Here is a 115,343-nt window from a genome sequence, read left to right as displayed (position 1 = left end):
TCTCGGCGGTGCGGACGGCGTCCGGCGTGAAACGCTCCACCGCACCGCTCACAGTCAGCCCGCCCGGGCGGTAGCCGCCGGCATAGCGCAGGTAGAGCGTCGCCTGGGGCACAGGCGTCCAGGCGAGGGCAAGGCTGGGGGTGGAAAGCCGCTGGTGCCGCAGCGGCGGGGTCGGCGTCGTGCCCGGCGCCGGCTTGGCGAGAACGCCGGTGGCGGCCCCGCGCATCTCGATGAACGAAATGCGCCCGCCGGCGCTGAGCGTCAGCCTGTCGTCCGGATGCCAGTTCGCCTCGCCAAAGAACGTGGCCTCGTTCACTCGACTGTCGAGCGTTCCCAGGCTGAGCGGTTGCTCGGGCGCCCCGGTGCTGCGTGCCTGCCTGGCGATCGAGCGCAGCGCGGCAAAGCCGATCAGCCCGTCCCAGCGCTGGCCGAAGTTGCGGGTCAGCCGGGTCTCGTTGGACAGCAGCGAGATATGGTCGCGCTGGCGATAGGCGACCGGGTCCTCGCCGGGCTGGGTGGCGTCGAACACCTGCCCGAGCCGCTGGTCGACCAGCCCCCAGCTCGATTGCAGCCGCCCACCGACCAGCGGCCCGGCGACGGAGACCGCCAGCGCGCGGTAGAAGTGATGCGAGGGCTGGGCGAAGGCGGAGGCGCGGACGAGCCGGCCCAGCGTGCGCTGCTCATATTGCGCATCGGCGTTGCGCACGTCCTGGCCGATCCCGGTCAGGTCCAGCGACCAGTTCGAGCCGATCGCCATATGCAAGGCGATCCTGCCACCGGCCACGCGGGTGGAATTGACGTCCTTCCGCCCCCGCCCGGCATCGTCGATATAGCCGCCGATCGTCTCGCGATAGCCGAGGACGCGGACGGCGGCGCCCTCGCCGAGCGGCAGGTTGGCGACCAGGCCGGCATCGGTGCTGCCGGTGCCGTGCGCGGTGGTCTCGGCACCGCCCCATGCCTCGCCCGAGGCCCGCCGCGGATCGGGTGCGTTGGGCACGATCCGTAGCACCCCGCCCAGCGACCCCGCGCCGTATAGCGAGCCTTGCGGCCCCTCGAGCACCTCGACCCGCTCGACATCGTAGAGGCGAAGATCCGGGTCGGGCGAAGCATAGGCGAGGCGCAGGTCGCCGAGATACTGGCCGACCAGCGACGGGCTCGCGCCCGAAAAGCTGCTGTCGGCAATGCCGCGCAGGAACAGCTTGTTGCGGCCCGATCCCAGCCGGGTCGACAGCAATGTCGGATGGAGCTCGGAGATGGCCAGCGTGCCATGCTCGCCGGAGACGTGCGCGATCTCGCTCCCGTCGAGGATAGCCACGCTCGCGGGATAATGGGCGAGGGAAGCGTCCACCTTGCTGCCGGTCACCACGATGTCCGGTGCGACCTGGGGCGCGGACGGTGGTTTCGGCGGGCGGAGCTGGGCGCGGGGGCGCGCTGCGACGATGCGCCAGATCCCGGGGGCGACCCGTCGGGCGGCCAGCCCGGTTCCTGCCAGGGCGGTCTCGATCGCCTTGTCGATCCCGCCGTCGAAGCGCAGCCGCCGGATCGGCCGGCGCAGCAGCGCGGGATCGTCGGTGCCGAAGCTCGCCCCGGTCTGCAGGGCGATCGAACGGAGGGCGGCCGAGACCGGGCCGGCGGGCAGGTCGAGATGGACGTTCCGGACCGTCTGCGCGTCCGCGGGCCTGGCCCCGACCGTCAGCGACAGCGCCGGCAGGAGCAGCGCACAGGCATAGCGGCAGGGAGGGCCAAGCGGGAGCGCGGTCACGTGGCTAGTTCGGGTCCCCGTCCGATGCCGGCGCGAATGCCCAGCCATCGCCGTCGCGGCGGGCGGAGACGCCGAGCACCGCCTCCAGCCGCGAGACCACCGCCTCGGGCGGCCCGTCCAGGTTGATCGAGCCCGCGAAATGCCGGCTCGCCAGGGCCGGGGCCAGCCGGATGCGGATCCCCGTCCGTCGGCTCACATCGGCGACGACGCGCGCGAAGGTCACGTCCTCATAGCTCAGGGCACCACCCCCTCGTTCGGCCCCCTGCGCCGGCGCGAGGGCGGTCGGGCTGCCGGGCGCCGCGCCGTTCGCGATCACGCTGCGCTGCCCGGCATGGAGCTCGAACTGCCGTCCTGCCGCGCGGATCGCCACCGAACCCTCGGTCACGGTTACGGTCGTGGCATCGGTCCCGCGATCGACGTCGAACCGCGTGCCGAGATCGGTCACCTCGATATCGCCGGCGGTCACCGTGAAGGGATGGGCCGCGTCGTGTCGGACCTGGAAGCTCGCCTGGCCGCGGGTCAGGCGCACCGCACGCGGGTTGGCCGGAAGGAAGCGGACCTCGCTGTCGCCGCGCAGCGTCACGCTGCTCGCATCGCCCAGCGCAAGCGTCCGCACTTCGCCGGCCCTGGTGCCGACGATCTGCTCGGATGCGGTGCCCGGTGGTAGCAGGAACCAGGAAGTGCCGAAGGCCAGTCCCGCTACCCCCGCGGCGAGCGCGGCCACCGCCCAGCGCCGGCGCATGGGGCGGGGGGCTTCCTCCACCGGATCGGCAAGATCGCCCTGGATCAGCGTGAATCGCTCGCGTGCGGGCACCGCGGCGATGGTTGCGGCGGCTTCATGGGCGGTGCTGGCCGCGCGATCGAACAACACGGCGTGATGCGGATCGGCAGCCAGCCATTGTTCCAGCGCTTCCCATTCGACGAAGCCGGGTGCGTCGGCGCGGATCGCCCAGGCGATGGCCTGCTCCTCGGCGTCGGACCGTTGCTTGCTCATCCTCGGCATCTCCTCGCGCCGATGACGCCATGGGTCGCTCTAAACCGCATCGCTGTCGTCCCTCAAGCGGGCGAGCGCCGCATAGCTCCGGCGCAGGTCCTTCTCCACCGTGCTGATGCTGATTCCCATCTCCTCGGCGATCCGCCGCTGCTCGATGCCGTCGACGCGGTAGCGGGTGAAGATGCGCATCGCGCGGCTGCCGACTTCGGCGAGCGTCTGCTCGATCTGCTGCAGATGCTCGCGCGCGAGCAAGGCGCGTTCGGCCATCGGCGCCTCCACCGCTTCGGTGATGCCCTGGGTGAAGCTCCAGTCCTGCTCGCGATCCCGCCCGCGCGACGCGCCCCTGCGGGTGTCGAGGACCAGGCGATGTGCCATCTGGTAGAGATAGGCGAGGGGAACATCGACTTCGGTGCGCACCTGCTGCACCTTGATCCAGAGCTCCTGGACGAGGTCCTCGGCACTGTCGGTGCCGCAGCGTATCGCCAGGAAGCGGGCGAGCGCGTCCCGGTGCTGCATGAAGGTTGCGACCAGTATGTTCTGACTTTCCCCCTGCACCCTTCGCCCGCCATTGACCCGCAGCGGCATCCTGCTTTCGCAGTGTTGCGGTGCAGCAGAGCCTTTCCGTCGGGCAACGTCAAGCACATTGCCGAAAGGTGCCCGACCCGGCCGAGCCCCGGCGCTCACGCGGCTTGCGAGAGCGGGGCGCTGTCCAGCAGCGCCGCGTCGAAGCTGATCGTAGCGCGCATTTCGGGGGTGTCCGGGCCCACCGCCATCGGGCAGGCGACACCGGGCATCGCCGTCACGTCGAACAGCTCGGTGATATGGCCCTCGATGCGGATCCACTCGACCAGGTTGCCGGTGGCCAGGTCGACGATCAGCAGCCCGCACCAGGCTTCGGCATCGCGCGCCTTGAGCTCGCCGTCGAGCGACAAATGCTTGAACGTTCCGTCGCGGGGCTTGGAGACGGTTACGATGGCGTGGCCGTCATGGATCGTCATCCCGCGCAGGAAGCCCGGGCAGAAGGCGATGTCGCGCTTTTCGCCGGTCCGCGGATCGACTTCGATGATCTGGCCGCGGCCGCTGTCCAGCGCATAGAGGCGGCCGTCCACCATCCGGGGCGAATGCGGCATCGAAAGCTGGTCGGTCACGATCCGGCCGGTCTGGACCTCGACGATCACGCCGCCCTCGTGGCGCCGCTCGCGCCAGCCGGTCAGCACGTCCGAACGGCTGACAGCGGTCACATAGGCGGGGCGGCCGTCCGCCATCGCCATGCCGTTGAGGTGGCAGCGGTCCTCGGGCGCCAGCTTCGAGATGAAGGGCGGCTTCCAGATCGGCTTGAAGCTGTGGGTCAGGTCCGGCGTGCAAAGGCAGCTGTACTTGGTGTTCACGAAGACCACGCGGCCATCGCCGTCCACGCCGAGTTCGTGGATGTCGATGTCGCCCGTCGTCTGGGCGTTGCGCGGCACCAGCACCACGTCGAAGGCCTCGTTGCCGCGCTCGCCCGGGCGCAGCATGTTCTCCAGCCGCCACACTTGGCAGAGTGATCCCAGATAGAGCCGGCCGTGCGACCAGGACAGGCCCATGGCGCGGCTGAAATTCTGCTGGTTGAACGAGACGGTGCCGTTGGGCTGGCGGCCGACCAGGAACAGCTGCCCGGTCTGGTAGGAGGAGAAGGCCAGGCTGGTGCGGTGCGTCGCCAGCCAGGCGCTCAGCCCGCGCGATACGCTGATCTGCGAGGTTCCCGGTGCGGGGGCGGGCAGGGCCGCGTCCGGCGCACTCGCGGCCCCCATGTTCACCGGTGCGTCATTCCCTGCCGCGTTCTTCTCCGCCGTGGCCATTTCTCGCGTCCCCAAGCCTGCGGGCACGTCGCGCCCGCGCGATTGTCACTATTTTGAAAGACGCCGTCATCGCGTCGTAACCTTGCGCCGGATCGGCCCCTGGCGACATTTTTTTGCATCGCGCGATTTCTGGCTTTTCGAAGGTTGCCGGGCGCAAGGCTCGTCCGGCGACACGGCGTCACAGGATCGTAACCTGGCGCCCCCGGGCGTCCACGCAGGAGATCCCGATGCCCCTCATGGTCCGTGCCGCTGCTCCCCATATGAACTCCGTGCGACCGTCCCGCCGTCGCCTGTGGGGCGCCAGCGCCGGCGCGCTCGCCGCGCTGCTCGCAGCCAGCCCGGCGCTTGCCCAGGCGGACCAGCAATGCGGCCCGGTGGTCGCCGGCACCGTCCAGTGCGCCCCGGCCGACGACGCGCATCCCACCGGCATCCGCTATGACCTCTCGGCCCAGCCGCCCCAGGACCTCACCGTCATCGTGCCGCCGGCGACCGTCATTTCGACGACGGATGACGAGACCGCCGGCATCAGCATCTCGACCGGAGGCGGGGCGATCACCGTGTCCGCGGCGGGCTCGACCGTGCAGACTGCGGGCTGGCGCAGCACCGGCGTGCGCGCCGTCACGGCAGAAGGCAACGTGACCGTGGAAGCCGGCACCGTCACCACCAGCGGCTACCGCGCCGAAGGCATCATCGCCGATGCCGGCAATGGCGGCGGCATCAGCATCACGGCCGACCAGGTCAGCACCTCCGGTGAAGCGGCGTTCGGCGTGCGGGCGAACACCCCCAATGGCGACATCGCGATCCACACCGGGGTCGTCTCCACCTATGGCTGGGGTGCCGACGCGATTTATGCATCGACCAGTCACGGCAACACCACGATCGAGACCGGCGCCGCCTATGCCTGGGGCGGCTCGGCGCGCGGTATCGTCGCCTATGCGTCGGGCACCACCACTATCCATGCGGAATCGGTCGGCACCTCGGGCGGTGGTTACGGCACCGAGGCAGACGCGACGGCGGTGACCGCGATCGGCACCGCGGTCGATGTCGCCATCTCGGGCGGCGTGCGCACCAATGGCGACTATGCCACCGGCATCTTCGCCCGCAGCAACCTGCAATATAGCGACGCCGAGGTCACCCCGACGATCAGCGTGAGCGCAGGCTCGGTCACGACCTCGGGCGCCTTTTCGGACGGCATCGTCGCGCTCAACTATTCCGAGCACGGCGCGACCAATGTCGATGTCGGCAATGTCGACACGCGCGGCGCCGCCTCCTTCGGCATCTATGCCGGCGGCAATGGCGATGTCTCGGTGGAGACCGGCAATGTGACGACGCTGGGCACCGGCTCGCAGGGCTTGCACGCAGTGAGCTTCGGCGGTGACATCACCGTCACCACCGGCAATGTCGCGACCAGCGGCGAGAGTTCGCACGGCGTTTACGCGATCAACTACAGCAGCGGCTCGGTCACGGTGAAGACCGGCGACGTGAAGACCCGCCGCGACTATTCGATCGGCATCGGCGCGCTGTCGCTCGGCGATGTCTCGGTCGATACCGATTCGGTGCAGGTCAGCGGCTATGGCAGCCAGGGCATCGTCGCCTATAGTGTCGGCGGTTCGGTCGACGTCCAGGCGGGAACCGTATCCACCTCAGGCGGCAAGGGCACCGGCATCGGCGCCTACAGCTTCGTCGAGGGCGAGACCGCCCATATCACGGTGGGATCGGTCGATACGCGTGGCGACTATGCGGTCGGCGCCCTGGCACTCGCCGGCGGCGGCAAGGCGAGCATCGACGTGACCGGCACGATCACCACGGCAGGCGAGCACAGCGAGGGCATCGCGGCCTCGGGTGTCGCGCTCGATGGCGGCGACGCGGTGGTGATCAACGCCACGACGGTGATCACCACCGGCGGCGGCGCGCGCGGCATCTCCGCGAGCGGGGTCGGCGACGTTCGGGTCAATGTCGACAAGGTGATCACCTCGGGCGACCTTGGCGGCGGCCGCCACTCGACGTGGGCGGAGGGCATCCTCGCCAGCACCTATAGCGGGACGATCTTCATCGATGCGGGCAGCGTCGAGACGTCGGGGCGCGGCGGCGCTGGTATCGATGCCCAGGCCAATTTCGGCAACATCGCGATCAAGGCGGACACCGTCACAACCGCCGGGATTCACGCGCCCGCCATCGTCACCGCCGCAATGGACGGCTGGACGACGATCGAAGCCGGCACCGTGAAGACCACGGGCGACGATTCCGAGGGGATCATTGCGCGCTCGGTCCCGATGGACATCTATTCTGACGTCGATCGCAGCATCTCGATCAAGGCGGACTCGGTCGCTACGACGGGCAACCGCTCCGACGCGGTCTATGCGATCGGCGCGGGCGCGATCATTGTCGATGCCGGCACCATCACCACCACGGGCACCGATGCCCGCGGCGCCTATGCCGCCAGCATCTATGACGACGTCCGCGTCATCGCCGACAGCGTCAAGACGACCGGCACCGGCGCAACCGGCATCTTCGCGCTGGCTCCCTATGCCGATGTCAGCGTCGAGGCCGGCAGCGTGGAGACCCGCGGCGAGGCCACCGATGCGATCCGCGCGGGTGGCCTGAACGCCGCCGTGACCGTCCAGAGCGTTACCGTCGCGGGTACGGATTCGCGTGCGGTCGACATCCTCGCCGCCGGGGGAGACGCGGTGCTGAAAGCCGGCGCGATCACCGGCTCCGGCGCCGGCAATATCGGCGCGGTGGTCACCAGCTATGATGGCGACACCTCGGTCCAGATCGACCGCATCACGCTCACGGGCGCCGACAGCATCGGCATCGCCGCCAGCGCGTTCGGGGGCAACCTGACCATCTCCAGCGGTGCGGCCAGCACGACGGGCACGGCCATCGATGCGACGGCCAGCGGCGACGTCGCGATCACGGTTCGCGGCGCGACAAAGTCGCAGGGCGACGCGATCGTCGCCACGGGCAACAATGTCTCGCTGACCATCGCCGCCGGCGGCAGCGTCTCCGGCGTGAACGGCATCGTCGTCAGCGCCCAGACCTATGTGCCGCCCGAGGAAGGTGAGGGCGAGGAGCAGAACCAGCGCGCCGCCGCGGACCCGCTGCACCACTTCACTCTCACCAATGCCGGCCTGCTCGAAGGCGGCAGCGGCTATGCGCTGCGCGTCGATGCGGGCACCGCGACGATCGCCAACAGCGGGAAGATCCAGGGCCGCCTGCTGCTCGGGGACGGCGATGATCTTCTGACCAATACCGGCCTGTTCCTGGCTTCGGCGGACAGCGATTTCGGCACCGGAAACGATCGCTTCCTCAACCAGGGCACCGTCCGCATCGGCGCGGCGGGCGCGCCTGCCGCCGGCGTGACGCTGCTCGGGCTCGAGCGGTTCGAGAATGCCGGCGGCACGATCGACCTGTCGAACGGTCATGCCGGCGATACGCTCACCTTGCCGAAGGACTATGTCGGCTCGAACGGTGCCCGGATCGCGCTCGATGTCGGTAGCGGCACGACCGACCGGCTCGTCATCGGTGGCGCCGCGACCGGCTCCACCGCCGTGCTGCTCGCCGATGTCGGCAACGCGAACGCGGTCCTGACCGGCCAGGCACCCGTCGCGCTGATCCAGGTCGGTGCCGGCTCGTCGGCCAACGCCTTCACCCTGGCAAACAGCGACATCGGCCTGGTCCATTACGATCTGGGCTTCGACGCCGCGAGCGGCAAGTTCCTGCTGCGCAACGCCGCGGGCACGCCGGTCTACCGCCTCGCGAAGCTGAACGAGACGCTGGCGAACGCATGGAGCCGGGGCGCCGACACCGTCGCCACCCATCTCGCCGGCATCCGCGATGCGGGCATGACCCAGTCGCGCGCGCTCTGGGGCATTTTCGGCGGGGGCAGCGAACGCATTCGCCAGACCCGCTCGATCAACGGCAGCGACACGGCGGTCGGATATCGCCAGGACGAAGTGGAAGCACGGATCGGCTATGACTTTGGCGGCGGCGATGCCGGGCGGCCGGGCTTCGGCCTGACCGGCGGTTACATCAACTCCAAGGTCAATTTCTCAGGCAGCGCCGCCCATGCCACCGCCGACAGTTTCGACCTTGGCGGTTATGGGCGCCTGTCCAGCGGCCGCTTCTTCGCCAACGGATCGGTGAGCGTCGCCTTCCATTCGCTCAAGGTCGTCGACCGGTCGCTCGGCTATAGCGACGATGTTTCCGGGCGCAGCGTCGGTGCGCAGGTGGAAGTGGGTGCTCGGTTCGGCGGCGGGGCCTTCTTCGTCGAGCCTTCGGCGCGGCTGTCCTGGTCGCATACCAGTCTCGATGACGTCGCTGCGCTGAGTCAGACGGTCATGCTCGACAGCCTGACCAGCGTGCGTGGCACCTTCGGCGCCCGTCTGGGCGGGGCGACCCATCTCGGCTCGACGCCGGCGACCTTCTATGCCGGCGTGCATTATGTGCACGAATTCGCCGGGAAGAACGATGCGACGCTGTTCAGCAGCACCGCCAGCGACACGATCTCCGGACTGGCACTGCCCGATCAGGCCCGCGCATCGATTGGTGCGAGCATCGGCGGTACGGGCCCGGTGACCGGGTTCATCCAGGCAGAAGGCGCCTTTGGGAGCGGTCGTCGGGGCGCCGGCGGGCGCGTTGGCATCCGGTTCGGCTTCTGATCGTCGCCCGAAGCGATAGTTGCCGTGGCGGGAGCCGCGGCGACTATCGCTTCGGCATCCGCCGCTCTCGACAACCTCGCCAGCAGAGCCGAAGGGGGGCATGCCGGAATCGATTCCCGGGCGTTGGCGAAAGGCTTTTGAGATGACCGCTGGAGTGTTCCCCGATCTGAACCTGTACATCGGTAGCGAGTGGCGCGGGCCGGCAGGGCGGGAGACCCAGCCGGTGCTCAACCCCGCGACCGGCGAGACGATCGGCGAGCTGCCCCTGGCGAACGCCCAGGACCTGGCCGATGCGCTGGAGACCGCCGAGCGCGGTTTCGCGACCTGGCGCGCGACGCCCCCCGAGCAGCGCGCCGCCGTGCTGCTGCGTACCGCCGCGCTGCTGCGCGAGCGCGCCGAGGAACTGGCCCAGATCGCCACGCTCGAACAGGGCAAGCCGCTGGCCGAGTCGCGCGGCGAGGCGCTCTATTCGGCCGCTTTGCTCGAATTCCATGCCGGCGAGGCGCTGCGCAACTATGGCAAGGTGCTGCCGCGCGCACCCGGACTGCGCTCGCTGGTGCTCAAGCAGCCGGTCGGCCCGGTGGCGGCGTTCTGCGCCTGGAACTTCCCGGTGATCAATCCGGTCCGCAAGATCTCGCCGGCGCTGGCCGCCGGCTGCTCGGTGATCCTGAAGCCGAGCGAGGAAACGCCCGCCAGCGCGATCGCAGTGATGAAGTGCTTCCAGGATGCCGGCCTGCCCGGCGAGGTCTGCCAGATCGTGTTCGGCGTGCCGGACACCGTCTCGCGCACGCTGCTCGCCTCGCCGGTCACCAGGAAGCTCAGCTTCACCGGCTCGGTGCCGATCGGCAAGCATCTGATGAAGCTCGCCTCCGACACGGTGATGCGGATGACGATGGAGCTCGGCGGCCACTCGCCGGTGCTGGTGTTCGACGATTGCGATCTGGAGAAGACGCTCGACACGCTGGTCGCGCACAAGTTCCGCAACGCCGGCCAGGTCTGCGTCTCGCCGACCCGCTTCTATGTGCAGGAGGGGATCTACGATCGCTTCGCCGCCGGCTTTGCCGAGCGCACTGGCCGGATCAAGATGGGCGACGGGCGCGAGGCCGGGATCAATATGGGCCCGACCGCCAATCCGCGCCGCCCCGGCACGATCGAGGCGCTGGTGGAGAATGCCCGCAGCGCTGGTGCCAAGCTGCTTGCCGGCGGCGGGCGCGGGGAGGGCGACGGCTTCTTCTTCCAGCCCACCGTGCTCGGCGACGTGCCGATCGAGGCCGCGGCGATGAACGACGAGCCCTTCGGCCCGCTCGCGCTGCTTGCCCGCTTCGGCAGCGTCGAAGATGCGATCGGCCATGCCAACCGCTTGCCCTATGGCCTTGCCGCCTATTGCTTCACCGAGAATGGCCGCCGGCAGAACCTGCTCGCGGACGCGGTCGAGTCCGGCATGGTCGTGATCAACAATGTCCGCACCTCCTGGCCCGACGCGCCGTTCGGCGGGATCAAGGAAAGCGGCTTCGGATCGGAAGACGGTCCCGAGGGGGTCGACGGCCATATGATCACCAAGGCCGTCCATATGAGCTGAGCCGCGGCTCGCCCGACGCTATCTCGAGGATCTCAGCCGCCGGGCAGTGTCAGGCCCGGCGGGCTGCAGATTCGGGCGGCACGTCGCTCGTGCATCTTCAGAGCGAGAAATCGCTGGCCGACATCGACAGGCCCCAGAGCTGGGTCGTCAATGCAATGCTGAAGTCGGCCACGCCGTTGCCGTCGGTATCCGCCTCGACTGTCCAGTTGAAACCGCTGCCGACGACCCGCAACTGGCCCGCGACACCGCTGAAGGCCGCTGCGCCGATGAAAGCGAAGCTTCCATCCCCCGTAAGGGCGCCATTCGCGTCGATCTCGCTGAGGTCTATCAGGTCGCCCCGCTGGAAATCGGTGATCGTGTCCCGGGCGCCCAGTCCGTCGAAGACGAAGCGGTCATTGCCCAGGCCGCCGGTCAGCCGGTTTGCCTCCGCATTGCCCGCAAGCACGTCGTCGAAGTTCGATCCGATGACATTCTCGATCGATATCAGCGTATCGATGCCCGCACCCCGGGTCTGCTGGTCCTCGAGCCACGACAGGTCGATCTCGACCCCGCCGGACGCGCTGGCATAGGTCACGGTGTCGATGCCCGCGCCGCCGGCGATGACGTCGTCCCCGTCGCCGCCGTCGAACAGGTCGTCGCCGGCATCGCCCCAGAGCGTGTCGTGGCCCGTCCCGCCGGTGATCGTGTCGCCGCCGTTGCCGCTGATCAGCCAGTCCTGCCCGCCGTCGCCCTGCAGGGTATCACTACCGCTGCCGCCCTCGACGCGGTCGTCGCCCTCGCCACCACGCAGCGTGTCGTTGCCGCCGCCGCCGAGGATGCTGTCGCTGCCATCGGCCCCGTCCACCGTGACCGTGCCACTGGCTGCGGTCAGATCGATCGCGTCGTCGAAGCTGCTGCCCAGGACCTGGCTGATCTGCTCGATATTCTGGATCGTGCCGCCCCCCAGGCTGAGGGCTCCGCCGCCGACCACCTGCGCCGCGCTGAACGTAACGCCGGTGCCGGCCCCCGCGAAGGAAAGCTGGAGCGTGTCGGTGCCGCTTCCGCCGTCGGCGTCGTCGCCCCACCCGATCGCGAGGACATCGTCCCCGCCGCCGCCGGTCAGCACGTCCTTCTCGACGCCCAAGTCGTTGCCCGCCGCCAGGCTGCCCGGCGCGAAGTCGCCCGACACCAGCAGGTCTACGCCGTCGTCGCCGATCAGCCGGTCGGCACCGGCACCGCCCGCGATCTGGTTGCCGTTCGCCGAGGCGCGGATCTCGTCGTCGCCCTCGTCGCCATAGACTCCGCCGCGATAATAGGTCTGGGAGAGGATGATGCGATCATTGCCGGACCCGCCATGGGTCTCGCCATGCGAATAGATCGTGTCGTTGCCGCTCCCGCCATAGGCCAGGGTGAAGCTGTTCGCATTGGTGTAGATGGTGTCGTTGTCGGCGCCGCCGTCGATCTGCTGCAAATACTGGCTGTTGCGGCCGTCGAGAAAATCGTCGCCGTCGCCGCCGAATATCTGGCTGGTCCGATAGTCGGCGATGACGCGGTCATTGCCGCCCATCGCATAGACGACGGCGCCCGGTGCATAGCCGCCCGCGTGGTACAGGGTGAAGTCGTCGGCATAATCGCTGCCCTGCAGCCAGCCCACGCCCTCGATCCCACGGATCGTCCCCGTACCGTTGGTCACCACCGACTGGCGGAAGTCGAGCGTGACGCCGCTGCTCGCGCCCATCAGGCTGAGATAGAGGACGTCCTCGGCGTCCCCGCCGTCGACGCTGTCGTTGAACCCGGCGAAAAGATAATCGCTGCCCGCCCCACCGCGGAGCGTGTCGGCCTCGTTGCCGGTGTCGAGCGTCGGGTTGTTCAGATAATAGATGCTGTACGGATAGCCGAACGGCGCATAGCGATCGGCCGAGAACAGGGTGTCCGATCCGTCGCCGCCGCCGATCGTGTCGGCACCGCTGCCGCCCCAGATCGTGTCGTTGCCGGCGCCGCCGTCCAGCAGATCGCCGGCCTCGGTTCCCGCCACGATGTCGTTGCCGTCCCCGCCGACCGTCGCGATCGCCCCCCGGGGCGTGAAGCCGAGCTGGGCCGCCGTGAAGTTCGCCGCATTGGTGTTCTGGAAGGTCAGCAAGGTGATGAAGCCATCGCCGCCGCCGTCCCGATCGAGCTGCAGCACCGTGGAGGCGCCGCTCTGGCCCAGCCGGATATGGCCGGAGAGGAACGGATTGGCGGACGGGTCCCATCCGGTCAGCCAGCCCTGGAGGAAGCTGGTCCAGGACAGCGTGTCGCCACCGGCGCCGAGATCGAAATCGGTGATGGTGATCCGGGCGTTCGGATCCACCTCCGGCGTGTAATCGGAGAAGCGGATCACATCGGCGCCAGCGCCGAGGGTTACGGTTCCGGTACCCGCGAAGGTTGCGAATTCAACCTCGTCGTTTCCGTCGCCGCCATCGATCGTCACCGTACTCGCATTGCCGACGACGAGCCAGATATGGTCGTCCCCGGCGCCGCCGAGAAGGCTCACCGCCCCGGCGGTCGGAGCCGGCCCGTAGCTGAAGCGCGTGAGACCCAGCTCGTCATTTCCGTCGCCGGCATCGAACAGATCGGCGCCGGAATCATCGTCGTACAGAACGTCGTCGCCGCCGCCGCCGATCAGGATGTCGGTGCCGAGACTACCGGTCACATGATCGTTGCCGTCTCCGCCATCGAGATAGTCCCCGCCGATGGCTGCCGAGAGTTCGGTCCCGGCATAGAGACGATCGTCGCCGCCATATCCATAGATCGTGTCCGAACCCTCTCCGCCGACCAGCGTGTTGTTGTCCGCGCTTCCCTTTATCAGGTCGGCGCCGCCCCCGCCCACGGCGTTTGCGGAGCCGTTGGCGTTGAGGATGTCGTTGCCGATGCTGCCGATGATGACGCCGCTCGACGTAGTGAGGGTCTGGCCCGTGCTGGACGTACCGACCAGCCGCTCGACATTGGCCGGCATGGTATAGACCGCCAGCGAAGTCCGGACTTCATCGCCACCATAAACAACGAATTCATAGGGTTCGATAACCTGGTCGCCGGCCTCCGAGACGATATAGATGTCGGCGCCGTAACCGCCCGACATGATGTCGTCGCCCGCACCGCCGTCGAGAAGATCGTCGCCGCCATTGCCGATGAGCGTGTCGTTGCCGCCCAGGCCGTGCAGCGTGTTGGCGCCGCCATCGCCCTCGATGACGTCGTTGCCCTCGGTCCCGGTCAAAGTCGCATAGCCGCCAAGGTTGAAGGTGGTGAGGCTGCTGGCGGCAAGATTCTTGAAGATCACCAGGTCGGTCATCGCGGCGGGACCGGCCGCGCCGTCCACGTCGATCTGGAGAACCGCGTCCGCGCCGCGCTGGATTCTCTGGAGATAGCCGCCCTCGAACGGGTTGCTCTGCCCGTTCCAGCCCGTCAGCGCATATTCGAGATAATCCTGGATATCGAGCCGGTCGCCGCTGTTGCCCGCCTCGAAATCGCGCACCACCGCGGCCACGATCTGCTTGGTGGCCTCGGCACCGAGGCTGAGCGTATCGGCGCCGCTGCCCAGCGTGATGAAGTTGGTGGTGCCGTCGATCGCGACGTCGACCGTGTCCGCGCCAGCGCCCGCATCCACATCGACGGTGAGCGCGCCCTCGGCGCGGATGCCGTCGTTGCCGTCCCCGCCGATGAAGGTGACGTGATCGGCCTTGGCGGTGCCGCGGAAAAAGGGCCATAGCCCGAACTGCAGGGTGTCGTTGCCTGCGCCGCCATCCAGCACGATCGTGCCGCCAGGCTCCCGCGCGGTCCGGCCGACTTCCAGAAAATCATCGCCGTCGTCGCCGAACAGCTGATCACTGCCGGAATTATAGTCGAACAGCGTATCGTTGCCCTGTCCGCCCAGCAGGACATCGTCGCCGAAGCCGCCCTCCAGCCTGTCGGCACCGATCCCGCCTTCCAGCTGGTCATTGCCATAGCCGCCAGACAGCTTGTCGTCTCCGTCGAGCCCCCGGAGCAGGTCGTTGCCACCGGAGCCGTCGAGAATATCCGCACCCGAAGTACCGTCCGCCGTGATCGACGGCGAGGCGCCGCCATTGGGCGCGAAGCCGAGATTGTAGCTCGTCAGCGTGGCCGCATTCACTCCCTCCAGGACGAAGAGATCGCGCAGGTCGTTGCCGCCGCCGTTCAGGTCGATCTGCACGACGGCATCGGCACCACGCTGCACCAATGCGAGATGCCCGCTGGCGAACGGATTGGTGACGCGGTCCGATCCCGTCAGCGACGCCAGCACCCGGTCGAAGTTGATCCGGTCGCCGGCGGCGCCGGCTTCGAAATCGGTGACATGGATCGCCGCGCCAATGGTCAGCGAAGTCGTGCGGAGCAGTTCGAGGACATCGGCGCCCGCCCCGAAGGTGAAATTGTAGGCGGTGGCGAGATTGCTGTAGTCGAGCTCGATGCGATCGGCGCCGGATCCGGCATCCAGCGATACCGTCTTGCCGCCCGCGACATGGATGAAGTCGTCGCCATCGCCGCCCAGGATCGTCGTGGCCTGAGCCATGTACCAGGCGTCGAATAGGATATGGTCGTTGCCGGTGCCGCCATCGAGCAGCACAGTGTCGGCATGGTTGGACCTGAGGTCGAGCTCGAGCAGGTCGTCGCCGGCTTCGCCGAACATCTGGTGCGTTCTCGCCACCGGATCGGAGGACACCTCCCTGATCCAGTCGTTGCCGTCACCGCCATACAGGCTGTCGCTGCCGTCATCGCCGTCGATGCGATCATCACCGCCGAGTCCGTAGATCGTGTCGTCGCCAGGAGTGTCCTGGATCGATTCACCCGCGTCCGTGCCCGTGATGACTGCCACGAATCCCCCCTTGCTTCCGAAACCGGAAAACAGCTGAAGTCTGCTCTACTGTTCTTACTGGGGGAGTGCGGCCCTTAGCCTCGCCCGAGATACGCGGCCGCCCGGATTCTTCCCGTGACGGTAACCATATGTGTCGCGCATCTTCCTCACGCCCGCAAGGCTTTGCACCGCGGAGCTACGATATTAGCACATTGGACAATCGGGGCGCTTCGGACGGGCCCGCTGCCTATGTCCGCGCTACCGTTGCATGAATCGGCAGCAGCGCGGCGCCCAGCGCGGAGCCGGCGCCGCCGAGCCGGGAAATCTCGATGTCGTAGCGCTCCTTCTCGCTCTCCGCGATATGATCGCCCCACTTGATCGCGCCGCGGTTCAGCCGATCGGCAAGTCCGTGCATGATCGCGGACGGCAAGGGGCTCATCAGCCGGATCGCGCCCGGATCGAACCAGGCCAGCGCCGAGTTGATCGTCTGGAGGAGCTGATCGGCGGCCCGTTCCAGCCACTGATCGATCGTCGCCTCATATCCCGAGATCGCCTCGGCGAAATCCGCCAGCGATCCGACCTCGCATCCCGCCGCCTGCAGCGTCGCGATCAGGTCGAGCGTCGTCGGGCGCGGCTGGTTGCCCGGGTAGAACATGCCGATCTCGCCGGCGCTTCCGGTTTCGCCGCGCATCAGCCGGCCTTCATGGACGATCCCCGCCCCGACGCCGTGCCCGAGCAGGATCACCACCGCCGTGGTGCAGCGCTGGATCAGCCCGCCCAGATAATATTCGGCGAGCGCAGCCGCCGTCGCGTCATTCTCGATCCAGATCGGCAGCCGCAGCGTTTCCTCGAAGATCGTGCGCAGCGGCGCGTCCTTCCAGCCGGGCAGGTTGCGGACGACGTGCCAGCGATTGCCGTCGCGCGACAGGGCAGGGCCGGGCACGCTGAAACCGACGCCGTACAGGCGGCTCCCCAGCAGCCGATGCTCGATCGCGAGCTCGTGGATGCGGCGATCGACATGGCGGGCGAAGTCTCGCGGGTCGATCGGCTCGATCTTCTCGGAAGTGAGCGACACCACGCCCCCGGCATAGTCGACCAGCGCGATTTCCAGCAGCCCGGCATAGATTGCCAGCCCGACGGCATAGCCCCCGGCCGGCGAAATTCGCAACGGCACTGTCGGGCGGCCCCGCCCCGCCAACGCTTCGGCGGGCAGTTCCTCGATCAGCGCCTGCCCGATCAGCGTCCTGGTCAGCTTGGAGATGGCGCCGTTGCTGATCTGCAGCGTCTCCGCCAGCGCAGACCGCGATTGCGGGCCGCGTGTGCGCAGCTGCCAGAGCAGCCGCTTCTCCTCCTCGAGCAGGGTGACCGGGGGATGCCTCATCGTCCCGAGCCCATAGCAGCCAGCTTCAAAGGCCGCGATTAATTTTCCTAGAAATAAATAAATCTGTCATCCGCACCGCCCATCGGCGCCACGAGTTCACAAAATCTCGGGGGACCGATCCGATGAAGAAGCACAATTTCGCCGCCGGCTGCGCGGTGCTCGCGCTCAGCGTGCTGTCCGCACCGGCCTTCGCGCAAACCAGCGACACGCCGGCGGCCGACGCGCCGGCCGCCGATCCGGCGCAGGCCGACGACGCGGGCGCGGACATCATCGTGACCGGCTCGGCGCGCGCGCAGCGCCGCTTCGATGTCTCCTATGCGGTCAACTCGCTCAGCCAGGCCGACGTCCAGAAGATCGCGCCGAAGAGCTTCGCCGACCTGCTCGGCACGGTCCCCGGCATCCAGGTCGAGGCGACCGGCGGCGAGGTGCAGAACATCACCCGCGTGCGCGGCATCCCCACCGATCGCGGCTATCTGATCTTCCAGCAGGACGGCCTGCCGCTCTACCACGAGATCGACGGCGTCTTCTTCAACTCCGGCGAAGGCATGAACCGCTACGACCTGATGACCGAGCGGGTCGAGATCGTGCGCGGCGGTCCGGCGCCGATCTATGCCAGCAGCGCGGCGGCGATCGCCAACAACATCACCGTGTCGGGCGGCCCGCAGGCGCGCGGCAAGGCACAGGTCACGCTGGGCGATACCGGCCTCTATCGGCTCGATGCGATGCAGTCCGGCCCGATCAGCGACAACACCTATTTCGCGATCGGCGGCTTCCTGCGCCAGCATGACGGCTATCGCTATGCCGGCTTCCCCAGCGACAAGGGCGGCCAGATCCGCGCCAACCTCAAGCGCGTGCTGGCCAACGGATTCGTAAAGCTCTCGGTCGAATATGTGAACGACCACAATGTCTTCTATCTGCCGATCCCGACCAACGATCCGCGCAACCCGTCGGTCTCGCTCAACCGCTATATCGACTATTTCACCGGCACGATGAACTCGCCGTCGCTGCGTAACGTCAACATCAAGTATCGTGACGGCGCCGGCGGGCTGCAGAGCATGCAGCGCGACCTTTCCGACGGCCGCCACATGCGCTTCTTCAACGCGGCGATCGATTACGAGGCGGACTTCAGCGGCTGGCAGGTCTCCGCCAAGATCGGCGGGACCAAGGGCAAGTCGAGCTTCGACGCCTTCTACTCGACCACCAACCCGGCCGATGCGACCACCTTCGCCGCCGGCTACCTGACCGCAGCGCGCACCGCCTTCGGTCCGAACGTGGCCCGGCTCGGCTATGCCTTTGCGGGCACCAACGGCGCGACGGCCTATGATCCCGCGGCCGCCTCGGGCCTGGTCATGTCCGGCCAGTATCGCGCCTCGGAATCGGACTTCTACTCGGTGCAGGGCGACCTGAGCGTCACCCGCAAGTTCGAGACCGGCATCGGCACCCACGATTTGCGCGTCGGCATGTACGGCTCCTTCTACGGCAACACGCTGCTCCAGGCCTATCAGGACATGCTGATCGAAGTGCGCAGCCAGCCGCGCACGCTCGACCTGGTCGCCTATTCGGCGACCGGCCAGGTGCTGGGCTCGGTCACCCAGAACGGCGTGCTGCGCTACACCACCACGCTCAACCAGGGCGAGGGCGATGCGCAGATGATCGCCTTCTACGCGAACGACACCTGGGAGATCACCCGCGGCCTGCGCCTCGATGCCGGCATCCGCACCGAGCGCTACAGCTACAAGGGCATCGCGCTGCCGACCACCCAGATCAATCTCGGCGACGGCACCACGCTCGCCGACGACACCACCCGCGCCTTTACCGGCCAGGTGCTCGACCAGCGGCTGAAGCCCAATGCGACCAACTGGACGGTCGGCGTCAACTACGACCTGAACGGTCACTTCGGCGCCTATGGCCGCATCTCGAACCTTGAGGTTCCGCCGCAGCTGGGCGTGGTCACCGGCATCAACGCCACGATCGTCAAGACCAAGGCGCGCCAGTATGAGGTCGGCCTCAAGGCGAGCTTCGGCCCCAACTATCTCTATGCGACCGGCTTCTACACCAAGTTCGATCCGTTCAACGCCTCGTTCGCGGCGTTCAACCCGCTGACCGGCCGCAACGACCAGACGCTGCCGTTCATCGGCGAGGCCTCGGTCAAGGGCGTCGAGGTCGATGGCCGGGTCGCGCCGGTCCGCTGGTTCTCGCTCGACGGCTCGGTGACCTGGCAGAACCCGGAATATGCCAATCTCGAGAATACCTCCGGCGCCGATCCGAGTGCGGTGAACGGCAACCAGATCATCCGCGAGGCGAAGTTCTTCGGCAATCTCCGCCCGAGCTTCGACTTCGATCTGGGTGCGCAGAAGCTCTCGATCTTCGGACGCTTCGAGTGGGTCGGCCGGCGCTATGTTGACCTCTTCAACCGTACGGCGATGCCGGGCTATCAGACGACCGGCGCGGGCGCGTCGCTCGACTGGGGTGCGTGGCATTTCCAGGTGGTCGGCGACAATCTGTTCAACGCCCATGGCCTGACCGAGGGCAACACGCGTACCGACCAGTTCGCCGGCCAGGGCTCCAGCCAGGCGATCTACGGCCGCCCGCTGTTCGGCCGGAACTTCCGCCTCATCGTCAGCCGCAGCTGGTGACGCGCGCCCTGCTCTCCGCCGCCGCGCTCGCGGTGACGGTGCTCGCCGCCCCGGCTTCGGCCGAGGCGGCGGTGGGCGACCGGGTGATGGCGACGCTGTCCGCGCGGCTCTTCCCGTTGCTCGATGCGGCGGGGCACGATCCGGCGGCGCTCGAACGGATCGCCCGCGCGCCCGGCATGGAGAGCGTGCTGCGCGGACGGCGGGAGCGCCGCGCCGCGTGCGGAGCCGACCTCGTCTGCCGCGCGCAGGCGCTGCTCTGGAACGACCGCGAGGCCGATGCGGTGCGTCGCGCCGTTGCGCAGGTGCGCGGTCTTCCCGCCGCGGACGATGGCGCCGCCGCGCAGGTGGACCGCGAGATCGCCGGCATCAACACAATCGTGCGGACATATGCGCTGGGGGCGATCCCCACCACGGCGATCGATGGCCCCGGCACGGTCTCGCCCCAGGATCACCTGACGCGCCTCCAGGCCGCCGACTGGATCGCCGAGACACCGCGCGATGGATCGATGCAGCGACTGGACCCGAGCATCGACTATGCGCTAGCCTTGCTCGATGTGAGCGACCGCACCGACGCGATCGGCCATGAACCGCTGACCGACGGCGCGAACGTCGCGGCGACGGCGCGGGCGAAGACGCTCGACTGGCGCCGCTATCGCTACAGCGCGATGATCGTGACGGGCGTCGGGCCCGAGATCGAGGGCGAGCCGCTCAGCCCGTTCGGCAAATATCACCTGCGCCTCGCCGCGCGCCGGTTCGCGCAGGGGGACATCGCCTTCATCCTGGTCACCGGCGGCCGGGCGCACCCGCGCGCGACGCCGTTCACCGAGGCCGACGAGATGCGCAAGGCGCTGATCGAGCGCTACGGCGTCCCTGCGGAAGCGATCCTCATCGAACCCTATGCCCGCCACACCACCACCAACCTGCGCAACGCCAGCCGGCTGCTCGCGCGGATCGGCGCGCCGCGGGAGGCGGAGACGGTGATCGTCTGCAATCCGCTGCAGAGCGCCTATATCGAAAGCGCGAAGTTCACCGAGCGTAACGCCGCCGAGCTCGGCTATCAGCCCGGTACGATCGTCCGCCGGGTATGGCCCACCGAACTGGTGTTCCGTCCGTCGCCGGCGTCCGAGCGTGTCGATCCGCGCGATCCCCTCGACCCCTGAAAGGAACCGTCATGCACCGCTTCGTCCTGGCCGCCGCCCTCATGCTGTGCCCCGCCGTCGCCCATGCCTGGGGCGGCACCGGGCATGCGGTGATCGACCGGGCGGCGATCCAGACGATACCCGATGGCGGCCCGGTCTTCCTGCGCCGCTATATCGACTATATCTCGGCCTCGGCCTCGCTGCCGGACAGCTGGCGCGGGGATTCGGAAGGCTTTTCGAAGATCGAGGAAGACCCGAACCATGGCTGGTTCCGCGAGCAGTTCGCCTTTCTGACGCCGATCCCGCGCTCGCGCTACGAGTTCATCCTCGCGCTCTACAGGCATTACGAGACGATCAGGCAGAGCGATCCGGCCACCGCGGCGCGCACCAATGTCCGCTGGACCGGCACGCTGCCCTATGCGGCGATGGAAGCCTATGAGCGGCTGATCGTCTGCATGCGCGCGATCCGCGCGGCGCAGGCGAAGGGCGGCGATGCATCGGTGCCCGAGCAGCATTGCGCGTTCCAGGCGATCCGGCTCGGCCATTATATCGGCGACGGCTCGCAGCCGCTGCACATCTCGGTGAACTCGGACGGCTGGCTGGGCCCAAACCCGAACGGCTATACCCGCGACCGCAGCATCCATGGGCGGTTCGAGAGCCGCTTCGTCGATGGCATGGGCCTCACCGCTGCGGACATCGTGCCGCGGATCGGCGCGCAGGCGCATCTCCATGGCGACATGTTCGACGCGGTGCTCGCCTTTCTCGACCAGTCCGGCGATCGGATGGAGACGGTCTACAAGCTCGAGAAACGCGACGGCTTCAGCAACACGGCCGACAAGGAGGTCCGTGCGCTGATCTACGAGCGCACCGCCGCGGGTGCGGCGATGCTGCGCGACATGCTCTGCCGCGCCTGGGCGGAAAGCGCGGCGCCGCCTGCCAGGGTGACGCCTTCGCCTCTCGATTTCTCCAACCCCCGGTTCAATCCCGAGACGGGTTCCGCTCCCGCCTGACGCCAGGCCAGCGCGCGCAGCAACCGCGCGTGCCGGCCATGGTCGAGCGTGAAGCGCCGGAGCAGCAGCACCGCCAGGAGTGCACCGACAAGCGGCACGCCCAGGCCGAGGCCGAGCATGCCGAGGCGCACCCCGGTCGGCTGCACGGCGCCGGGGACATAGCCGAGTGCGTTCAGCACCCAACCGATCATCGCGGTCGCCCCGGCGCCGCTGGCCTTCACCAGCACCAGGTAGAAGGCGAACAGCCCAGTCTCGAACCGCCGGCCGTGCCGCCATTCCACGACATCGACCGCATCGGCGAGCAGGCCCCAGGGCAGCATGAAGACGCTGGCGAAGCCGAAGCCGATCAGCGCCGCGGCCGCCATCTGCCCCGTGGGCCACGCCATGCTCAGGGCGAAGAAAAGAAGGCCAAGCGCGCTCGCCGCATGACCGGCACCGAGCAGGTGGCTCTTGCTGAACCGGTGGGTGAGGGCGGTCCAGGCGAGCACGCCGCCGAATTGCCCCGCGGTCAGCGCGGCAAGCAGCAGGGTGACCGCACCCGGCCGATCGACGACATAGGTTCCCAGATACATCAGCATCCGGCCGAAACACGGCATCGCGAAGCCGGTGAGCAGGGCAAGTGCGCCCATTGCCAGCACCATCGGGTCGCGCAGTGGAACGGCGATGCGATCGCCCCGCAGCGCGGATGCCGTGCCGCTTTCGCCGCGCGGGCCCGAAGCCCAGACGCACAGCAGCATGGTCAGCGCAAAGACCAGGCCTGCCCCGATTCCGGTGAGCGCCAGCGCGTCGAAATGCCGCGCCCGTCCTGCTTGCTGCACCAGCGGGGTGAGTAGGGCGGCGATGGCCAGCGCACTCGCGGTGCTGAAGAACAGGCGGTAACCCGAGACGCGCCCGCGCGCGCGGCTGTCACGGCTGACCTGCGCCATCAGCGCATTGTGCGGCACATCGACTACCGCATAGGCGCCGCGGAAGACGAGGATCGCCGCCGCAAGCATCCAGGCGCGATGCAGGCCCAGCGCCGGCATCGCGTAGATCAGCCCGAAGGCAGCCCCGCAGGGCAGCGCGGCCAGGGCAATCGTCCAGCGGTAGCCCCGCCCAGCCGCCCGCCAATGGAGGACGAGCCGGGCCGCGAGCAGATCGAACACCAGATCGCCAAGCACCGCGAACAGCATCAGCCCCGCCGCCTGGGCACCGCTCAGCCCCAGCACGTCGGTCAGCAGGAACAGGATCGTCAGGTCCGCGCCGCCGAACACCAGCGCCTTGCCGAAATTGCCCGACGAATAGGCGAGCATCCGGCTTTCTGTGGCAATGTTGGCGATCCGCGACGTCTTTCGGAGGAGGGGCGGGGCAGGCCTGAGCCCGTACCTGTCGCCGCCCGTACGGCCTGATCATTTCAGATTGGCGACAGTTGCCCGGGCTTGCCCGCCAGCGGTCCGATCGTTGACGGATCGGACCGCGTCCCTGGGGTCAGAAATTCGGGTCGAAGTTGAAGAAGACCGGGTTCGACAACGCCACCATGGTGCCGCTGAGCTTCGCCGAATTCGGAACCTCGGGATATGGGTTCTGGGGGCCTTCGACCTCGACGCGATAATAGGCGCGCCTGGCCAGTTCGGGCGTATCCGTGAAGGTCACGACCGGATTGGCGCCGGTCGCGTCATAGGTCCCGAAATCCTCGCCGTTGCGCACGACATGGATCTTGTAGGCGCTGGCCGCTTCCATGCTCCCTGCCAGGCGTACCTGGAAGGTGACCGGCTTGCCGGTCGACTTGACGTTATCGCCCATCATCATGTCCGGCCGGCCGTCATGGTCGAGGTCGGCGGTGAGCTCGACCCGCGGATCATAAGGGTTGGCGCTTATCGACACGCGGCCATTGGTGAGCGCGTCGACGACGGCCTTGCGGGTCCGCGCGGTTGCGAACACCCAGGTCGTCGGCGTGCCGACATAGTTGTAGGGCCGCTCGGCGCTCCCCTTGCTGGTCTTGTCCGGCGTGTCCGGCGTGCCGTGGTGCGCGTCGCTGCCGCCGCGGCCGGTCAGCTTGCGACCCGAGCGCATCATGTCGTCCCAGACCATGATCGCCGGCCGGTTCTTCGCTGCCATCGCGGAGTTCCAGACCTCGATCGAATCGACGATGTCGTAGGAGAAGCCGAAATGGTCCTTGCCGATCGGGTGGTTGGCCGACAGGTGGATCCCGAGGGACTTCTTGACCGCGAGGACCTGGCGTCGCGCGCGTCGCGAACGTCGAAGAGCCGCTGATGGTCGTAGGGCACCGCCGAGAAGACGTTGCCGTGTCCGCGATCGGTGGTCCACTCGGCGCCATAGAGCAGCACCACCTTGTCCGATTTGAACTCGGGGTCGGCCCAGGTGTGGTGCGCGACGTCGCCCAGCACGTGATTGTCATGGTCGGTGATGGCGAGGAAGTCGAACCCGTTCTTCTCGGCGAAGCCGATGATCTTGGATTCGGGGTTGTTGGTCGATTCCTTGCTATGCCGCGAATGGAGGTGCAGGTCGCCCTTCATCCAGATACCGTCGCTGAGGCTGGCGACGGGCGGGATGGCCGGGCCGTCGCCGTCGCGCGCCGCGGCCGGCACCATGGCGAGCAGGGGCGCGACTGCAAGAAGACCGATCCCCATGCCCAGCCATTGCTTCCGTTCCATTGTCGCGAGTCCTCATGATTGAAATCGCGGCCGATATGATAGCTATGGCTATCACTTTTATGACAATGGAAGCGCACAGGCGAAAAAATTCGCCTCAGGCCGGCCGGTCGAGGACGAGGCCATAGTCGGGAAAATGCAGCATCGATCGGAACACGAATGCCGCGTCCTCGAGCAGCCGCTCCTGGTCGATATCCTCTTCCTTGAGCATCTCGTCGATCGAATAGGCCATCTCCACCGACATGCGATTGCGGCGGCGGATCACCTCGCGATCCACACCCGGCAGATAGGGTTGGTAGGTGTCGGTCAGCCGATCGGCGACATAGTTGTGCGAATAGAGCCGTATAGGGGTCATCGACGGCACGGAGCGCAGTGCCCGCATGATCCAGATCGCGCCGGGCTGGCTGCTGGTGATCTCGTGCATGGTCTTGAGCAGTTCGAGCAGCTTTTCGGACAGCACAAGGATGCCGGCATCCTTGTAGCGTTCGATCCACGCCTCGAGCGCGACATTCTGTCGGCGCAGCAGCCGCTCGGCCAGCGCGAAGATGATCGCGTATTTGTCGTCGAAATATCGATAGAGCGCGGGCGGGGACAATTGCGCCCGCTCGCAAATGAGGTTGGTGGAGATTCGCTCGATCCCCACCTCCCCCAACAAGACTCCTGTCGCGTCCAGCAGCGCATCGAAGGTCCGCCTGGACCGCTCCTGCTGCGGCTCGCGATAGGCCGGAATTCTCGTCATGCATCCTCCCCGGTCGAGGCTTGATCGCCTCTCTCCCCAAACGATTATGCTATCTATCGCTATCGTTGGGGAGAGGGAAAGATGCGGCGGCGAGATCAGAAGCGATAGGTGATCGCGCCGCGGAAGCTGCGCCGATATTGCGAGCTGCCGATGAAGATCGCCTGTCCGGCCTCCGTATTGTTGATCGTGCCGGCGCGCGGGTTGCCGTTCACCAGGCCCAGCGTGTCGGTGAGGTTGTTCACGATCAGGTTGAGCTGCAGCTGCTGGGTAACCTGGTAGCGGGCGGTGAGGTCCATCGTCCACATCGGCTGCAGACTGATCTGATTGGCGACGTCGGTGAAGCGCTGGCCGATATAGTTGACGTCGGTCTCCACCCGGAAGGCCTGGTTGAACAGGTTGATCGCCGGGGTGATGCGGAAGCTGTTGTGCGGCAGCGGGTTCTGGCGATTGTTCGAATAATCGACCTTCTTCAGCACCGGCTTTCCGTTCGCATCGACGATGGGCTTGCCGGCTGCGTCCACTGCCTGCTGGTTGAACACGAAGTTGGTGTAGCGGGCGTCCTGCCAGGTCCAGGCGCCGTGCAGGTCGAACCACTGCACCGGGCGCCAGGTCGCCTCCAGCTCCGTGCCCCAGGTACGCGTGTCGCCGAAGACGCGGAACGGGACCAGCGCGCCATTTGCGTCCTGACGGACGTCGGCGATCTCGAAGCTGTTATACTGGGTGCGGAATCCGGTCAGATACACCGAGAAGCGCCGGCGCGAGAATTTGAGGCCGGCTTCCGCGAAGTTCATCGTCTGCACGACCGGTTGCGAGGTCGGGTTGGTGATGAAGCTCGAGATGTTGGGCAGGCGGAAGGCGTCGGTGTAGCGCACGAACGCGCCGAAATCGGGCAGGAACTGGTAGTTCAGGCCGGCCGTCCACGACATATGGTCGAAGGTGCGGTCGAACGGCGTGAACTTGCCGGTGCCGCTCAGCACCTTGTCGTCGGCGATGCCAGGGTTGAGCAGCTTCAGATTCAGGCTCTGCGTGCCCTCGACCTGCCCGCTCGTCTTGATCTGCTCCCAGCGGAGGCCGGCATCGAGGCGAAGCTTCGGGGTGATCTGCCACTCGTCGCTGGCATAGACCGCGATGTTGTCGGACTTGCCGGTGCCGTTGGCGAACTCGGCGCCATATTGCAGCACGCCGCCATCGGTGAGGTTCGCGCCGCGCGTGCCGCCCGGCCCGAGAAGCGAGACGTCGAGGACCTGCGCATTGTCGCGAACGTCGGTCAGCACCGCGGCGCTGTCGGCCTGATAGCCTTCCTTGGCATGCGCATAGTAGACGCCGAACGCCAGATCGTGATGGCCGAGGAAATCGGCCTTGGCGAGCAGCTTGGTGTCGCTGATCACCTCGTCGAGCGGCACGACGTGCGAGCGCGCCAGATCGATCAACGGCAGGCCGTTGCCATTCTGGTTCGCTGCGAACGCGGCGCCGGTATCGCGATAGAACAGGCCCAGGCCCGGCGCGAGCGCCGCACCGAAGGTCGAGGAGAGGAAGTCCTTCCCCGACGCGAAGATCTTGTACGGGGTGACGCTGTCGCGGCGGGTGTAGCTCTCGCGATACCGGACATTCTCTTCGACCCGGACATTGTCGCTCAGCTCGCGCTTGCCGGTGAAGCTGAGCTGGGTGAGCTTCACGGTGGTGCCGATCCCGTCGTCAAATGCGTATGCCCCGCGGCCGGTCTTGAACGTGAAACGGCGATTGTCGCTGCTCTCGATCGTGTCCTGCCTGGGGTTGAAACCGTTAACCCCGATCGGGTTGCCATCCTTGTCGGTCGTGTAGATGCCGCCGCCCCAGTTGGGGATGCGCTCGTCGATGCGCTTCACGCCGAAGCTGACCGAGCCATGGTCGAAATCGCGCGAGATGTTGACGCGGAACTGGCCGCCCTGGCCCTGGCGGAAACCGGGATCGCGCTTGCCCTGGTCGATGCGGTAATAGCCGCCGGCGAAGAAGCGCCAGTCGCTGTTGCCGATCGGGCCACTCACCCAGGCATCGACGCGGTGCGAGCCCCAGTCGGCCGCTTCATAGCGGACCATGCCCTGCATCTGGTCGCCGCCCTTGCGGGTGATGAAGTTGATCGCCGCGCCCGGTGCGTTGGAATAGAAGATCGACGAGGGGCCGCCGCGTACCACTTCGATCCGGTCGATCGTCTGGTCGACGCGCATCGACTGGTCGCCGTTCAGCCAGCCCAGGCCCGGATCCGACTGGACCGGAATGCCGTCCTCGAGCAGCGCGACCGACTGGAAGCCGTCGCTCGGGATGCCGCGGACGCTGACGCCGCTGGACGCTTCGCCCGAGGTATTGGTGATGAAGAAGCCCGGCACCTGCTTCAGCGCTTCCACGACGCCGAGGGGCGAGCGCATCTGCAGTTCCTGCGAGCTGACCGTCGAGATGGCGTAGCTGGTGTCGACCTTCTTCTGGTCGGTGGTGCCCGCGCGGCCGGTGACGACGATGTCGTCGCCCTCCGTCTGGTTATCCGGTGCACCGTCCGCCGACTGGGCGAATGCCGGCGAGGCCGCGACGCCCGTGGCGAGTGCGCAAGCAAGTGCAATTCTGGAAGCGGCGTAACGAATCATCTGCAGGTCCCCTTCGGAATGTCGGGGCGCCTATGATAGTCATAATTATCATTTTCGTGACAGTTCTGGAAATTATGAGGCGCCGTCCGATCGGCGCCCCGGCTTCAGTCCGCCGCGACCGCGTGCTGGCTGGGGGCCGGCTTCCTCGCCATCCAGATCACCACGATCGTCACCAGGGCCATCCAGCCGCAGATCCAGAACAGCTCGAGCGACGAGAGCAGATAGGACTGGTTGGCGATCTGCCGCATGATCGAGCCCGCCGCCTGAAGCGGGCTCATGCCATGCGCCTGGAGCTGCTCGGTCGCCTGGCGATAGACCGGCGAATAGTCGTTCCCGACTTCCGTCAGTCGCGTCTGATGGAGCGCCGCGCGGCGGTCCCAGAAGGTAGTGATGATCGACGCGGCGAAGCTGCCCGCGGTGATGCGCGCGAAGTTCGAGATGCCGCTGGCCGACGGCACCCGCTCGGGCGGCAGCCGATCGAGCGAGATGCTGACCAGCGGCACGAAGAACATGCTCATCGCCACGCCCTGGAGCAGCAACGGCAGCATCAGGGTGACGAAGCTGGCGTCGGGCGTGTAGTTGGCGCGCATGAAATAGGAGCCGGCAAAGGCAAGGAAGGCGATCGTCGCGAGCCAGCGCATGTCGAGCTTCAGCCGCGCCACGATCGGGGTGAGCAGCACCGCCACGATACCGCTCGGTGCCGCGACGAAGCCTGCCCAGGTCGCCGTATAGCCCATCTGTTCCTGCAGCCAGAGCGGCAGCAGCAGATTGTTGGCGAAGAACAGCGCATAGCCAAGGCAGAGCGCAAGCGTGCCGAAGGCGAAGTTGCGGCGCTTGAACAGGCTGAGGTCCACCGCCGGCGCGCGGTCGGTCAGTTCCCAGATCACCCAGGCGATGAAGCCGACCACCGCGCAGACCGCGAGCACCACGATCAGCGAATTGTGGAACCAGTCCCGGTCCTTGCCGAGGTCGAGCATGGTCTGGAGGCTGAACACCCAGAAGGCGAGCAGGATGAGCCCGCCGGTGTCGATCGGCAGCTTGCGCGTGGGCGTCTCCCGGCTGGCGAGCTGGCGCCAGCTGATCGCGGCGGCGGCGATGCCGACGGGAACGTTGATCAGGAAGATCCAGCCCCAGTGATAATTGTCGGAGATATAGCCGCCGAGCACCGGCCCGAGCACGGGGGCGACCAGCGTCGTCATCGCCCAGATGCTGAGCGCCGTCCCGCGCTTGTGCGGCGGGAAGATCGCGATCAGCAGCGCCTGGCTGCCGGGGATCATCGGTCCCGACACTGCCCCCTGCAGGATGCGGAAGGCAATCAGCGACTCCAGGTTCCAGGCGAGACCGCAGAGAAGTGAGGCAATGGTGAAGAGAATCACCGAGATGGTGAAGGTCCGGACCACGCCCGCGCGCTGCATGAACCAGCCGGTGAGCGGCACGGTCACCCCGTTGGCCACCGCGAACGAGGTGATCACCCAGGTGCCGTTGTCGGTCGACACGCCCAGATTGCCGGCGATCGTCGGCAGGGAGACGTTGGCGATGGTGCCGTCGAGCACCTGCATGAAGGTGCCGAGCGCCAGCGCCACCGAGGTGATCCCCAGCGCGATGCCCGTCAGCGGCGCCGGCTGGGCGCCCGCGCCATTGCTCACCGGCCGCGTCCCAGATTCTCGGCGATGATCTGGCGAATGCGTGCCTCGATCTGCGGACCGCCGTCGAGGCTCCGCTGCACCGCGCCGGCGGGCGGCGAGCTGCCGGCGACCATCGGGCCCGAGCGATCGGCGGTCGCGACCTTCACGTCGACCGACAGGCCGACGCGCAGCGGGTTCTTCCTGAGCTCGGCGGGATCGAGTGCGATGCGCACGGGCACGCGCTGGACGATCTTGATCCAGTTGCCCGAGGCGTTCTGCGGCGGCAGCAGCGAGAAGGCGCTGCCGCTGCCGGCGCCGAGGCCGAGCACCTTGCCATGATAAGTCACGTCACTGCCATAGACGTCGGCATGGATCGTCACCGGCTGGCCGACGCGCAGGTGCTGGAGCTGGGTCTCACGGAAATTGGCGTCGATCCACAGGCTGTCGAGCGGCACCACGGCCATCAGCGGCGTGCCCGCGGCGACCTTCTGGCCGAGCTGCACGGTGCGCTGGGCGATCACGCCCGACACCGGGGCGACGATGCGCATGTGGCTGGAGTTGATCGCCGCCTGGCGGACGTCCGCGATGGCCGCGAGCACCTGGGGGTTGTTGTAGACCGAGGTGCCGGCAACGGTGCTCGCCGCCTGGGCCTGCCTGGCGCGTGCGAGGTTGAGCGCGGCGCGGGCGGTGGCGACGGCATCGGCCGCGTGGCTCACCTCTTCGCCGGAAACCGCGCCGTCGGCGGCTGCGCCGCGGCGGCGGGTATAGTCATTCTGTGCCTTGCCCAGTTCGGCCTGGGCCTGGGCGATCTCGGCGCCGGCCTCGTCGACCTGGGCATCGTTCGAGCGAACCGCGCGGACTGCTCGGCCCAGCGCCGCTTCGGCCGCGGAGAGCTGGACGTCGGTGGTGGCAGGATCGAGATCGATCAGCGGCGCGCCCTGCGTCACCTGCTGGGTGTTGTCGGCATGGAGCGCGAGCACGGTGCCGCCGTCGCGCGCCGTGACGGCGACGATGTTGCCGCCGACATAGGCATCGTCGGTCTCCTCGCTCGACGGCGCGGTGAAGACCATCACGGCATAGACGACGAGGCCAATCAGCACGACCGCGCCGAGGGCGAGCAGGCCGATGCGGCGCGCACGCGTCTTGGTCTGGGGCGGCGCGGGCGGGGGCGGGGGTGGCGTGGGAGCGGCACGCGTCGCCTCCGGCTCCGCCTTGGGAGCGACCGGCGAGGTGGTTTCGTTGCGCGGCTTCACGGCGGTTTCGGTCTTGTCGGTCATCAGTGGGTTTCCGCTGTCGCCGCGGCCTGCGGCTGGTTGGGATCGAAGCCGCCGCCCAGGGCGGCGATGAGCTGGATGCGGCGCGTGAGCGCGTCGGATTCGAGCGCGGCGAGCGCCTGTTCGGCCTCGAGCAGGCGGAAGCCGGACTCGATCGTGTCGAGACGCGAGCCGAGCCCGGTCGAGACACGGACCTGATCGAGCCGTGCCGTCTCGCGCAGGCCGGCGACGATGCGGCGCTGGTCGCCCAGATCCTTGTCGGCGGTGCGAACCAGGGTCAGCGCATCGGACGCATCGCGGATCGCGCCGAGCACGGCGCCATTGTACGCGGCCACCGCGGCATCGAGATCGGCGGTGGCGCCGCGATACTGGGCCTTGAGCTTGCCGCCCTCGAAGATCGGCAGATGGATCGCCGGGCCGGCGCCGTAGGTCCGGGCGCCCGGATCGAAGAAATTGCCGAGGCCGAGCGCGGCGAAACCGGCCAGCGCGGTGATGTTGACGTTCGGCAGGAAATCGGTGCGCGCCACCTGGCGCCCCGCCAGCGCCGCGTCGATCCGCGCCTGGCCGGCGAGCAGGTCGGGACGGCGGCCGAGCAGGTCGGCGGGCAGAGCGTCGGGCACGACCGGCGGCGTGTCGAGCGTCAGCGTCGGCGCGGTGATCTCCGGATAGAAATCGGCGCCGCGCCCGGCCAGCGCCGCCAGAGCGTGGACGAGCAGATCGCGCTGTCCCTCGGCCCGCGTCTTCGCCTGCTCGGCTTCGGCGAGCAGCGTCTCGGCCTGGCGCAGTTCGAACTGGCTGGCGAGCTGGTTCTTGATGCGGGACTGGACGTAGCGCAACGCCTGCTGGCGGGTGGCGACAAAGCCGTCCGCGATGCGGATCAGCTGATCCGAACGCGCCAGACCGACATAGGCTTGGGCGATCGAGGTGGAGATCGCGAGCCGCGCTGCCGCCGCATCGAGCCGTGCCGCCTGCGCATTGGCCAGGGCACCCGCGACCATCGCCTTCTGCCGGCCGAACAGGTCGAGATTATAGGTGAGGTTCGCCTGCACCTGCGTGATCGGCCAGGCGGCGCCGGCATAGGGCGGCGGGTAGATGAATTTCTCGGGGAAGCGCTGATAGGTCGACTGGCCATCGGCAGTCACCTGGGGGAGCTGGTCGGCATGGCGTACATCCACCGTCGCCTCGGCTGCGCGGACGCGGGCAAGCGCGCCATCGAGCGTCGGATTGCCGGCCAGGCCCATTGCCACCAGCCGATCGAGCTGCGGGTCGCCGAACGCGGTCCACCATGCCGCGTCGATCGCTGGCGCCTGCGCGTCCAGGCCGAGCGCCGCCGGCTGGAGCTGCGCCACCTGAGGCGGATCGTGCGGTACGGTCGCGCACCCGGCCAGCAGGAACGCGGTCAGTGCAGCAAGGCCAATCGAGCGGTTCATTCCCCGGCCTCCTTGCCTGCGCCGGCGACGCGTTCCGCGGCGGCCAGCAGCTTGGCCAGCAAGGTGACGAGCACTTCCGCCTCCTGTTGGGTGAAGTCGGCGACGACTTCGTTCCAGGTCGACACGACATCATCCTGCAGCTTCGCAACCGTCGCCCGGCCTTCGGGCGTGATCGCGAGACGCACCACGCGGCGATCGTCGGCCGTACGATCGCGCGACAGCAGGCCGCGGGCCTCGAGCAGGTCGATCATCCGCGTCGTGGCGCCGGTGGTGATGCCCAGCTCGTGCGACAGCTCCCCGGCATTGCCGACGATACCGTCCCGCACGACCTTGAGTGCGATCCATTGCTGGAAGCTCAGATCGAACCCGTCGAACTTGGCCTCGATCTGGCCGGACATGATCTTGTCCAGCCGTCGCAGCAGCCGCCCGGGCGAACGACTCGCCGCGCAATCCTCGATAGTGAAAACAGCCATAAATCTCGCCAAGCAGTATCTGCACAGGCAGATATATTGGCGGCTTGCGCTTTCAAGGGCTGCGTAGAAATTTCCTTCGCGAAAGAGCGGACGGGGCAGGCCCGTCCGCTCAATGGCCGTTCAGGCGAAGAAGTCGCGGATCTCCGCGGCGATCTCCTTGGCATGCGTCTCGAGCGCGAAATGTCCGGTATCGAAGAAGGTCACGCGCGCTTCCGGGATGTCGCGCCGGAACGCCTCGGCGCCAGGGGGCAGGAAGAACGGATCATTCTGTCCCCACACGGCGAGGAAGCGCGGCTGGTGCGTGCGGAAAAAGTCCTGGAAGGCAGGGTAGAGCGCGACATTGCTCTTATAGTCGCCGAACAGGTCGAGTTGGACCCGGTCCGCATCCGGGCGGCCGAGATAGTGATTGTCGAGCGTATAGCCGTCGGGCGAGAGGGCAGTGGGATCGGCGACCCCATGGCTGTACTGCCAATAGGTGGCCTCGGGCTGCAACATGTTGCGCAGCGCGTCCCGATTGGCGTCCGATGCGTCTTCCCAATAGGCCCGGATCGGATTCCACCCTTCGCTCAGCCCCTCGAGATACGCGTTGCCGTTCTGCGAGATGATGCCGGCGATGCGCTCCGGATGGCGGATCGCGAGGCGGAAGCCCGTCGGCGCGCCATAGTCGAAGACATAGACGATGAAGCGGTCGAAGCCGACGATCTCGGTGAAGCGCTCGATCGTGTCCGCAATGGAATCGAAGCTGTTGGTCCGAGGATCGTCGGACTGGCCGAAGCCCGGCAGGTCGGGCGCCACGATGTGGAAGCGGTCCGCCAGCAGCGGGACGAGGTCGCGGAACATGTGGCTCGACGACGGGAAGCCGTGCAGCAGCAACAGCTTGGGCTGCCCCGCAGTGCCGGCCTCGCGGTAGAAGATGTTGAGCCCGTCCACATCGACGGTGCGGTTCGAAATCCTGGTCATGATGATCGCTCCTGTCTAAACTTGATGTAACCTTCTAAAATTAATTTATAAGGTTACAGACTTTGGGGAAGATTCCCTGGCTGCCTCAGCGTGCGGCGTTTCCTTGATATGTTACTCGGGCGGTGCCGGTCTCAGGTGTCGGCTGTCATGACTAGTCATAATAGCCGCTGTCTTGAAACCCCTCAGAAGGTGGTATGATGGTTACAACTGGCATTGGTAACTTGTCAAGGGTGATTTAAGAGGTTACGTACCCAGTCCCAGATCAACGACGGATCACAACCGCAATGCCGCTCGGTACGCCCGCCATGTTCCTCGCCGACGCGAGGGGACTCGATTTCCTCAATTCGGTGGCCACGCCGGTCGATGTCCCGGTCGACTGGATCGGCGACGGTCGGGGCCTGGTCGACTGGCTGAAGCAGTTGGGCCTGGTGCCCGAGGCGCAGCTGGAGGAGATTGTCGCGCGGGCGATGCCGGGCGAGCTGGACCGGGTGGCCGATCAGGCACGCGATCTCCGCGAATGGTTTCGGGGCTTCGTGAAGCGCCATATGGGCCGTCCGCTGGGCGGAGACGCCCTGGACGCGCTGGCGCCGGTCAATCGCCTGCTGGAACGCGACGAGACCTATCGCCGCATCGTGATGCGGGACGGCCATGTGGCACTGGAGGCGGCGCGGCGCTGGCGCTCGCCCGAATCGTTGCTTCTGCCAATCGGCGAGGCGATCGCGGAGACGGTCGTGTCGGAGGATTTCGCACAGGTGAAAGCGTGCCAGGGGCATGACTGCACCCTGATCTTCGCCGACCATACGCGCAGCCGCGCGCGGCGCTGGTGCAGCATGGCGGTATGCGGCAATCGCGCCAAGGTAACCGCGCACCGCGCGCGCCAGCGGGGCGTCGCGGGCTGACGCCTGTCTACCCAGCGCCGTGGGCCAGTGAAGCGCATGTCTCGCGCTTCACTGGCTAAAGCCCGTCTACGCCAATGGATCGAAGGTAATGGTGTTCTGAATCTCCTGGGTCGCAGGCCCCACGGACATCGGGCAGATCACCCCGGGCATGGCGGCTACGTCGAACATCTCGGTGATGTGGCCCTCCAGCCGCACCCATTCGACGATGTCGCCGGTGGCCAGGCTGACGATCAGCACGCCGCACCACGCCTCGGCATCGCGCGCCTTGATCTCCCCGTCGAGCAGCAGCCCCTTGAAGGTGCCGTCGCGCGGCTTGGAGACGGTGACGATCGCATGGCCGTCATGGATCGCCATGCCGCGCAGGAAGCCGGGGCAGAAGGCGATGTCTTCCTTGTGCCCGGTCGCCGGATCGACGCGGATGATCTGGCCGCGGCCGCTATCGAGCGCATAGACCTGATCGCCGACCACCCTCGGGCTGTGCGGCATCGAGAGTTGATCGGTGACGATACGGTTGGTCTGCACGTCGATCAGCACGCCGCCTTCGTGGCGCCGCTCGCGCCAGCCGGAGATCACGTCCGTCCGGCTGACCGCCGTGACATAGCGTACCTCGCCGTCATGGACCGCCATGCCGTTCAGGTGGCAGCGATCCTCGGGCGCCAGCTTGGAGATGAACGGCGGCTTCCAGATCGGCTTGAAGCTGTGCGTGAGATCGAGCGTGCACAGGCAGCTATACTTGGTGTTGACGAAGATCACGCGCCCGTCCTTGTCGACGCCGACTTCGTGGATGTCGATGTCGCCGGTGGTCTGCGCGTTGCGCGGGATCAGCACCTGGTCGAAGCTCTGATTGCCGATCTCGCCGGGGCGCAGCATGTTCTCGAGCCGCCAGAGCTGGAACAGCGAGCCGAGATAGAGGCGGCCGGGCTTCCAGCATACGCCCATCGCTCGGCTGAAATTCTGCTGGTTGAACGAGACGGTGCCGTTGGGCAGCACTCCGACCAGGAACAGCTGGCCTGTCTGGTAGCTGGTGAAGGCAAGGCTGGTCTGGTGGCTGCGCAGCCAGGCCGCGAACCCGCGCGATACCTGGATGCTGGTCGAGCCCGGTGCCGGGCCGACCTGTTCCGCGCCGGGTGCGGCGGCCTGGCCGGTGTTTCGGGTTTCGGTTTGCGGATTGGGAGTGTCGGTCATCATGGCCTTCGGGAGAAAGAGGCGAGGGTCCGGCGCACGACGGACCCTCGCAAGTCGGGTCAGAACTTGAAGCGGAGACCCACGCGGCCGCCGCCGCCGCTGCCGTTCTTGCCGGCAGTGGCATTGCCTTCGAGGAAGCCGCTGACCTTGCCGGCGCCACCGATGTTGAGGCCCAGCGCGAACTGGCCCTGATCGCCGAGCCGGCGGTTGACGAGGCGCTCGCTCGCGCCGCCGCTGTCGAAGGTCAGCGCGCCTTCGCCGTCGAACTGGTGGACGAACAGGCCCCGGGCATAGAGCGTGGCCTTGGCACCGCCCTTCAGGCCGAAGCTGGTGCCGAGGCGCGCGCCGAGCGAGCCGGTGAAGCCGGAATTGCTCTCCGGATCGATCGTCTGCCCCAGCGCCTGCAGCGCGCCGAAGCTGGAGCGCTGATAGGCGAGGGCGGCGATCGGCTCGGCGAAGAACTTGCCGTTGCCGAGGCGGGCACCGACCTCGACCTTGCCGCCGATGTCATCGCCATTGGTATCGTCGGACCAGTTAGCGACACGGTCGCGCGCATTGGCCCAGTAATGGGCATATTGGACGAGGCCGTTCACGAAAAAGGCACCCGCATTGTAGCCGACATAGCCGCCCGCGTTGAGGCTGTCGTAGCGAATCCGCTCGCCCGAGCCCTGCATGTTCAGGTTGGAGTTGAGATAGCCGGCGGTCACGCCGAACACGAGCTTGTCCCCGCCGAAGTCATAGCCGGCCTGGCCGCCGAAATAGTCCTGGCGATAGTCGAAGCTGTAGGCGGTGCCGCCAATGCTGCGCGTCTCGTTGCGGTTGGCGACGCTGCCATAGGCCTGGCCCCACAGCCCGCCCTGGCCCGGCAGGTCGCGCAGATCGGCCATGTGGCTCGACCAGGCATCTGCCGACTGGTTCCAGATCGCCTGTCCGCCCTCGTCGAGCTTGAGCAGGCGATAGACCGGCGCACCGGCCTGGGCGCTGAGGCCGAAGCTGCCCGAGGCTGCGTCGAACGCCAGGCTGTACTGCACCAGGCCGACATTGGCATTGGCGAGGGTGAAGGCACTGGCAGCGCTGCCCGTGCCGACCTTGACCAGCTGCACCGGGCTGCCCAGCAGCCTGGCGCCTTCGGGCGTCACGTCGAGCAGGATCGCGGTCGATCCGGTCGCGGCGCCGCCGATCACCAGCTTGTCCGTCCCGCCCGCGGTCACGTCGAGGCCGAGCAGGGCATTGCCCGAGCCGACATAGGCGCCCGAAAGAGTCAGCACATCGCCGCCGGTACCATTGCGCAGGTCAATGATGCCGCTGTTCTTGAAGGTAGCGAGGTTGAGCAGCGAGACCGAGGTGCCGCCCGCTGCCGCCGCGGCGAGGCGTGCCTGTGTCGTGGTCGGCGTGAGGCCCAGCTTGAACGTGCCCGAATTGACGAACACGTCGCCACCGCCGCCGAAATCGCTGTTCTTGGTCGCGATGAAGGTGCCACTGTTGGTGAAGGTGTCGGCGAAGGTCGAGAACTTCACCGCGCCGACCACGACGCCGCTATTGGCCACATCGACGCCGCCGCCGCTGACGGCGATGGCATAGCCGGTGCCGCCGGTGATCGTGCCGGCATTGTCGATCCGCGCGGTGCCCGCCGCCGGATTGGCCGGCGGCAGCGGCTGCGGGATGTCCTGGCCGATATAGCTCTCGGGCGCATAGCCCCAATATTGGACGCGGGGCGTGACGTGCGGGGTGGCGTCGATCGTGATGCCGTTCACCGCGCCGCTGATCGTCGCACCGGACGTGACGGTGAGGCTGTTGTGATAGCTCTGGAGCAGCACGCCATCGACGCCGCCGGTCACCTTGCCATGGACGGCGAGTTGCGCGCTGTCGAAGCCCTGCAGCGCGATCGCAGTGGCCTGGGCCGAGCTGGTATTGCCCGTGTCCGCCCGCACGTTGCGCCCTTCGGCGAAGATGCCGATCGAGTTCTTGCCGGTCACCGCAACCGTGCCGCTGTGGATGTCGGCATTGCCGGTGGTGGTGCTCACCATGATGCCGTCCGAGTTCGCCCCGGCGGTGGTGACGCCCTTGACCGTGACCGAGATGGTGCTGCCGGTCGCCGCCGTCTCCGGATCACGCGGATCAGGGAAGGGGAAGCCATTGGCGAGGTCGCTTGCGCCCTTCGCGCCCGTCTTGTCGTCGGCAGGCGGCTCGTAGGGATAGACTTCCGAGTGGCGTTTGGCCTCGGTCACTTCGATGCCGTTCGAGCCGCGGCCGACGGTCGAGACGGTGCCGACGTCGATGGCGATGTCGCCGGGGGACGAGGCGCGGACGCCCGCGCTGAAATACTCACCCTTGGTGCTGATCGCGCCGCCGCCGCTGATCTTGATCCCGCCATTGCCGGCATAGGCGACGATGGCGGTGGAAAGCACGCCCCCGGTCGAGACGTTGCCGCTGACGTCCAACTCGGCGCGGTGGCCGTCGAGATGGACGGCCTGGGCGTAATAGCCCTTGGTCGAGACGTTGTTGAGCTTCGCGCCGGCGGTCTGGTTGGCCGAATAGATGCTCACGCCGCGCGCCTGATCGCCCTCGGTGGTCAGGTCGCCGGTGACGATCGCCATTGCGCTGCCGAGCTTGGTGTTGTCGGAGAGCAGCATGCCCGATGCGCCCCAGCCCTTGGTCGAGAGCGAGCCGAGCGTGACGGTGATGCCGCCCGCGCCATTGGACGGCTCGGCACCGATGCGGTTGCTGGTCACCGCCACCACGCCGTTGCTCTGGCCGCCAGCGGTGCTGATCGCGTCCTGCGACACCGTGATGGCGCCGCCCCGGTTGCTATAGGCATTCACGCCATCGCCGAACTGGCCCTGGGTCGAGATCGTGCCATGGCCGTTGACGGCCACATCGCCATCGGCGCGGACATAGATGCCGTTGGCGAGATAGGCGTCATTGGCGCCTCCATTGGTGGTGGCGATCGTGCCATTGTTGGTGATCGTCGCATCGCCGCCGTTGGCGACCGCCGCGATGGCGCTGTAGCTGCCCGACTTGTCGATCTTGCCGTCGATCTCGAGCGTCACCGAATGGCCCGATGCAAGGATCGTGTTGGCATAGGCGCCGGAGCTGGCGTCCTTCACCTTGACGTGGACATCGCCCTGGCCGGACGTGCTGACCGCCTCGATCGCGTTGGTATAGTCGGCACCGACATGGACGCTGCCGGCGGTCAGCTCGACATCGCCATAGACCGAACGGGCGCTGACGCCGACGGCGCCTTCGCCGCTGGTCGTGACACTGCCGACATCGACCGAGACGTTGCCGGACAGCGTCGAGGCATAGATGCCCCAGGCGCGATCACCGTGGGTTTCCACCGATCCGGCGCTCACCGATACGTCGACGCCCTCGGCATTGGCGAAGGTGCGGATGCCGTGCGACTGATAGCCCTGGGTGGCGACGTCGCCGGCATGGATGGTGATCGTGCTGGGGCTGTCATGCGCAATCCCCGTTTCCAGAGACAGGGCATAGATGCCTGCTGCATTGTCGCCCGCGGTGCCGATATGGCTCTGGTCTACCGAGATCGAGCCGCCATAGGTGATCGCGTAGACGCCCTTGGCGCCCAGGCCCTTGGTGTCGATGGTACCGGCGCCGGTGACGGAGATGTCGCCTCCGCCGAATGAGACCGCGTAGACGCCGCGCCCACCGGTTGCCTCGGTGGTGATCTGGCCCTGATTATGGACCGCGACATTGCCGCCGGCAAAGGCCGCCACGGCATCCGAATAGACGTCCTTTGTGGCGATATGGCCGGTGGTGGTCACATCGACCGAGCCAGTGCCATAGGCGACCGCGTTGATCGCGTTCGAGCCGAAGCCGTCGGTGGTGACGTTGCCGGCGGTGATGGTGACACTGGTGCCCGAAGCATCGATGCCGCGCGCAAGATCGCCTTCGGTGGTGATGGAGCCGGCCTTCACCGTCACATCGTCCATGGCGCCCGCCTGGATGCCGACGCCGAGATAGCCCTTGGTCTCGACCGTATCGGCATCGACCGAGACGTTGATGCCCGAGGCACTGATGCCGAACGAGCTGTCTCCCGTGGTGCTTACGCTGCCTGCGTCGATATGGACGTCGCCATAGCGATCCCCAGCCGAAATTCCGAAGCTGAGATTGCCGCTGGTGGCAATCGATCCGACCGTGATGTTGGTGTCGCCACTGGACGCGTAGGTGAAGATGCCGGCGGTGTAATCGCCGCTCGTGCTCACCTGGTCGGCGGTGATCGTGACCTTGCCGCCCAGCGCATAGTTTATCGCATCGATGCCGTCGGCGTATTTGCCGTGGGTCTCGACGGTGCCGGCGTTGATCGTGATGTCGCTGCCCGGTCCATCGGCGATCGCGCGGATGCCGGTGGCGGCATAGCCCTGGGTGGTGACGGAGCCCGCGGTGATCTTGGTATCTGCCTGCGTGCCGAGGCTGATCGTCTCGATGCCGACCGCGCCGTCGCCGCTGGTGGCGACCGTGCCGACCTCTACCGTATTGGTCGTGCCCGCCGAGTTCTGCTTGCCGCCGGCATAGGAATAGACGCCCACTGCGTTCTGGCCACTGGTCGTCACCGTGCCGGCATGGACCGAGACGGTGCCATAATAGCTGGCCGCGATGATGCCGTTCGACGCGGTGCCGTGCGTGGTGACTTCACCCGCGTCGATGCTGATCGAGCCGAGCGGTGCGAAACCGAACACGCCGTTGGCATAGTCGCCATGCGTCTCGACCTTGTCGACCTTGATGCTGCTCTGGCTGTTCTGCGCGGTGTTGACCACCGTGACGCCGTCCGAGCCCAGGCCGGACGTGGTGACCGTGCCGGCCTCGACGGTGATGTGATGGTCGTCCTGGCCATTGTCATGGACGAAGTTGCTGTTGGCATAGATGCCGACCGAATAGTCGCCGGTGGTGCTGACGGAGCCGGCATGCACCTCCACCGCCGCGCCGACGGCCTTGATCGCACCGGAGTCCAGGAAGGTGCCGTAGCCCTGGCCGGTGGTGCCGACGGTATCGACATTCACCGTGGTGGTACCGCCCGAATAGGCGGTGATGCCGCGTCCGCCGATGCCGCTGGTCTCGACGGTGCCGGCGTTGATCGTCGTGTCCTGCTGATAGCTCCAGCCATAGATGCCGTCGGCGCCATAGCCGCTGGTCTTCACCGAGCCGACGGTGATGGCCGTGCTGCCGTTATAGGCCGTGGCGCGAACGCCCGATGCGGCGAAACCGCCGGTTTCGATATTGCCTGCAGTGATCTCGATGCCGCCGGAATTGCCGCCGACATTGGTATTCGCGTTGATGCCGTCCGCGCGATAGCCCTCGGTATGGATGTCGCCGGCATGGATGGTCATGTCGCCATAGCCATATGCCCGGACCCCGCCCGAGTTGCTGCCCTGGGTGGCGATGTTGCCGGTCGTGATCGTGGTGGTGCCGGTAGCGACGGTATCGACACCGGGCATGTCGTCGCCGGTCGTGGCGATGTCGCCTTTCTCGACCAGGACGTCGCCGCCGGCAAATGCGGCTGCGCGCGGCGCCGCGATGGTCAGATCCGCGACCGGCGCCGGCGCGCTTGCTACCGGCTGCACCCAGCTCGGCGTGCGCTGGATCTGGATGCCGCCGGTCGGCGCGACGATGGGAGGTGCCGAGAAGCGATCGGCCGGAAGGCGGGTGAGATCCTGGGGAAGTGGCTCGTTCTGACGGGCGTGGAAGCGGGTCGACGGCGGCAGAAGCTGCGGCGCGATGAGCGTGAGCGGCGAGCGGGCCGGAAGCTGCTGGGCTTGGGCAGGGGCGGCGGCCAGCAGGGCTGCGCCTGCACTCGAAAGGGCGGTGCCGAGCGCAAGTGCCCGGCGCATGGCGCCTCGGCGCGACAAGATGGAGGACCCGCTCCGGGTTGGGCGATTCTGCTGCAAAATCTGGCTCCCTGTCATATATTTGAAGGGCGCTGCTGCTACCGGCCGATCCGTCGGAACTCGTTCTCGTCGCGTCCCGCCGGCACGGTTTCGGCGCGCCCCCATTGACTGGAGGACGTCACCGGAAAGCGGACACCTTATGGGCGGTTCGTTTTTTTCGTCGTGTCGTTGTGCGGCGCATCAAAATTTCGCGTCGAAGCCCAGGCGGACGGTGCGCGGCTGTTGCGGCGTCGCTTGCGGATCGTAGATCCGATAGGGCGTGCCGAGCGCGAACCGGTTGGCACGGCCGTCCTGGAGATTGGTCACCTGCAGGCTGATTCCGTGCCGGACATTGCCCAGTCGCAGCAGCACCCGGTCATCGAGATAATTGCCCTGTGCAGCGTCGAGCAGCGGTCCGGCGCCGATGTGCGAGCCGCCGAAATAGCGCAGGTTCGCCGAGAAGGTCAGCGCAATGCTGGCCGTGACCGGGGTGGAATAGTCGAGATTCGCCTGGGCGCCGAGCCGCGCGACATTGGGCAGCGCCTGGCCGCGAACCACCACCGAGGTGACGCGGGTGTCGGTGAGCCGGCTGCGGTTGAGGAAGATGCCGGCCCCCAGCCGCAGCCCGGCATGCGGGCGCCAGCCTAGTTGCCCCTCGGCCGAAAGAATCTCGCCGTCGCCGATATTCTGGGTGACCGGATCGCCGCCGAGCGACACCACTTCGGCCAGGATATCGTTCCAGCGGGTCCAGGCGCCGCTCAAGGCCATATCGAATGCGCCGCCGGGCGTGTGGTAGCGCAGTCCCCCTTCGATCGCGCCGATCCGGTCGCCATCATAGGACCGGCCACGGACTCCGCTGATCCCGAAACCGCCGGGGCGAAAGCCATGCTGGTAGCGCGCGAACAGCAGGAGGCCGCGGGCGGGTTTCCAGGCGAGGGCGAGGCTGGGAAGCGCCCGCTTCTCGACATGCCGGCCGGCGACCGAAACCGGATCGCCGAAGATCGGGATCGTGCTCGGCCCGGTATAGGCCCGCGCGGCGCCCTTCACCTCGGCGATAGTCAGGCGCGCGCCGACGGTGGCGACAAGGCCCGGTGCGAGCGGCAGGTCCGCTTCGCCGAACAGCGTGGCTTCGCGCACGCGATTGTCTGCCTGTTCGCGCGGCGAGGTTCCGCCATCGGGGGCCGCACCGATGCGTCCGAGGCGGCTGCGGTTGTCGAGCAGGCTGATGCCGAGCAGCCAGCCCGAGCCGTCGGCGTGGCGGGCGGAGAGCCTTGTCTCGTTGACGAGCATGGTCGTGCGTCCGCGCTGCGCCACCAGGAAGCCCATACCGCCATTGCCGGCGTCATAATGCTCGGTGACGTGCTGGAGCACGCTTGCGGTCGAGGATATCAGCGACAGATCGCCCCAGCGCCGGAAGAGCGTCAGGTCGGCGAGCCGGTAATCGTCGACATAGCCCAGCCGATCGGGTGTCGCCCTGCTGAGGACGGAGGGGCCGTCGGCGGCATCGATCCAGGGGCTGTCGTCGCCACGGATCGTCTGCGCGACGCCGCCGATATCCACTGTCCAGTCGCCCAGCGCGGCACGCAGCGTCGCGCGGCCGCCCAGCGTGGTGATCCCGTTGATGTCGTCCTTGTGCAGCAGCACATTGTCGACATAGCCGCCCGCGAGTTCGGCATAGCCGACCAGGCGCAGGCCGATGCGACCGGGGACCAGTGGCAGGTTCAGCATCGCCGCAGCGTCGCCCCCGGGGTCGCCGTGCCGAGTGCTGCTCAGGCCGGCCGCCGCGCTCCCCTCGATCCGGTCGAGGTCCGGGCGGGCGGTGACGATGTGGATCACGCCGCCGAGCGATCCCGCGCCGTAGAGCGTGCCCTGCGGTCCCTCCAGCACTTCGATCGATGCGATGTCGTAGAGCCGAAGATCCGGATCAGGGGCGTTGTAGGTAAGGCGGGTTTCGTTGAGATACTGGCCAGTGGTCGCCTGGCTGGGGCCGGTGAAGCCGGAATCGATCACGCCGCGCACGAACAGCTTGTTGCGGCCGGGGCCGAAATGCGTCGTCCCGACGCTGGCCAGCCGGTGGACCAGCGCCTCGCTCCCCTGTGCCGTGATGTCGAGCCCGATCCTTTCGGGGGACAGCATCGCTACCGTGCCCGGATAGGCGTCGAGACGCGTGGCGCGCTTCGATCCAAGCACCAGGATCTCGGCGGGCGGCGCCGCTTCCGGTACCGGCGAGGGGGCACGTGCCGGGGCAGGTGATCGCCGCGGCGCAGGGCGCCGCTCGATACGCCACAGCCCGCCGCGCCGGTGCGCTACCGCAATGCTGTCCCGCAGCAGCCGGTCGAGGGCCTCGGCGGCCGTCATGCGCCCGTGCACGCCCGGCACGTGTAGCGCCTGCAGCGCCGGATCGGCGGTGCCTATGTCGATGCTCGCTTGTCGGGACAGCAGCACCAGCGACTGGCCCAGCGTCCCTGCCGGCAGGTCGATCACTACCTGGCGGTCGCCGGCATGGGCGATGCCGGAGATGCAGAGGATCGGGACCAGCGGCGCGCCGAGCTTCACCGTTCGGAGAGTCTCCAGCCAGCGCCGTCACGTCGTGCCCGCACGTCCATCAGGACGGCGGCGCGCGCGATCACCGCCTCCGGCGGCGTGCCGAGGTGGAAACCGCCGCTGAAACGCCGTCCGGCCAACCCCGGATCGACCGTTACCGGCACGCCGGTCGCGCGCGAGAGATCGGCGGCGACCAGCTCCAGGGGCGCCTGGTCGTAGGTCAGCCGCCGGGCGCGCCAGGCTGCCACGTCCGCCGGCGCGATCCGGGCGGTGCGGATGGTGCCGTTCGCCGCGCGCGTCAGGCTGTCGCCCGGGTTGAGCCGAACCGAGGTCGCGTCTTCCCGGTACTGCACGGCGCCTTCGGCCACGGCGACGCGCACGGCTTCCCCATCGCGAACCACGTTGAACACCGTGCCGATATCGTGCAGCTGCGCGGTGCCGACGTTGACGACGAAGGGCATATCGGCGCGGTGGACGACGGCAAAGCGGGCCTCTCCGCGCTCCAGTCGAACCTTGCGCGGATCGGCGCTCTCGAGGACGAGCCGGGTGTCGCCGTTGAGCGCGACGCGGGTGCCGTCCGGCAGGCTTGCCTCGCGCGTCTCCCCGGCGCGCGTTTCGAACACCATGTCCGCGCGCGGTGGCGCGCCCGGCGCCAATGTCCACCACAGCCCGACGGCAAGCGCGACCGATGCCGCGATCGGCAGCAGCGCCGTCGAAAGTCCCGGCCGCTTCCGGCCCGGCTCGAGCGCGATCACCTCGGCAGAGGGCAGGGGCTGGGCGAGGGCGGCGGCCACGTCCGCATCCGCCGCGGCGAGCGGCCAATAGGCATCGGCATGGGCGCTGTCCGCGCCCAGCCAGGCGTCGAACGCCGCCCAGTCCGCCGCATCGGCATGTCGCAGGCGGATCACCCAGTCGAGCGCCTCCTGCTGGATCCGGTTATTGGCGTCCGTCATGGCCATGTCCTCAAGACGTCACCGAAGCCGCTACGCCTCATCGCGCATGCTCCGCCAATCGATGAGCGCGGCATAGGCGCGCCGCAGATGCTTCTCGACGGTGCTGACGCCCAATCCGAGCTCCTCGGCGATCCGCCGCTGGACGATCCCGTCGATCCGGTGGCGGCGAAAGATGGTGGCGGTGGGCTCCCCCAGCGCCGCGACCGCGGCGTGGACCGCGCGGATCTCTTCCTCGGCGATCATCCGCCGGTCATTGTCCGGCTCCTCGGAAATGCCCGGCACGGCGCCACCGGAAATATCCGCCCATTCCGTATCGCGCCGCGTGGAGCGGGTTTCACGCCGCCGTCGATCGAGCATGAGATTGTGGAGCAGCCGGTAGAGATAGGAGAGTGGCTGGTCCGGCTCCTCGCGTCCGCGCAGGCTTTCGATCCGGAGCCAGGCCTCCTGCATCAGGTCCTCCGCCTCGGCGCCGGCCCCGGCCCGCGCCAGGAAGCCGAGCAGGCGCGCGCGGTCACGCAGAAAAACGGCTTCCAGCGTTTCCGGAGCAGCATTCTTCGCGTTCATACGCAGTGGCACGACCGATTTGGATTCCGCTTGCGCGAAGGTGAAGTTCCAAGAGCTAGTTGGACCGTTCGACCTTGTCCACTGTGCCCGAATGGCGTCATCCGGCTCCCTTCGCGGCGCGTGCAGGCGCTGCCGGAGGCCAGATCAAGCGCGAGGCCTGTATTCGTCGGTGGCTCAGTCGGCCGTTATCGTCATCCGCACGATGCGCCCGTCATGCATCGCGAAGGCGAAGCGGCTCGGCCCGGTAAAGCCATTGCCCCCAACCTGAACACGCATCCAGGCGGTGTCCCCGTGCTGCTGGGCATCTTTCAAGGTGAAGTTGGCGGCCACGCCGATCAGTTCGCGGTCCGACCAGGCGCGGATCGCTTCATGGCCGCGATAGACCGAACCCCAATCATCGACCACGCCCATGGTATCGAACAGGTCGAGAAACCCCGGGAGGTTTCCGCCATTGACGGCGGCGATCACGGCGGAAACGATCGCTGGCGTGGTCATCGATATTCCTTGTGGCGACTGAGCAGAGGTTCTTGGCGACCGATCTAGCGGCGAAAAACGCGTGCCTTAAGCGGTACTTTCGAACTGCGCGTTTCGCTATCAACGCGTTTCGTGATCACGGGCTGTCGGCTCAGTGCCGTACACCCTTTGCCTCGTGGGGAAAATCACCAACAGACTAGGTCTCACGCGAGTGGAGGAACGCAAAAATAGCGAAGGTCTTAAATGGCAGCGCGAGCGCAGGATCATCGCTGCGCGACCTGTCAGGCATCGGGATAGGACCGAATGCGGCATGATCAGGAACCTCGCTTGGCGGGAGAGGCTGGCGCGCAACCCGGGGCCGGCGCGGGCAGCACCGGAGCGGTGCTCCCGGTACGCCAGTTCCAGGACTGGGTGCCGCCGGCCCGGCGCCTGCACACCGCCTGTTCGTGCAGGGCGTACATGCCGGGCATGAACCCGCTGGACGCCCGCGGCGCCTCGCCAAATTCCATGAAGGCGCTGTCGGTGCCGAAGCTGCGCCAGGCCGGGCCACTTGCGGAGGACGGCTTTCCGCCGCGGGCGAAGCTGGTCCAATAGTCGAGCATTGCCGCTGAGAGGCGGTGTTCTGCCGGCGTGTTCGGGATGGCGGGCCAGGAAGGCGGCGTCGCGGCGATTGTTCCGAACACGAAGGGCACTTCGCTGGCGTGGAAGCCGGTCAGGCCGGCGGCATCGGCGCTCGGATAGCTGTGGCTGAAATAATAGAGGAACGAAGGCTGGCCGATCGCCGCCTGGTTGCGCACCAGCCGCTCGGACGTCCAGCCGAAGACCGCGTCGCGCGTGCTGTCGAACCCGTTGCGCGCAAGGTCGCGGTCTGCCGGATAGAGGCGGAGATAGTCATCGGCGAGATCGCCATATTGTGCCCGGATGCCCTTCACATAATCGTCGCGGCTCGGCGGAACCGGCGGCGCGAGGAAGCTGAGCGAGCGGATCTCGCCGCTGTTGAATCCGGCGATCAGCGGTACCTTCGCCTGCTCGCCGCGCTCGAAGGTGTCGACCAGCTGCCGCGGGAGGATCTTGCCGTCGATGGTGCCATAGGGGGCGTAGCCGGTCCTGGCGGACGCCTCGACCAGCTTGCCGGCGTCCATCGCGCGCAGCGCCGCCAGGTTCGGCGCCTCGAGCTTGCCCGCGAGCCAGGCGCCGATATCCTCCGCCGGGAATTCCTCCCCGCGCTTGCTGCGCAGCTCGGGCATGGTGAAGAGATAGCCGCTCTCCACGATCGCCCGGTGGAACAGGCCCCGCGCCCGCGGCGAGGCGAGCAGATATTCGACGCTCAGCGCGCCGGCGGATTCGCCGAAGACCGTCACGTTGCGCGGATCGCCGCCGAACGCCGCGATATTGTCCCGCACCCAGTGCAGCGCCTGGATCTGGTCGAGCAGCCCGTAATTGCCGGAGACCCCCTCGGGGGACTCCCTGCTCAGCTCCGGATGCGCGAGATAGCCGAGCACGCCCAGGCGATAGTTTATCGAGACCAGGATGACGCCGCGCCTGGCGAACTCCCGGCCGTCATACATCCGCGAATGCCCCGATCCCCAGATCAGCGTGCCGCCATGGATCCAGACCATCACCGGCGCATTGCGCGCGTCGGCGGGCGCCGTGACGTCGAGCGTCAGGCAATCCTCGGCCATCGCCACCTTGCCGCGATCATAGGGACCGGCGGCCATCGGCGGCTGCATGCAGGCGACCCCCATCGTCTGGGCCGCGCGCACGCCGTCCCAGCGCGGCATCGGCGCGGGCGCGCGCCAGCGGCGCTCCCCGACCGGCGGCAGCGCATAGGGGATCGCCCGGAAGACCTCGGCATCCCCCTCGCGCAGGCCCTTCAACGACCCGGCGGGCGCGTTCACCACCGGTGCCTTGTCCGGCGCGGCCTGGTAGGCGTGACCCGGCCCGGCCGGCATTCCGCAGGCAAGGGCGATGGCGACCAGCAAGCGCGACAGTTTCTTCATCACAGGCTTCCTTCGTGGCGGGTTTCGTTGCGGCGGATCAGCCGCGCGAGGAGCAGGAACAGCGCGGCTCCGATCACGTACATCGGCGCCAGCGCGTAATAGGCGGCCTGCAGGGCATGCGGGCCGTGGGTGGGGCGGAAGAAGTCGCTCGCCATGCCGACATAGGTCGGCCCGAGGCCGAGCCCGATGAAGTTCATCACCAGCAGCAGCAGCGCGCCCGAGATCACCCGCCGCTCGGGCGGCACTTCCCCCTGCACGAAGGTCACCGTGGCCGAGAGGAAGAACGAGTTCAGGAACATCGGCATGCTGAGGAAGGCGAGCGCCAGCTGCCAGCCCGGCGCCCAGGCGAAGCCCAGGAAGAAGGGCAGGGCGAGCAGCAGGGAAATCGCGGGGATCGTCGCATAGGCCGCCTTGTCGCGGCGGCTGAACCGGTCGACCACGCGCCCCGAGACATAGATGCCGGCACTCATCCCGATCCCGACAACCAGCGCATACCAGATCGCGACCTCGTCCAGCGTCATGCCCTTTTCGCGCATCAGGAACAGCGTCGTGAAGTTGAGCAGCCCATAGGTGATGAAATTGCCGGCGCCGCTCGCCAGCGAGGCCATCAGCAACACCGGATTGCGGAAGAACTGGGCGATGGTGGCGCCGAACCCGATGGTCCTTTCATCGACGCGCACCGTCGTCGCCGGCGTGTCCGTCTGCCCGCGGTCCGGCTCGCGCACGATCAGATAGACCGCCAGCGCCGTCCCCACGCCGATCGCGCCGATGACGTAGAAGGGAATGCGCCAGCTGAACGCTGCCGCCAGCGACGCACCGAAGGCGACGCCCAGCGCGGAGCCGATCGGCGGGCCGAGATTGAAGATCGCCATCGCCGTGGTCCGCCGCTCGCGCGGGAAGGAATCCGAGATGATCGCATAGGAGGGAGGCACGCCGCCCGCCTCGCCGACGCCGACCATCATCCGCGCGACGACCAGCTGCCCATAGCTGCCGACCATGCCGCAGGCCGCGGTCGCGGCGCTCCACAGCGCACAGGCGACCGACAGGACCTTCACCCGGTTCATGTGGTCCGCCAGCCAGCCGATCGGGATCGCGATGAAGCAATAGAAGAGCGCGAAATAGAAGCCGGTGAGCCGGCCCAGCTGGCCATCGGTGATGTGCAGGCTGTCCTGGATCGGCTTGGCGAGGATCGAGATCAGCTGGCGATCGAGGAAATTGAGCACATAGACGAAGCACAGCATCGCAAGCGTGATCCGCGCGCCGCGGCCGGGCGCGGGGGGGCTGTCATCGCCGCTGGTTGTCGACAGTTTTTCCACGCTCACCTCTCCGATATCCTTTCAGGCGCGTCCAGCCAGCCCGGCTTGCCGCGCCCGCCCGCATAGCCCGCAGCGACGCGTTGCTTCAGCAGGGCAGGCGGACGGAAGCGCTCGCCATAGCTGTCCTGCAGCAGCTCCTGCACCTGCAGGCAAAGGCTCGACGTCACATTGTCCATCAGCGCGAACGGTCCGATCGGATGGCCCAACCCGAGCCGGCAGGCGGTATCGAGATCCTCCGGCGCCGCGACGCCTTCCTCGACCAGCTTCACGGCCTCGATCAGCATCGCGTGCAGCATCCGGTTGACCGCGAAGCCGGCGACGTCCTTCACCACGATCGGTTGCTTGCCCGCGCTTTCGAGCATCGCGGCGGTCCAGCCGACGACCTCCGGGTCGGTGTCGAAGCCGGGGACGATCTCGACCAGGCGCATGCGCGAGACGGGCGAGAAATAATGCGTGCCCAGGAAGTTTCGCCGGCGGTCTGCCGGGAGCGCTGCGCCCAGTGTCGAGATCGGGATCGTCGAGGTGTTCGACGCGATCACGCAGGTCTCGGGGCAGACTTCGCCGAGCGCCGCCAGCACCTCGCGCTTGACGTCGAGCGCTTCGAAGACCGCCTCGGTCGCCAGGTCGCGGTCGGCGAATGCGGCAAGGTCCGCCGCCGGCCGGATACGCTCGATCGCGGTTGCGTGCCGCTCCCCGGTATAGAAGCCGCGCGCCAATCCGCGCTCCAGGAGCGTGCGCAACCGCGCCAGCGCCGCCTCCAGCGCAGCGGGATCGCGATCGTGAAGCAGCACGTCCATGCCGGCCAGCGCGAACACGAAGGCGATCTCCGCCCCCATCAGGCCGGCGCCGACCACGCCGACGCGCATCTCACGAACGGGTTGCGACATAGCGGTCCAGCTCCCCATCCTCATAATCCGCACGCAGCTTCATCTTGTCGATCTTGCCGGTCGCCGCCAGCGGCATCCGCGGGAGCTGGACGACCTCGTCCGGCAACCACCAGTCGGCGACCTTTCCCCGCAGCGCATCGATCCATGTCGGCGCATCGCCGCTCTCGCCCGGGCGCAGCTCCACCACCAGCACCGGACGCTCGCCCCATTTGGGGTGCGGCTTGCCGATCACCGCCACCTGCCCGACCCGGGGGTCGCGGCCGACGATCGCTTCCATCTCCGCCGGATTGATCCACTCCCCGCCGGACTTGATCAGGTCCTTGGACCGTCCGCAGATGGTGAGGTTGCCGGCCTCGTCGATCATCGCCAGGTCGCCGGTGTCGAAATAGCCCCGGGCATCGAGCGCGCTCGCCTCGGCGTTGAAATAGCACTCGATCACCGAGTGCCCCTTGACCTTCAGATGGCCGACGGTGCCGCGCTGCTGCGCCAGCGGCGTGCCATCGGCCTGGGTCAGCTCGAGATCGACGCCGATCTGGGGACGTCCCGAAGACCGTTCGGCCGCCGGCGGAAACTGGACTGAATCCGCCGTGCCGAGCGGCGACATCTCGGTCATGCCCCAGGTCGTCTGGACGCGCACGCCCAGGCGCTCCTCCATGCGGCGGATCAACGCGTCGGGGCATTTCGAGCCGCCGATGATGACGCGCGCCAGGCTGGGTACCTCCTCGCCCGTGGCGTCGAGATGATCGAGCAGGCCGATCCACACCGTCTGCACGCCCCCGGCGATCGTCACCTTCTCGCTGCGGATCAGCGCGGCCAGGCTCGCCCCGTCGAGATCGCGCCCCGGAAGCACCAGGCTGGCGCCAACCGCGGGCGCGGAGAAGGGCAGCCCCCAGGCATTGGCATGGAACATCGGGATGGCGACGAGGATACGGTCCTTCGCGGACAGGCAATAGGCGTCCGGCTGGATCGACATCATCGTGTGGAGATAGTTGGAGCGATGCGTGAACACGACGCCCTTGGGACGGCCGGTGGTGCCCGAGGTGAAGCAGAGACCGGCGGCGCTGGCTTCGTCGAACTGTCCCCATTGCACCGGCGCGCCGTGCGCTTCGACCAGCGCGTCGATCCCTTCGACCGGAACGGCGCAGAGTCCGGCGATTGCCGGGTCCACCGCTTCGTCGAGTACCACCACCCGCTCGATCGTAGGGCACAGGGGCAGCAGTTCCGGCAGCACCGGGGCGAGGCTGGCGGCGATCGCCAGCACGCGATCCTCGGCGTCGTTGATCATCGCCGAGAGATGCGCCGGGGTAAGCCGCGGGTTGAGCGTGTGGCAGACCAGCCCGGCATTCATCGTCGCATAATAGAGCTCGAGATGATGCTGGGTGTTCCATGCCAGCGTGCCCACGCGGTCCCCGGTACGCAGGCCCAGGGCGAGCAGCGCGCCTGACAGGCGGTTGCTGCGTTCGCGCAGCTCGGCATAGCCCGTGCGCCGCAGGATCGCGCCGCGCGAAGCCGTGGCGACCGTGGCGGCGCCGTGCCACTTCGCCGCATGATCGATGAACTTGTCGAGGGTCAGTGCGAATTGTTGCATAGGTTCCAGGTGCTTGCTTGGGGGCAGGGCGGACGGAGCGCCGGCGCGGCCGGCGCTCCTCCCCCGGTCAGAAGCTCTTGCGCAGCCCGACCGACACGTTGCGGCCGAGATTGTAGCTGCCGCCGATCCCGTCGGTCGCCGGGAAGAAGGGCGGCCGCTGGTCGAGCAGGTCGTTCACCTGCAGCGACAGTTCCGTGCCCTTGGCGAAGCCGACATCCGGCAGCTTCACCGAGAAGTGCAGGTCCACCGTGGTGTAGGAGCCGGCGCTGTACTGGGCCGTGCCGGTCGGCGTCGCATAGAGGCTGGTGATGCCGTGGCGGTAGTTGACGAAGCCGACGGCGCTCAGCGGGCCGACCTGCGCACCCAGCGTGCCCCGCATCGTCGCCTTGGGAATGCCGAGGTCGAGCTGGTTGGAGCTGGCCGAAGTGGGCGAGAGCTGGGTGTCGAACTTGAGGATGTAGTTGCCGGCAAGACCGGCGAACACGGCACCGAATTTGGTGGCCTTGCGATAGCCGATGTCGAAATCCAGGCCGTTGGTGTCGCGCACCCCGAAATTGCCCTGGCGGAAGTCGAGCAGGTTGCCGATCGCCGGCAGCGCGCCCGGCGCGAAGTTCACCGGCACCGCGATCGACAACAGGCTCGAGAGCTGTGCGGCGCTGGGATTGCGGTAGACGACCGCGGCGAAGGTCGGATCGGTGAAGGCGATGCTGCCGCCCGGCGTTCCGATCACGTCGGTATAATGGATGTCGTAAAAGGTCAGGCTCGCCCGCAGGTCGGGCAGGAAGGTCGGCCGGAAGTCCGCTCCCACCGACCAGGTCCGGGCCTTTTCCGGCTGCAGGCCGCGATTGCCGCCGTACAGGGCGACCGTATCGACCTGCGCTGCGCCGCGCGACGGATCGCGCAGCGTGCTGCCGGCGATCGCCGCCGCGTTGAAATAATAGGCGCCGACGGTGGCCGCGACGTCGCGCAGGCCCGGTGCGCGGAAGGAGGTGCCATAGGTGCCCCGTAGCGTCAGCCCGCGCACTGGCTCCCAGTTGACGCCGACCTTGGGATTGGTCGTCGATCCGAAGTCGCTGTAATCGTCGTAGCGGGCGGACAGCGACAGGGCGAGGCTGCGCATCAGCGGGGCTTCATTGCCGGCGCCGAAGATCGGCACGAAGATCTCGCCATAGACCGACTTGATGTTGCGATCGAGCGTCTCGGGCACCTGGGCGCCGCCATAGATGCCGCGCTGCCGGAACGCCTCGTGGCGATATTCGGTGCCCGCGGCGATCTTCAGCTGGCCGCCGGGCAGGGTGGCCAGCGTCCCGTCGATCTTGGCCGCACCGAGATAGGTCCGCTGGCGGATCGTCAGGTCGCCGGCATAGTCGAGGATCTTGGCGATGACTGCCGGCGAAGTGCCGTTGCCGAACGGATCGAGCGCCGTGGCGAGCGTGGAGGCGGATGCTGCCGCGTCGAGCGCCGCGGGGTTGATCGCCGGAAGGTAGGAGTCGTTCCGCGCCCAGTCATACGTGCCGTAGACGCTGAGCTTGAAGTCGCCCGCCAGCTTCGCGTCGACCCCGGCGGAGGAGTTGCCCGCCCGCACGCGGAATTTGTTGTCGATATGGTCGGCACCGTAGAGATTGTCGGTGCGGAACTGGACGAACTCGATGGTGGCGCCGCTGCCCGGGGGTGCCTTGAAGAACGGGTTCTGCGAGAAGCCGAGGATATTGTAGAGGATCACCCCGCCCGAGGCGCCTGCGCCGGGCGGCGGCGGTGCCTGAACCGTGTCCTTGCGGTCGGAATAGAGGACCTCGCCCCAAAGCGTGATGCGGTCGCTCAGGTCCTGATGGGCAGTGATGTAGCCGCTGTGCAGCCGCGTTTCGGGCACGATGTCGGTGACCGCGCCATTGTCGCACAGGTTGCGCGTGTTGGGCGCCAGGCCGGGGGCGGCATAGTAGATGCCATACGCCGTCGTGTTCACCGCGACGTTCGCCGCCGGGCAGACGGTGCTGCGCGAGTCGACGCCGCCATAGGGGCGGAAGTCGACGACGCGGAAATCGCGGTCGGCGCCGGTGATGTTGCTGTTCTCGGCATATTGATAGGCCGCGACGAACGCGCCGCTGCCCCAGTCCTGGCCGAACAGGCCGCTTGCGGTGAAGTTGTGGAAGTCGTCGGCCATGCCGTAGCGCACCGAGGTTTCCAGCCCGGAGGCACGCTTGCGGGTGATGAAGTTGATCACGCCGGCCACGGCATCCGAGCCGTAGATCGCCGAGGCGCCGTCAGCGACGATCTCGACCCGCTCGATCGCGAGATCGGGGATGAACGGGAAGTCCGGATTGGTCTCCTTGGTGCTGGAGGCCACCAGGCGATGCCCGTTCATCAGCGGCAGCGTTGCGGTCGCCGGCAGGCTGCGCAGGCCGGGCGCGAACGAGCCGGCCCCGCCGCCGGTTGCCCGGGGCGTGGTGTTGAAGCTGTTGAGCTGCGGGACGGTCGCCAGCAGGTCCGCGGTCGTGTTCGCGCCGATCGTCTTGATGTCGTCGCGCGTCACGCTGATCAGGTTGGAGCCGGTCGGCGGCACGCCGCGGATGCTCGATCCGGTGACGACGATCTCGTTCTTGTCCGGCGCCGTCGCGTCCTGCGCGTCCTGCTGGGCGGCCGGTGGGCTGCTTTCCTGTGCCCGGACGGGCGATGCGGCGCAGAGCGCCATCGCCATCGCCAGCGCCGAGGCGCCGTACAAGGCGGCCCGGCCATTGAGAATCCGATTCCCGATCATGCAATCCTCCCCACTTCTTTTTGTTGGGGGCATCGTCATCGTTGATGCGTGGATTGGCGATGGCAGGTTTGACGGCCAGATTTAACCCAAGTGACCAGGTCGTGGTCGGGTCAGGCGCCGGTTCGCTCGCTCAGCAGCATCGATGCGGCGGCCTGGCGCGCGCCGTCGGGCTTGTACCGGTCGCGATATTGGGTGGGGGTCAGCCCGGCCCATTCGGTGAAGTTGCGCGAGAAGCTGCCGGGCTCGCTGAAGCCGACGCGGTAGCCGACCTCGGTGATCGGCAGGTCGGTGACGAGCAGATAGGCCGCGGCGAGCTCGCCGCGCAGGCGGGTGCGGATCTGCTGGAAGCTCTCGCCCTCGCGGGCGAGGTCGCGCCGCAGCCGGCGCGGGCGGCTGCACAGCCGCTCGGCGACGGCCTCGATCGGTGCCGACCAGTTCTGCGACCGCTGGAAGTCGACCAGCGCATGCTCGGTCTTCGACCGCCAGGTGGTGCGGCCGGTGGGGGTGGCGAACCAGTCCGGGTTGCTGACGTTATATTCCTCGACATCGGCAAGCGTCCCGTGCCGCAGCCGCGTGCTGAGGTCGCTGCGATCGTAGAACAGCGCATCGAACGGTGCGTCATAGCGCACCGGACACCCGAACACGGCAAAGCGATCGAACCCGTTTTGCTGCACAGGCCGCGGCCCCTGTATCTGGACACCGCGCAGGCGCAGGGGGCGCCCGATCAGCCAGCTGAAGAACTGGAAGATCCATATGAAGCGGAACCAGACGAAGATGTCGCGATCGACGCCTTCGATGGTGTGGTAGACACAGACATGCTTGGCGCCCGCGCGGTCCTCGATCAGCTGCGGGCCGATGTCCTCCGACAGGGCCTGGGTGAAGCGGATACTCACCCGGATCGACTCGCCGAACGTCTCGCAGTGCAGATAGGCGAGCATACGCTCCAGATCGAGCGCGAGCCGGCAACGCTCCGCCATGAAGCCGATAAAGGCGTCATCCAGCGCCAGCTGGATTTGCTGGATCAGCCGGGACAGCGCCCGGCCATCGATCGAGGCATCGACATTGCCGCAAGTGAGCGGATCGATGCCAGCCTTGCGTAGCAGTGCTTCGGGATCATGCCCTTTCAGCACCGCGCCCTGCAACAGGCGCTTGACCGCAATACCGTCCAGTCCGGGAAGCTTCTCCGCCGCGGTTTCGGAGCGCGCAGCGGGAGGCAGGATGTCGGAACACTTGGTCACGCGGCCCAGATTTCCACGATCGTTCGCTGTGCGCCAGCGCAATAACGAAACAGCCGTATCGCGTTATCTCGTTGCCGATTGCACGGTCGGAACTGGTTTCGGAAGCAATCTGCCGGTCCAGAACAGCCAGAGCGTGCCGGTTGCGATGCCGATGACGAGCAGGTTGGCGGCGCCGAACAGGAACGGCGCCAGCGTCGTCATTGCGGTCTCCCCCGGAACCGTCGAGAGACGGATCGCGGCACCCGCAAGGGCGGTCGCGCCGAAGGTGAAGGCCCAGTAGGACGCGCCGAAGGGCTGCTCGGCGATCCAGCGCGCCATCCGCAACAGGATCAGCGCCTGGACCAGCGCATAGCCGACCAGCATGTGCGCCAGCATGTCCGATTGCCCACCGGTCACTGCGAGATAGGCGGTCGCCCCCACCGCCGGCGGCGCGAGCTGGATGCCCAGGGTTGGCCGCAGCGCAGGCACCATCGCAGGGGAGGTGTAGAGACGATGCAGTAGCACCGACTCGATCGCGAGCCAGGCGAAGAAGGCGGAACCGAAGGCCAGCTGCCCCCATTGCGGATAGCCGAGCGTTGCCGCGACGGTGGCGGTGACGAACCCGCCCGCGACCAGCGGAAGATAGAGCACCGGCGTGGTCGATGCCGGATCGCGGTCGCCGCGCCAGAGATGCCCGGTCCGCCAGATGCCGAAGCCGAAGGTGAACGCGACGCCGAGGCCGAACAGCACCACCGCTGCCGGCCGCGAGAAGGCCTGCGCCCCCTGCGCGATCAGCAGGGTCGCGACACCGGCAAGACCGACGAAGCAGCACTGGACGGCATGGCCAAGCTCGTCTCGGGCTACCTGCGGCGCGACCAGCCATTTCAGCGCATAGAGCGCGACGATCGCCAGCCAGGCCAGCACCGCGAACGCGAAGATCGCCTCGCCCACTGCAGCGGGAAGACCCCAGGCGAGGTGCGCGGCGCGCCAGTCATTGGCGAGGCCCGCCAGACCCAGCACGATGCCGAAGAACGAGGCGGGGACGAGCGGGATCCTGGCGGTCACGACACGAGCTTTCGGCTGATCGCCTCGGCCATCATGATCGTCGTCATGTTGGTCGGTGCGGAGATGATGTCCGGCATGATCGAGGCATCGACGACGTGCAAGCCCTCGACTCCGCGCACCGCGCCGGCGAAGTCGACCACTGCGCCGGGGTCGCGCGCGCTGCCCATCGGCACCGTCGAGGTGGGATGCGAATAGCCATCGACCTGGGCGATGATCGCGCGTTCGAGCGCTGAATCGTCCGTTACATCCTCGCCCGGCGCCATCTCCAGGGCGATCATGTCGCTAAAGGGTGCGGTCCGCCCGATCCGGCGCGACAGGCGCACCGCTTCCTTCATGCGGCGCAGGTCGCTCGGATCCTCGAAGAAGTTGAAGCGGATCTGCGGCATGGCGCGCGGATCGCGGCTGGCGAGCCGGATCGATCCGTTCGACCGGGGCAGGGTCACCGCGCAGGCCAGCACGATTGCGCCGCCCGTCGGGCTCAGCGCCGGATCGAAGATGTGCGTGCCCGAGATGTGGAGATCGAGCTCGTCGGGGCCCGCCTCGCTCGATCCCGTCCAGATGATCGCCCCGGCCACCGGCGTCATCGCCCTGGCTTCGGGAGTGAGCGCGTAGACATTGTAGTAGAAGGGATGCTCCTTCAGCCGCTCGCCGACGGGCGCGTTCTGCAGCACCGGGATGCCGAGCGCACGCAGATGCGTCGCCGGGCCGATGCCCGAGCGCATCAGGATCGACGGGCTGCCATAGGCGCCGGCGGAAAGGATCACCTGGCCGGCCAGGATCGCCTCACCGCTCACCAGTCGCACGCCGCTGGCGCGTCGCCCGTCGAACAGGACCGTGTCGATCTCGGCGTCTCCGCGGATCGTCAGGTTCGGCCGGGCCCGCACTTCATTGGTGAGATAGGCGATGCCGGTGTTGATCCGCTTTTCCGCGACGACATTGAGCGGATAGGGCGAGACGCCGTCCTGCTCGGCGCCGTTGAAATCGGCGACCGCTTGAGGCCCACTGCTTCCGATGCGTGGACAAAGGCGCGCATCGACGGCGTGATCTCCTCCATCGTGCGCTGGCGGATGGGGAAGGGGCCGGCGCGGCCGTGCCAGGCATCGTCGCCGGTCGGTGTATTCTCCATCGCCTTGAAGATCGGGAACACCTCGTCCCAGCTCCAGCCCTCGATGCCCATCGCGCTCCAGCGGGCGAAGTCCGAGGGGCGGGCGCGCATCGCCACCGCGGCGTTGACGCCCGAGCTGCCGCCCAGAACCTTGCCGCGGATCGCATTCACGTCATGGCCGAGCCCGGCATGATCCTGGGTGTGATAGCCCCAGTCGTGCGCGGCATCGCCGCCGACCCGGTTGGCATTGGCGATCACGTCGGGATAGGCGGACGGCGCATAGGCCGCGCCTGCTTCGAGCAGCAGCACGCGCCGGCTGGCATCCTCGCTGAGCCGGCGGGCGAGCACGGCACCGGCCGAGCCGCCGCCGACGATGACGACGTCATAGGCGCTTTCGGAACTGGACTGGGCGATCATGGCGTTTCTCCTTTCCGAAGGGGATCAGGCGTTGAAGGCGCGGGCGAGGAAGCTAGCGGCGCGATCGAGCGCGACGCGGCTGCTCTCGAGATGCGCGACGTCGAGCTGGAAGACGTGGTGCATGCCCTCCCACACCTCGAGCTCGACCGGGGTGCCGGCCCTCGCGGCGCGTCCGGCGAACTGGCAGGAATCATCGAGCAGGCGCTCGTCGGTGCCGACCTGGATCAGCAGTGGCGGCAGGCCGGCGAGATCGCCGTGCAGCGGCGAGGCGAGCGGATCGGTCGGGGAGAAATCGCCGACATATTTGCTGGCACAGTCCTGCAGATAGTCATGGCCGATCAGCGGATCGACGATGCCCGGATCGGTCATCGACTGGCCGGTGAAGGCGAGATCGGTCCAGGGCGAGAAGACCACGCCGGCGATCGGGTGCGGGAAGGTCGCCTGTTTCGCCAGCTGCGCCATGGTGACCAGCGACAGCCCGCCGCCGGCCGAGTCCCCGACGATCGCTATCCGCGAGAAGCGGTTCTCGGCCAGATAGCTCCAGGCCGCCAGCGCCGCGTTCGGCGCTGCCGGGAGGGTGGCTTCCGGTGCCAGCGGATAATCGATCACCAGCGCCGGGATGCCGGTACGGCTGACGATCTGGCTGACAAAGCCGCGATACGCCTTGGCCGAGCCCTGCACATAGCCGCCGCCATGGAGGAACAGGATCGCCTGGCCGGGCACCGAGGTGCGTGGCCGCACCCACCAGCCCTGCACGGTATCGGTGGCGACTTGCTCCAGCGTCACGCTCTCGACGAGCGGGCTGGCGGCGATGAACCGGTCATAGATTTCACGGGGGGCTCCGGTGGCGCTTGCCCAGAAATCGGCGAAATGCGCACGCAGCGCCGCCTCGCGCTGCCGTTCCTCGTGCGAAAGCCAGCGGATCGTGGTTTCCACCAGTCCGTCGATGTTGGTCGTGTCGTTCATCGTTCGTCTCCCAGGATTGTGGTTCACCGCCGCGCGGCGCCGGGCACCGCGCGTGGTCTGCTGTCGGAATGGATGGGGCGGGTCAGGCCGGGATGCGGCCGAACTTCCCTTCCGCGTAGTTGGCGAGCGTCCGGCGCACGTCGTCCGCGGTGGTCATGACCAGCGGTCCGTGCTTTACGAAGCTCTCATGGATCGGCTTGCCGGCCATCAGCACGAAGTGGGCGTGGTCGCCGGCAGCGAGCGCGATGTCGGTGGCGGCACCGGCCTCGACCGTGGTGGCGGTGCCCGGCTCGAGCAGCCGCACCTCACCCTGGCAATGGATGCTGACGCTGCCGGACACGGCATAGACCCAGGCCTGGCGGCCCTCGGGCAGGGCATGGACGAAGCTGCCGCCCGCGGTGAGGAATCCGTCGAGCAGCGTCATTTCTTCGGGCGTGCCGGTGGCACCCGTGGCGCCGCCGCTCTGGCCGAGCACGACCCGCACGCGATGCCCGTTACCCTCGATCACCGGCACCTCGCCGGCCTCGACCTGCAGCGCGCGGGCCGGGCATTTCTTCAGCCGCTCGGGCAGGTTGACGAAGATCTGCAGCGCGTGGACCCGTGCGCCCTCGGCGGGCTTCTCCTCATGCGCCGCGCCGCTCGCCGCGGCCAGCCAGTAGAGATCGCCCGCCTTGAGCGCGATCGTGTGGCCCAGCGTGTCGCGATTGAGGAATTCGCCCTGCGAATCCTCGAACAGCGCGGTCACTGCGGAGATGCCGGCATGGAGATGCGGCGCGAAGGTCGGCGCGGTCATCACGAAGTGATCGACCATCAGCAGCGGATCCATCGCCCCGCCGAACATCTCTTCGGAGAAATGCTTCGCCGAGAAGCCGCCGCCGATATCGTGCGGCACCCCGGCGACCACTGCGCCTAGCCTGGGGGTCCGCCCGGCCTTTTCGATCTTTTCCATATTGCCCATCGCGATCACTCCAAATCTCTCGATCGCGGCCATTATGGAGTGCCGGCATTGGACGATAAGTCGGTCATTTCGCAACCTAGCGTCCAGAAGATTGGACGATGATCGGTAGGCGCGCAGAAGCACCGGCATGCCCGCACAGGGGCAGTCGAGGGTCAGCCGCTCAGCAAGCGTGGGCGGAGAAGAAGGCCTTGATGCGCGCAAGCAGGGCGGGGCCGTGCGCATCCGGCTGGGCGGCGCGCGCGGCTGCGTCGCGGTCGAGCAGGTCGAGGCCGCGCTGGACGGATTGCGCCATCGCGGCGTTCAGGCCCGGGTTCGACCGGAGCAGTCCGGTCAGGCTCGCGCCCGGCAGCTCGAACAGCCGGGCACGGGTGAGCGCGGTCATCGTCACGCCGCGCGGGGCGCCGAGGATCAGGCCGAGCTCGCCGATATATTCGCCGGGGCCGACATGGCCGAGCAGTTGGCGATCATCGGTGCCGGCGCTGCGCGTCAGTTCGAGCACGCCAGCCTCGACGATGTAGATCGAGTCGCTGGTGCTGCCTTCCTCGAACAGCACGGCGCCGGGATCGACGCAGTGCGGAACGAGCTGGCCGGCGAGCGTCTCCGTTTCGGCCGGCGTCAGCGCTTCGAACAGCGCCACCGCGCCAAGCAGCGCGGCGGGGGAGAGCGTCTGCGCGGGCAGGATGCCGGCATGGTAGAGCAGCCGGCGGATCTGGCGCAGCACGTTGCTCCGTGCCCGCAGCAGCGCCGGGCTGTCGGCGATGAAGAAGGTCGCGACATAGGTGGCGGAGGTCAGCCCCGAGCGGCGCAGGGTGAACAGGGGCATCGGCTCGGCCAGGACATCGGGGCAGAGCAGGGTGGCCTGGCGCATCAGCTCCAGCACCCGTTCCGACGGGATGTCGGCGGGCAGGGTGATCTCCACGGTGATCGCGCGCCGCCGGGTGGGGACGCTGCGATTGATGATCTGGCCCCTGGCGACGATGCTGTTGGGGATCGTGACCTGATCCTCGCTGTCGGTCTGGATGCGGATCGAGCGCCAGTTGATCCCGACGATCACGCCCTCATTCTCGCCCAGCGACACCCGGTCCCCGGCATGGAACGGCTTTTCCAGCCCGACCGCGATGCCCGAGAAGACATCGGCCAGCGTGTTCTGCAGCGCCAGGCCAAGGACGATCGCGATCACCCCGGAGGTGGCGAGCAGCCCGGCGACGGGCAGGTTCAGCACCGAGTTGAGCACGACCAGCGCGGCCGCGAGATAGATGGTCGCGGCGATCAGCTCGGAGAACAGCCTTGCGTCGCGGGCCTGCGGATCGCGGCCGCGGGCGAGGAGGGTGAGGTTCACCACCAGCCGCGCGGCGATCAGCCACCAGATCACCGCGAGCGCGCGCAGCCAGACGCCCGCCAGTCCCGCGGGGAGGCCGGCGCCCGGCAGCGGCCCGGTGCCATGCCAGGCGAGGCATGCGGTCAGTGCTGCAAGGAGCAGGATCTCGGCGCCAAGCTGGACGAGCAGCCCGCGCCGCCGGATCGCGAGAAGCGTGCCGATCGTCAGCGCCAGGAGCGCGACCAGGGGAAATGCGCCGTACATGACGCGTCAAGCTGGCGCGGGGCGCGGCGGCCGGGAAGTCCTTGAAAACCGGAGTTTGCGTCCAGCCTGTTGGACGATGGGCCGGGCTACATCAGCACGGTCTTGGGGAATTCGGCGGTCAGGTGATCGAGGAAGGCGCGGACAGAGGGCAGCAGGCCCTGGCGATAGGGGATCAGCGCGGTGAGCGTGGAATCGCCGGCGATCCAGTCGGGCAGCACGCGCTCCAGCGCGCCGGAGCGGACCGCCTCGCGGCAGATATAGCCGGGCAGCGCGACCACGCCGAGGCCCTTGATCGCGGCGCGCTGCAGGCCGACCATGTCGTCGCCGAGCAGGCGCGGGGTGAGCGGCATGACGATCTCGTCGCGCTGCTGGCGGGCATGGCGCAGGCGCCAGAGCGGCTGTACGCCGGTCCGCATCATGAACAGCGACGGATGCTCCTGCAGGTCCTGCGGCGTCCTCGGAGCACCGCGCGCTTTCAGATAGTCGGCGCCGGCGAACAGATACCAGGGCGCGGGCGCGAGCGTGCGCTGGACGAGGTTGGAATCGGGCAGCGGATCGGAATGGGCGCGCACGGCGAGGTCGAAATTCTCGCCGACGATGTCGACGGTGCGATCCGCGGCATGGGCGACCACGTTCACCTTGGGATATTGCACCAGGAAATCGGCGATGATGTCCGACAGGGCGAACTGCATCGTCGCCGATCCGGCCGTGCAGCGGACCGTGCCGGTCGGCTCGGTCAGGCGGCCGCGGATGGTCATCTCCGCCTGCTCCGCCTCGCGCAGCATCGCGACGGCATGGTGGTAGAAGTCGCCGCCCGCATCGGTCATCCCGAAGCGGCGCGAGGTGCGGTTGAGCAGGCGGACGCCGAGGTCGCGCTCGAGCTGCTGGATGCGGTGGCTGAGGGTCGACTTGGGGACGCGGAGCGTCCGGCCGGCAGCGGTGAACCCGCCGCGATCGACGACCTGCACGAAATAATAGAAGTCGTTCAGGTCGAGCATCGCGCAGTCTCCATCGTCCATATCATTGGACGCTGGGTTGCGGTTTTGGCGTCTTCTGGTCCCTTCGTCCAGCCTCTAGCTCCTGGGGCGTCACGAAATGCTCGTGGCCGGAGCGACCGATATTTCGATTTGGAGGATGTTATGACCCTGCGCACCTATGAGCCGCTGACCCGCGACAATGCCGCCCTGATCCTGGTCGATCACCAGGTGAATTTGATGACCGGCGTGCGCGATTACGAGACCGGCGAGCTCAAGCACAATGTCGTGGCACTCGCCCGTGCGGCAAAGGCGCTGGGCCTGCCGATCGTCGCCACCAGCACGGCGCGCGACACGCTGTGGGGGCCGACCTTCCCTGAGCTGGTCGAGGCGCTGGATGGGCTGGAGATCATCGACCGCTCGACGGTCAACGCCTATGACGATCCCCGCGTCTCGGCCGCGATCGAGGCGACCGGCCGCAGGAAGCTGATCTTCGCCGGCATCTCGCTCGAAGTGTGCGCCGGCTTCCCGGCGATGACCGCGGTGGCGAAGGGCTATGATGCCTATGTTGCGGTCGATGCCTCGGGCACGTTCAGCCGCACCAAGCATGACGTGAACCTGCTCCGCCTGCAGCAGGCCGGCGTGGTCCTTTCCGACTATGCGACCTTCATGGTGGAGATCCTCGGCGACAATGCCGCCCCGGAATCGGGCCCGGTCTATGACGCGCTCGACATGCCCTGGGCCAAGCTCGTCGGGCAGATCGTGGGCCACTACGCTCGATAATCGCATAAACCGGAAGTCTGGGGCATGCGCAGGGAGCGCATGCCCCAGACTTCCGGGAACGAAGGCGGGGAATCGGCATTGTGGTGGCGATGACCTCGATGACCGCGAAACTGAACCGGGACTATGCGGTCGGGCTGGCCCGTGCCTTTGCCGGGGCGATCCTTTTCGGGCTGCCGCTCCTGATGACGATGGAGATGTGGGCGATCGGGCTGCACATCGCGCCGGCGCGGCTGCTGCTCTTCCTCCTCTTCAACTTCGCGGTGCTGGTCGTGCTGTCGCGCTTTGGCGGGTTCGAGCGGACCGCGACGCTGACCGAGGATGTGCTCGATGCCCTGGCGGCTCAGGCGGTCGGCATGCTGGCATCCCTCGCGATCCTCGCGCTGTTCGGGCTGTTCCGGCCCGGACTGCCCTATGCCGCGCTGGTCGGGCAGGTCGCGATCCAGTGCGTGCCTGCCAGCTTCGGTGCGATGATCGCGCGCAAGCAGCTGGGGTCGGGCGAGGTCGATAGGGACGAAAGCCTTGCCCAGCGCTCGGGCGGCTATGCCGGGCAGCTGTTCCTGATGCTCGCCGGCGCGCTGTTCTTCGCCTTCAACGTCGCGCCGACCGAGGAGATGATCCTGATCGGCCACAAGATGAGCGCCGGCCATGCCCTGGCGCTGGTCCTGGTCTCGCTCGGCCTGCTCCATATGCTGGTGTTCACGGTCGGGCTGGCGGGGCAGGAAGCCGCGCCGGAGGGTTATGGCAGCTGGCGCCTGTTCCTGATCTTCACGATCCCCGGCTATGCCATCGCGCTGTTCGTCAGCCTGTATGTGCTGTGGACGTTCGGCAGCCTCGACGGTCAGGGCAGCTTCACGCTTGCGCGCATCGCCATCGTGCTCGGCTTCCCCGCCGCGATCGGTGCCGCGATCGCGCGGCTGGTGATCTGAGGCAGGGCCATGGCCAGACGCGAACCGCATGCGCAGACCTCGGCGCTCGAATGGGCATCGGCGGCATTGGGCCTGGCCTTGCTCCTGCTTGTCTTCGCAGTTATCGGCGCCGACCTGTTGCGTGGAGGCGGCACACCGCCTGCGATCAGGGTCGAGCCGCGCGGGATCGCTGCCTCGGGACAGGGGTTCGTCGTCGCGTTCGAGGCGGTCAATCTCGGCAGCACCACTGCCGCAGCGGTCGAGATCGAAGGGACGCTGTCGGTGCGCGGCAAACCGCCCGAGACGGCGAAGGCGACGCTCGATTATGTCGCAGGCGAAGCCCGGACAGGGGGCGGACTCTTCTTCACGCAGGACCCGCGCTCGGGTACGCTCACGCTGCGTGCGCTTGGATATCAGGAGCCGTGAGGGAGGGGCGATCTGAAGGGGGCTAATCGAAGAATGCCGCCAAATCTGCCGGAAACACCGGTGGACTACACCGACCCTCGGTCCCGCGTATCAGGACCATGTCCCAATCCTGCCCTGCAAAAACATATGACAGGCTTTGATTCAGCTGGTTAATTGCTGATAACTTGTCGCGAACTTTCAGAAAGACGGCATTGATGACGCAAGCTTCCGACCGCGAATTCTTGTCTGCGCCGCGATCGGGCATGAATATCGGAGCCGTGATCGGCCTCGGCCTGGCGATTCTATTCTTTATCGTCAGCGGAACCATCGCATATCAGAACGTCACGATCCTCCGCGACGACGACGCCCGCATCCGGCATTCGCATGACGTCATTGCGGGGCTCGACGACGTCCTCTCGACCATACAGGATGCCGAGACCGGGCAGCGCGGCTATCTGCTGACCGGCCGCGACCAGTATCTCGCCCCCTATAGCGAAGCCGCGGCACGAATCGGCGGCAAGCTGGATGCCATCGCAAGGCTGACGCGCGACAATGCCAGCCAGCAGGCCCGGATCGAGACGCTGCGCCGCCATGTCAGCGCCAAGCTGGCCGAACTGAAGCAGACGATCGACCTGCGCCGCACCGCCGGGGCGGCCGCCGCACTCAACATCGTCAATGACGATCGCGGCAAGGCCGAAATGGATGCGATCCGCGCCCAGCTCGACCTGATGCAGCAGGAGGAGGCCCGGCTCCGACAGCAGCGGCTGGACGAGATGGCGGATGCATATCAGACCGCCCGTCTCACCGGTCTTCTGGCCACCCTGGTCGGGATCGCGCTGACCCTGATCATCGGCGAAGTACTTCGGCGGGCGACCAAGGCGCGCGAGCGCCAGCAATGGCTGGAATCCGGCCAGGCACGGCTTGCCGCAGTCATGCTCGGCGATCCGGGCGCCGATGCGCTCGGCGAGCATATCCTCGGCTTCCTCGCCCGGTTCCTGGGAGCGCAGGGCGGTGCGATCTTCGCCAGCGACGGTGCGCTGTACCGCCGGATCGCGACGCTCGGAGTCCCGGGCGACGCGGGCATCACGGATCGGTTCGCGCCCCGGGAAGGCCTGCTCGGGCAGGTCGCCGCCGATCGCGAGGCGGTGCTGCTGTCGGACATCCCCGAAGGCTATCTGACCATCGGTTCGGCGCTGGGCCGGGACAAGCCGCGCCACCTGATCATCTCCCCGGCGATCGCCGATGACGTGGTTCAGGGGGTGCTGGAACTGGGCTTCCTGCAACCGGTGAGCCCGGATGCGCGGACCTTCCTCGAACAGGCAGCCGGCGCGATCGGGGTGGCGCTTCGCTCCGCCCAGATGCGCAGCGCGCTCCAGAACCTTCTCGAGGAGACCCAGCGCCAGTCCGACGAGTTGCAGGTGCAGACCGAGGAGCTCCGCGTCTCGAACGAGGAGCTGGAGGAGCAGGGCAATGCGCTCAAGGAGCAGCAGGCCCGGCTCGAGCAGCAGCAGGTCGAGATGGAGCAGACCAATGCCCAGCTCGAGGAACAGGCCCAGCAGCTCGAGACGCAGCGCGACGACCTTGCCCGTTCCAATGCCGCGGTCGAGCTCAAGGCACGCGAGCTGGAGCAGACGAGCCGCTACAAGTCCGATTTCCTCGCCAACATGTCGCACGAGCTGCGCACGCCGCTCAACTCGCTGCTGATCCTCTCCAAGCTGCTCGGCGACAATCCCAAGGGCAATCTGACCGAGGAGCAGGTCAAGTACGCCACCACGATCCAGTCCTCGGGCAACGACCTGCTCCAGCTGATCAACGACATTCTCGACCTCTCCAAGATCGAGGCGGGGCATGTGCAGATCCGGCCGGAGAGCGTCTCGCTGGACCGGCTCACGCGCGACATGCTCCAGGTCTTCCAGCCGATCGCCGACGAACGCGGCCTGGCGTTCGACATCAAGGTTCCCGATGACAGCCCGGCGACGATCGACACCGATCGTCAGCGGCTGGAGCAGATCCTCAAGAACCTGCTCTCCAATGCCTTCAAGTTCACCGAGAAGGGCAGCGTGGCGCTGGAAATCGCGCCGGCAGCCAGGGGGCGGATCACGCTCGGCGTCACCGATACCGGCATCGGCATCGCCGAGGAGCAGCAGCGCGAGATCTTCGAGGCCTTCCGCCAGGCTGACGGCACGATCAGCCGCAAATATGGCGGCACCGGCCTGGGCCTGTCGATCTCGCGCGAGCTCGCGCGCCTGCTCGGCGGAACGATCGCGCTGCGCAGCACCCCGGGCGAGGGCAGTCACTTCGCCCTGACCATTCCCCTTGCCTATGATCCCGACCTGGTCGCGGAGCGCGAGGAGCCCGTGATGCCGCCGGCCCCGGTCAAGCCTGCACCCGCGGCAGCAGAGGCGCGCCCCAAGCCCCGGGTGGTGCGCCGGGTCCTGGATGACCGCGACAGCCTGAGAACCGCCGAGCGCATCCTGCTTGTCGTCGAGGATGACAGCATTTTCGCCTCGATCGTGCGCGACCTGGCGCATGAGATGGGCTTCCAGTGCCTGGTCGCCGGTACGGCGGAGGAAGCGCTGACGCTCGCCCGCGAGCACAAGCCCAGCGCCATCGTGCTCGATGTCGGCCTGCCGGACCAGTCGGGCCTGGCCGTGCTCGACCGGCTGAAGAGCGACGTCGAGACGCGGCACATCCCGGTGCATATCGTCTCCGCCGCCGATCACAGCCAGACGGCGCTGTCGCTCGGCGCGATCGGCTATCTGGTGAAGCCGGTGCAGCGCGAGGACCTGGCGGCCGTGCTCCAGACGCTGGCCACCAAGCTTTCCACCAGCAGCCGGCGCGTGCTGATCGTCGAGGACGACCCGGTCCAGCGCGATGCCGTCGCCAGGCTGCTCGCCTCCGGCGAAGTCGAGACCGTCGGCGTCGGCACCGTCGCCGAGAGCCTGGACCGGCTGAAGAGCGAGACCTTCGACTGCATGGTGCTCGACCTCAGCCTGCCCGATGCTTCGGGCTTCGCGCTGCTGGAAACGCTGCAGGAGGACCAGGGACACAGCTTCCCGCCGGTGATCGTCTATACCGGCCATGATCTGTCGCCCGACGACGAGCAGCGGCTGCGGCGCTATTCGGATTCGATCATCATCAAGGGCGCGCGTTCGCCCGAGCGGTTGCTCGACGAAGTGTCGCTGTTCCTCCACCAGGTGGTGACCGACATGCCGCCCGAGCACCAGCAGATGATCCAGACCGCGCGCAACCGCGACGCGATCCTGGAAGGACGGCGCATCCTCATCGTCGAGGACGATGTCCGTAACGTCTATTCGCTCACCAACATCCTCGAGCCACACGGCGTGACGATAGAAATCGCGCGCAACGGCAAGGAGGCGATCGAGGCGCTGGAGAAAACAGGCACCGATGGGGGTTCTGCCATCGATCTGGTGCTGATGGATGTGATGATGCCGGTAATGGATGGACTGACTGCCACGCGTGCGATCCGCAAGAAGGCGCGCTGGAAGAAGCTGCCGATCATCGCGCTCACCGCCAAGGCGATGCCCGACGACCAGCAGCGCTGCATCGAGGCCGGCGCAAGCGACTATATGGCCAAGCCGCTGGACGTGGACAAATTGCTGTCGCTCGTCCGCGTATGGATGCCGCGCTGAGGGACGCCGGCTTGTCAGACGTCATCGAGGACATCGAGATCCGGTTGCTGCTGGAAGCGCTGAACCTGCGCTATCACTATGACTTCCGGAACTATGCCCAGGCATCGATCCGGCGGCGCCTGAAGCAGGCGCGGCAGCAGCTCGGCATGCCGACCTTCTCCGCGCTGCAGGAAGCGCTGCTGCACGACAAGGCGATGCTGCCGCAGCTGCTCGGCTATCTGACCGTCCAGGTCAGCGAGATGTTTCGCGACCCCTCCTATTTCAGGGCGATCCGCGAGAAGGTGGTGCCGGTCCTGCGGACCTATCCCTCGCTCAGGATCTGGATCGCAGGGTGCAGCGGGGGGGAGGAGCTATACTCGCTCGTCATACTGTTCCGCGAGGAAGGGCTGGAAGAGCGCACCATCTTCTACGCGACCGACATCAGCCAGGAGGCGCTGGAGACGGCATCGCGCGGCATCTATGCGCTAGATCGGATCAAGGGATTCACCGAAAACCACCGCCTGTCCGGCGGCAAGTCGTCCCTCTCCGACTATTACACCACCGGCTATGGCGGCGCAGTCTTCGACAAGAGCCTGCGCGACCGGGTGGTGTTCTCCGACCACAGCCTCGTGACTGACGCCGTGTTCGCCGAGATGCAGCTGATTTCGTGCCGCAACGTGCTGATCTACTTCAATCGCGAGCTGCAGAACCGCGCGATCGGCCTGTTTCGCGATTCCCTAGTGCGCGGCGGCTTCCTCGGCCTCGGCTCGAAGGAGAATCTCCGCTTCTCCGCCCATGCCGACGGGTTCAGCAATTTCGTGCGCGACGAGAAAATCTACCAGAGGCGCGAAGGATGAACGGCGCCTCGACCCGCTTGGTGGTGATCGGCGCGTCCGCGGGCGCGATCCAGGCGCTTTCGGTGATCCTTCCCGAACTGCCGGCGGACTTCCCCGTGCCGATCCTCATCGTGGTGCATGTGCCGACCGATCGCAGCAACATCCTAGCGCCATTGTTCGAGACCAGGTGCCGGATGATCGTCCGGGAAGCAGAGGACAAGGAACAGGCTTTGCCGGGTGTCATCTATTTCGCCCCGCCCGATTATCACCTGCTGGTGGAAAGCGACGCCACCCTCTCGCTTTCGACGGACGAACCGGTGCTTTACTCGCGTCCTTCGATCGACGTCCTGTTCGAAAGCGCGGCGGACAGCTTCGGAGACGCCGTCTCTGCCATCATCCTGACCGGCGCCAGCGCCGATGGCGCCAGGGGGTTGAAGGCGATTTGCGACGCCGGCGGCGTGGCAATGGTCGAAGAGCCCGAGACCGCCCAGGCCGATACCATGCCGCTGGCCGCCGCCGCGGCCTGTCCCGAAGCCCGCATCCTCACGCTCGAGGCGATCGCAGACTATCTCATGAAAGACATCGCAGCATGACGCCGCCCCCCGTGAAGTGCCTTCTCGTCGACGACCTGCGGGAGAACCTCCTCTCGCTCGAAGGGCTGCTCCGCCGCGACGGGCTGGAGGTCCTCAAGGCCCGCTCGGGCGAGGAAGCGCTTGAACTGCTGCTGCAGCACGAAGTCGCGCTCGCGCTGCTCGACGTGCAGATGCCGGGGATGGACGGATTCGAACTCGCCGAGTTCATGCGCGGCAACGAGCGGACCCGGCATATTCCGATCATCTTCGTCACGGCAGGCAGCGCCGACGCCCAGCGCCGCTTCCGCGGCTATGAGGCAGGGGCGGTCGATTTCATCCAGAAGCCGATCGAGGCGGACATCCTGCGCAGCAAGGCGGAGGTGTTCTTCGACCTGCACCGCCAGCGCCAGATCGTCGCGGCGCAGCGGGATGCGCTGGAAGCCGCGACGCTGGCTCTCAAGGAAGCCGATCGACGCAAGGACGTGTTCATCGCGATCCTGGCGCACGAGCTGCGCAACCCGGTCGCAGCGCTGCATGCCGGCATGCACCTGCTCCAGAAGCGCGCGGATACCGACCAGGCCGTCTATATCCGCGAGCGAATGGAGCGGCAGCTCGCGCATCTGCGCCGCCTGGTCGACGACCTGCTCGACACGTCGCGCATCGTGGAAGGCAAGATCTCCCTCCAGAAGGAACGGATCGAGCTTGCGACGATCCTGAACTCGGCGGTCGAGGCGAGCCAGGCCAATATCGACGCGTCGGGGCACAGCTTCACCGCTTCCATGCCCGAAGCGCCGGTCTGGCTCGTGGCGGACCATACCCGCGTCGCCCAGATCGTGGCCAACCTGCTCAACAATGCGGCGCGCTACACGCCGCCGGGCGGCAGGATCGAGCTACATGCCCGCAAGGCAGGGGACGAAGTCGAGATCGAGGTGCGCGACAACGGCGTCGGCATCCCCCAGGAAATGCAGGCGCGCATCTTCCAGATCTTCGCCCAGGTCGAGGGCCAGCAGGACCGGGCCTCCGGCGGCCTGGGCATCGGCCTCGCCCTTGTCCGCCAGCTGGTGGAACTGCATCAGGGCTCGATCGAAGTCGCGAGCGCGGGTGCCGGCCGTGGCAGCAGCTTCACCGTACGGATTCCGCTGGCGGGCGGGGAAATGCCGTCAAGCAAGGAAGCCGAAGCGATCGCCTAGCCGCGAAGACGACTGCGCGCACCCAGCCGTTCCATCGAATCCGGACGATCGATCATGGATTCGGGAGGGCGCGGCATGGGTTCGGGAACGGCCCGCGGGTACTCCTTCGATCACAGCATCACTGGGATGCTTCAGTATCGAAGGACTAGCAAAATGAAGATGTTGATCGCCTCCGCCGCCGCTTCCGTCCTCGCAATCGGCGCCCATGCGCAGACCGTCGAGAAGCCCGCCATCGTCCTGGTGCACGGCGCCTTCGAGAACGACCAGGTCTGGGGCCATGTCAGCGCGAAGCTGCAGAAGGATGGCTACCAGGTCATCGCCGTCGATCTGCCGGGCCGCCCGGGCAATCCCGCGACGCCGGACAAGGTCAGCCTGGACCTGTACCGCGACACCGTCGTCAAGGCGCTCGGTTCGGTCAAGCGTCCCGCCGTCGTCGTCGGCCACAGCTTTGGCGGGATCGTGATCTCCGCGGCCGCCGAGCAGGCGCCGAAGAAGATCAAGACCCTGGTCTATCTCGCCGCCTACCTGCCGCAGGACGGTGACTCGCTGGTGTCGCTCGCCCAGCGCGATCCGGATGCCAAGGTCGGCCCGCACCTGCAGATCCAGAAGGACAAGGGGCTGGCCTCGATCGAATATTCGGCCCGTGCCGACCTGTTCGCCAATGACGGCCCCGAGGGTCTGCGCAAGGCGATCCCCGGCCTGATCCTCGACGAGCCGGTGGCGCCGCTGACCACGCCGGTGAAGGTGACGGCCGCGAATTTCGGCAAGGTCGACAAGGTCTATATCCACACCGCGATGGATCAGGTCATCAGCCCGGCCTTCCAGGCGAAGATGGTCGCTGCGACCCCGGTCCGCGTCGAATACACCCTGCAGACCGGCCACACGCCGTTCCTGACCAACCCGGACGGCCTGGCCGACGCGATCGAGCGCGCCGCCCGATAAGCCCAGCCGAGCCATGGAGCCGAAAAGGGGCGGGACGATCATGATCCTCCCGCCCCAATCGGCGCGATGCACTGGACGTTGAAGAGGAACCGATATGCTGCGCACTGCGATCAACCTTGCCACCGCCTTCGCCTTGGCCGGCACTCTGATTGCCCCTGCGGCAATCGCCCAGGAGGCGCCGCGCGACGCGGAGATCGCGCCGGAATTCCGGCTGAAGGGCGACGTCGTTTCGATCCTCTTCGTGATGGTCCGCGAGTTCCCGTTCGTGGAGGCCGAGGTCAACGGGGTGAAGGGCAAGCTGCTGCTCGACACCGGCGCGCTCGAGGCGCTGAGCCTGAACCACAACCCCCTCAAGCTGCCCGAGGGGCGCGTGCTCCGGCGCGGCAATTTCGCCAGCGGGCAGAGCTTTGAGATCATCCTGCGCCCGAGCGTCGATGATGTTCGCCTGGCCGGCGGACCGGCCTATGGCCGCGTCACCACGGTCCGCAGCCAAGACGCCGCGCAGCTCGAACGCATCACCCCCGATTTCCTCGGCTGGCTCGGTCATTGGTTCTGGGAAGGCTATGCCGCCAAGTTCGATTACAAGGCGTCGAAGGCGACCTTCTACAAGGGCGAGCCAAAGGCATTCCTGAAGGGCGAGACGGTGGTCGCCGCCATCCCCTTCGAGACTCGCAATCGGCCCAATGTGCCGATCCTGACCGCCAGGATCGGCGACATGGACTTCGAGACGCTTCTCGACACGGGGCAATATGGCAACATCTACGCCGATGCCGCGACGCTCCAGCATCTCTCCGCGATCGGGGCGATCAAGCCCGCGGCGGAAGGCGCCTTCGACATCAGGGCAGTCCGGTTCAGCAAGGGCCCGGCGATCCCCATGGCCAAACTCGGGAGCCATCCCATCGAAGGCGCGGCTCCCTTCGCCAAGGCGATCGGCGTCAGTTCGCCTCGGATTTTGAGCCTGGGATACGCTTTCCTGCGGCAGTACAAGACCGTTTGGGACTATTCGAACAGGACGCTCTACCTGTTGAAGCCCTAGGCGCCGCTTTCAGGGATCGACGAGCGCGAGGGCGGCGTTCAGGGCGTGCTCGATCGGCTGGCGTGCCTGATCGCTGTCGATCATCGCCCGGGAAACCTCGATCGCACCGATCATCGTGGCGACGATGTTCCAGGCGCGCTGCTCGCGATCGGCGTCGGCGCCGCCCAGGACCGCGGCGATCTTGCCGACCAGATCGACCATCCGGCGCTGATAGGCTTCGCGGACCGCAGGCCCGGCACGCGCCACGTCCGCGCTCAGCGTGGGCATGACGCAGCCCAGCGCCGGATTTTCGCGGTGATGGAGGCTGACATATTCGTGCAGCCACGCCTTCAGCTGCTTGCGACGATCCGCCACGGTGCCGGGGGCCTCGACAAAGGGCATGCCCAGATACTTGTCGATCACCCCCTCGAGCAGCGCCTCCTTGTTGGCGAAGTTCGAGTAGAAGGCGCCCGAGGTCACGCCGGCCGCCGCCGCCAGCGCATCCACGCCGACCCCGTTGAAGCCCTTGACCCTGAGCGTCTCCGCGCCGGCCTGCAGGATCGCGTCCCGAGCCTTCGCCTTCTGGTCCGCCGGGTATCTCATCTCGCTCGCCTCCAGAACATCACGTCGTCCCCTTGAACATAGGATAACGACCGTTATCCTATGGGCGCAACCCCGCTGCCCGGCGGTGACCCAATGAAAGGACCAGGACCATGAGCTTCAGCACCGCACCGACCGAGACGATCGACGTGGAAGGCACGAACTTCCTCTACAGGCAGGCAGGGGAGAGGGGCGGCGTGCCCGTCATCCTGCTCCACCATCTGACTGCGGTGCTCGACGACTGGGATCCGGCGCTGGTCGATGGCCTGGCCGCCGATCGCCACGTCATCGCGTTCGACAATCGCGGGGTGGGCGGCTCGGGTGGCACCACGCCCAATTCGGTCGAGGAAAGGGCGCAGGACGCGATCGCCTTCATCCGCGCCCTCGGCTTCACCAAGGTGGACCTGCTGGGCTTCTCGCTGGGCGGCTTCGTCGCGCAGGTGATCGCGCAGCAGCAGCCGGATCTCGTGCGCAAGATGATCATCGCCGGCTCGGCCCCGGCGGGTGGTGCAGGCATTTCCGGCATGGGCGCGGTCCTGCAGGAGGCGCTCGCCAAGGCCGGCGCGGCCGGCAAGCACCCGAAGCACTTCCTGTTCTTCTCCCAGACCAGCAACGGCCAGGAGGCTGCCAATGCCTTTCTTGCCCGCCTGGCCGATCGCAAGGCCGATCGCGACACGCCGATCAGCAACGAGACGATCGGTGCCCAGCTGACCGCGATCCACGCCTGGGGCCAGGGCGACCCTTCGAACCTGAACACGACCGCGCATCCCGTCCTGGTCGTCAACGGCGATGACGACGTGATGGCGCCGACGATCAACTCGTTCGAGCTGGCCCGCCGTCTTCCCAACGCCGAACTGAGCATCTTCCCCGACGCCGGCCACGGCGGAATCTTCCAATATCACCAGGTGTTCGTCCAGCAGGCGCTCGCCTTCCTCGCCTGAGCGGCAGCCGAGGCGGCGCGATGCCGTGCCGCCTCGGGCACACGATCCCATTTCAAAGGAGCCAATCATGCACACCGCCCGGGTCACGTCGCGCACGATCGCCGTGGAGCACGTCAGAATTACCTCGAGCCGTCCCTTCGCGCAGGTCCGCGCCGCGCTGGAAGCGGACCTTCCGCAGCTGGACACGAGCATCATGGGCTTGCTCGCCGGCGGCGACGAGGAGGCCGTGAACCATCAGGACGCGCATGGCCGGACGCTGTCGATATTCCTGACGCGCGAGCATGGCGACCTGCTCGCGATCGCCGGCGGGAAGCGCAATGCCGTCCAGTTCGAGATCGGAAATCCGATCATCGCGTCGAAGATGACGCGCCACGATCTCGCGGCTTCGCTCTACGCGCCGCTCCGCGTCGCGTTGTTCGAAACCCCGGAAGGCGAGACTGTCTTCGAATATGACAAGCCTTCGACCCTGTTCGGGCAGATCGGTGACGCGCGGATCACCGAGGTCGCGCTGTTCCTCGACCGCGAGCTGGAGACGGCACTGGTGCGGGCAGCCGGCTGAGCGGTGCGCCTGGACCTGTCCGCACGGACGAAGCGTATCGCCGGGCGGCCAGGTCGTCAGACCTGCAATTGCTGCTGCTGCCTGGTCTCGCTCGGGGCATATCCGAAATGCGTCTTGAAGGCGCGGCTGAACGCCGCATCCGAACTATAGCCGCATCGATACGCCGCTTCGGTGACTTTCAGGCCTCCGCCGCGCAGCAGGTCCGCCGCTATCGTCAGCCGCCATCGCGACAAATAGCGCAGCGGTGGCTCGCCCACGACTGTGTTGAAGCGCTCGGCAAAGATCGAGCGTGACATCATCGCCACCTTGGCGAGCGATTCCACCGTCCAGCGATCGAAGGGATTGGCGTGCATCGCGCTGAGGACGCGGCCGATGCGCTCCTCGCCCAGGCCGCCCAGCCACCCCGTGCGGTTCGCCTCGGCCGCCGCCCAGCTGCGCAGCGTCCGGATGACCAGAAGGTCGATCAGCCGCGAGATCATCAGCGAGGAGCCCGGATTGGGCTGTTGCGCCTCGGCGACGAGGAAATGCGATATCGCCTCGAGCCAGGGCGGCGCCCCGGCATCGCCGCGCGGGATGAGGATTACCGCCGGAAGCGCCGACATGATCGCGGGCAGGGGGCTCCCTTCGAGGCTGAAGAAGCCGCTGACCAGATGCGTGGCCGCGCCGTCGCCGCCATGGCGCAGGACCAGTTCATCCCGATCGAAACGGTTCGCCGCGACCGCGGCGATATCCTCGGCCGGTGACTTCGTCGCATCGGTCACGACATGCCCGTTGCCGAGGGGGAGCAGGACCAGATCGCCCTGCTTGATCCGGACGGGCGGTTCACCGGCAGGCGTGACCCAGGCTTCCCCCCGTTCGGCGAAATGGAAATGCGCGGGGCCAGCGGGGAAGCTGAGGCCCCAGGGCTCTCCGAGGAAGGCGGTATAGACCAGCTCGCCGCGCAGGCGGATCAGGGTGAGCACTTGTGACAGCACGTCGTTCCGCGCGGCCGTCATTCCAAAATTTTCCGTCATTCCGGACGATCCATCATGCAATCCGGAGGCCGCGGCATGTCCGGTTCCCCTCGGTCGGCTTAGTTTTTGCCCATCGGCTCACTCCCCTAGAACCGATTGCTGCGAAGGAACAATGACATGAACACCGAAAATGCAACGTCCGCTTCCGCGAACCTCTCCACCCCGGGCAAGACCGACGCGCAACCCCCGATCGTCCTGGTCCACGGCGCCTTTGCCGATGCTCCGGGCTGGGGGCATGTCGCCGGCCGGCTGAGCGCCGCCGGGCGTGAAGTCCGCAGCATCGACCTGCCCGGCCGTCCGGGCAACCCGATGGCGCCGGACCAGGTCACGCTCGATATGCACCGCGACGCGCTGCTGGCGACCCTGGACGAGCTCGGCCAGCCCGCGGTCGTGGTCGGCCACAGCTTCGCCGGGATCGTCATCGCCGCCGCGGCCGAGCAGGCGCCGGAGAAGATCAAGACGCTGGTCTTCGTCGCCGCCTATCTGCCGCAGGACGGTGAATCGCTGGTGTCGCTGGCGATGACCGATCCGGATGCGAAGATCGGCGCGCACCTCAAGATCGAGCCGGAGAATGGCATCGCCGTCGTCGAATATTCGGCCCGCGCCGAACTCTTCGCCAATGACGGATCGGAGCCGCTGAAGGCGAAGCTGCCGGACCTGATCCTCGACGAGCCGCTGAAGCCGCTCGGCAACCCGGTACATGTGAGCGACGCCCGTTTCGGCCAGGTCGACAGGATCTATGTCCACACCAGCCTGGACCAGGTCGTCAGCCCGGCGCTTCAGGCCCGGATGGTCACCGCGACGCCGGTTCGCAAGGCAGTGACGCTGGCGACCGGGCACCTGCCGTTCCTCACCGATCCGGACGGTCTGGCCCAGGCGATCGCCCAGGCCACGGAATAGGCTCCAGCCGAATTGATGCACGACGGGGCAGGGCACCCAGGAGGTGGTCTGCCCCTTAAGTCACGCCCATTTCCGGTGGGACGAGGCTGGATCGCTTTCCAGCCTGACGCTCGATTTGCGGATATGGTCGGGGGAACCAGATTTCCGGTAGGTCCTTCCTAAATAAAGGAAAGTCCGGAAATGGCAGGGGCGCTCGGATTCGAACCGAGGGCCTTCGGTTTTGGAGACCGACGCTCTAACCAGCTGAGCTACGCCCCTGTGCGGAGGCGCGCTGTAGCGTGGTGCCGGGGCGGGGGCAAGAGCCAAGGCTGATCGGCCGAACGAAACTCGATCGGCTGGCCGTGGAATAATGAGGATGGATCGGTGTTCGGGCGCCCGTCCGCTCGCTTTGGAATTGGAAACCATGTGTTTCCGTTCCGGCCTGCCGGCGCCGATGCGATCGGCAGGGACGAGGCCTATGTCCCGGATTGCCCGGGCAGAAGCCCAGGGTTCGAGATCGGGGACGTGACATGAAGAAGATCGGCTTTCTTTCGTTCGGGCATTGGTCGGGCGCGCCCTATTCGGCGACGCGTTCGGCTTCCGACGTGCTGCTCCAGTCGATCGACCTGGCCGTTGCCGCCGAGGAGCTTGGTGCCGACGGCGCCTATTTCAGGGTCCATCATTTTGCCCGGCAGCTGGCCTCGCCCTTTCCGCTGCTCGCCGCGATCGGCGCGAAGACGCGGCGGATCGAGATCGGCACCGGCGTGATCGACATGCGCTACGAGAACCCCTTCTACATGGCCGAGGACGCCGGCGCCGCCGACCTGATCAGCGGCGGGCGGCTCCAGCTCGGCATCAGCCGGGGCTCGCCCGAGCAGGTCATCGAGGGCTGGCGGCATTTCGGCTATGCGCCGGCCGAGGGGGAGAGCGACGCCGATATGGGGCGCCGCCACGCCCAGGTGTTTCTCGACCTGCTGAAGGGCGAGGGCTTTGCCCGTCCCAATCCCCGGCCGATGTTCCCGAACCCGCCCGGCCTGCTCCGGCTGGAGCCGTATGCGGAGGGCCTGCGCCGGCGGATCTGGTGGGGGTCGGCTTCCGATGCTACGGCGGTCTGGGCCGCGCAGCAGGGGATGAACCTGCAGAGCTCGACCCTGAAGGCGGACGAGAGCGGCGAGCCCTTCCACATCCAGCAGGCCCGGCAGATCCGGCTGTACCGCGAAGCCTGGCAGCAGGCCGGGCATGACTGGCAGCCGCGCGTCTCGGTATCGCGCTCGATCTTCGCGCTGATGAACGATGAGGACCGGGACTATTTCGGCCGCGGCGACGATGGCGACCAGATCGGCGAGATCGACAATATGCGCGCCGTGTTCGGCCGTTCCTATGCAGCCGAGCCGGACAGACTGATCGAGCAGCTACGCGCGGACGAGGCGATCGCCGAGGCGGACACGCTGCTGCTGACCGTGCCGAACCAGCTGGGCGTGGCGTACAACACCCATGTCCTGGAGGCCATCCTCACCCATATCGCGCCGGCGCTGGGCTGGCGCTGATCCGGAAGGCGGCCGAAGGGCGTCGAAGCCCCTTCGGCCGCTCTCCTAGAGCTGGTGCCAGAACAGGAAGATGCGCACCTGGTCGTCGCTGGTCGGCGCATAGCCGAGGTTGAGCGATTCATTGCCCTCTCGCCACGGCACCTGCACTGTGGTGAGCCCTGCAGCCTTGCCCGGCGCCCAGCCCCCTTCGTCCGGTCCAAGGTGGAAGTTCGCATCGGCGGAGAACGGCGGGGCATTGCCCGGCACCAGCGCGGCGCGCCAGCCGGCCCAATCCGCCTTGGTCATCACCAGCGTGACGCGGGCGGCATTGTCGCGGCCTTCGATCCTGTCGGCATGCTCCACCTTGGCGCCGGCCGGGAAGGTCACGCCGATTTGCTTGGCCACGGACTGCGCGTCCTGCATCGAAACCTCGCTGCTGTTGGAAGGGGAGGTGGCGGCATTGCCGTCCGCCACGTTGGAGCAGGCTGCGGCGAACAGGGCCAGCAGCACAGGCAAGGGGCGCCGCATCAGCGGCCCGGCTTCTTGAGGATCGCTTCCTCGCCGGGCGTGGCGGCACCTTCCCAGGTGAAGTGACGCTCGATCTTGCCGTGGCAGTCGAACTCCCGCGCCAGGCCCTGGCGGTGGAACTCGCCCATGAATTCGTCGGTCACCTCGATGCCGCCGATCGTGACCTTCTTGCCGCCGTCCCAGTTGTAGCGGTCGTAGAAATGATATTCGAAATCGACTTCGAACCGCCGCCCGATGGTGCCGGCGGAGATCTTCGCCATGCCCTTGCCCCAATAGGTGTAGCCGCCGATCGCGAAGAACCAGTCGGCGCTTTCGCCCTTGTAGTTGTAGGCGCTCTCGCCGCTGCGCGAGGTGAAGTAATGGGTGCCGTTGGGCAGCCCGCTGATGAAGCGCTGGGCCTGGCGGAACTCGGCGATCATCGCGCGTTTCGCGGTGGGCACGGAGGCGATCATGTCCTCCAGGTCGATCTCATAGTCCCTGCCGGTATTGTTCAGATAATGCTGCATGTGCCGGGTGGCATTGATGCCGGGATAGACCATGGTCGGCACGCCCAGCACCGCCTGGATCGCCGTGCGCTGTGCCACCGCGCCCGCCGTGATCGGCTTGGAGCGCCACGCGCCCGCGCCCGGATCGTGGCGCAGCCGCGGATTGGCCGTGCCGGTCTCGTAATTGGCGTCGCTGAGGAACGGACCGCGCGGCGGTGGCAGCATGCTCGGCATCGGCGGCCGGCCGGGACGGGTGGAAGGGGCAATACCCATACGCGCTCCTCACGATCTTCGGATCGCGGTCAGAGTAATCGCAAGTATAGCGCAGAGGAATTGCAGCCCGCCGCGACTGGTCGCGAAATCGGCGCGGTGTGACGTGCCTGCCGCGTGTCGCCGGGCGTTCCGGCCTTGGGAGTACCTCCGATGCCGCGCATTGAGAGCAGTCGTCATATCCGCGAAAGCGGAGTGCCGTTGGGCCAAATATGTAATAGTCCCATGCTTGATGAATTATGATCCAATTCAGATGTAATTGATCGAAACTATATTTGATTCCCCAAATAAGTCGGCATTCTTCCACTGATGAGTCGCGGCGATGATCTGGCCGGGACCTGAGGGGTGGGGGAAGCAGCATGACGATCAGGATCAGCCGCGCGGACTATCTGCGGTCGCACCCCAATGCTTCCGCATGGGCCGAGCTCGCGGAGGCGACCAACGCGCAGATGCGGATCACCCCGGGTCCGATCGAGCTGGAAGAGGGCAGCTTCAAGGGCAAGCGCGCGCTCATTCTCGGCGCCGGCGTCGCCGGGCTGACCACGGCCTATGAGCTGCTGTTCCACAAGACCGGCATGGAAGTCACGATCCTCGAGGCGCAGAGCCGCACCGGCGGGCGGTGCCTGTCGCTGCGCACCGGCGACACGCTGACCGAGGACAAGGACGATGCGCTGTTCGGGTCGGAGCCGGGCGAGGCCCAGGTGGTCCGCTTCGAATGGCCGGTCGGCGATTCCGAGCCCTATCTGAACGCGGGGCCCGGGCGCATTCCCTCGGCGCACAAGCGGCTGCTCAACTATCTTCGCGAATTCGGGGTCGCGGTCGAAGTCTATGTGATGAACTCGATGTCGAACCTCGTCCATATGGACACCGGGCCGCTCAAGGGTAAGCCCCGGGTCTATCGGCAGATCGACCATAATCTGCGCGGCTGGATCGCGCAGCTGGTGCACGAGCATGCGGCAGAGCTGATCGACGCGCCCAGCCTGGCGATCCCAAAGAACCAGCAAAAGTCGCTGGCCGAGAAGCTCCAGTCGCTGATGGTGAGCTTCGGCGAGCTGGACGACGAGGGCCGCTACGCGCCCACCGCCGGGAATGCGGGTTTCGAGAATGCGATCTCGCGTGCCGGGTTCGACGTGCTGCCCGGCGTGGCGGTGGGCGAGATCGCCGAGGCGATCAAGCTCCAGGACCTGCTGGCGTCGGAATATTGGGCGCAGACCCGCTTCTACCAGCCGGTCGATTTCCTCTGGCAGCAGACGATCTTCCAGCCGGTCGGCGGCATGGACCAGGTCCAGCGCGCCTTTGCCCGCCAGGTGGCGACGCTGGGCGGGATGATCCACCTCAACAGCCCGGTGACCTCGATCGACTGGGATGCGAAGAAGCGCGAGTTCGTCGTCCAGGTCGCCAGGATCGGCAGCAAGGAGACGACCGAGTATCGCGCCGACTATTGCTTCTCGAACATCGCGATGCCATTCCTCGAGAAGCTGCTGTCCAAGGAATTGCAGGGCGGCGGCGACAAGGGTGGCTTCGCGCTCCCGTTCAAGAAGGGGCTCAAGGCGGTCTATGCCGCGCAGGCCCGGCCCCGCATCAATGCTGAGGGCAAATATCAGGACAAGTTCCTCGCCGTGACCACGAAGGTCGGCTGGCAGGGCGACCGCACGCTCTGGCAGGGCAAGCTGATCACCCATGACCATGAGGACGACCTCAAGCTCAACACGCTGGTCGCGCCGGACAGCGAGGAGGGCGTCGTCCCGATCTTCGGCGGGATCAGCTGGACCTCGCACCCCATCGTCCAGATCTGGTATCCCTCGACCGGCTATCACGACCGCAAGGGCGTGCTGACCGGTGCGTATAATTTCAGCCAGACCGCCTATGAGTGGGGCAACAAGCCGGTAAGCGAGCGGCTCGACCTGGCGCGCGAGGGTGCGCGGCAATTCGGCAAGCGCTTCGGCAACGGGCTGCACGACGGGCTCGCGATCGCGTGGCAGAACATGCCCTACATCAAGGGCGGCTGGGCCTATTGGCAGTCCGTCGGCAAGGATGCCGTGAAGCATTTCAACATCCTGAGCCAGGGCACCGGCGTCCACGACGCCAAGGGCAAGCTGTCCGATCCGGTGTTCTTCGTGATCGGCGACCAGCTGTCGTCGCTGCCTGGCTGGCAGGAGGGTGCGATCGCCGCGGCGCTCAACGCCCTGACCCGCATGGCCCGGCCGGACCTCGAGATCCCGTATCTCGAGAAGCTGCCCGACACCAGGCTGCTGGTCGAAGGCGTCTAAACGATCCGATACGGTTCGATGCGCTTGCGGCGCGGGAGTGCAGCGATCAGGGTCTGCGCGACCGGCATGGGAGCAGCGGAATGACCGAAATCGGGGATGTGGTGCACGATCTGCGGGTGCAGCTGCGCCAGCTGGACGGAGAGATCGCCACGCGCGTGAACGAGGTCCGCCAGGGCCTGCTGGTCCAGCGCGAGCTCGACGCCCTGATCGAGCGCCGCAATAGCGCCTATCAGCGGCTCATCACGATCCAGAGCGCCATGGGCGTGCCCGTGACCCACATGATCAATGACCTCAGCGAGTTCGGCGGTACGCGCTAGGCCGCTGCGCTGGCCCCGCCCTGCGGGCTGATCGCCAGCACGCGTGCTTCCTGCACAGGCAGCGGGCGGCCGAAATAATAGCCCTGCACCTTGGTGCAGCCGAGCTGCTGGACCATGTGGTGCTCCTCCTCGGTCTCGACGCCCTCGGCCGTGGTGGCCATGCCCAGGCTGTCGGCGAGCGCCACCACCGCGCGGATGATCGCGATCGCCTCCTTGGTGCCCTTGGACGCGCCCTGCACGAAGCTGCGGTCGATCTTGATCGAGCTGAACCTGGTGTGCGCCAGATAGCCGAGCGAGGAATAGCCGGTGCCGAAATCGTCCAGGCTCAGCCGCACGCCCAGCTCCAGCACCTTCTCCAGCACATGGATCGCCTGGGTGCCCTCGCGCATGAACACGCTCTCGGTCACTTCCAGCTCGAGCCGCTCGGCCGGCAGGCCCGACTGGGCGAGCGCCTGCGCCACCATCGTCGCGAAGCTCGGCGAATGGAGCTGCTCGGGGCTGACGTTCACCGCCACGCGCACGCTCGAATCCCACTGCGCCGCCTCGTCGCAGGCGGTGCGCAGCACCCATTCGCCGATCTGCGGGATCAGCCGGGCATCCTCGGCCAGCGGCACGAACTTGGCGGGGGAGACCACGCCGAACTCGGGATGCGTCCAGCGCAGCAGCGCCTCGAAGCCCATCAGCCCGCCGGTCGCGGCGTTCACCACCGGCTGGTAGTTGAGGTGCATCTCGCCATTCTCGACCGCGCCGCGCAGCGCGATCTCGAGCACGCGGCGCTCCTCGGCGGCCATGTGGAGCTGCGGCTCGTAGCAATGGAAGGCGCCGCCGCCGGTATCCTTGGAGCGATAGAGCGCCAGGTCGGCCGAGCGGATCAGCATCTCGGCGGTACGGCCGTCGCGCGGGCCGACGGCAAGGCCCACCGAGGCGCCGATGAACAGCGTGTTCTGGTCGATCTCATAGGGGCGCGAGACCGTGTCGATGATCGCCTGGGCCAGCCGCTCGATGCCGGCGGTGTCGGTCGCGTCGCGCACCACCACCGCGAACTCGTCGCCGCCCAGCCGCCCGACCATCTCGTTCTCGCTCATCAGATGCTTGAGCCGCTCGGAGACGCGCATCAGCAGCCGGTCGCCCACCGGATGGCCCAGCGTGTCGTTCACTGCCTTGAAGCGATCGAGGTCGATCATCATGAAGGCGCAGCGCGAGCCCCATTTCTCTGCTTCGCCCATCGCCCGGGCCAGCGTCTCGTTGAGCAGCAGGCGGTTGGGCAGGCCGGTCAGCGTGTCGAAGCGCGCCATCTTGCTGATCTGGTCGGCCGACTTGCGCGCCTCGGTCACGTCCGAGCCGACGCCGCGAAAGCCGATGAACGCGTTCGCATCGTCATAGCGCGGGCTCGCCGACATCTCCCACCAGCGCTCCTCGCCATGGACGAGCACGGGAAGCAGAAGGTCGTGGAACGGCTCGCGCGTCTTCAGCTTCTCGGCCAGCTCGCGCAGCCCGGCGGCGAAATTGCCGTCTTCCCAGGTCGGCCCGGCCAGCACCTGGAGGAAGGGCATGCCGTTGATCGCCTTGGGATCGAGGCCCAGCGACTTGGAAAAGCGCGGATTGGCGCGGGCCACGCGGCGCTGCGCGTCGATTTCCCACAGCCAGTCGGCTTCCCCGTCACGCTCGCCTTCGCGCAGGAGCAGGCTCAAAGTCTCGTCGCGCTCGGCGATGGCGATCTCGCCGGCGCGGATCACCACCAGCGCCTTGCCGCGGGCGAAGGTCGCCATGGCGAGCAGCACGGTAAAGATCGCGGAGGCGGCCGCCAGCATCGGCGAGGCGATCAGCGACAAGGTCACCACCAGCGCGCCGCCGACGATCGAGACGAAAATGATGGTGGCGAGCGGCAGCGCGGCCATCGCCACGGCGCTCGCGGTCATCAGCAGCGACAGGACGATCCACAGGCCGAGCGCGGCATTGGCATCGACCGCATGGCCGAAGGCGAGCGGCGCGATCGACCAGACCGCGCCCAGTGCGATACCGTCGAGCACCGTGTCGCGCACGTCGCTCAGCGGGGCGGTCACTGCCTCGCGGTGACGCCTGGCGAGCCGGCGAAAGGCGACGGCGGCGCCGACCGCGGCGACGATCGCGCTCCAGCTCGCAAGCTGCCACAGCGGCACCAGCGGCGCGAGGATCATCGTGACGAGCGAGGCGCCGATCACATTGGCGGCGAGCATGAACAGCGCCAGCTGGCTGCCGGCATGGAGCTGGGCAGCACGGATCGGCCCCCAGTCGGTGGTGTCCGCCGGGTCGTACAGGCCCAGAAGCGCACGCGCATCGATGCGCGGCCGGGCGAATTGCGAGGTCGTCTGGCTGTTCACCCGGAGAATGTAGCCCAGCGCTGGTTAGCGAGTGGTTAGGCCGGGGAGGGCGGAATGCGGATTTTTCCGCGCAGATCGCTGCCAAACCCCGTCATGCTGAACTCGTTTCGGCATCCAAGGTGCGGCAGGCCGTATCGCTTGATTGGGTAGGGCACAGCCAAAGCTTGGCCCGTGAAACACGTTGACGTTTACCCCCGCTGGAACACGGCTCTCTGCCCGTCATCCCCGCGAAGGCGGGGATCCAGGGTCACGAAGGGCGTTGCTCCGCCACTCTGGATCCCCGCCTTCGCGGGGATGACGGAAAGAGGAGGGCACCCCTCTGTCTCCCCTCCCTGGAAGGGAGGGGCTGGGGGTGGGTATTTGACCGCGCGACGGTGAGTCTATGCGGTCGGTGACAGTATCGCCCGGACCCGACCCACCCCGACCCCTCCCTTACAGGGAGGGGAGAATTATCTTCCAGGAGGGGAGCAACCTCACTCACCCCGCGATCCAGTTCCCATGGAACCCCGGCGGCACGCGGTGCGGCAGCCGCACGCTCGCCACCGGTTCGCCGTCGAAGTCGCGCGCGTCGAGGATCACCAGGTCGGTGGTCTCGTGCGGCAGGTCGATCACCAGCCCGATCAGCCAGCCCTCGTCCTCGCCGGCATCGGGCGCGGCCGGGACGAAGACGAACTCGCCCGGATGCCGGCCCGCGCCGAACTCGTGCACCTGGCGCGTTCCCGCCTCCAGGTCATGCTTGTAGAGCCGCGTGCCCGCGATCGCGAACCGGTCCTCTGCCAGCGCCATCGTATAGGCATAGCGATAGGGCTGGCCGAAGCGCCGCTCGTCCGGCCGCGGGAACTCCTGGGGCGACGCATCGAGCATGTGCCGCTCCGCGGTGCCCGCCACCGGATCGAGGATGAAGCGCTCCAGCCCGCGCGGATTCTGGTCGGGCCCGCCGGGCTCGCCGGCGAACATGCTGTCATAGGTCACCGCGTCGAGCACCACCCGGCCATCGGGCTGGTCATAGGCGTTGGCGGTGTGGAAGATGTAGCAGCGCTCGATCTCGATCCAGATCGTATCCTCGCCGCGGCCGTCGCGGGCGAGCAGGCCGATCCGGGCGCGATGCTCGGGGTTCCAGCGATAGGGATAGCGAGTGCCGCGCATCGCCTCGGCCAGCGAGAAAGTCACCGGCAGGTCCATCACCACCGCATAGCGCGCGGTGAAGGCGCAGTCGTGGATCGAGGGGCCGTGCTCCACGGCGATCGGCTCCTCGCGCACCACCTTGCCCTCGGGCGAGATCACGACGTGATGGACCAGGTTCGGCGCCATCGCGGCATAGGTGATCGCATGCTGTTCGCCGGTCCGCGGATCGCGGTGGGGATGCGCGGTGAAGGTGCCGGCCAGCGTGCCGCCGAAATCGCTATAGGCCTGCTTCTCCATGTCGCGCGACAGCGTCACCGGCGTGCTGCCGGCCTCGACCAGCGCGAGGATGTCGCCGGCGATCTCCAGCACATTGGTGTTCACCGTGTCGAAGCCGCCATGGCGCGGGCCGGGGGCGGGGGCCTCGCCCAGTGCCGCGGCGGCAGGGGTCGAGCGGATCCAGCGGTTGCGGTACCAGCTCGCCTTGCCGTCCCGGATCGCCAGGCCGTGGACCATGCCGTCGCCGATGAACCAGTGATAGCCCTTCGGATCGGGCTTCACCGGATTGGGGCCGATGCGCATATATTGCCCGTTCAGCGCCGGCGGTATCGTGCCGGTGGCGGGAAGGTCGGTTAGGGTCAGCTCCGCGCGCATCGGCGTGTGGATGCCGGTGAGGAAGGGGTGGTCGGTCGTGTCGTCGAGCAATTCGGTCGCGCTTGCCATTGCCGCCTCCTGGCTTATGTTTACAGCGTTCACATAACGGGCGATGATAACAGTGTCAACATCCGAGGCCGGCAAGGCCTATCATCATGGCGATCTGCGCGCGGCGGCGATCGAGGCCGGGCTCAAGCTGCTCGAGACGCGCACCGCCGACGATCTCGGCCTGCGCGAGATCGCGCGCACCGTCGGCGTCAGCGCGACGGCGCTCTACCGGCACTTCCCCGACAAGAAGGCGCTGATGACTGCGCTGGCCGGGGAGGGGCTGCGGCGCCTGTCCGACGCGCAGCACGAAGCGGCCGAGCGTGCCGGCGGCGGCAAGGCGGGCTTCGCGGCGACCGGCGCGGCCTATGTCCGCTTCGCGCTCGCCAATCCGGCGCTGTTCCGGCTGATCTTCGCCAATCCGGAGATGGATTCCTCGGCGCTGTCGCACGAGGATGGCGCGATGGCCTTCCTCAAGGAAAATGCCCGCGCCGCGGCGGCCGAGCATGGCGGCGACGCCGAGGTGATCGTCTTCCACGCCTGGTCCTGCGCCCACGGCCTGGCAATGCTGATGCTCGACGGGCAGATCCCCGCGGACGACGCGATCATCGACCGGGTGGTGGGCGGGAAGTGGTGACTTCCCCTTCTTATTCCCCTCCCTGCAAGGGAGGGGCTAGGGGTGGGTGGAGGCTTGGCGATACGACCACCGATCGCCTGATCTCGTCGTATCGCGTACATCGACCCACCCCAGCCCCTCCCTTGCAGGGAGGGGAGATGCATCTTGCAATGTAGGATTTTGCCTGTTTGCCTGACGCAGCCGGGCCCTGGCTCCGGCCGCTCTTTCACGCTGTTGGAAAAATAGGATCACGCCCGCGCAAGGATATTGCGAGATGCGCGGCGTTTCCGGGAAAAGAGGGAAAATAAGCCCCGCAAAAACCGGCTTTTGCCGTGTACTTCGTGGACTTAGGCGAGTCGGCTGCGGCGCCCGCATAGAAAAGGCCGGAAGTTCCCCGGCGAAGGCCGGGGCCCAGTCGCGGCGAACGCGGAGAGGCGGGTAAACCTCTCCTGCGACATCGCAACTGGCCCCGGCCTTCGCCGGGGAACAGTGTTTCGATGGATAGAAGTGGGCGAGCCCTTACGCGGCGAGCGCGTAGGGCTTGATCTCGCCGTTCAGGTAGAGGTTCCGTGCCTTGGCACGCGAAAGCTTGCCCGAGCTGGTGCGCGGCAGGGTGCGCGGCGGGACCAGCTCGATCACGCAGTTCATGCCGGTCACTGAGCGGACGCGCTCGCGAATCTCGTCGCGCAGGCGCAGGCGCTCGGCCTCGTCCGAAGTGCGGCACTGGACCAGCACCGCCGGCGTTTCCTCGCCGCCGGGCGTGGTGATCGCGAAGGCGGCAACGTCGCCCTGCTTGAACGCCGGCAGCTGCTCCACGGCCCATTCGATGTCCTGGGGCCAGTGGTTCTTGCCGTTGATGATGATCATGTCCTTGGCGCGGCCGACGATGTAGATATAGCCGTCGCTCATGTAGCCCATGTCGCCGGTGTCGAGCCAACCGTCCTTCAGGCAGGCGTCGGTCGATTCCTGGTCGCGGAAATAGCCGACCATGACCGACGGGCCCTTGCACCAGACCTTGCCGATCGCCTTTTCGGGAAGCGGCGTGCCGTCTTCCTCGCGGATCTCGATCGTCATGTCGCGCGCAGGAACGCCGCAATTGACGATCGCGCGGAAGCGCTGCGGGCGGTCGCCGCGCGCGACTTCGCCGCCCGAGAGCTGGGTCTCCTCGACCAGCTCGACCACGATGCCTTCGCCCGGCGGCATGATCGAGACGGCAAGCGTCGCCTCGGCCAGGCCATAGCTCGGCAGGAAGGCGGAGGCCTTGAAGCCCGCATCGGCGAAGGCGTCGACGAACGACTGCATCACGTCCGGACGGATCATGTCGGCGCCGTTGCCGGCGACGCGCCAGCGGCTCAGGTCGAAGCGGTCGCTGGCCTTGGTCTGGCTCGACATGCGGCGGGCGCAGATGTCGTAGCCGAAGGTCGGCGAATAGCTGAGCGTGTTGCCCTGGTTGCGGCTGATCAGGTCGAGCCAGGCGAGCGGGCGCCGGGCGAAGTCCTCGGTCTTCAGGTAATCGGTCGACACCTGGTTGGCGACGACCGAGAGGAAGCAGCCGACCAAGCCCATGTCGTGGTACCAGGGTAGCCACGAGACGCAGCGGTCGCCCGTGGTCACGTTCATGCCGTGGCTGTGCGCGGCCAGGTTGTTGAGCAGCGCGTGGTGGGTGATCACCACGCCGTGCGGGAAGCGCGTCGAGCCGCTCGAATATTGCAGATAGGCGATGTCCTCGCCCTTCGATTCGGGCAGCGCCGTCGGCGTTGCGTCGCGCTGGCCGAACTCGGCCCAGTCCACGCCCGGCACGTCGCGGCCGCGCGCGGCTTCGGCGCACATCGCGCCGATCTCGGGCGGGTAGAACAGCATGCTCGGGTCGCAGCTCTGCAGCTGGACGGTCAGCTGGTCGATATACGACTGGGCGCCGCCGAAACTGGTCGGCAGCGGCAGCGGCACCGGCCAGGCGCCGGCATAGACGCAGCCGAAGAAGAGCGAGGCGAACTCGGTGCCCGTCTCCGCGATCAGCGCGATGCGATCGCCGGGCTTCACGCCGGCGGCGACCAGGCGATAGGCCTGGTTCAGCGCGTCGGTACGCAGCTCCGCAAAGGGATAGGGGCGCACGAGGTTGCCGCGCGCATCGTGGAAGTTGAGCCCGCGTATGCCCTGGGCGGCATAGTCGAGCGCATCGCCCAGCGTTTCGAAGTCCGCGAGGCGACGCGGCAGGCTGTCATCGGTCGGCGTGGGCGCGAGCGTTCCCGCTTCCCTTTCAGCCTCTAGCGATCCCGTAACGTCCAATACCATTCTTTATTCCGTGCCCCTGCGTGGTAGCCAACGTCGTGCCCCCACGACGAATTTTTTGAGGCTAGCCTCTGCTACGCACTGTCGTTCAAAATCGGTTGCCACTGTGGCACAATCATGGCGCATGCCTGTCCCGAGACGCCCCCTGCCACCGCTGAATAGCGCCGATCTGGAGCGTTTCGCGCTCCGCTATGTCGAACGTTACGCTACGACAAGGGCCAAACTTGTCGCCTATCTGTCCCGAAAATTGCGGGAGCGGGGCTGGGACGGCGAAAAATCGCCTGATCCCGAAGGCTTGGCGGAGCGGATGGCCGGGCTCGGCTATGTCAACGACCGGCTCTATGCCGAATCCAAGGCCGGGGCGATGGCGCGCCGCGGCCTGGGCGCCCGCCGGGTCCGCGAGGCGTTGCGCTTCGCCGGGGTCGAGGAGGAGGACGCCGCGGCGCTGGCGCCCTCGATCGAGGCGGAGGAAGTGACCAGTGCGATCGCCTTCGCGAAGCGCAAGCGGATCGGTCCCTTTGGCCGGGAGGTGGCGGAGCGGCCGCTCCAGGAGAAGCAGATGGTGGCGATGATCCGCGCAGGCCATGCGCCGGGACTGGCCCGTGCGATCGTCCGGATGGCGCCGGGGGATGACCCGGAAGCCATATTGGGACCCGGTTGAAACGAGCCGGTCACAAAGGCAATTCCATATGGAAAATACTATGTTAAGATGACCCTCCGGGGGAACAGAAAATGCGTGCTGACCAACAGGTGGCGCAGAACGACTATACAGACACGCCGAACTTGGACGGGGGGATTGGCGAGGACCGGACGGACGAAGGTCAGGTCTTTGCCGGTGTCGTGAAATGGTTCGATGTAACGCGTGGCTTTGGCTTTCTCGTCGCTGACGACGTCGCCGTGGGCGACATTCTCATTCACTTCACCGTGTTGCAGGAACATGGCCGCCGCTCGCTGCCCGAGGGGGCTCGGGTGGAGTGCACCGCCGTCAAGCGGCAGCGGGGCCTGCAGGCGAAGGAGATTCTCTCGATCGACCTCAGTGAGGCGGTCGAGGCGCCGAAGCGCCCGGCCGACCGGGTCGACCGGCTGCGGATGATCGATTCGGCTGGTCCGTTCGAGCCGGTGTCGGTGAAATGGTTCAATCGGCTGAAGGGATACGGATTCCTCGTGCGCGAGTCCGACTCGGCCGATATATTCGTCCATATGGAGACCTTGCGCCGCGCCGAGATCGAGGAGGTCGAGCCCGGCCAGCCGCTCGTCGCGCGCATCGTCGATGGCGAAAAAGGGCCGCTCGCGGTGGCGGTCGAAAGGACCAGCTGAGACAATGAAGTTCGTGCGTGGGTTGGGAGTGGCGCTTGCCGCTGCGGTGTTGCTCGTCCCCGGCGCGGCGCTGGTCGCCGCGGAATCCGTCCCCGTGGCGGCGCAGGCGGTGAAGAAGACCGAAGTCACGGTCGAGAGCGCCAATGGCCCACATGTCTTCCATGTCGAGCTGGCCCGCACCACCGAGGAGCAGGAGCGGGGGCTGATGTTCCGCACCAATATCCCTCAGGACGGTGGCATGCTCTTCACGCCCTATCCGGCGGAGGGCCCGCCGCGCGAGGCGAGCTTCTGGATGAAGAACACGCCCACCGCGCTCGACATCCTGTTCATCCGCGGCGACGGCACGATCGCCCGCATCGGCGAGAATGCGGCGCCCTTCTCGGAGGACACCGTGAAGTCGGGCGAGCCGGTGGAGGCGGTGCTCGAGATCAACGCCGGCGTCTCGGCGAAGCTCGGCATCAAGGCGGGCGACAAGGTGCGCTGGGCGAAGTAGTAAGGATTGCCTCGCCCCGCGCTCCCCGCTAATCGGCGGCCATGGGTCTCAATCTCAATCCCTTCACCTGGTGGAACGGCGCCACCTTCGGCACCTGGATGGGCCTGCGCGGCAAGACGCGCGTGGGCGAGGACGATCTGGGCAACGTCTATTATGAGGGCGGCCATGACCCCAACGGCATTCCGCGCCGCTGGGTGATCTACAGCGGCTCGAACGATGCGAGCCGCGTGCCGCCCGAATGGTTCAGCTGGCTGCACCACCAGATCGATTCGGCGCCCGACCAGGCGCTGCCGGCGCCCAAGTCCTGGGAGATTCCGGCCGAGGCGAACCTCACCGGCTCGCAGCTCGCCTATCGCCCGAGCGGCGCGCTGGAGAAGGGCGGGCACCGCGCCCGCGCCACCGGCGACTATGAGGCCTGGACCCCCGGCGCATGACCGCACGCCGCGCCGGAGCCGCCGCGGCCGGGCTGTTGCTCGCGCTCGGCGCATGCTCGGGCGGCGGTAGCGGACCGACGAACAACACGGCTTCGGACGAGATCGTCACCACCGGCGACTCGGGCGGCCAGGCGGCCGACGTGATCACCGTCGACCGCGACGGCAAGGCGATCGAGGATGCTTCGGCGACGCCGATGAACGAGCGCGTCGCGGTGCTCGGCATCCTCAACAAGCGCAATGGCGAAGCCCGCGAGTTCAAGATGAAGCCGGGCCAGGCGGTGCGAATCGGCGACGTGATCGTCCGCCTCAAGGCCTGCGACAAGACCGCGCCCTGGGAAGCGGACCAGTTGACCGGCGCCTTCGTCCAGGTCGATGTGCTCGAAGTCGACAAGAAGTGGCACCGCGTCCATTCGGGCTGGCTGTTCGCGGAGCGCCCGGCGCTCAACGTCGTCCAGCACCCGATCTACGACGTCTGGCCCAAGAGCTGCGCGATGACCTTCCGCGACAGTGGCCCGGACACGGTGCCGGCGCCTGCTGCGGGCGGCTCGGGATCGGGCAATGCGTCGAGCGCGAAGAAGTCGCCGTCGACCGAAGGCGCGCCGGTCGCGAGCCCGGCCGCCGAATCGCCGAGCGCCCCGGCGAGTAACGCGACATAGTCGTCCCGAGGGATCTCGATCGCGCCGAGCGTCGAGAGATGCTCGGTGATGAACTGGCAATCCAACAGCGTGAACCCGCCGGCCTGCAGCCGTGCGACGAGGTGTGCGAAGGCGACCTTGGACGCGTTGGGCACGCGGGTGACCATAGATTCGCCGAAAAAGGCACGGCCGAGCGCCAGGCCGTATAGCCCGCCGGCAAGCGTCTCGCCGTCCCAGCATTCCACCGAATGGGCGAAGCCGCGGCGGTGCAGCTCGAGGAAGACCCGCTCGATCGGGCCATTGATCCAGGTATCCGGCCGGTCGGCGGCGCTTTCGGCGCAGAGCTGGATGATCCGCTCGAACGCGGCATCGACGGTCAGGCGGAAACGGCCCGACTGGATGACCTTCCTCAGCGAGCGCGAAAGGTGGAAGCCGCCCAGTGGCAGCACGCCGCGCAGCTTGGGCTCGACCCAATAGACGCTGGCCGCTGTGCGGTGATCGGCCATGGGGAAGACGCCCATGGCATAGGCGCGCAGCACCAGGTCGGGATCGAGTTCCTGCTGGGGCGGCTGGGCGCGGCTCAACGTTTCTTGCCCGCCAGCCGGCGCTCGATCGCCTGCCACAGCTCGGCAAAGGCCTGGGCGCCGGGGCTGCGCGGCGCGAAGCTGCCGACGGCGGCGCGATGGACGCTCATCGATTCGACGATGCTCGCCATCGGGATCACCGGCCAGTCGGGATGCGCGGCCACCGCTTCGGCATGGAGCTTGCGGCGGCGGTCGACCATCGAGTGGACCGGCAGCAACGACACCTTGCCGCCCTTGCGGGCCAGATGCGCCGAGACTTCCTCGAAGGCACGGGTGGAGAGCGGGGAAGGGATCACCGGCACGACGATCAGGTCGGCGGCACGCATCACCTGCTCGCTGGTCTCGGTCAGGCCCGGCGGGCAATCGAGCAGCATCCGGTCATAGGCCTTGTCGAGCTCGCCGAGCAGCTTGGCCAGCCGCTTCTTCTTGTCGAGCTCGTGGAAGGTGAGGTCGAGGCCGCGCAGCGAGGTGTCGGCGCCGATCAGGTCGAGCCGGTCGACCGCGGTGTGCTGGACCAGCCGGGTGGGGGCGACGTCCTTGGTGAAGATCGCCTGGGCCTGGTCGCGGGTCTTGCCCTGTGGCTCGATCAGGAAGGTGGAGGCGGCCTGGGGATCGAGGTCCCAGAGCAGGGTGCGGCGCGAGGAAAGCGTGGCGGAGGCCCAGGCCAGGTTGACCGCCATGGTCGTCTTACCGACGCCGCCCTTCAGGCTGTAGATCGCGACCGTTGCCACCTGGATTCGCTCCCTTCCGCTTCAAGCTCGCATGAAAAAGGGCCGGCGGGAATGCCCGCCGGCCCCTGATGGAATTCTCGATGCAGCGATCAGCCGTGGCAGGCGCGCGAGCCCTTGCCCGGAACTTCGATCGTGGCGTTCTTGGCGGTGCCGGTGACCTTGAAGCCGCCCTCGGCGACGAAGGGCTGACCGGCTTCCGGCGCCTTGAGCATGGTGCCCGGGCCGTCCTTGGTTTCCTTGATCAGGACCTGCTTGGCGCCCTTGTAGAAGTCGGCGAACACGACGCTGTTGTCCTTGCAGCGCATCGAGACCGAGGTTTCGATCGACGGCGGCAGCTCGACCTTCGGGGCGTTCTTCAGCGCTTCGGCCTGGGGATCGGGCGCGGTGCCCGACACTTCCTCAGGCTTGTTCTCACAGGCCGCGAGCGAAAGGAGCACGGCGGCGGCGGCAAAAATGGGGGCTTTGTTCATAGCGGGCGGGAGCTTTCGTTCACCAAGAAAGAATCGTCAAGCGATTCGTGTTATAGAGTTACATTACGATTGTGCGGCGCAGCATGATATCCGTAATGTTGCGATCCGATGACAGACACCGATGTCATTCATGGAATTCGCTCATTTCTGGAATACGTCCAAAAGCGATCTTTGTGCCTACCCGGTCGATTCTGCCGCCGTGCAGCGGCCCGACTGACACGGCATTGCGCCCGAACTTCTGGTTAATGCGGTCCATCGCGCGGCTGAGCGAGAGCGTCCGGGTCTCGCGGGCGAGCGGATCGTCGGGATCGAGCGCCGAGAACAGCGAGCCTTGCTCGCCCTCCACCGCCTCGATCTCGCACAGAGTGACCCCGACCATGCGCAGGCGGAACCCGCCAGGTCGGCGGCGCCCCGCTTCGGCCAGGCGGGGGAAGAGCTGGTCGAGCGCATGGAGCACGACGAAGCTGTCCTGCGTGCCCGGCAGCCGGATCGAGGCGCGCCAGTTGGACTTGTCGTCCTCGAACTTGCCGTGGAGCACCAGCAGCCGGGCGCGATAGCCCTTGCGGCGCAACCGACTGGCTGCCTTGAGCGCGAGGCGGCGCGCGGTGAGGCGGGTGGGCTCGAGCCCGCGCTTCTGCGGCGAGAGGACATGGCTGTGCCCGATCGTGCGGCTCTGGGCGGGCTTGTCGGGCAGCTCGACGCCGTGGAGCAGATACCAGAGCCGGTCGCCATTCACCCCGCCCCAGGCATTGCCGGCATCGCGCGGCCTGCGCGCGCAATATTGTCGGATGTCGAGGATCCCGTCCTGCGCGAGGCGCTTCTCCATCTTGGCGCCGATCCCAGCGATGTCGCGCAGACGCAGTGGATACAGACATTCAGGAAGGTTGCGCGCGCTGAGCACGACGAGCCCGTCGGGCTTCTGCATGTCCGAGGCGAGCTTGGCGAGGAGACGGTTGGGCGCGATGCCAACCGAACTGGTCAAACAGACGCCGACATTTGCACGGATGCCCGCCTTGATCCGGTGGGCGAGGGCGATCGCGGCCCGTTCGTCATTCTCATTGTCGAGCAGCCGGCAGGCGACTTCGTCGATCGAGCAGACATGGGTGACCGGAACATGCTTCCAGATCTCGGCCAGGATCGCTTCGTGGAACTCGACATATTTCTCGTGCCGGGCCGGGGTGATCAGCAGGTCGCGGCACAGCTGCTTGGCCTCCCAGACCGGCGTGCCGGTGGAGATGCCGTATCTCTTGGCCTCTACCGAGGCGGCGATGGCGACGGTGGTGTCGCTGTCGACCGGCGCGACGATCACCGGGCGCCCGCGCAGGGCCGGGTTCAGCTGCTGCTCGACACTGGCGAAATAGGAGTTGAGATCGAGGTACAGCCAGCGCAGCGGCCGGGGCGGAAAGGCGAGGATCGGGGCTGGAAGTTCACTAAGTTCACGACATCCACGCGCGAGGCCTTCCGCGCTGGTCCCCGGACGCGGCGAGGCGTCCCCGGCTGGACGGGGCGGCTCTGGATCGAAGGGAGTCGGATCGGCCATGAATGGAACAATACAGGAACATTATCTTGTAGGACAGCCGTAATGGGCCGGGAAATTTGCTTGCGGCTTGACCGTTGCAGCTCGGACCGCGCAGGGTCGATGCAGGAGGGATGGTCAATGCGCGCACTTGCCATTGCCGCGTTGCTCATGCTCGCGGCTTGCGGATCGGACGAGAAGGCCGAGGAGCCGGTCGCCAGGCCGAGTCCCAGGGGACCGCATCTGGGCGAGGTGCCGCTCGACAAGCCGCTGCGCGCCACCGACAACGCGCTGACCTGGTCGCTGGAGGTTGCGCCCGGTTCGATCACGCTCACGCGTTTTGCCGGGCGCGGTGCCGAGGGCAGCGTCACCCAATTCTATCCGGTGTCGCCCCAGGTCGATGCCGACAAGGCGGTGTGGAACACCAAGGACGTGGCCGGGGAGCCGGTGACGATCACCTTTACCAATGTCCATTGCACCGAGAGCGGCGATCCTGCGATCGAACGGCCGCTGACTGCGGATATGCGAATCGGTGAGAGGCAGTTCCATGGCTGTGCCGGGGAACGGCCGGCTGACGGGCTGAACTCGCAGCCTGTAGAGCCGGGAAATGCGGCGGATAATGCTGCGGATGCGGTGTCTAACACCCGCTAGATCGCGTCCCGCTGGAGCGGCTCATTCGAGCAGGCTGCGCAGCGCCTCCCATTGCGGCAGCTTCCTCTCGAAGCCGATTGTGTGGAGCGGGCTCGAGGAAGGCAGGGCGATGATCGCGTATCGGTCGGCAGCTTCGCCCAGCTGTTTCGTGCCGGTGCGGAAAGCGGTGCCGCCGTTGAACGCGATGGCGCGGAGATCGGGGAGGGTGGCGGCGAGCGCGGCGATGTCATGCCTCTCGACGTCGCGCAGCGCGGCGTCGGTGCTGCCGGTGCGGTGGGCGCTGGCGACGACGTCCCATAGCCCGACATGCGCGTCGCGCAGCGCGGCGAGACGGTCGGGATAGTCGAGGGTGGTCAGGTCGCGCCCTGCAGCGGGGGAGATCAGCCGCCAGAACTGGTTCTGCGGATGGGCATAGTAACGCTGCTCGGCGAGCGAGCGTTCGCCGGGGAGCGAGCCGAGGACGAGGAGGCGGGTGCGCGCATCGACGACGGGCGGGAAACTATGCTTGCGGTCGGTCACGCGGTGAGAATGTCGGTCAGCGCGAAATCGTCGCCCTTGCAGAGCAGGGGCTCGCTGGTCGCTTTGGCCAGGGCATAGGCGAAGCAATCGCCAAAGTTGAGGCGGGCGCGATGGCCGGAGCCTTGGCCATATTTGCGATAGGCTTGCTCGCCGAGCTTGGCCTGCTCCGCAGTGACAGGAGCGATCTCGATTGGAGCCAAGGCGAGCAGGGCATCGAGCTTGGCGCGGAGGATCGGATCGGCGCGGCGGGTGATGACCACGGTCAATTCGATCCAATTGCCTGCCGAAATGCGGCGGATGAAGTCGGACCGCAATTTGAGCGCGATCTCGGCCTGATCCGGCTCGTCCAGCAGGATCGCCATGATCGCCGACGTATCGACGATCACTTGGGGAGCCCATCCTCGTCGTAGATCTCGTCCATGATCTCCTTCGAGGTCTTGCCATGCCAGTCGGCCGGCATCGCCGCGCGGAACTCGCGACTGATCTCCTTGACCTTGGCGAGATAGCCCCGGGTCTCCTCCTCGCGCCGCTGCAACTCGTGCTCGAGCGCGGCGCGGATTGCCTGGGTGATCGGCTGGCCGGTAGCCTCGGCGAGTTCCCGTGCCAGGCGAATCGTCTCGGCATCCTTGATGTTGAGCTGCGCGCCCATCTTTCTACCTCCGGTGCCGGGCTTTCTACCATGGCTTGCACAGAGGCGAAACGGGTGTAGCTTCACGACATGGCAGACAAGATCACCCGCTATCGCGACTTCTGGCCCTTCTACCTGCGCGAGCATGCGAAGCCGTGGACGCGGGGGATGCACTATGTCGGCACGATCCTGACCCTGTGGTTCCTGCTGCTCGCGCTGGGCGGAGCGGGCTGGTGGTGGTGGCTGGCCATTCCGATTGCCGGCTATGGCTTTGCCTGGGCGGCGCATTTCGGCGTCGAGAAGAACCGGCCGGCGACCTTCACCTATCCGCTCTGGTCGCTGGTCTCCGACTATCGGATGTTCTTCCTGTGGTTCGGCGGCCGGCTCGACGCGCATCTGGCCCGGGCGGGCGTGCCAGCCTAGCCCTCGGCGAGCACCTTGCCGCCCAGCCGCGCCAGCGCGCCGCCCAGCGGGCTGCACGGATAGGGCATCGGCTCGGAGAGGAAGATCAGGTCGGCGGCGCCGTCATGCTCGGAGGCGAGCGCGGCGATCGGCTCGGCGATCTCGAAATGCAGGTCGGTGGAGGGGTGGGCGGCAAGCTCGGCCTGCCAGCGGGCGTGGCGGACGCCGGCGGTCCAGAGCGACACGCCGCGGCCCTCGATCGAGACGAAGCCCAGTTCGCGGGCCTTCTCGGCGGCGCGGAGAAGGCGGCCGCCATCGGCGCAGTCCAGGTCGAGCATGCGGACCGAGCGGTGGCCATGGTTGCGGAATTCGGCGAGTGCCCGGGCGATGCGGGCGTCGCAGGGGCCATGTCGCGATCCTCCGGGCTCGGTCGACAGGCCCGCGCGGCGCAGCAGGCCGCCGAGCGAGAATTGGGTTGCGGTCATTGGTCTTTCTCCTGGGAAACGGGGCGGGTCCTCAGCGACAGGGATCCCGGAATCCGGCGGTGGGATGGGGTGCGGCGCTCCGCGGCAAGCGGACGAGCAGCGCGCAGGCGAGCGCGACGATCGCGGTCATGCATCAGTGCGACAGGATCGAGTGGAGCGGCGCGGTGGCCAGCACCATGCGCGAGCCCGGAAAGGCGCGGCACTCGGACAGGGCGAAGCGGATCGCGGCATCGCGGGAACGGAACAGCCCCTCGAGCATGCCGTCCTGTTCCTGCACGACCCAGTGACCTTCGGTGTCCTGGCCGACGCGCAGGATATGTTCGGAACGCGAAACCATATGCACTCCTCAAGTGAACGGAGCGTCAGATAGGGTGGGGGTGCGTTAAGCTTCGAGACGAATTTCCAGGGCGGGCATAAGCGTTTCGTAAAGGTCGAAAGCGGGACTTCTCGACCAAGTGCCAGCGCTTGCTTGCGGCGGGCGGGAAAGCGCTCCATCTAGGCCGCCATGCATGCGACATCCGACACGCTGGCGCTCATCGGCAACACGCCGCTGGTGCGCCTGAAAGGGCCGAGCGAGGCCACTGGCTGCGACATCTACGGCAAGTGCGAGTTCGCCAATCCCGGCGCCTCGGTGAAGGACCGCGCGGCGCTCTACATCGTCAAGGATGCCGAGGAGCGCGGGGCGATCCAGCCGGGCGGCTGCATCGTCGAGGGCACGGCGGGCAACACCGGCATCGGCCTGGCGCTGGTCGCCAATGCCAAGGGCTATCGCACGATCATCGTGATGCCCGAGACGCAGAGCCGCGAGAAGATGGACACGCTGCGCGCGCTCGGTGCCGAGCTGGTGCTGGTGCCGGCGGCGCCCTATTCGAACCCCGGCCATTTCGTCCACACCTCGCGCCGGATCGCCGAGGAGACGCCCAACGCGATCTGGGCCAACCAGTTCGACAACACCGCCAACCGCAAGGCGCATATCCACGGCACCGCCGAGGAGATCTGGGTGCAGATGGACGGGCGGATCGACGGCTTCACCTGCTCGGCGGGCACCGGTGGCACGATCGCCGGCGTCGGGCTGGGGCTGAAGGCCAAGGACGAGGACGTCGTCATCGCGCTGAGCGACCCGCATGGCGCGGCGCTCTACAGCTATTATGCGTGCGGCGAGCTCAAGTCCGAGGGCAGCTCGGTCGCCGAGGGCATCGGCCAGGGGCGGATCACCGGCAATCTCGAGGGCGCGCCGATCGACACGCAGTTCCGCATCTCCGACGCGGAGGGCATGGAATGGGTCGAGCGTCTGCTCAAGGAAGAGGGGCTGTGCCTGGGTCTCTCCTCGGGCATCAACGTGGCGGGCGCGGTGCGGCTGGCCAGGCAGCTCGGCCCGGGCAAGCGGATCGCGACGATCCTGTGCGACACGGGTTTCCGTTACCTTTCAACGCTCTACAATGCGGAATGGTTAACCGCGAAGGGGTTGCCGGTGCCGGGATGGCTCGCCACTGCGTGAACGATCCATCTTGGCAATGGGTCACTTCGGCGTTACATTTATGCAACAGATATGAGTGTGGGTTCGCCTGATACTGCCCAGACGATGCAGCGCGTACGCGTTGGTCTGACGGGGCTCGCCATGGTGGCGGTGCTGATCGTGCTTGCGAGCGCGGTCTTCACTTCCGCCAATCGCGAACAGGCGGTTTCCGCGATCGGGGCCTCCAACTCGGCCGTGGTGGCGAACATGACCGCGATCGGCAACACGCTGGGCGAGAAGATCAAGGAAGAGCCGCTCGCCGAACTCGGCGCAGCGCCCAGCACCGCCTCCACCGAGAAGACGGACGCCGCCGAGATCGCGCGGCAGCAGGAAGCGCAGCAGAACGGCGAGGCGCGCTGAGCTAGGGCGTGGTTGGGGATTTGGCCCCACCTGGCTCCATCCCACTCTAATCTATCTCTATTTTTCCCCGGCGAAGGCCGGGCCCAGTCTTGAAAGTCACGCGCCTTGGCGCGTCTTCGCCGCGCACCGCTTGGTCTGGGCCCCGGCCTTCGTCGGGGAAAGGATAGGGACGTGGCGCGCTTATCCACAATCTCCTTGCGATCGGGGCGGAAAGCGCCTTGAATCCCACGAAACTCGGTTAATCGGCGCCGGTTTTCCTGCGACTCGCAGGATTTCTGCGGTTCCTTGCAAGTTTGGTCTGGCGGCGCGGATGGAGCTCCCGCGAGACCCTGGTGCGGGAAAGCGGGGAAATTGCGCCACTTGGGCGGTTTTCCCGGGATCCGGCGGGATTTGGCCCCACTTTCAGGAATTACCCCTAGCATTTGCGGGTTTTACGGAGCGACCAACGAGAACAAATGCGAACAAAAGCCGATTCTAAGCAAAACATGGCTTGAAATTGGCACTGAGTGGGGCAAATTCCCGCTCCATCCCCAATTCTCCCGTTGAATCCCCGAGCATTTCTGCTAAAAAGAATGCTTAAGAGGGGGCACGCCCTTTTTCCGTCAGTTCAAGAGCGCCGGAGCGGCCGTGGGGGTTGATTCCGGAGGCGGGGAAGTCGTGTCCATTGGGGTTTTGGCGTGGCGGACAGGGAGCTCTTCGAGGGATTTGCGCTCCAGGCGGTCGACCAGAAGGGTCGCGTCGCCATCCCCGCAGACCTGCGCGCCGCCGCCGAGCGCAATTCCGACATCCGCCAGATCGTCGTGGGCCTGCATCCTTACGACCCGTGCCTGTCGGCGCATGACCTCTCCTGGTCCAAGGAGAAGTATGAGCGCCTCGACCGCAAGGAGCAGCAGGCAGCCGATCGCGGCGAGGACGCCGATCCGCGCGCCAAGCGCCGCGCCTTCGGCCAGGTCGAGAAGGCCCCGTTCGACGATTCCGGCCGTTTCGTGATCCCGCCCTTCTTCCGCATGAAGGCGGGCATCCAGAAATGGGCGCTGTTCTACGGCAGCGGCGAAACCTTCGACATCTGGGCGCCCGAGCGCCTGATGAACGATCCCGACGCGGACCCCACGCTGCGCGAGATCTGCGAATATCTGTGCCAGGCCAAGGGAGTGACGCTGTGAGCTCCCCGACCGAACCGCATATCCCCGTCCTGCTCCACGAAGTGGTCGACGGCCTCGCCCCTGTGCCCGGCGAGCGTCATGTCGACTGCACGTTCGGAGCGGGCGGCTACACGAGCGCCATCCTCGAGCGGGGTGCCGAGGTGGCCGCCTTCGATCGCGACCCCCGTGCGATCGAAGGCGGCCAAACCCTTGTCGCATCCGCCGGTGGCCGGCTGATCCTGATCGAGGCGCCGTTCAGCCAGCTGGAAAGCGAGCTCGAGAGCCGTGGCCTCGTGCCGGTCGACGGCGTGACCATGGACATCGGCGTATCATCGATGCAGCTCGATCAGGCCGAGCGCGGCTTCTCCTTCCAGCAGGAGGGGCCGCTCGACATGCGCATGGCCGGCGAGGGGATGACCGCCGCCGAGTGGCTGAACTCGGCCGACGAAGGCGACATCGCCGACGTGCTGTACCAGTTCGGCGAGGAACCACGCTCGCGCCGCGTGGCGAGTGCGATCGTCCGCGCGCGCCCGCTGACTACCACGACCGAGCTGGCGAACGTCGTCCGCAAGGCGCTGGGCCACAAGCCGCACGACAAGAAGGACCCGTCGACCCGGACCTTCCAGGCGGTGCGCATCTTCATCAACCGCGAGCTCGACGAGTTGGCGGAAGGTCTGGCCGCGGCCGAGCGGGTGCTCAAGCCGGGCGGCCGGCTGGCGGTGGTGACCTTCCACAGCCTGGAAGACCGGCTGGTGAAGCGTTTCCTGCGCGAGCGCAGCGGCAGCGAGCCGGCCGGCTCGCGCCATCGCCCGGCAGTGGCGGCCGCCGCCGCACCCAGTTTCGAACCTCCCGCCAAGGCCGTGAAGCCGAGCGACGAGGAGGTTGCCCGTAATCCGCGTGCCCGTTCGGCGACGCTGCGCGTGGCGCGGCGCACTTCGGCGGCGCCGTGGCGTAGTGAAGGAGTAGCGTAAGATGGCGATTCAGAGCTTCAAGGGACTGGGGTGGCTCCTCTGCGCCGTTGTCGTGGCGCCGGCATGCTACATGGTCAATTCGCACGGCGCGGCCGAACAGGCCAAGCTCAACGCGATGAAGGGCGCGATCCTCCAGGCGCAGAAGGACATCCGTGGGCTGGAGACCGAGTTCCAGACGCGCGCCAACCTGGCCCAGATCGAGCGCTGGAACGGCGACGTGCTGGCGCTTGCCGCGCCGGCCCCGGGGCAGTATCTGGCGAGCGAGACTGCGCTGGCCAGCCTCGACCAGCCCGCGCAGATCCAGAACGCTTCGCTGATCGTTCCGACCGGCGCGCCCGCGGCTCAGACTGCCGCAGCGGTGGCGACGGCATCGGCGGCTCCGGTGCAGTCGGCGCCCGCGCCGGTCCAGCCGGTTCCGGGCAAGAGCGTGGCGCAGCAGGACAGGGAACTTCACGACCTCATGAAGAAGGCTGACAAGCGGGTGGCGATGGCCGACAAGGGTGTGCTCAGCACCTCGACCATCGACGACCTGAAGAAGCTTGCCCAGCGCGAGAAGCTGGCCCTCCGTTGATCGTCGTCGTCGCCCCGCCGGCCCGCAAGGGCCGTACGGGCGATGCCCGGCAGGCGCTTGTCGCCACCGCCCAGGTGCGGCTGATGATCCTGTCGATCCTGTTCGGGTTCGGCATGCTGGTGGTGATCGGCAAGCTGGCGCTGCTCGCCATCTGGGCCGAGCCGGCGACGGCGCGCGACATCGCGACCACGCTGGTGCCGCCGCGCGGCGACATCACCGATCGCCGCGGCGCGCCGCTCGCGCGCTCGATCGACAGCTGGACGATCGCGATCCACCCGAACCAGGTGATCGGCGACAAGGCCGAGCTGGCGCAGAAGCTCGCGGTGCTGATCCCGGACCAGAGCGCAGAGAAGTATTTCGCGATCCTCCGCTCGGGCAGCGGCTTCGCCTATCTCAAGCGCCGGGCGATGCCCGAGCTGGTCAAGGCCGTGAACGAGCTGGGTCAGCCGGCGATCGAGTTCCAGCGCGAGAACGACCGGCTCTATCCGCAATCGACCCTGGCCGCGCATGTGCTCGGTTATATCGATAGCACCGGCCATGGCCGCTACGGCATGGAGCGGGTGCTCGATGCGCAGCTGAGCGATCCGGCAAAGCGCGGCCAGCCGGTGGCGCTGTCGCTCGACCTGCGCGTGCAGGCGGCGCTGGAGAACGAGCTGGGCACGGCGATGACGCAGCTGCAGGCGCGCGGCGCCGCGGGCGTGATCCTGGACGTCAAGACCGGCGAAGTGATCGCGATGACCTCGCTTCCCGCCTTCAACCCCAATGCGATCGACGGGCCGCCGCCGCGCAACAACGTGACGCAGAGCGTTTACGAGCTCGGCTCGACCTTCAAGCCGCTGGCGGTGGCCGCGGCTATCGATACGGGCACGATCACCTCGATGTCGCGCCGCTTCGATGCGACGGTGCCGCTGCAGGTCGGCCGCTTCAAGATCCATGACGATCCGGGCGACGAGCAGTTCCGCTGGCTCAATATTCCCGAGACGCTGATCTATTCCTCGAACATCGCCACCGCGCGCATCGCCGACGAGCTGGGCGCGGCGAAGATGCAGGAGATCTTCCGCCGCTTCGAGTTCGACCAGCGGCCGAAGATCGAGCTGGACGCCAGCGCCAGGCCGCTCTGGCCGGCGAGCTGGGGGCGGCTGACGGTGATGACGACTGCCTATGGGCACGGTATCGCGGTGACGCCGCTGCATCTCGCCACCGCCTATGCCGCGATGGTGAATGGCGGAATCCTGCTGCCGGCGACGCTGCGCAAGGTCGATCCCGCGCATCCGCCCCAGGGCAAGCGCGTGCTGCAGCAGGCGACCAGCGACCGGATGCGCCAGCTGCTCCGCCTGATCGTGCTCAAGGGCACGGGCCGCAAGGGCGACGCGCCGGGCTTCCGCATCGCGGGCAAGACCGGCACCGCGGAGGCGGCCGCCGGTGGTGGTTATGACAAGAGTCGCAACGTTTCGACCTTCGCGGCGGCTTTCCCCATCGACGCACCGCGCTATGTCATGATCGCAATGCTCGATTCGCCCAAAGCCAACCCCTCGATCGGCGTCTATCGCACGACTGCTGCCTGGACGGTGGCGCCGGTGGTGGCGCGGGTGGTGAGCCGCACCGGCTCGCTGCTCGGGGTGGTGCCGGATGCGAACCGCGATATCGACGAGCGCGAGCTGCTGCCGCTGATCTGGGCGGGGCCGGACGCCGACAAGAAGGATCCCGAATGAAACTTGGCGCGCTGACGGAGGGCGGGGGGGACGCCGTCGTCACCGGATTTGCCATCGACCACCGCAAGGTCGCACCCGGCACCATCTTCGGCGCGTTCGAAGGGGCGCGCTTCAACGGCGAGGATTTCATTGCCGATGCGGTGAAGGCGGGGGCGGTGGCCGTCGTCGCCCGGCCTGAGGCGAAGGTGGAAGGCGCGGTGCATATCGCCGACACCAATCCGCGCGAGAAGTTTGCCCGGCTGGCCGCGAAGTTCTTCGCGCCGTTCCCGGGCACGGCCGTGGCGGTGACCGGGACCAACGGCAAGACCTCCACCGTCGAGATGACCCGCCAGCTGTGGCGGATGCGTGGCTTCCATGCCGCCTCGATTGGCACGCTCGGCGTCACCACCGCCGACGACACGGTGTCGACCGGGCTGACCACGCCCGACATCGTCACCTTCCTCTCCAATGTCGCCGGGCTGGCGCGCGAGGGGGTGAGCCATGTCGCGTTCGAGGCTTCGTCGCATGGCCTCTCGCAGTACCGGACCGAGGGGCTGCCGGTGAAGGCGGCCGCGTTCACCAATCTCAGCCGCGATCACCTCGACTATCATGGCGACATGGAAACCTATTTCCATGCCAAGATGCGGCTGTTCGCCGATGTGCTGGACCTGGATGGGGGCACGGCGGTGGTATGGGCCGACGATCCCAATGCGCTGCGGATCGAGGATCTGGCGCGGCAGCGCGGCAACAAGCTGGTCACGGTCGGCGAGCATGGCAGCACGCTGCGCCTGATCGACCGGGAGCCGACTTTGCTCGGCCAGGGCCTGACGATCGAGGCCGAGGGCAAGGCGCACAAGGTCAATCTGCCGCTGATCGGCGCGTACCAGGCCGCCAATGCGCTGGTCGCGGCGGGGCTGGTGATCGCGACCGGCGGCGACGTGACGCAGACCTTGAGCGACCTCAGCCGGCTGCAGCCGGTGCGCGGGCGGCTCGAACGGGCGGTGATCACCAAGGTCGGCGCGCCGGTCTATGTCGATTATGCGCACACGCCCGATGCGCTGGAGGCGGCGATTGCGGCGCTCAAGCCGCATACCCAGGGCCGGCTTATCATCGTGTTCGGCGCTGGTGGCGACCGCGACACCGGCAAGCGCGCGCCCATGGGGCAGGCGGCGACGGCCGGCGCTGACGTAGTGATCGTCACCGACGATAATCCGCGCTCCGAAGATGCAGCGGCGATCCGTGCCCAGGTGCTCGAAGGCGCGCCGGGCGCGATCGAGATCGGCGGGCGCCGCGAGGCGATCAAGGCGGCGATCGACATGGCGGGCAGCGAGGACATCGTACTGATCGCCGGCAAGGGGCATGAGCAGGGCCAGATCGTCGGCGACATGGTGCTGCCGTTCGACGACGTCACCGTGGCGCGGGAGTGCGCGGCGTGAGGGGGCTGGGCGAGATAAAGCCCCTCCCCTTCAGGGGAGGGGTTGGGGGTGGGGCCTGTCCGGCTCACCGAGCCCATCGCTTGTTGACATGCCCCACCCCAACCCCTCCCCTGAAGGGGAGGGGCTTATGAGCGTGAGGTTGTGGACCGCAGACGAGATCGTCGAGGCAACTGGCGGCAAGGCTTCGGCGGAGTTCGAGGTTTCCGGCGTCGCGTTCGATTCGCGCGAAGTGGGGCAGGGGGACCTGTTCCTCGCACTGAAGGGCGAGACCACCGACGGGCACAGATTCCTCGATCAGACCTTTTCGCAGGGCGCAGCGGGCGCAGTCGTCTCGCAGCCGACCGATTATCCGCACGTCACCGTGGCGGACACCACCGCGGCGCTCGATGCGCTGGGTATTGCGGCGCGGGCGCGGATGCAGGGCAAGGTGATCGGGGTCACCGGCTCGGTCGGCAAGACCGGTACCAAGGAAGCGCTGTTCGCCGCGCTTGAGCGCAGCGCCCCGGGCGAGGCGCATCGCTCGGTCAAGAGCTACAACAACCATACCGGCGTGCCGCTCAGCCTGGCGCGGATGCCGCGGAACACGCGCTACGGCGTGTTCGAGATGGGCATGAACCATGCGGGTGAGCTGGCAGCGCTGACCCGGCTGGTCCGCCCGCATGTCGCCATCGTCACCACGATCGCGCCGGCGCATATGGGCTTTTTCGCCAATGAAGAGGCGATTGCCGATGCCAAGGGTGAGATCTTCCAGGGGCTGGAGCCGGGCGGTACCGCGATCGTGCCGTTCGACAGCCCGCATCGTGACAGGCTGGTCGCCGCGGCGAAGCCTCATGCGGCGAAGATCGTCACCTTCGGGCTGAACGAGGGTGCGGATTACCGCGCCGTCGAGACGATGCGCACCCGTACCGGCGGCACCTTCGTCACGGCGCGCTTCGGGCAGCGCGAGCTGAGCTTCACCTTGTCGCAGCCGGGGGCGCACTGGGTATCCAATGCGATGGCGATCCTCGCCGCGGTCGATGCCGTCGGTGCCGATCTCGAGCTGGCCGGGCTCGCGCTCGCCGAGCTGGGCGGGCTGGCCGGGCGCGGCGCGCGGCTCATGGTGCCGGCGCGGGGCGGCGAGGCGCTGGTGATCGACGAGAGCTACAATGCCAACCCTGCCTCGATGCGTGCGACGCTCGCGGTGCTGGCGCAGGAAAAGGGCCGCAAGCTGGCGGTGCTCGGCGAGATGCGCGAGCTGGGTGAGCATTCGGCCGCCTTCCACGCCGAATTGTCCGGCCCGATCGAGGCCGCGGGCGTCGAATCCGTCATTCTTGTCGGTGAAGCGATGGCGCCGCTCGCAGAGGCGCTTGAGGGCGCGGTCGATTTCGTCCATGTGCCCGACGCGGCGACCGCGCTGGGCAGGCTCGATGACATGCTCCAGGCGGGGGACGCAGTTCTCATAAAAGGGTCGAACGGCGTGCGGCTTGGGTCGGTGGTCGCGGCGTTGGCGGAAAGGGCACCTGCCTGATGTTGTACTGGATCGCGGACCTGCTGGGCTTCCCCGGCATCCTCAACCTCTTCCGCTATCTCTCCTTCCGCACCGGCGGCGCGGTGGCGACGGCGCTGCTGCTCGGCCTGCTGATCGGCCCGCGCTTCATCGGCTGGCTGCGTGTCCGCCAGGGCAAGGGGCAGCCGATCCGTGACGACGGTCCGCAGAGCCACCTCGCCAAGCGCGGCACGCCGACCATGGGCGGGCTTATGATCCTGACCAGCATCATGCTGTCGCTGCTGCTGTGGATGGACCTGCGCAATCCCTATGTCTGGGCGTGCATGTTCGTCACCTTCGGCTTCGGCATGATCGGCTTTCTCGACGATTACGACAAGGTGCGGAAGCAGAAGACCGCGGGCGTATCGGGCAAGGTCCGGCTGATCGGCGAGTTCGCCATCGCCGGCATCGCCGCGACGATCATCTGCTCGCAGAACGGCACGCAGCTCTATGTGCCCTTCTTCAGCAGCTTCCACCCCGACATCAGCTATTTCTACATCGCCTTCGCCGCGTTCGTGATCGTCGCGTTCGGCAATGCGGTGAACCTGACCGACGGGCTCGACGGGCTGGCGACCATGCCGGTGGTGATCGCCAGCATGGCGTTCATGCTGATCGCCTATCTGGCGGGCAACAAGATCTACGCCGTCTATCTCGGCATCCCGCACGTGCCCGGCGCCGGCGACCTGGCGATCTTCTGCGGAGCGATGGTCGGGGCGGGCCTGGCCTTCCTGTGGTTCAATGCGCCGCCGGCGGCGGTGTTCATGGGCGATACCGGCAGCCTCGCGCTGGGCGGCGCGCTCGGCACGATCGCGGTGACCACGCACCACGAACTGGTGCTTGGCATCATCGGCGGCCTGTTCGTGATGGAGGCGCTGAGCGTCATCATCCAGGTGTTCTTCTTCAAGCGTACCGGCAAGCGCGTCTTCAGGATGGCGCCGATCCACCACCATTTCGAGCAGCTCGGCTGGTCGGAGCCGACGGTCGTGATTCGCTTCTGGATCATCGCCTTCGTGCTGGCGCTGGCGGGCCTCGCGACGCTCAAGCTGCGGTGATCACGAGCAGCGCCTGGCGCGGCAAACGCTATGCGGTGCTCGGGCTCGCGCGCTCGGGGCTGGCGACGGTGCATGCCTTGCTGGCGAGCGGGGCGGAGATTCTCGCCTGGGACGACAATGCGGCGCAGCGCAAGGCGGTGGGGCACAAGGAACTGGAGGGCGAGCAGCTCTTCATCGACGACTTCACCGACTGGCAGGAATTTGAGGTCGATGGCCTTGTGCTGTCGCCCGGGGTTCCGCTGAACCGACTTCCGCTTGCCGAGGTCGCGCGCGAGACCGGTATTCCGATCATCGGCGATATCGAGCTGTTCGCCGAGGCGCGGGCCGAGATGCCCGCGCACCGCGTCGTCGGGATCACCGGGACCAACGGCAAGTCGACCACCACTGCGCTGATCCACCACATTGTCGAGACCGCCGGCATCCCCGCGCGGCTGGGCGGCAATATCGGGCTGCCCATTCTCGGCCAGGATCCGCTTCCCGAGGGCGGCGTCTATGTACTCGAGCTCAGCAGCTACCAGATCGACCTGACGCACAGCCTCGACTGCGATGTCGCGGTGCTGCTCAACATCACCCCCGACCATCTCGACCGCTATGCCGGCTTCGAGGCCTATGCGGCATCGAAGGCCCGGCTGTTCGCGATGCAGTCCAAGGGGCATGCCGCGATCATCGGGATCGGCGACGAGCCCTCCGCCGCCATCGCGCGTCAGGTCACGGATGCGGGCCGCAGCGAAGACCTCACCCGCATCGCCCCGGGCATCTGCATGGAGCAGTCGCGCTGGCCGGCGCTGCAGGGGCCGCACAACGCCCAGAACGCGCTCGCCGCGATTGCAGCCTGCCAGGCGCTCGGCATCGAGCAGGCGGCGATCGACAAGGGGCTGGAGAGCTTCCCCGGCCTGCCGCATCGCATGGAGCGGGTGAAGACGGTGAACGGCGTGCTGTTCGTCAACGACAGCAAGGCGACCAATGCGGACTCCACCGCGCCGGCGCTCTCGGCCTATCCCAGGATCCACTGGATCCTGGGCGGCAAGGCCAAGACCGACGATCTCGACGCCTGCCGTCCCGGCTTTCCCCATGTGGTGAAGGCCTACACGATCGGCGACGCCGGCGAGATGTTCGCGAAACTGCTCGAGGGCGAGATGCCGGTCGAGCGCTCCGGTACGCTCGACGTCGCGGTGAAGGCCGCCGCCGCCAATGCCCAGCCGGGCGAGGTGGTGCTGCTGTCGCCGGCCTGCGCGTCGTTCGACCAGTTCAAGGACTACGAAGCCCGGGGCCAGGCCTTCCGCGACGCGGTGGAGGCACTGGGATGAACGACACCGTCGAAGTGCCGGAAGCTGGAAACGAGGTTCGCCGTCGTGTCCAGCAACAGCTCGGCCGTGCGAGCAAGACGCGCGCGGGCATGTGGTTCTGGGAAGTCGATCGCGTGCTGCTCACGCTGGCGCTGCTGCTGATCGCGATCGGTCTGGTCGCGGTCGCCGCCGCATCGCCCGCCACTGCGCGCCGCTATTCGGACGCCACCCACATCATGGCGCCGATGTACTATTTCTGGCGCCAGCTGGTCTGGGTCTGCATCTGCGTGCCCGTGCTGGTCACGGTGTCGATGCTGCCGGTCACGCTGGCGCGGCGCCTGGCGCTGATCGGGGCGGGGATATTCCTGGTCTGCCTCGCGCTCGTGCCGATCGTCGGGCACGAAGTGAACGGCGCCAAGCGCTGGATCGGCGTGGGTATCTCCGAATTCCAGCCTTCCGAGTTCCTGAAACCCCTGTTTATCGTCGCCACCGCCTGGATGCTCAGCTTCCGCGCCAAGGACCCGCAGCTGCCCGTGCTGTTCGTCACCGGCGCGCTCACCGCATTGATCGGTGTGCTGCTGATGCTCCAGCCAGACTTCGGCCAGACGATCGTGTTCGGCAGTGTGTGGTTGATCCTCCTGATGATCTCGGGCATTTCGCCGGCGGCAATCGCCGGGCTCGGCGGCACCGCAGTCGCGGGGGTGATCTCCGCCTATCTGTTCTACGGCACTGCCCGCACCCGCATCGACAATTTCCTCTTCCCCACCAAGGACGCTGCGCTGGCCGAGCGCTACCAGGTGGAGATGGCGCACGACACGCTGACCGCGGGCGGCCTCACCGGCACCGGCCCTGGCAACGGCATGATGAAGTTCCGACTGCCGGAAGGGCATACCGATTACATCTTCTCGGTGATCGGCGAGGAGTTCGGGCTGATCGCCTGCGCGGTGATCGCGCTCCTCTATCTCGCGATCGTCATCCGCGTGCTGATGAAGCTGCTCGACGAGGAGGACGCCTTCCGCCTGCTCGCCGCGGCGGGGCTCGCTGCGCAGTTCGGTGTGCAGTCGCTGATCAACATGGCGGTGAATACCGGCATCGCCCCGTCCAAGGGCATGACACTCCCATTCATTTCCTATGGCGGATCGTCGATGATCGCGCTGGCGATCGGCTATGGGTTGCTGCTCGCCTTCACGCGCCGAAACCCGTATCTGAAGCGCTCGCCCTATACCGGCCGCTGGAGCAACGCATGACCAATTCCCGTAGCTATGTCCTCGCAGCCGGCGGCACCGGCGGGCATATGGTGCCCGCGGCCGCACTGGCGGCGGAGCTGGCCGCGCGGGGCCATCACGTCGCGCTGGTCAGCGACGATCGCGGTGTGCGCTTCCCCGGCCTGTTCGACGGGGTGGAGACGCATGTTCTTCCCGCCGGAAGGCTGGGCGGCGGTCCGCTGGGCTATATCCGCGCAGCGGGCAAAATCCTGGCCGGCCGCTCGATGGCGCGCAGGCTCTACAAGGAGCTGCAGCCCTCGGCGGTGATCGGCTTTGGCGGCTATCCCGCGCTCCCCTCGCTGCTCGCCGCGTTCAACGCCGGCGTGCCGACCATCATCCATGAGCAGAATGCCGTGCTGGGCCGGGTGAACCGCTTCGTCGCGAGCCGGGTCGATGCGATCGCGACCTCCTATGAACAGGTCGACCGGCTCAAGCCCGGCTGGCAGGCCAAGACCCATCTGGTCGGCAATCCCGTGCGCGAGGAAGTGCTGGCGCTGCGCAGCCGACCCTATCCACTGCTCGAGGAAGACGGCATCTTCCGCGTGCTCGTCACCGGCGGCAGCCAGGGCGCGACGGTGCTGAGCCAGGTGGTCCCCGATGGCCTCGCGCTGCTTCCCGTCCATTTCCGCCGCCGCCTGCAGGTGACGCACCAGGCGCGCGTCGAGGATATCGAGACGGTGCGCGCCAAGTATCAGAACCACGGCATCCCGGCAGATGTTTCGACCTACATCACCGACATGGCGGACGCGCTTGCCTGGTCGCACATCGTGATCGCGCGCGCCGGCGCCTCGACCATTGCCGAGCTGACCGCTGCGGGCCGCCCGGCGATCCTGGTGCCGCTGCCGACCTCGACCGACGATCACCAGACCGCCAATGCCCGCGAGATCTCGACGGCAGGTGGGGCGCGGACGATCCAGCAAAAGGCGTTCACCGCGGCGGAGCTCGCCAAGCAGATCCAGAAGCTCGGGCTCGATACCCAGGGGCTTGAGAATGCCGCGGCACGGGCGCGCAGCGTCGGGCGTCCCAACGCCACGCGCGACCTTGCCGATCTCGTCGAATCCATCGATGCGCCCGAGGCCCCGATCAAGGGCCAGCGCATCTCCATGCAGGGAAGGCCAGCGTTCGCATGAAGGGTGTCGCAAAGGACATCGGTACCATCCATTTCGTCGGTATCGGCGGCATCGGCATGTCGGGCATTGCCGAGGTGATGCACAATCTCGGCTATTCGGTGCAGGGCTCCGACGTGGCCGAGGGCTATGTCGTGCAGGGGCTGCGCAGCCGAGGCATTCCCGTCACCATCGGGCATGATGCGGGGAATCTGGGCGACGCGGCGGTGGTGGTGGTCTCCACCGCGATCGTGCGTACCAACCCCGAGGTGGAAGCTGCCTATCAGCGCCGCATCCCCGTGGTGCGCCGCGCCGAGATGCTCGCCGAGCTGATGCGCTTGAAGTCCACCGTCGCGGTGGCCGGCACGCACGGCAAGACGACGACGACCTCGATGGTTGCGGCGCTGCTCGATGCGGGCGGGGTGGATCCGACCGTGATCAACGGCGGCATCATCAACCAGTATGGCTCGAACGCGCGACTGGGCGACAGCGAGTGGATGGTGGTCGAGGCGGACGAGAGCGACGGCAGCTTCCTGCGGCTCGACGGCACCTATGCGATCGTCACCAACATCGATCCCGAGCATCTCGATCACTATGGCTCGTTCGACAAGGCGAAGGACGCCTATGTCGAGTTCGTCGAGAATGTGCCTTTCTATGGCGCGGCTTTGCTCTGCCTCGATCATCCCGAGGTGCAGGCGATCATCCCGCGGGTGCGCGACCGGCGGATCGTGACCTATGGCTTCGCCGCTTCGGCCGACGTGCGCGGCGTCAATGTCGTGCCGCATCATGGCGGCAACCGCTTCGAGGCGATCATCCGCAGCCGCGACGGCAGCACCCGCTCGATCGAGGGGATCGAGCTGCCGATGCCGGGCCGCCACAATGTCCAGAACGCGCTCGCCGCGATCGGCGTGGCGCTCGAGCTGGGCATTCCCGACGCGACGATCCAGCAGGGCTTCGCGAAGTTCGGCGGGGTGAAGCGGCGCTTCACCAAGGTCGGCGAAACGGGCGGCGCGACGATCATCGACGATTATGGCCACCACCCGGTCGAGATCCGCGCGGTGCTCGCCGCGGCGCGCGAGAGTGCCGAGGGCAGGGTGATCGCGGTCGTCCAGCCGCACCGCTTCACGCGCCTCAAGAACCTGATGGACGAGTTCGCCCAGGCCTTCAACGACGCGGACATGGTCTATGTCACCCCGGTCTATGCCGCCGGCGAGCTGCCGCTGGAGGGTGTGAGCTCGGACGCGCTGGTCGAGAATGTCCAGCGTCGCGGGCACCGGGCGGTCGCCGCGATCGAGAGCGAGGACGCGCTGGCGAAGACGCTTGCCGGGGTGGTCCAGCCCAAGGACATGGTCATCTGCCTCGGCGCGGGCGACATCACGAAATGGGCCGCCAACCTGGCCGGTGCGATCGAGGAAGCCCGGGCATGAAGGACTGGCTGACCCTAGGCGTGGAAATGCAGCGCGACCTGCTCAAGGCGCAGAAGGCGCAGATGGACGCCGCGCAGAAGTGGCTCGATGCCGGGCGCGACGTGATGAAGCTCCAGCAGGCCGGGCAGAAGGCGGCCGAGGCCAATCTCGACGCCTGGAAACAATGGTCGCGCATGTGGGGCTGGAAGTGAGCGCACCCTGCACCGCGTTGCCTCCGCTGCGCGGCACGATCGAGCACCAGGGCAGCCTTGCCGACTTCATCTGGTTCCGCACCGGCGGCCCGGCCGAATGGCTGGTGCGCCCGGACGACGTGCAGAGCCTCGCCGCGTTCCTGGCCGGGCTCGATCCCGAAGTGCCGGTGCTGCCGGTCGGCGTCGGCTCGAACCTGATCGTGCGCGACGGCGGCGTGCCGGGTGTGGTAGTGCGGCTGCCCAAGGCGATGGCCAAGGTCAGCATCGAACCGGGTAACCGCGTGCGTGCGGGGGGCGCCGCGATGGGCATCACCGTGGCGAGCGCTGCGCGCGATGCCGGGATCGCGGGCCTCGAGTTCCTGCGCGGGATTCCGGGTACGGTCGGCGGTGCGGTGCGGATGAACGCCGGCGCCTATGGCCGCGACACCAGCAATATCCTGGTCGAGATCACGCTGGTGACTCGAAACGGGACGGTGGAGACCTGGCCGGCGGCGAAACTCGGCTACACCTATCGCCATTCGGAACTGCCCGAGGGCGCCGTGGTGGTCGAGGCGCTGTTCGAAGGCACCCCGGGCGACAAGGCCGAGATCGGTGCCGAGATGGACCGGATCGCTGCGGAACGCGAGGCTTCCCAGCCGCTTAGGTCGCGTACCGGCGGTTCGACCTTCAAGAACCCGGCGGGTCACAGCGCCTGGAAGCTGGTCGATGACGCCGGTTGCCGCGGGCTTCGTCGCGGCGATGCGCAGGTCAGCGAAAAACACTGCAATTTCCTGCTCAATCTGGGCAATGCTTCCTCTGCCGACATCGAGGCGCTGGGCGAGGAAGTCCGCGCCAAGGTGAAGGCGCAGTCGGGCATCGAGCTGGAATGGGAAATCCAGCGTGTCGGCATGTTTGCCGACGACGCAAACAAAGACGCCATAGGGATCGATAAGTGAGCAAGTTGCACGTTGCCGTACTGATGGGGGGCTGGTCGGCCGAGCGCGAGGTCTCGCTGATGTCCGGTGCGGGCATCGCGGATGCGCTGGAGAGCCTGGGCCACCAGGTGACCCGCATCGACATGGGCCGCGACGTCGCGCTGAGGATCGCCGAGGCGAAGCCGGACGTGGTGTTCAATGCGCTGCACGGAACCCCCGGCGAGGACGGCACGGTGCAGGGCATGATGGACCTGATGGGGGTCAAGTACACCCATTCCGGCCTCGTCACCTCGGTGATCGCGATCGACAAGCAGCTGACCAAGCAGGCGCTGGTACCGCACGGCATCC

92 protein-coding genes, 1 tRNA gene and 3 pseudogenes (2 of these 96 running past the window's edge) are annotated in these 115,343 nt (G+C 67.3%); 45 read left to right on the top strand and 51 right to left on the bottom strand.

Going from position 1 to position 115,343, the window contains the following annotated elements; genetic code table 11:
• From ACEN8G_RS12550 to ACEN8G_RS12535, 4 genes are all read right to left on the bottom strand, one after another.
• On the bottom strand, positions 1-1,762 hold the 5' portion of the coding sequence (locus ACEN8G_RS12550; RefSeq protein ID WP_413414409.1) for a TonB-dependent receptor. 614 nt of this gene lie to the left of the window's left edge; the window shows 1,762 of its 2,376 coding nt (coding positions 1-1,762); it begins with the start codon at positions 1,760-1,762; the stop codon falls past the left edge of the window.
• 4 nt (positions 1,763-1,766) lie between these two features.
• Positions 1,767-2,756, bottom strand: coding sequence for a FecR family protein (locus ACEN8G_RS12545; protein WP_413414408.1), 990 nt, complete (start codon positions 2,754-2,756; stop codon positions 1,767-1,769).
• A gap of 39 nt (positions 2,757-2,795) precedes the next feature.
• Positions 2,796-3,272: an RNA polymerase sigma factor gene (locus tag ACEN8G_RS12540; RefSeq protein ID WP_413414407.1), complete on the bottom strand. Its 477-nt coding sequence runs from the start codon at positions 3,270-3,272 to the stop codon at positions 2,796-2,798.
• A 164-nt stretch (positions 3,273-3,436) separates the two neighbouring features.
• Positions 3,437-4,594 (bottom strand): TIGR03032 family protein, encoded by a 1,158-nt coding sequence (locus ACEN8G_RS12535; protein ID WP_413414406.1) that lies wholly within the window; start codon positions 4,592-4,594, stop codon positions 3,437-3,439.
• A gap of 227 nt (positions 4,595-4,821) precedes the next feature.
• Between ACEN8G_RS12535 and ACEN8G_RS12530 the strand changes: the two genes are divergently transcribed.
• Complete coding sequence (locus ACEN8G_RS12530) at positions 4,822-9,255, top strand: beta strand repeat-containing protein (RefSeq protein ID WP_413414405.1); 4,434 nt, start codon at positions 4,822-4,824, stop codon at positions 9,253-9,255.
• A gap of 142 nt (positions 9,256-9,397) precedes the next feature.
• Positions 9,398-10,834 (top strand): NAD-dependent succinate-semialdehyde dehydrogenase, encoded by a 1,437-nt coding sequence (locus ACEN8G_RS12525; RefSeq protein ID WP_413414404.1) that lies wholly within the window; start codon positions 9,398-9,400, stop codon positions 10,832-10,834.
• A gap of 97 nt (positions 10,835-10,931) precedes the next feature.
• Here the strand turns inward: ACEN8G_RS12525 and ACEN8G_RS12520 are convergent, their stop codons facing one another.
• Both ACEN8G_RS12520 and ACEN8G_RS12515 read right to left on the bottom strand, forming a co-directional pair.
• A complete protein-coding gene (locus ACEN8G_RS12520; RefSeq protein ID WP_413414403.1) occupies positions 10,932-15,680 on the bottom strand; it encodes a beta strand repeat-containing protein in 4,749 nt (1,582 codons plus the stop codon).
• 226 nt (positions 15,681-15,906) lie between these two features.
• Positions 15,907-17,040: an ROK family transcriptional regulator gene (locus tag ACEN8G_RS12515; RefSeq protein WP_413414402.1), complete on the bottom strand. Its 1,134-nt coding sequence runs from the start codon at positions 17,038-17,040 to the stop codon at positions 15,907-15,909.
• 122 nt (positions 17,041-17,162) lie between these two features.
• Here ACEN8G_RS12515 and ACEN8G_RS12510 point away from each other — a divergent pair, with 122 nt between their 5' ends.
• The 3 genes from ACEN8G_RS12510 to ACEN8G_RS12500 are packed head-to-tail and all read left to right on the top strand — an operon-like array spanning position 17,163 to position 21,825.
• Positions 17,163-19,676, top strand: a complete 2,514-nt coding sequence (locus tag ACEN8G_RS12510) for a TonB-dependent receptor (protein WP_413414401.1) — start codon at positions 17,163-17,165, stop codon at positions 19,674-19,676.
• Positions 19,673-20,836, top strand: coding sequence for a YdcF family protein (locus tag ACEN8G_RS12505; RefSeq protein ID WP_413414400.1), 1,164 nt, complete (start codon positions 19,673-19,675; stop codon positions 20,834-20,836). The genes ACEN8G_RS12510 and ACEN8G_RS12505 overlap by 4 nt, the downstream gene beginning before the upstream one ends.
• Before the next feature lie 11 nt (positions 20,837-20,847).
• On the top strand, positions 20,848-21,825 hold the full coding sequence (locus ACEN8G_RS12500) for a nuclease (protein ID WP_413414399.1): 978 nt from the start codon (positions 20,848-20,850) through the stop codon (positions 21,823-21,825).
• A 53-nt stretch (positions 21,826-21,878) separates the two neighbouring features.
• Here ACEN8G_RS12500 and ACEN8G_RS12495 read toward each other — a convergent pair.
• The 10 genes and pseudogenes from ACEN8G_RS12495 to ACEN8G_RS12450 form a co-directional block, all read right to left on the bottom strand.
• Positions 21,879-23,117 (bottom strand): annotated as a pseudogene (locus ACEN8G_RS12495) (MFS transporter); the annotation flags it as partial.
• Positions 23,118-23,292: 175 nt separating this feature from the next.
• Positions 23,293-23,955 carry a CehA/McbA family metallohydrolase gene (locus ACEN8G_RS12490; RefSeq protein WP_413414446.1) on the bottom strand — a complete coding sequence of 221 codons (663 nt, stop codon included), beginning with the start codon at positions 23,953-23,955 and terminating at the stop codon, positions 23,293-23,295.
• Positions 23,877-24,479: a PHP domain-containing protein gene (locus ACEN8G_RS12485; protein WP_413414449.1), complete on the bottom strand. Its 603-nt coding sequence runs from the start codon at positions 24,477-24,479 to the stop codon at positions 23,877-23,879. The genes ACEN8G_RS12490 and ACEN8G_RS12485 overlap by 79 nt, the downstream gene beginning before the upstream one ends.
• 94 nt (positions 24,480-24,573) lie before the next feature.
• Positions 24,574-25,215 carry a TetR/AcrR family transcriptional regulator gene (locus tag ACEN8G_RS12480; protein ID WP_413414398.1) on the bottom strand — a complete coding sequence of 214 codons (642 nt, stop codon included), beginning with the start codon at positions 25,213-25,215 and terminating at the stop codon, positions 24,574-24,576.
• Between the two features lie 95 nt (positions 25,216-25,310).
• The gene (locus ACEN8G_RS12475; protein ID WP_413414397.1) at positions 25,311-27,830 is read right to left on the bottom strand and encodes a TonB-dependent receptor; all 2,520 of its coding nucleotides are present in this window, start codon (positions 27,828-27,830) and stop codon (positions 25,311-25,313) included.
• 104 nt (positions 27,831-27,934) lie between these two features.
• A complete protein-coding gene (locus ACEN8G_RS12470; RefSeq protein ID WP_413414396.1) occupies positions 27,935-29,476 on the bottom strand; it encodes a DHA2 family efflux MFS transporter permease subunit in 1,542 nt (513 codons plus the stop codon).
• Complete coding sequence (locus ACEN8G_RS12465) at positions 29,473-30,732, bottom strand: HlyD family efflux transporter periplasmic adaptor subunit (protein ID WP_413740577.1); 1,260 nt, start codon at positions 30,730-30,732, stop codon at positions 29,473-29,475. The genes ACEN8G_RS12470 and ACEN8G_RS12465 overlap by 4 nt, the downstream gene beginning before the upstream one ends.
• Positions 30,732-32,159, bottom strand: a complete 1,428-nt coding sequence (locus tag ACEN8G_RS12460; RefSeq protein WP_413416283.1) for an efflux transporter outer membrane subunit — start codon at positions 32,157-32,159, stop codon at positions 30,732-30,734. Before ACEN8G_RS12460 ends, ACEN8G_RS12465 begins: the two co-directional genes overlap by 1 nt.
• Entirely contained in the window at positions 32,156-32,632 is a 477-nt protein-coding gene (locus ACEN8G_RS12455) for a MarR family winged helix-turn-helix transcriptional regulator (RefSeq protein ID WP_413416284.1), read from the bottom strand. The genes ACEN8G_RS12460 and ACEN8G_RS12455 overlap by 4 nt, the downstream gene beginning before the upstream one ends.
• A 120-nt stretch (positions 32,633-32,752) precedes the next feature.
• Positions 32,753-33,592, bottom strand: a complete 840-nt coding sequence (locus ACEN8G_RS12450; RefSeq protein ID WP_413416285.1) for an alpha/beta fold hydrolase — start codon at positions 33,590-33,592, stop codon at positions 32,753-32,755.
• 284 nt (positions 33,593-33,876) lie between these two features.
• On the opposite strand from ACEN8G_RS12450, the gene ACEN8G_RS12445 reads away from it, so the two are divergent.
• Complete coding sequence (locus ACEN8G_RS12445; protein WP_413416286.1) at positions 33,877-34,491, top strand: CGNR zinc finger domain-containing protein; 615 nt, start codon at positions 33,877-33,879, stop codon at positions 34,489-34,491.
• 66 nt (positions 34,492-34,557) lie between these two features.
• On the opposite strand, the gene ACEN8G_RS12440 is transcribed toward ACEN8G_RS12445, so the two are convergent.
• From ACEN8G_RS12440 to ACEN8G_RS12355, 18 genes and pseudogenes are all read right to left on the bottom strand, one after another.
• A complete protein-coding gene (locus ACEN8G_RS12440; RefSeq protein ID WP_413416287.1) occupies positions 34,558-35,679 on the bottom strand; it encodes a TIGR03032 family protein in 1,122 nt (373 codons plus the stop codon).
• A 56-nt stretch (positions 35,680-35,735) separates the two neighbouring features.
• Complete coding sequence (locus ACEN8G_RS12435) at positions 35,736-41,522, bottom strand: pertactin-like passenger domain-containing protein (protein ID WP_413416288.1); 5,787 nt, start codon at positions 41,520-41,522, stop codon at positions 35,736-35,738.
• A gap of 237 nt (positions 41,523-41,759) precedes the next feature.
• A complete protein-coding gene (locus ACEN8G_RS12430) occupies positions 41,760-44,114 on the bottom strand; it encodes a TonB-dependent receptor (protein WP_413416289.1) in 2,355 nt (784 codons plus the stop codon).
• On the bottom strand, positions 44,111-45,055 hold the full coding sequence (locus ACEN8G_RS12425; protein WP_413416290.1) for a FecR family protein: 945 nt from the start codon (positions 45,053-45,055) through the stop codon (positions 44,111-44,113). Before ACEN8G_RS12425 ends, ACEN8G_RS12430 begins: the two co-directional genes overlap by 4 nt.
• Positions 45,056-45,085: 30 nt before the next feature.
• Positions 45,086-45,631: an RNA polymerase sigma factor gene (locus ACEN8G_RS12420; RefSeq protein WP_413740576.1), complete on the bottom strand. Its 546-nt coding sequence runs from the start codon at positions 45,629-45,631 to the stop codon at positions 45,086-45,088.
• Positions 45,632-45,793: 162 nt separating this feature from the next.
• Positions 45,794-46,114, bottom strand: coding sequence for a nuclear transport factor 2 family protein (locus ACEN8G_RS12415; RefSeq protein ID WP_413416292.1), 321 nt, complete (start codon positions 46,112-46,114; stop codon positions 45,794-45,796).
• 293 nt (positions 46,115-46,407) lie between these two features.
• Positions 46,408-48,093 (bottom strand): carboxylesterase/lipase family protein, encoded by a 1,686-nt coding sequence (locus ACEN8G_RS12410; protein ID WP_413416293.1) that lies wholly within the window; start codon positions 48,091-48,093, stop codon positions 46,408-46,410.
• Positions 48,093-49,409, bottom strand: coding sequence for a spinster family MFS transporter (locus tag ACEN8G_RS12405; protein ID WP_413740575.1), 1,317 nt, complete (start codon positions 49,407-49,409; stop codon positions 48,093-48,095). Before ACEN8G_RS12405 ends, ACEN8G_RS12410 begins: the two co-directional genes overlap by 1 nt.
• Before the next feature lie 2 nt (positions 49,410-49,411).
• Positions 49,412-50,296, bottom strand: coding sequence for a 3-hydroxyacyl-CoA dehydrogenase family protein (locus ACEN8G_RS12400; RefSeq protein ID WP_413416295.1), 885 nt, complete (start codon positions 50,294-50,296; stop codon positions 49,412-49,414).
• Positions 50,277-51,884 carry an AMP-binding protein gene (locus ACEN8G_RS12395; protein ID WP_413416296.1) on the bottom strand — a complete coding sequence of 536 codons (1,608 nt, stop codon included), beginning with the start codon at positions 51,882-51,884 and terminating at the stop codon, positions 50,277-50,279. Before ACEN8G_RS12395 ends, ACEN8G_RS12400 begins: the two co-directional genes overlap by 20 nt.
• Before the next feature lie 67 nt (positions 51,885-51,951).
• Positions 51,952-54,639 (bottom strand): TonB-dependent receptor plug domain-containing protein, encoded by a 2,688-nt coding sequence (locus tag ACEN8G_RS12390; protein WP_413417740.1) that lies wholly within the window; start codon positions 54,637-54,639, stop codon positions 51,952-51,954.
• Positions 54,640-54,749: 110 nt separating this feature from the next.
• Positions 54,750-55,877 (bottom strand): AraC family transcriptional regulator ligand-binding domain-containing protein, encoded by a 1,128-nt coding sequence (locus ACEN8G_RS12385; RefSeq protein ID WP_413417742.1) that lies wholly within the window; start codon positions 55,875-55,877, stop codon positions 54,750-54,752.
• Positions 55,878-55,940: 63 nt separating this feature from the next.
• Positions 55,941-56,921 (bottom strand): dicarboxylate transporter/tellurite-resistance protein TehA, encoded by a 981-nt coding sequence (gene tehA / locus ACEN8G_RS12380; RefSeq protein WP_413417744.1) that lies wholly within the window; start codon positions 56,919-56,921, stop codon positions 55,941-55,943.
• A pseudogene (locus ACEN8G_RS12375) lies at positions 56,918-58,389 on the bottom strand (GMC family oxidoreductase); the annotation flags it as partial. The pseudogene ACEN8G_RS12375 and the gene tehA, both read right to left, overlap by 4 nt.
• 78 nt (positions 58,390-58,467) lie before the next feature.
• Entirely contained in the window at positions 58,468-59,409 is a 942-nt protein-coding gene (locus ACEN8G_RS12370) for an alpha/beta hydrolase (protein ID WP_413417746.1), read from the bottom strand.
• A gap of 82 nt (positions 59,410-59,491) precedes the next feature.
• A complete protein-coding gene (locus ACEN8G_RS12365; RefSeq protein ID WP_413417749.1) occupies positions 59,492-60,400 on the bottom strand; it encodes a pirin family protein in 909 nt (302 codons plus the stop codon).
• A gap of 127 nt (positions 60,401-60,527) precedes the next feature.
• Positions 60,528-61,949, bottom strand: coding sequence for a mechanosensitive ion channel family protein (locus tag ACEN8G_RS12360; RefSeq protein ID WP_413417751.1), 1,422 nt, complete (start codon positions 61,947-61,949; stop codon positions 60,528-60,530).
• An 86-nt stretch (positions 61,950-62,035) separates the two neighbouring features.
• Positions 62,036-62,947 carry a LysR substrate-binding domain-containing protein gene (locus ACEN8G_RS12355; RefSeq protein WP_413417753.1) on the bottom strand — a complete coding sequence of 304 codons (912 nt, stop codon included), beginning with the start codon at positions 62,945-62,947 and terminating at the stop codon, positions 62,036-62,038.
• Between the two features lie 141 nt (positions 62,948-63,088).
• Here ACEN8G_RS12355 and ACEN8G_RS12350 point away from each other — a divergent pair, with 141 nt between their 5' ends.
• From ACEN8G_RS12350 to ACEN8G_RS12310, 9 genes are all read left to right on the top strand, one after another.
• Entirely contained in the window at positions 63,089-63,706 is a 618-nt protein-coding gene (locus ACEN8G_RS12350; protein WP_413417755.1) for an isochorismatase family protein, read from the top strand.
• Positions 63,707-63,804: 98 nt separating this feature from the next.
• Entirely contained in the window at positions 63,805-64,632 is an 828-nt protein-coding gene (locus ACEN8G_RS12345; protein ID WP_413415507.1) for a TIGR02587 family membrane protein, read from the top strand.
• Between the two features lie 9 nt (positions 64,633-64,641).
• Entirely contained in the window at positions 64,642-65,037 is a 396-nt protein-coding gene (locus ACEN8G_RS12340) for a TIGR02588 family protein (protein ID WP_413415506.1), read from the top strand.
• A gap of 242 nt (positions 65,038-65,279) precedes the next feature.
• The gene (locus ACEN8G_RS12335) at positions 65,280-68,669 is read left to right on the top strand and encodes a response regulator (protein WP_413415505.1); all 3,390 of its coding nucleotides are present in this window, start codon (positions 65,280-65,282) and stop codon (positions 68,667-68,669) included.
• Positions 68,654-69,505, top strand: coding sequence for a CheR family methyltransferase (locus ACEN8G_RS12330; RefSeq protein WP_413415504.1), 852 nt, complete (start codon positions 68,654-68,656; stop codon positions 69,503-69,505). Before ACEN8G_RS12335 ends, ACEN8G_RS12330 begins: the two co-directional genes overlap by 16 nt.
• A 20-nt stretch (positions 69,506-69,525) precedes the next feature.
• Positions 69,526-70,077: a chemotaxis protein CheB gene (locus ACEN8G_RS12325; protein WP_413740797.1), complete on the top strand. Its 552-nt coding sequence runs from the start codon at positions 69,526-69,528 to the stop codon at positions 70,075-70,077.
• Entirely contained in the window at positions 70,074-71,246 is a 1,173-nt protein-coding gene (locus tag ACEN8G_RS12320) for an ATP-binding protein (RefSeq protein ID WP_413415502.1), read from the top strand. The genes ACEN8G_RS12325 and ACEN8G_RS12320 overlap by 4 nt, the downstream gene beginning before the upstream one ends.
• 153 nt (positions 71,247-71,399) lie before the next feature.
• Positions 71,400-72,188: an alpha/beta fold hydrolase gene (locus ACEN8G_RS12315; RefSeq protein ID WP_413415501.1), complete on the top strand. Its 789-nt coding sequence runs from the start codon at positions 71,400-71,402 to the stop codon at positions 72,186-72,188.
• A 94-nt stretch (positions 72,189-72,282) separates the two neighbouring features.
• Positions 72,283-73,224: a hypothetical protein gene (locus tag ACEN8G_RS12310; protein ID WP_413415500.1), complete on the top strand. Its 942-nt coding sequence runs from the start codon at positions 72,283-72,285 to the stop codon at positions 73,222-73,224.
• 9 nt (positions 73,225-73,233) lie between these two features.
• On the opposite strand, the gene ACEN8G_RS12305 is transcribed toward ACEN8G_RS12310, so the two are convergent.
• A complete protein-coding gene (locus ACEN8G_RS12305; protein WP_413415499.1) occupies positions 73,234-73,806 on the bottom strand; it encodes a TetR/AcrR family transcriptional regulator in 573 nt (190 codons plus the stop codon).
• A 110-nt stretch (positions 73,807-73,916) separates the two neighbouring features.
• On the opposite strand from ACEN8G_RS12305, the gene ACEN8G_RS12300 reads away from it, so the two are divergent.
• The gene (locus ACEN8G_RS12300; RefSeq protein WP_413415498.1) at positions 73,917-74,744 is read left to right on the top strand and encodes an alpha/beta fold hydrolase; all 828 of its coding nucleotides are present in this window, start codon (positions 73,917-73,919) and stop codon (positions 74,742-74,744) included.
• Between the two features lie 67 nt (positions 74,745-74,811).
• Positions 74,812-75,303 carry a DUF302 domain-containing protein gene (locus ACEN8G_RS12295; RefSeq protein ID WP_413415497.1) on the top strand — a complete coding sequence of 164 codons (492 nt, stop codon included), beginning with the start codon at positions 74,812-74,814 and terminating at the stop codon, positions 75,301-75,303.
• Positions 75,304-75,359: 56 nt separating this feature from the next.
• Here ACEN8G_RS12295 and ACEN8G_RS12290 read toward each other — a convergent pair whose 3' ends face one another.
• Entirely contained in the window at positions 75,360-76,298 is a 939-nt protein-coding gene (locus ACEN8G_RS12290) for an AraC family transcriptional regulator (protein ID WP_413415496.1), read from the bottom strand.
• Positions 76,299-76,433: 135 nt separating this feature from the next.
• Between ACEN8G_RS12290 and ACEN8G_RS12285 the strand changes: the two genes are divergently transcribed.
• Positions 76,434-77,216 (top strand): alpha/beta fold hydrolase, encoded by a 783-nt coding sequence (locus ACEN8G_RS12285; RefSeq protein ID WP_413415495.1) that lies wholly within the window; start codon positions 76,434-76,436, stop codon positions 77,214-77,216.
• Between the two features lie 181 nt (positions 77,217-77,397).
• On the opposite strand, the gene ACEN8G_RS12280 is transcribed toward ACEN8G_RS12285, so the two are convergent.
• Positions 77,398-77,474, bottom strand: a tRNA-Trp gene (locus ACEN8G_RS12280).
• 251 nt (positions 77,475-77,725) lie between these two features.
• Between ACEN8G_RS12280 and ACEN8G_RS12275 the strand changes: the two genes are divergently transcribed.
• Positions 77,726-78,742 carry an LLM class flavin-dependent oxidoreductase gene (locus ACEN8G_RS12275; RefSeq protein ID WP_413415493.1) on the top strand — a complete coding sequence of 339 codons (1,017 nt, stop codon included), beginning with the start codon at positions 77,726-77,728 and terminating at the stop codon, positions 78,740-78,742.
• Positions 78,743-78,787: 45 nt separating this feature from the next.
• On the opposite strand, the gene ACEN8G_RS12270 is transcribed toward ACEN8G_RS12275, so the two are convergent.
• Together ACEN8G_RS12270 and ACEN8G_RS12265 are read right to left on the bottom strand one after the other, a co-directional pair.
• Positions 78,788-79,249 carry a hypothetical protein gene (locus tag ACEN8G_RS12270; RefSeq protein WP_413415492.1) on the bottom strand — a complete coding sequence of 154 codons (462 nt, stop codon included), beginning with the start codon at positions 79,247-79,249 and terminating at the stop codon, positions 78,788-78,790.
• Entirely contained in the window at positions 79,249-80,007 is a 759-nt protein-coding gene (locus ACEN8G_RS12265) for a hypothetical protein (RefSeq protein WP_413415491.1), read from the bottom strand. Before ACEN8G_RS12265 ends, ACEN8G_RS12270 begins: the two co-directional genes overlap by 1 nt.
• 356 nt (positions 80,008-80,363) lie before the next feature.
• Here ACEN8G_RS12265 and ACEN8G_RS12260 point away from each other — a divergent pair, with 356 nt between their 5' ends.
• The gene (locus tag ACEN8G_RS12260; protein ID WP_413415489.1) at positions 80,364-82,274 is read left to right on the top strand and encodes a flavin monoamine oxidase family protein; all 1,911 of its coding nucleotides are present in this window, start codon (positions 80,364-80,366) and stop codon (positions 82,272-82,274) included.
• Positions 82,275-82,354: 80 nt separating this feature from the next.
• Positions 82,355-82,591: a hypothetical protein gene (locus ACEN8G_RS12255; RefSeq protein ID WP_413415488.1), complete on the top strand. Its 237-nt coding sequence runs from the start codon at positions 82,355-82,357 to the stop codon at positions 82,589-82,591.
• Here the strand turns inward: ACEN8G_RS12255 and ACEN8G_RS12250 are convergent.
• Together ACEN8G_RS12250 and ACEN8G_RS12245 are read right to left on the bottom strand one after the other, a co-directional pair.
• On the bottom strand, positions 82,588-84,951 hold the full coding sequence (locus ACEN8G_RS12250) for a putative bifunctional diguanylate cyclase/phosphodiesterase (RefSeq protein WP_413415487.1): 2,364 nt from the start codon (positions 84,949-84,951) through the stop codon (positions 82,588-82,590). The genes ACEN8G_RS12255 and ACEN8G_RS12250 overlap by 4 nt on opposite strands.
• Positions 84,952-85,428: 477 nt before the next feature.
• The gene (locus tag ACEN8G_RS12245) at positions 85,429-86,796 is read right to left on the bottom strand and encodes a carotenoid oxygenase family protein (protein WP_413419339.1); all 1,368 of its coding nucleotides are present in this window, start codon (positions 86,794-86,796) and stop codon (positions 85,429-85,431) included.
• Between the two features lie 43 nt (positions 86,797-86,839).
• Here ACEN8G_RS12245 and ACEN8G_RS12240 point away from each other — a divergent pair, with 43 nt between their 5' ends.
• Positions 86,840-87,409, top strand: coding sequence for a TetR/AcrR family transcriptional regulator (locus ACEN8G_RS12240; protein WP_413419341.1), 570 nt, complete (start codon positions 86,840-86,842; stop codon positions 87,407-87,409).
• 498 nt (positions 87,410-87,907) lie between these two features.
• Here ACEN8G_RS12240 and ACEN8G_RS12235 read toward each other — a convergent pair whose 3' ends face one another.
• Entirely contained in the window at positions 87,908-89,680 is a 1,773-nt protein-coding gene (locus ACEN8G_RS12235) for a fatty acyl-AMP ligase (protein WP_413416633.1), read from the bottom strand.
• A gap of 304 nt (positions 89,681-89,984) precedes the next feature.
• Here ACEN8G_RS12235 and ACEN8G_RS12230 point away from each other — a divergent pair, with 304 nt between their 5' ends.
• The 5 genes and pseudogenes from ACEN8G_RS12230 to ACEN8G_RS12210 form a co-directional block, all read left to right on the top strand.
• Complete coding sequence (locus ACEN8G_RS12230) at positions 89,985-90,338, top strand: regulatory protein RecX (protein WP_413740573.1); 354 nt, start codon at positions 89,985-89,987, stop codon at positions 90,336-90,338.
• Between the two features lie 71 nt (positions 90,339-90,409).
• Positions 90,410-90,994, top strand: a complete 585-nt coding sequence (locus ACEN8G_RS12225; RefSeq protein WP_413416629.1) for a cold-shock protein — start codon at positions 90,410-90,412, stop codon at positions 90,992-90,994.
• A gap of 4 nt (positions 90,995-90,998) precedes the next feature.
• Entirely contained in the window at positions 90,999-91,487 is a 489-nt protein-coding gene (locus ACEN8G_RS12220; protein WP_413416627.1) for a DUF192 domain-containing protein, read from the top strand.
• Positions 91,488-91,528: 41 nt separating this feature from the next.
• Positions 91,529-91,921 (top strand): NADH:ubiquinone oxidoreductase subunit NDUFA12, encoded by a 393-nt coding sequence (locus ACEN8G_RS12215; protein WP_413416625.1) that lies wholly within the window; start codon positions 91,529-91,531, stop codon positions 91,919-91,921.
• Positions 91,918-92,349 (top strand): annotated as a pseudogene (locus tag ACEN8G_RS12210) (DUF2155 domain-containing protein); the annotation flags it as partial. The gene ACEN8G_RS12215 and the pseudogene ACEN8G_RS12210, both read left to right, overlap by 4 nt.
• Before the next feature lie 35 nt (positions 92,350-92,384).
• On the opposite strand, the gene aat reads toward ACEN8G_RS12210, so the two are convergent.
• The 4 genes from aat to ACEN8G_RS12190 form a co-directional block, all read right to left on the bottom strand.
• Positions 92,385-93,140: a leucyl/phenylalanyl-tRNA--protein transferase gene (gene aat / locus ACEN8G_RS12205; RefSeq protein WP_413416623.1), complete on the bottom strand. Its 756-nt coding sequence runs from the start codon at positions 93,138-93,140 to the stop codon at positions 92,385-92,387.
• On the bottom strand, positions 93,137-93,871 hold the full coding sequence (locus ACEN8G_RS12200) for a ParA family protein (RefSeq protein ID WP_413416621.1): 735 nt from the start codon (positions 93,869-93,871) through the stop codon (positions 93,137-93,139). The genes aat and ACEN8G_RS12200 overlap by 4 nt, the downstream gene beginning before the upstream one ends.
• Before the next feature lie 89 nt (positions 93,872-93,960).
• A complete protein-coding gene (locus ACEN8G_RS12195) occupies positions 93,961-94,308 on the bottom strand; it encodes a hypothetical protein (RefSeq protein ID WP_413416619.1) in 348 nt (115 codons plus the stop codon).
• A 157-nt stretch (positions 94,309-94,465) separates the two neighbouring features.
• Positions 94,466-95,881, bottom strand: coding sequence for a type VI secretion protein ImpB (locus ACEN8G_RS12190; RefSeq protein WP_413416617.1), 1,416 nt, complete (start codon positions 95,879-95,881; stop codon positions 94,466-94,468).
• Positions 95,882-95,998: 117 nt separating this feature from the next.
• Here ACEN8G_RS12190 and ACEN8G_RS12185 point away from each other — a divergent pair, with 117 nt between their 5' ends.
• Complete coding sequence (locus ACEN8G_RS12185) at positions 95,999-96,508, top strand: hypothetical protein (protein ID WP_413416615.1); 510 nt, start codon at positions 95,999-96,001, stop codon at positions 96,506-96,508.
• 21 nt (positions 96,509-96,529) lie between these two features.
• Here the strand turns inward: ACEN8G_RS12185 and ACEN8G_RS12180 are convergent, their stop codons facing one another.
• From ACEN8G_RS12180 to ACEN8G_RS12170, 3 genes are read right to left on the bottom strand one after another with little or no spacing between them, the layout of a single operon-like run.
• The gene (locus tag ACEN8G_RS12180) at positions 96,530-97,027 is read right to left on the bottom strand and encodes a DNA-deoxyinosine glycosylase (protein WP_413416613.1); all 498 of its coding nucleotides are present in this window, start codon (positions 97,025-97,027) and stop codon (positions 96,530-96,532) included.
• Positions 97,024-97,413, bottom strand: a complete 390-nt coding sequence (locus ACEN8G_RS12175) for a type II toxin-antitoxin system VapC family toxin (protein ID WP_413416611.1) — start codon at positions 97,411-97,413, stop codon at positions 97,024-97,026. Before ACEN8G_RS12175 ends, ACEN8G_RS12180 begins: the two co-directional genes overlap by 4 nt.
• A complete protein-coding gene (locus ACEN8G_RS12170; RefSeq protein ID WP_413416609.1) occupies positions 97,410-97,676 on the bottom strand; it encodes a type II toxin-antitoxin system VapB family antitoxin in 267 nt (88 codons plus the stop codon). Before ACEN8G_RS12170 ends, ACEN8G_RS12175 begins: the two co-directional genes overlap by 4 nt.
• Before the next feature lie 69 nt (positions 97,677-97,745).
• Here ACEN8G_RS12170 and ACEN8G_RS12165 point away from each other — a divergent pair, with 69 nt between their 5' ends.
• Entirely contained in the window at positions 97,746-98,078 is a 333-nt protein-coding gene (locus ACEN8G_RS12165; protein ID WP_413416607.1) for an Mpo1-like protein, read from the top strand.
• Here ACEN8G_RS12165 and ACEN8G_RS12160 read toward each other — a convergent pair.
• Both ACEN8G_RS12160 and ACEN8G_RS12155 read right to left on the bottom strand, forming a co-directional pair.
• Positions 98,075-98,542, bottom strand: a complete 468-nt coding sequence (locus tag ACEN8G_RS12160; RefSeq protein WP_307120569.1) for a hypothetical protein — start codon at positions 98,540-98,542, stop codon at positions 98,075-98,077. The two genes, ACEN8G_RS12165 and ACEN8G_RS12160, sit on opposite strands and share 4 nt — an antisense overlap.
• Before the next feature lie 133 nt (positions 98,543-98,675).
• Positions 98,676-98,879 (bottom strand): hypothetical protein, encoded by a 204-nt coding sequence (locus ACEN8G_RS12155; RefSeq protein WP_413416605.1) that lies wholly within the window; start codon positions 98,877-98,879, stop codon positions 98,676-98,678.
• 168 nt (positions 98,880-99,047) lie between these two features.
• Between ACEN8G_RS12155 and ACEN8G_RS12150 the strand changes: the two genes are divergently transcribed.
• The 16 genes from ACEN8G_RS12150 to ACEN8G_RS12075 form a co-directional block, all read left to right on the top strand.
• Positions 99,048-100,040 carry a cysteine synthase A gene (locus ACEN8G_RS12150; protein ID WP_413416603.1) on the top strand — a complete coding sequence of 331 codons (993 nt, stop codon included), beginning with the start codon at positions 99,048-99,050 and terminating at the stop codon, positions 100,038-100,040.
• A gap of 84 nt (positions 100,041-100,124) precedes the next feature.
• Positions 100,125-100,418 (top strand): hypothetical protein, encoded by a 294-nt coding sequence (locus tag ACEN8G_RS12145; protein ID WP_413416601.1) that lies wholly within the window; start codon positions 100,125-100,127, stop codon positions 100,416-100,418.
• Positions 100,419-101,095: 677 nt separating this feature from the next.
• Positions 101,096-101,581: a division/cell wall cluster transcriptional repressor MraZ gene (locus ACEN8G_RS12140; RefSeq protein ID WP_413416599.1), complete on the top strand. Its 486-nt coding sequence runs from the start codon at positions 101,096-101,098 to the stop codon at positions 101,579-101,581.
• The gene (rsmH, locus tag ACEN8G_RS12135) at positions 101,578-102,531 is read left to right on the top strand and encodes a 16S rRNA (cytosine(1402)-N(4))-methyltransferase RsmH (protein ID WP_413416597.1); all 954 of its coding nucleotides are present in this window, start codon (positions 101,578-101,580) and stop codon (positions 102,529-102,531) included. The genes ACEN8G_RS12140 and rsmH overlap by 4 nt, the downstream gene beginning before the upstream one ends.
• 1 nt (position 102,532) lies before the next feature.
• Complete coding sequence (locus ACEN8G_RS12130) at positions 102,533-103,102, top strand: hypothetical protein (protein WP_413416595.1); 570 nt, start codon at positions 102,533-102,535, stop codon at positions 103,100-103,102.
• Positions 103,099-104,814, top strand: coding sequence for a peptidoglycan D,D-transpeptidase FtsI family protein (locus ACEN8G_RS12125; RefSeq protein WP_307120575.1), 1,716 nt, complete (start codon positions 103,099-103,101; stop codon positions 104,812-104,814). Before ACEN8G_RS12130 ends, ACEN8G_RS12125 begins: the two co-directional genes overlap by 4 nt.
• Complete coding sequence (locus ACEN8G_RS12120; protein WP_413416593.1) at positions 104,811-106,229, top strand: UDP-N-acetylmuramoyl-L-alanyl-D-glutamate--2,6-diaminopimelate ligase; 1,419 nt, start codon at positions 104,811-104,813, stop codon at positions 106,227-106,229. The genes ACEN8G_RS12125 and ACEN8G_RS12120 overlap by 4 nt, the downstream gene beginning before the upstream one ends.
• Before the next feature lie 127 nt (positions 106,230-106,356).
• Entirely contained in the window at positions 106,357-107,736 is a 1,380-nt protein-coding gene (locus ACEN8G_RS12115) for a UDP-N-acetylmuramoyl-tripeptide--D-alanyl-D-alanine ligase (protein WP_413415900.1), read from the top strand.
• Positions 107,736-108,806, top strand: coding sequence for a phospho-N-acetylmuramoyl-pentapeptide-transferase (mraY, locus tag ACEN8G_RS12110; RefSeq protein WP_307120578.1), 1,071 nt, complete (start codon positions 107,736-107,738; stop codon positions 108,804-108,806). Before ACEN8G_RS12115 ends, mraY begins: the two co-directional genes overlap by 1 nt.
• On the top strand, positions 108,803-110,113 hold the full coding sequence (gene murD / locus ACEN8G_RS12105) for a UDP-N-acetylmuramoyl-L-alanine--D-glutamate ligase (protein ID WP_413415899.1): 1,311 nt from the start codon (positions 108,803-108,805) through the stop codon (positions 110,111-110,113). Before mraY ends, murD begins: the two co-directional genes overlap by 4 nt.
• Positions 110,110-111,339 carry an FtsW/RodA/SpoVE family cell cycle protein gene (locus ACEN8G_RS12100; protein WP_413415898.1) on the top strand — a complete coding sequence of 410 codons (1,230 nt, stop codon included), beginning with the start codon at positions 110,110-110,112 and terminating at the stop codon, positions 111,337-111,339. Before murD ends, ACEN8G_RS12100 begins: the two co-directional genes overlap by 4 nt.
• Positions 111,336-112,487 (top strand): undecaprenyldiphospho-muramoylpentapeptide beta-N-acetylglucosaminyltransferase, encoded by a 1,152-nt coding sequence (gene murG, locus ACEN8G_RS12095; RefSeq protein ID WP_413415897.1) that lies wholly within the window; start codon positions 111,336-111,338, stop codon positions 112,485-112,487. The genes ACEN8G_RS12100 and murG overlap by 4 nt, the downstream gene beginning before the upstream one ends.
• Positions 112,484-113,890, top strand: coding sequence for a UDP-N-acetylmuramate--L-alanine ligase (gene murC / locus ACEN8G_RS12090; RefSeq protein WP_413415896.1), 1,407 nt, complete (start codon positions 112,484-112,486; stop codon positions 113,888-113,890). Before murG ends, murC begins: the two co-directional genes overlap by 4 nt.
• Positions 113,887-114,081 (top strand): hypothetical protein, encoded by a 195-nt coding sequence (locus ACEN8G_RS12085; RefSeq protein WP_413415895.1) that lies wholly within the window; start codon positions 113,887-113,889, stop codon positions 114,079-114,081. Before murC ends, ACEN8G_RS12085 begins: the two co-directional genes overlap by 4 nt.
• Positions 114,054-115,016 (top strand): UDP-N-acetylmuramate dehydrogenase, encoded by a 963-nt coding sequence (gene murB / locus ACEN8G_RS12080; protein ID WP_413415894.1) that lies wholly within the window; start codon positions 114,054-114,056, stop codon positions 115,014-115,016. The genes ACEN8G_RS12085 and murB overlap by 28 nt, the downstream gene beginning before the upstream one ends.
• A gap of 5 nt (positions 115,017-115,021) precedes the next feature.
• Positions 115,022-115,343: the beginning of a D-alanine--D-alanine ligase gene (locus tag ACEN8G_RS12075; protein ID WP_413415901.1), read on the top strand. 605 nt of this gene lie beyond the right edge of the window; the window shows 322 of its 927 coding nt (coding positions 1-322); its start codon is at positions 115,022-115,024; its stop codon lies beyond the right edge, outside the window.

It is taken from the genome of Sphingomonas sp. Sphisp66, assembly GCF_047324325.1.
In the GTDB taxonomy this organism is placed as follows: domain Bacteria; phylum Pseudomonadota; class Alphaproteobacteria; order Sphingomonadales; family Sphingomonadaceae; genus Sphingomonas.
Note: the sequence above shows the minus strand (reverse complement) of the source record. Positions and strands in the feature narration are given on the sequence as shown.

What these genes read in the sequence shown, in the direction of transcription:
- ACEN8G_RS12310 (WP_413415500.1), top strand. Translation starts at nt 72,283, where the DNA reads ATGCTGCGCACTGCGATCAACCTTGCCACCGCCTTCGCCTTGGCCGGC.
- ACEN8G_RS12155 (WP_413416605.1), bottom strand. Translation starts at nt 98,879, where the DNA reads ATGGTTTCGCGTTCCGAACATATCCTGCGCGTCGGCCAGGACACCGAA.
- ACEN8G_RS12390 (WP_413417740.1), bottom strand. Translation starts at nt 54,639, where the DNA reads ATGATCGGGAATCGGATTCTCAATGGCCGGGCCGCCTTGTACGGCGCC.
- ACEN8G_RS12340 (WP_413415506.1), top strand. Translation starts at nt 64,642, where the DNA reads ATGGCCAGACGCGAACCGCATGCGCAGACCTCGGCGCTCGAATGGGCA.
- ACEN8G_RS12500 (WP_413414399.1), top strand. Translation starts at nt 20,848, where the DNA reads ATGCACCGCTTCGTCCTGGCCGCCGCCCTCATGCTGTGCCCCGCCGTC.
- ACEN8G_RS12440 (WP_413416287.1), bottom strand. Translation starts at nt 35,679, where the DNA reads ATGATGACCGACACTCCCAATCCGCAAACCGAAACCCGAAACACCGGC.
- ACEN8G_RS12215 (WP_413416625.1), top strand. Translation starts at nt 91,529, where the DNA reads ATGGGTCTCAATCTCAATCCCTTCACCTGGTGGAACGGCGCCACCTTC.
- murG (WP_413415897.1), top strand. Translation starts at nt 111,336, where the DNA reads ATGACCAATTCCCGTAGCTATGTCCTCGCAGCCGGCGGCACCGGCGGG.
- ACEN8G_RS12355 (WP_413417753.1), bottom strand. Translation starts at nt 62,947, where the DNA reads ATGCTCGACCTGAACGACTTCTATTATTTCGTGCAGGTCGTCGATCGC.
- ACEN8G_RS12480 (WP_413414398.1), bottom strand. Translation starts at nt 25,215, where the DNA reads ATGACGAGAATTCCGGCCTATCGCGAGCCGCAGCAGGAGCGGTCCAGG.
- ACEN8G_RS12345 (WP_413415507.1), top strand. Translation starts at nt 63,805, where the DNA reads ATGACCGCGAAACTGAACCGGGACTATGCGGTCGGGCTGGCCCGTGCC.
- ACEN8G_RS12300 (WP_413415498.1), top strand. Translation starts at nt 73,917, where the DNA reads ATGAGCTTCAGCACCGCACCGACCGAGACGATCGACGTGGAAGGCACG.
- ACEN8G_RS12315 (WP_413415501.1), top strand. Translation starts at nt 71,400, where the DNA reads ATGAAGATGTTGATCGCCTCCGCCGCCGCTTCCGTCCTCGCAATCGGC.
- murB (WP_413415894.1), top strand. Translation starts at nt 114,054, where the DNA reads ATGGTCGCGCATGTGGGGCTGGAAGTGAGCGCACCCTGCACCGCGTTG.
- ACEN8G_RS12130 (WP_413416595.1), top strand. Translation starts at nt 102,533, where the DNA reads ATGGCGATTCAGAGCTTCAAGGGACTGGGGTGGCTCCTCTGCGCCGTT.
- ACEN8G_RS12115 (WP_413415900.1), top strand. Translation starts at nt 106,357, where the DNA reads ATGAGCGTGAGGTTGTGGACCGCAGACGAGATCGTCGAGGCAACTGGC.
- ACEN8G_RS12120 (WP_413416593.1), top strand. Translation starts at nt 104,811, where the DNA reads ATGAAACTTGGCGCGCTGACGGAGGGCGGGGGGGACGCCGTCGTCACC.
- ACEN8G_RS12265 (WP_413415491.1), bottom strand. Translation starts at nt 80,007, where the DNA reads ATGGGTATTGCCCCTTCCACCCGTCCCGGCCGGCCGCCGATGCCGAGC.
- ACEN8G_RS12545 (WP_413414408.1), bottom strand. Translation starts at nt 2,756, where the DNA reads ATGAGCAAGCAACGGTCCGACGCCGAGGAGCAGGCCATCGCCTGGGCG.
- ACEN8G_RS12165 (WP_413416607.1), top strand. Translation starts at nt 97,746, where the DNA reads ATGGCAGACAAGATCACCCGCTATCGCGACTTCTGGCCCTTCTACCTG.
- ACEN8G_RS12185 (WP_413416615.1), top strand. Translation starts at nt 95,999, where the DNA reads ATGCGCGCACTTGCCATTGCCGCGTTGCTCATGCTCGCGGCTTGCGGA.
- ACEN8G_RS12100 (WP_413415898.1), top strand. Translation starts at nt 110,110, where the DNA reads ATGAACGACACCGTCGAAGTGCCGGAAGCTGGAAACGAGGTTCGCCGT.
- ACEN8G_RS12535 (WP_413414406.1), bottom strand. Translation starts at nt 4,594, where the DNA reads ATGGCCACGGCGGAGAAGAACGCGGCAGGGAATGACGCACCGGTGAAC.
- ACEN8G_RS12460 (WP_413416283.1), bottom strand. Translation starts at nt 32,159, where the DNA reads ATGAACCGCTCGATTGGCCTTGCTGCACTGACCGCGTTCCTGCTGGCC.
- ACEN8G_RS12330 (WP_413415504.1), top strand. Translation starts at nt 68,654, where the DNA reads ATGGATGCCGCGCTGAGGGACGCCGGCTTGTCAGACGTCATCGAGGAC.
- ACEN8G_RS12350 (WP_413417755.1), top strand. Translation starts at nt 63,089, where the DNA reads ATGACCCTGCGCACCTATGAGCCGCTGACCCGCGACAATGCCGCCCTG.
- ACEN8G_RS12410 (WP_413416293.1), bottom strand. Translation starts at nt 48,093, where the DNA reads ATGAAGAAACTGTCGCGCTTGCTGGTCGCCATCGCCCTTGCCTGCGGA.
- ACEN8G_RS12445 (WP_413416286.1), top strand. Translation starts at nt 33,877, where the DNA reads ATGCCGCTCGGTACGCCCGCCATGTTCCTCGCCGACGCGAGGGGACTC.
- ACEN8G_RS12510 (WP_413414401.1), top strand. Translation starts at nt 17,163, where the DNA reads ATGAAGAAGCACAATTTCGCCGCCGGCTGCGCGGTGCTCGCGCTCAGC.
- ACEN8G_RS12270 (WP_413415492.1), bottom strand. Translation starts at nt 79,249, where the DNA reads ATGCGGCGCCCCTTGCCTGTGCTGCTGGCCCTGTTCGCCGCAGCCTGC.
- ACEN8G_RS12255 (WP_413415488.1), top strand. Translation starts at nt 82,355, where the DNA reads ATGACCGAAATCGGGGATGTGGTGCACGATCTGCGGGTGCAGCTGCGC.
- ACEN8G_RS12145 (WP_413416601.1), top strand. Translation starts at nt 100,125, where the DNA reads ATGCAGCGCGTACGCGTTGGTCTGACGGGGCTCGCCATGGTGGCGGTG.
- ACEN8G_RS12150 (WP_413416603.1), top strand. Translation starts at nt 99,048, where the DNA reads ATGCATGCGACATCCGACACGCTGGCGCTCATCGGCAACACGCCGCTG.
- ACEN8G_RS12305 (WP_413415499.1), bottom strand. Translation starts at nt 73,806, where the DNA reads ATGAGATACCCGGCGGACCAGAAGGCGAAGGCTCGGGACGCGATCCTG.
- ACEN8G_RS12230 (WP_413740573.1), top strand. Translation starts at nt 89,985, where the DNA reads ATGGCCGGGCTCGGCTATGTCAACGACCGGCTCTATGCCGAATCCAAG.
- ACEN8G_RS12530 (WP_413414405.1), top strand. Translation starts at nt 4,822, where the DNA reads ATGCCCCTCATGGTCCGTGCCGCTGCTCCCCATATGAACTCCGTGCGA.
- ACEN8G_RS12485 (WP_413414449.1), bottom strand. Translation starts at nt 24,479, where the DNA reads ATGGAACGGAAGCAATGGCTGGGCATGGGGATCGGTCTTCTTGCAGTC.
- ACEN8G_RS12190 (WP_413416617.1), bottom strand. Translation starts at nt 95,881, where the DNA reads ATGGCCGATCCGACTCCCTTCGATCCAGAGCCGCCCCGTCCAGCCGGG.
- ACEN8G_RS12365 (WP_413417749.1), bottom strand. Translation starts at nt 60,400, where the DNA reads ATGGCCGCGATCGAGAGATTTGGAGTGATCGCGATGGGCAATATGGAA.
- ACEN8G_RS12285 (WP_413415495.1), top strand. Translation starts at nt 76,434, where the DNA reads ATGAACACCGAAAATGCAACGTCCGCTTCCGCGAACCTCTCCACCCCG.
- ACEN8G_RS12400 (WP_413416295.1), bottom strand. Translation starts at nt 50,296, where the DNA reads ATGTCGCAACCCGTTCGTGAGATGCGCGTCGGCGTGGTCGGCGCCGGC.
- ACEN8G_RS12295 (WP_413415497.1), top strand. Translation starts at nt 74,812, where the DNA reads ATGCACACCGCCCGGGTCACGTCGCGCACGATCGCCGTGGAGCACGTC.
- ACEN8G_RS12370 (WP_413417746.1), bottom strand. Translation starts at nt 59,409, where the DNA reads ATGAACGACACGACCAACATCGACGGACTGGTGGAAACCACGATCCGC.
- ACEN8G_RS12540 (WP_413414407.1), bottom strand. Translation starts at nt 3,272, where the DNA reads ATGCAGCACCGGGACGCGCTCGCCCGCTTCCTGGCGATACGCTGCGGC.
- ACEN8G_RS12395 (WP_413416296.1), bottom strand. Translation starts at nt 51,884, where the DNA reads ATGCAACAATTCGCACTGACCCTCGACAAGTTCATCGATCATGCGGCG.
- ACEN8G_RS12225 (WP_413416629.1), top strand. Translation starts at nt 90,410, where the DNA reads ATGCGTGCTGACCAACAGGTGGCGCAGAACGACTATACAGACACGCCG.
- ACEN8G_RS12260 (WP_413415489.1), top strand. Translation starts at nt 80,364, where the DNA reads ATGACGATCAGGATCAGCCGCGCGGACTATCTGCGGTCGCACCCCAAT.
- murC (WP_413415896.1), top strand. Translation starts at nt 112,484, where the DNA reads ATGAAGGGTGTCGCAAAGGACATCGGTACCATCCATTTCGTCGGTATC.
- ACEN8G_RS12525 (WP_413414404.1), top strand. Translation starts at nt 9,398, where the DNA reads ATGACCGCTGGAGTGTTCCCCGATCTGAACCTGTACATCGGTAGCGAG.
- ACEN8G_RS12465 (WP_413740577.1), bottom strand. Translation starts at nt 30,732, where the DNA reads ATGACCGACAAGACCGAAACCGCCGTGAAGCCGCGCAACGAAACCACC.
- ACEN8G_RS12455 (WP_413416284.1), bottom strand. Translation starts at nt 32,632, where the DNA reads ATGGCTGTTTTCACTATCGAGGATTGCGCGGCGAGTCGTTCGCCCGGG.
- ACEN8G_RS12360 (WP_413417751.1), bottom strand. Translation starts at nt 61,949, where the DNA reads ATGTACGGCGCATTTCCCCTGGTCGCGCTCCTGGCGCTGACGATCGGC.
- ACEN8G_RS12435 (WP_413416288.1), bottom strand. Translation starts at nt 41,522, where the DNA reads ATGCGCCGGGCACTTGCGCTCGGCACCGCCCTTTCGAGTGCAGGCGCA.
- ACEN8G_RS12235 (WP_413416633.1), bottom strand. Translation starts at nt 89,680, where the DNA reads ATGGTATTGGACGTTACGGGATCGCTAGAGGCTGAAAGGGAAGCGGGA.
- ACEN8G_RS12085 (WP_413415895.1), top strand. Translation starts at nt 113,887, where the DNA reads ATGAAGGACTGGCTGACCCTAGGCGTGGAAATGCAGCGCGACCTGCTC.
- ACEN8G_RS12415 (WP_413416292.1), bottom strand. Translation starts at nt 46,114, where the DNA reads ATGACCACGCCAGCGATCGTTTCCGCCGTGATCGCCGCCGTCAATGGC.
- ACEN8G_RS12160 (WP_307120569.1), bottom strand. Translation starts at nt 98,542, where the DNA reads ATGACCGCAACCCAATTCTCGCTCGGCGGCCTGCTGCGCCGCGCGGGC.
- ACEN8G_RS12320 (WP_413415502.1), top strand. Translation starts at nt 70,074, where the DNA reads ATGACGCCGCCCCCCGTGAAGTGCCTTCTCGTCGACGACCTGCGGGAG.
- ACEN8G_RS12475 (WP_413414397.1), bottom strand. Translation starts at nt 27,830, where the DNA reads ATGATTCGTTACGCCGCTTCCAGAATTGCACTTGCTTGCGCACTCGCC.
- ACEN8G_RS12170 (WP_413416609.1), bottom strand. Translation starts at nt 97,676, where the DNA reads ATGGGCGCGCAGCTCAACATCAAGGATGCCGAGACGATTCGCCTGGCA.
- ACEN8G_RS12220 (WP_413416627.1), top strand. Translation starts at nt 90,999, where the DNA reads ATGAAGTTCGTGCGTGGGTTGGGAGTGGCGCTTGCCGCTGCGGTGTTG.
- ACEN8G_RS12515 (WP_413414402.1), bottom strand. Translation starts at nt 17,040, where the DNA reads ATGAGGCATCCCCCGGTCACCCTGCTCGAGGAGGAGAAGCGGCTGCTC.
- ACEN8G_RS12275 (WP_413415493.1), top strand. Translation starts at nt 77,726, where the DNA reads ATGAAGAAGATCGGCTTTCTTTCGTTCGGGCATTGGTCGGGCGCGCCC.
- ACEN8G_RS12450 (WP_413416285.1), bottom strand. Translation starts at nt 33,592, where the DNA reads ATGACCAGGATTTCGAACCGCACCGTCGATGTGGACGGGCTCAACATC.
- mraY (WP_307120578.1), top strand. Translation starts at nt 107,736, where the DNA reads ATGTTGTACTGGATCGCGGACCTGCTGGGCTTCCCCGGCATCCTCAAC.
- ACEN8G_RS12425 (WP_413416290.1), bottom strand. Translation starts at nt 45,055, where the DNA reads ATGACGGACGCCAATAACCGGATCCAGCAGGAGGCGCTCGACTGGGTG.
- ACEN8G_RS12245 (WP_413419339.1), bottom strand. Translation starts at nt 86,796, where the DNA reads ATGGCAAGCGCGACCGAATTGCTCGACGACACGACCGACCACCCCTTC.
- ACEN8G_RS12335 (WP_413415505.1), top strand. Translation starts at nt 65,280, where the DNA reads ATGAATATCGGAGCCGTGATCGGCCTCGGCCTGGCGATTCTATTCTTT.
- ACEN8G_RS12240 (WP_413419341.1), top strand. Translation starts at nt 86,840, where the DNA reads ATGATAACAGTGTCAACATCCGAGGCCGGCAAGGCCTATCATCATGGC.
- ACEN8G_RS12290 (WP_413415496.1), bottom strand. Translation starts at nt 76,298, where the DNA reads ATGACGGCCGCGCGGAACGACGTGCTGTCACAAGTGCTCACCCTGATC.